The following is a 115,343-nucleotide window of genomic DNA, read 5'->3' as shown; positions in this document are numbered from 1 at the left end:
CAACGCTCTCACATATTTAGATACATCTGTATCATAATTCGTACGATTGAATTGATCCGTCAGGGTTTTATCCTCTACTAGGATTATAGTGACATCACTATCGGTAGGATTTGTGCCGCCCATGGAAGCGGCAATGTAGCCAATGGATTCTTCGCCCAGATTGTGAAATTTCCTTGCGACATTATCTGATTCGCTGATCAATGCAAATACATTTTTGTACTGTTCCTTTTGATATACCTCGTCATCTTTGCAAGCATGGAATCCGATTAAGACTACGCCCATTGCAAGTATATTGCTTATATTTTTCACCGGCGAGACGCCGTATTTTCTGAATATTTTTTTCATACTGTTCGTTCAATTAGTTTTCCCAACCTGGATTCTGATCTAAGGAAGGCAGTAAACGCACTTCATTTAATGGAAGCGGCAATAGAGCAAGTCTCTTATTGACAATTCTTGCCCCAATTCTGGACGTATTTGGAATCACTTTGGCAAAAAATGCCTCTCGGGAAGCTTCCACATTCATTCCGCGAATTGCCTCGCTCTCTACTTCTTCCATAATACCCCATCGGCGCACGTCGTAATAACGTCGATTTTCAAAAAGGAATTCCGTCATGCGTTCCTTTTCAAGAAGTCGCTGGAATGTAGATGCGTTTTCATTGCCTGTTATGCCTGGTAAGCCTGCGCGATAGCGCACTTGGTTAAAGCATTTCTTGATTTCATTCATATCTCTGCTAAGGACATAAGTATCTCCGTCCATATCCACGGTATGTGATCCTGTAAGGTTATTTAATGCTTCCGCATAAGACAGCAGAATTTCCGCATATCGGATTATAGGAAAAGCCTTGTCCATTCTGCGTGCATTTGTGCCGCCCCAGGCATCTGTAGGATGTATGAATTTCTTAATCACATACCCTGTAATCGGAAAATCAATTGCGCTACTAATACTTCCCTTACCATTTGGTGAATCAAAATAATATTCAATTGTTTGATTGTAGTATCCGGATGAAGTGGAGGAAGTCATCGGCCAAAAAGCACCTGAAAACCCTACAGAAGCATAAAAGCGGGCTTCCCTATTGGCATACATATTGCTCACTCCGGCATTCAATCTATAACCAGAAAATATTTTGGCTGCATTGGTGAATCCAGATTCTGTATAAGGGTATTGGATACTAGCATTGTTAATATCGCGGCCATCTATCATGGCAAAGTTGTCTATTACTTTTTGGGTTAAGCTTGCTCCATTATATCCATCCAATTTTTCTGGAAAAGACATTCTAGTTTCATTGGTAATAGCTCCGCTTCTTCTGGCCCATACGTACTCAGGATTAACCGGAATTACAGCTTCACCGTTAAACATTTCTGAATAAGATCTGTAATGATCTATGCCGTTTGCGCCTTCAGGCCATTGCATGTAATAATTTGGATCAGAAGTAACACCCTCGGGCAATGCTGGTGTTTCAGTATCCGCGGCCACCGTATGCAAACGTAAAGCTCCTCCACCCTGGTCGATCAATCTTTTAGCAGCGGCGGCGGCGACAGCCCATCTTTTTTCATCATAATTCTGAGAAACATACTGCGCACCGTCTGTCGACCTTCGCCATGTTCCAAAGTAAGAACGGGCAGCTTGACCGCCATTATAAAGCGGACTAGCGTGAAAGAGCCTAATGCGCGCAATTAATCCATAAGCGGCATTTTTAGACGGTAATCCAAACTCTACTAGCGGAAGAGTAGGCGGTAAGAATTTTGCTGCTTCTTCCAGTTCAGCGCAGATATATTCTACTGCCTCATCGTAAGTAGCACGTGGACGATCATAATTTCCCAGTGGAGCATTAGACTCAATGATCTCATCACCCAATAACATCGGGGGTCCAAAATCTATTAGGATATTGTAGTAAGCATAAGCACGAATGAACCTTGTATAGGCAAGGATATAAAACCGATCAGCAGTAGTCATATCCTTTGCTTCATCTAGACGCGATACAATCGTGTTACTTTTTCTAATGATTTTATATAGGTTGCCCCATGTATTGAATGAATAAAGGCTATTTGCCGTTACATCGCCTAGTATGTATCGGATTCCATTATACCCCGAACCAGTATTAAAGCCAGTAAAAGCTTCATCGGTAGCATAAGGCCCTGGTGTGTAACTATCTAGCTGAAGATTTCCTTCATCAGGAAACATACCTGCGGTCCCCCACATATAAGCCTTGATATGTCTTGTTTGGGCAAAAACTGTATCTAATTTTAGCTCATCGCTAAAATAATCGTCAACATTTAGGAATCTGCTGCATGAGCTAGACACAAGTATTGCTAAAAGCAAAAGAGGGATAAAAAACTTTCGCTGTGATATTTTTAAATGCTTCATCATTCTAGTTTTAGAGATTTATGTACAGTTGCATAATATATGAAGACGGGATTGGGTATACTTCACCGTTTCGATAGGCTAGCTCGGGGTCAAATAGCTTGACATTGTCCCAGATATATATATTATTTGCAACAAATTGAAGATCTATAGAAGAAATTTTCAAGTTTTGCAAGAACTTTCCACGGATGTTGTAGTTAAGGTTCACTTCTTGCAATCTCAAATAACGCGCATCACCGAGCCAAAAATCGGATCGCTGTGAATTGTTGTTATTATTTCCATAAGTTAGCCTAGGAAACCGTGCATTCGGGTTTTCAGCAAGTGAGGGGTCTATTCCATGAGCAAGTGCATAGTCCATAGGAATCCATCGGTTTGCCGGGTCATGAGCAAGGGTGATTACATTCCCCTGTACACCATTGAAGAAAGGAATATAACCCGTACCAACACCACCACCAGAGAAAAAGAAATCTGTTTTACCAGTGCCTTTAAATAAAACACCAAGTGTAAACTTCTTGTAGTTGAATTCTCCACCGAATCCGTACATCAACATCGGGAACGTATTTCTAGTCAATGGTACCTGGTCGTCACTAGTGATATTACCATCGCCATTGATATCGCGATATTTTATATCACCAGGCATAACTTTGCCAAACTGTGCTGGACTATTGTTTACATCATCCCAATCTTTAAATAAGCCGATCGCTTGGTAACCACGTATTGATCCGTACGGATAGCCTGAAATTTCCTGATAGGGATATTTAGGATTGGCTTCTTCCCAGTTCTGTACATTATTTTTAGAATACGTAAAATTTCCACGAACCGTAAAACTTGTATTATTGTTTATAGTTTGTCTGTATGAGACACTACCATCAGCTCCCAAACTCTTCATGCGTCCTACGTTTCCGTAAGGCATAGTCACTAGACCAGCGTAGGCCGGAACTTGTACCCGTTGCATGAAAATGCCATTACGCTGATCATCAAACACATCCATGACAATGTTAATTCGATCATCAAATATGTTCAATTCCATACCGATATTGGATTTTATAGCTTTTTCCCACTGCAGGTTATCTGCCCCAATCCGTGATTCATTTACGGCTTCATTTAGTATTGATGCTCCCCAAGGAGATACTATATAATCATTTACCACTGTTAGATAAGGAAAACGTTGATTATTCGTAATCCGGTCATTACCAACAGTTCCATAGGATCCTCTAAATTTAAGTAATGTAATCCATGGAAGCTTTTTCTTTACAAAATCGTAATTGGATGGTATCCAGCCCCCTGCTATAGATGGAAAGAAACCGTACTGCCTACCAGGCTGGAAGTTTTCGGAACCTGTATAACCGAAGTTAATATCTACCATATATGTGTCCTTGTAGCCATATGTAAATCTACTGGATACACCCTGGTAACGGATCGGAATAGAATTAAGGTTATTTGTGCCTTCGTTTGCTCTTTTACGATCGCTCAAGTAGTAGTAAATTAACGCAGAGGTACGGTGGTTCTCTCCAATCAGCCTATCATAGTTTAAAGTACTTTCAAAATGGTATTTACGGTATTGATCTGTGTTTCTTCCGTAGGAAACTGTGCTTGCCGGGACACGCTCGATGGTGATTAACTCACCTTGCTGATCACGACCCACTGCTTGATAAAGTGCTGGTGCCAGTAACCGACTTTCGGAGAAGAAACTCTGAATGTCATACGCACCTTGACCTCTGATTCTTAATCCAGGGGCTATAAAGTCCAACTTTTGATCAAGCGCGAGTGTAAATTTACCTAAAAATTCCTGGTTTGTTCTTCTACCCATTTGGTTGATCATCACCTTAGGAGATCTTAAGGACTCTGTAGCGGATGTCGCAGGAAACTGGCCATTTGAATACTGAGTCGGTAGTAGTAATGGGTTCAAATTGGATTGCGAATACCAGATAAAGTCGGTATTAGCGACACCAGGATTATTATTTACTGACATAAATCCATCAGTTCCAAAAAATAAAGTAGTTGATGGGGTAAGTTCAAGGTCAATATTGGTTCTGTAATTGTAAGTTTTGTACCCCGTATTCGCCGCGTAAACACTATTTTTATCGTATTTGTAGGCTGCTCTATCACTGCTTGCACCAAGACTCAAAAAGTATCTAGCCACCTGTGCACCACCTCGCGCGCTGGCATAGTAGCTGTTCCTTAGACCCGTTGGATTTAACACTTCATCCTGCCAACTTACATCCGGGTACATATCACGGTCCGTACCATCCTGGATGATATCCAATTCTACCTCAGTATAGATCGGGCTTTCTCCACGCACCAATCGCGCTTCGTTTGCCATTACCCCATAATCATACGCACGAAGGTAGTTAGGTAGCCTGTTTAAGTGCGACAAGGTGGCATTCGCTCTTGCTGTGATGGATAATTTATCCACTTGTCCACGTTTAGTTGTCACTAATACCACCCCGTTTGCACCACGAACTCCATAGACAGCTGTAGCTGATGCATCCTTTAAGATGGAGAAACTTGCAATATCTGCAGGGTCAATCGAGTTGATGTTGCCTTCCAGACCATCAATCAATACCAAAGCGCTTGAGTTGGCACCGAAAGTGCCAATTCCACGTACCCAGAATTCAGAAATATTCTTTCCCGGTTCACCACTACTTTGCAAAGAGATAACACCGGCGGCGCGACCTCCTAGGAGGTTAGCAATAGAAGCAGCAGGCGTCTGTAAATCCTTTACATTCAAACTGGTAACAGCTGCAACATTCGATATTTTACGTTGCGTGCCTAATCCGACTACCATCACCTCTTCCAGCTCTTCCGCTTTTTCGCTAAATTGTATCTTCAAATCATTCTTAGCATCGGTAATCAAATACTCCACGTCTTTATAGCCGATATATTTAAATATGACCACATCGTTACGAGAGGCTTTGATCGTAAATTTTCCCTCTTTGTTCGTAGAGGTTCCTATCCCAATTTTATCCCGCAGATAAGCGGTTGCTCCGTCAATTGGCTGACCTGCTTCATCTACTACTATTCCACTGATCTGTAAATTTTCCTGCCCATGAACAGACCCAATCAGAGATACTAGTATGAGTATCCACCATAATAGGCACTTCTTTTTCATATAATTGGTTAATTAATTTATTGATAATTTACGCACACGATTATTTCCGAAGTCAGCTACGTATACAGATCCGTCTTTGGCAATACCAATGCCGCTAGGTGCATTGAAAAGGGCTTCTTCCTTGCCACCATCTCTCCATCCGGCAGTACCCGGCATTCCCAATACAGTCTCAACTAAACCCTCCGAATTGATGCGGCGTATGCAATGATTTCCGGCATCGGCCACATACATGTTTCCGTCTGCATCACAGAAAATCTGCTCGGGGCTGCGGAACTGTGCCACTTCCAGTTTTCCATCACGATGCCCCCCCCCAGTTGATCCGCTAAGCTTCCGAAACGTTGTTGCTGGATTAGTCACATCAATACTGCAAATGCTGTTAGCATTTACACCAGCATTGCTGAGAAATGAGATATACAGAATATTTGGCGTGAGTGGATTAAATGCAAGACCAAAGCTATCCCCGGTTTCTGTACGGAATATTGTTTCTACTTCGAATGTCCGAGGATTTATTTTCACAATATATCCTTGGTTGTATCGAGTATATATAAAACCGTCAGTCGGATTCACCACCATACTGTGCTTCCATCCGTTTGGAGGAATATCGCCTATCGGTGGCCATTTCATCTCTCTGATTCGAGGACCCCAAAATTCCTTAGGATCAAGCGAATAATAGGATCCAATGGTTGTTTCTGTAGGAAATGTTATTACCCCTGTAACCGGATCTGCGGCCGGAACATTCCCGATGACATTTCTGGCCACTGTAATCAGCTCATTCTTTGTTTCATCGATCCTGGCAATATGATACATTTCGGGAACACGGTTGATCATGAAAATATTGTCGTCTTTGTCAACACATAGGAACCTAGGTGCAACAATCGACTGCGTGAGATCACCATCTCGGTAGGACGCCCTGCTTCCATTCCCTGCAATGGTAGTTACTGTAATCGAACTTTGGTAGTAGAAATTTTTATTGTAAACGACAGAATCTTTGCCAATAACCACTGAGATAACACAGGTGTCGCCCGGTAACCTAGGAGCCAGCACATACATCCTACTTCCAGTAGAACCTACTACAGCTGCTTTTTTTCCATTAAACCAAACTCTGATCTGTTTTGGGTCAGTACCGAAATTATTTCCAGTAATCATTACTTTTTCCAGAAATTTCCCCGAATCGGGATAGACAAGCCCCACTTGGACAGGCTTGGAAGAATCATAGCCAATTTGTTCCTTTTCGAGATCTTTGTCGTCTTTACAGGAACTAGCTACGATTAAGCATATCATGGCAATAAAGCCGATGCTGAGGAGAGTTTTCTCCTTAAGTTTAACGCATAACATAATTGTATTTATTTAGTTAATAGATTTGGTGTAAAAATTCGATGGAAATAAAGAATTGTTTTTCTTAAATATCGTGCATAAATTTACGCTACGATTTGATTCGATTATACAATCATACATGAACTTAGGTTATCGTATTTTTGTACCAATGGATTATTTGCTATTGCTCGTTCAATCAGCCGGTTGGTTCTTCTAAATCAAATCAACGATCATGCTCTCCTATGAACTCACGGGTACGCTCATTCAAGATATAATCAATACTGTGCCCGCTTGCGCTTTGGATAACCCTAATTTTAAATCGCTTAAAGAATTTTCCAATTCGGTAGCGCTTGCCACCGGATACGTACCGTCGATCTCCTCAATCTGATCGATACCCAGTAAGTTCTGCATCGTATCTAAATAGCGTTCTAAACACGAAAAATCAAGCGCTTCCCGCTGTACATTTTCGTCCTTACATCCATTTAAAAATACCAATGCCAACAGAATAATTAATACTAATTTAGTTGCATCTTTCATGGTGTTTTGAAATTTGGTTTATGACTAATAACTATAAAACTGGTTTTGCCAAACAGTTTGTTGTGTCCGGCAATCAAAAACAATACTAAATTAATCCGGTTAATAACTGAATTAATAAAAGGATTAATTTGATATTTATTTTCCTAATTCACCACTTAACGGCAATATTCTTAAGGCAAGAAAGTTGGAGGTGGATATTTATCCGCTCGCATGTATGCGGATCATGAAAGCAAACAGCTTACTGAGGGGCAGCAGCATATTTACTTTATAAGCTGTTCAAAACTGATCGGAAATTCTTCATTTACCCAATCGACATAGACTCGCTGAAACTGCTCGTACCGTTTCCGCGCTTCGACCCGGTTGTCTAGTTTTATGAGCGACCGCAATTCGATCTGCAACACGTTTTTTGAAATCGGATCCAAATGAAAATACAGACGTGCCAAGGCTATCGCCTCATCCCACCGGTCGTCCCGAAAATAATCCATCATATATCGATGTAACACTTCCTGGGACTGCACTTCGACTTCATTTTTTACTTGATCGAACGTATTCTCTTCGGTGCCCTTGAGAAATAGTCCAGATTTAAAGATTTCCCTGAGCTCTGCGGATAGGATATCCTCATTCTGCAGTTCTTCAAACCGTAAATAATCAACATAGCAGTTTGTCAATTTCAGCTTGTAGGTATGGTCTTCGTAAACCAAATCGACACCATCCAGTTCATTAAATAGCTTCCTCAACTGGTTTATGGTCACTCCTCGGATATTTTTGGATGCAGACAATTCTTTGTCCGGCCAAAGGGCTTCGCTGATATCGTTCGCTTTAACTCCTTTTTGAATGTTTCCTGTCAGGAACAGCACCAGCATTTGCCTAATCCGAGTACTAAAGAGGTAGGATATATCTTTCCCATGTTTATCGACCACGGTAAATTCTCCGAAAAGATGGATTCTATTTTTCGGAGGAAACTCAAACCTCGCTGCTGGCTGATCGACACGGGACATAGCTACATTAACCATAGCATCTTCCTGATTTTTATTCTTTTGGTAAACTTTTTTACGGTACCAAACGATGGCGACAATACTTCCTAACCCCAATAGGGCAAAGATCCAGCTATACCTTTTGGCTTCCAGGTTTTCATAAAGCTGTAAGTCTGTCAGCGTTATGGCCGGAGTTTTCAGCTCGTAAATCGTTATAACCGAGGTCAGTTCTTGATCATCATAGACTTGGGTCACTGCATAGAAGGTTTTTAGCTGTTCATAATAGAACAAATTGGCATTGGTTTTAATTTTTTCGGATTTGACCGGAATACCAGCACCTAGTACTTCAAATTGAGGTTCATTTAACTGAAATTTGTGTAGCTGCAAATCTGTATCGGAAAGGTATTCGCTATACATCAATGTGTAAAACGATCCTTTTTGATCATAGATAAGATTCCTAACCGGAACCAGAGTCGTTCCTTTGTTGTCGATTTCCCAAAGTTTCTTAAGTTTGAAAGAATGAAGGTCTAGTTCGTACAAATCATAAAAATATTTACGCCCTAGGGTATGGTCGCCCGCTTCATTTCCCATCCCACCAAACACATACATGCTTTTGTTTACGGGGTTGAAGAACGAAGAGGTAAAATAACGCGGAAAAATTGGATCTCCGGTGACACTTAGTGTATCCCAAACAGCACGGGTCAGATTCATCGACAAAAAAGAATTGCTGTAACGTTGATTGCCAAACCCGCCAAAAATCAAATGATTGCTATTGTCGTAATAAATCCCTGTATGATGGTGGAGCTGGATTTCCAATTGATCGGTACTCACACAATTAACTTCAAACGTATTCAAGTCAATGGATACGTTACTACAGGCGTCGTTGGGAAGGTTATTCACCTCATACAGCACAAGCTTGTTGTCCCCCATAAAACTATTTCCGAGCTGGATAGCCAAGGGGAGCGGTTTCGAGAATGCATGAGCCTGCAATTTTCCTGTATTGACGTCAAGTTGCCGGATCGAGTCTTTGGTAAAGATGATCATTTTTCCGCTTTTTTCATCAAACTGGTATCCACCTACGTTGCTAAGCGTGAAGCTTTGGCTCTTTCTCCAATAATAGGACTCATTGATAAGCCAGACCGCATGACTGACTTTACCTATTACCTTACCGTTCTCCAAGTGGAATTTATCTCCCTTACTTTCGTTAAGCGGGATCACGAATGATTTAGCATCCACATTAATTTCCATCTTCCGCAGCGCGAAATCAGCTACATCGATGTTGTATTCACTTTTTCCAAAAAATATATTGTCAATAAATGGATCTTTATTTAAATTTTTAAGAGGAACCGAAACGCTTTTATCCTTCAAGTTCCATCGCATGGTCTTGTTCTTTACGTCTACATTGAGTGTAATACGAAACCATTGGTAGATTTTTATCTTTCGCTTGTCCAAAAGGATCGTTGCCAGATTGCTTTTCCCTTCTTCGTTCAGCTTGAATTCTATTCTGTTCTCATCTATTGTCCGAAAGAGTATGCTATAAGTTAAATCTGGTTGGGTAAATTTAATTCTCAGCATAGTTCCGAAACTGGATTCCTCCAGCAATTTCGTTTCAAAGCTCAATAAAAAGCTCGATTTAATCTCAGGAAACCGTTTAGTAAAAGCCAACGATGTCCGTTGTTCTATTGGATAGTTATTGCCTTTTATCCTCAATCCAGTTCCTAAACTTTTAACGGTAGAAAATAAAAACAGGAATAACAAACAAACTCTAAATAACATAACGAGGTATTAATTCTTCCTCAAAATACAAAGTTTCCACAGATTACACAAAATTATTCCGGCATTTAATTGTTTTGAACGATTTCAGGAAATCAGTCAAATATTATTCAGTTTTTAAAATGCAGGAGTTGCTACTATGCAACTAATATTATCGTCAAATTACAAAAATCATAAGGAGACTTCTCTCCAATAATCATTTATGGTTAACTCACTAAAATTATAATGTTATCAATACTATGGCGGCCATTTCTTCTAATAATAGTTTTCAATATTTATAAAAAAATGGATAAAGTTATAATATAATTTATTCACAGAAAACGGCTTCTTATCACGGTAACTAACTTTTAGTTCTTTGTCAAACATTCCGTATTTTACATAGGCCTGGTTTGCTAGCGAACAGACCATAGTTTTCTTCACTCCCATAACCTACATCTGCCGTAAGGCTTTTGGGAGTTTTCACAAAAATGGATTCATGTTGCTCCAGATGACTGGAGCAATTCTTATTTTTTTTGAAAGCGCATTATGGCAATATCCCCCATAATAAAGGTGAGCGTATTTCCATCTACACTATAGGTATTAACCTTATCAAGGGTCTGAAAGAATGTACTTTCACCATTACCCGGACAAGCCATTTTCGTAGATGCAAGTGGACCAAACTTAATCGAATTTCCATCCAACGTTACAGCGCCTGAATAATTATTACAGCTACTATTTCCCGACACTTTATTCGTAGATGTATCAAACGTTATCGTAGGCTTCTTTTTCGGATATAACCCATCAAAAGCTATACGGGCTCCCGATATATAGTCCAATTCCCAAGTACCATCTAATGAAGCATTTTTAGTTTCAATCAATTTAAACTTTGCCAAAGGAGCCATCTTAGCTTTGTTGAGACTTAAAACACCCTCACTTATCGCAAAATTATCTGCTTTACCGAAGACATCCCTCAGCCCATGTTCGACAGACATATCTTCACAAGCCATCATCGTCGACATCCCCGCAGAAAACGTTATTTTATTGTTACCCTCTACTTCAAATTCACCCCCCACTCCATTGCACCCCGTAACTGCAGCATATCTTTTATCCTTACTTAGAAACTCGAGGGTCGGTGTTTTTCCGTTTATTTTTTCTGCAACCGGCTTTCCATTTAATTCAATAAGTTGCCATTTTTTATCTAACATATCCGTAGACTGATCGGCCAAAGTCGGCATCTTATGTGCTCTACAACCTGTTATCATTAATACAAGAATGGTTGCTGCAATTAAAAAATTTTTTTTCATTTTATTTATTGTTATATAACATATACAATCAAACGAACGGAAGGTTTAATCTTTCTGCTACAATCTGACGACATTCTTTCACAAAAATATCTACTAACTTACTATATTTTTTAAAAAATAGCTGTCATTTGTGTTGTTTTCCGTATGTTTGCACCTAGTTAAGAATTATTCTAAAGAGAATCTTGATTGATCTGTTAATCCATATTACCATACCGCTCGCAATATTCGGTTTTATTGCGTTGTTTACGCTTTTTGCAGTCTATGCGGAGCGTAAAATCGCGGGTTTCGTCCAGGACCGGTTAGGGCCAATGGAAACTGGAAAATATGGTTTGTTACAAACGATTGCAGACATACTCAAGCTCCTTCAAAAAGAATTCATTACACCCAGTGCGGCTGATAAGATATTATTTGCCCTAGCACCTGTCATTATTTTTACTGCCGTTTTTATCGGATTCAGTGTCATGCCTTGGGGCCCAGGTTTTATCCCAGCTGATACCCATACGGGGCTTTTCTTCATCATGGCCGTCGTGTCTATTGATGCCATTGGAATTCTGATGGCGGGGTGGGGTTCGAATAACAAATATTCCTTATTGGGCGCAATACGAGCCATTGCTCAAATGGTTTCGTATGAAATTCCGGTAGGCCTTTCCCTCATTGCAACGGTAATGATTACACAGACACTTAATCTGAATGACATCGTATTCAATCAAGGTATATTAGCAACAGAACAGATATATTTTTTCGGTCTCTGGGATGTAACAGAGGTCGGTGGATTATTTGCTTGGAATATCTTACAAGCTCCACATCTTCTCGTTGTATATATCATATTTTTCATCGCATCCCTAGCGGAATGCAACCGTGCTCCGTTTGACATTCCTGAAGCAGAATCGGAACTAATTGGTGGCTTTCATACCGAATATGGAGGTATACGATTCGCCTTTGTATTCCTTGCAGAATATGCGATGATGTTCTTAGTCGCGATGTTGGGTGTCGTGTTATTCTTAGGTGGATGGAATACCCTGCTTCCGAATATAGGCGCGTTGAAACTAGCAGAGTGGACGACAGGACTGTATTGGGGGATTTTCTGGACATTGACCAAATCCCTTTTGATCGTAGGCATACAAATGTGGATACGCTGGACATTACCGCGTTTTCGTGCAGATCAATTAATGAATCTCTGCTGGAAGGTAATGATCCCGATCGCATTCCTATGTATGGCAATTTCAGGTATTTGGCGAATTTTAGTAATGGTATAACGTGGTTATAAAAACAACTATACAAGGATTTACATCAGCAGTAAAAGGTTTACTTTTAACTGTGAGGCACTTATTGCGCGCGCGAAAAACACGTACCTCGTTGGATATCCGTGACCCACAATATTTCGACAAGCAACAAGGTGTAACCACAGTACAGTTTCCAAAAGAATCCATGCCCATTCCCGAGGTAGCACGCTATCAACTGGATGTAGAAATAGACGATTGTATTGTCTGCGATCTATGCGCAAAAGCCTGTCCGGTAGATTGCATCGCCATCGAAGCGGTAAAATCTCCCGAAGCGATTGGAAAGACGTCGGACGGCAGCGTAAAAAGACTATATGCCGCCCAATTTGATATTGATATGGCGAAGTGTATGTACTGTGGTCTCTGCACCGTAGTATGTCCTACAGAATGTATTACCATGACCGATCAATACGACCGCAGCACGACAAAATTGACTGATTTAATCTATGGATTTGCGGAAATGAGTGACGAAGAAATTGCGCAACGTAAAGAAGAATGGACGAGATTTCAAGCTGACAAGGAGGCAGCCAAAAAGAAATAAATGGAAGAGGTCATATTTTATGCTTTTGCAGCCTTATCGATCGGGTCGGCACTTCTCGTAGTCGGTTTAAAAAATACAGCCCGTGCCCTGTTTTTATTCTTCATTGTCTTATTTGCAATGGCCGGATTATTTCTTTTTGCCTTGGCTGATTTCGTTGCTATCACCCAAATCCTGATCTATGTCGGCGGTGTGCTGATTCTTATGATATTTGCATTCATGCTTTCCAACAAAGAGCTGTTGGCCGATCTACAACATACATCTGCTCAATTTTTGTCGCTGCCAAATGCCCAATCCCTCCTACTTGTACTGGGGTTCTTAGGCGTCATGCTGTACGGCATTGCGGAATGGCAGGAGAATACACCCTATTGGATTACCGAAAATATCCGTCGGGGCAATACCATTCAACCGACAGACAATAACATCAATCAATTGGGTGTAAAGTTCATGACACAATATGTTTTACCCTTTGAAGTGGTGTCCATATTCTTGCTGATGGCACTTATTGGTGCCGCCCACTTATCGCGGAAGGAGGAAGACAGATGATTACCTTAACCCATTTTCTAGTCGTGAGTGCCTGCATATTTTGTATAGGATTGTATGCCGTACTCTCCAAACGCAATGCTATCATGATATTAGTAGGTATAGAGCTTATGATTAATTCAGCCGTTCTCAACCTCGTCGCGTTCGGCAGGTACGATAAAGCGAATTATGGAGGCCAGGTATTTGCGCTATTTGCCATTGTCCTTGCTGCGGCCGCTGTTGCCGTTGGTCTGGCAATTATCCTCAACGTATATCGAAAATATAAAACCATCAATCCCGACAATATTACTGATCTGCGCGATTAATGAGAGACTTGCTAACGATATCGCCAATTTCAATGAGCATCCTTGTGGTGTTATTGCCCCTTATTGCATTTGTCATACAGGCCATTCTAGGAAAGAAATCAACGTCAGGCATTATATCGTTGATCGCCATCGTGGCAAGCACCCTCATCAGTGGTGGATTTGTATTCACGGCCGTATGGGATAACCCAGCTATATCTACCACATACGATTGGTTCACCATCGGGGATAAAACATTTACCATAGGAATCTTATTGAATAACCTCAGTGTACTGATGCAGTTTATTGTCTGTATTATTGCCCTACCGGTACACATCTATTCCAGATCATATATGAGGGGAGACCCCGGAATACATCGTTATTGGATGTACCTCAGCCTCTTCTGCTTTGCCATGCTTGGGCTTACCATTTCCAAAAACCTGTTCATGATGTATATTTTTTGGGAGCTGGTGGGGTTTGCATCTTATTTGTTGATCGGATTTTGGTTTACGAAAGAAGCAGCCGTACAGGCAAACAAAAAGGCATTCCTCGTGAACCGCATCGGGGATTTAGGTTTTCTGATCGGTATTGCCATTATCTTTTCCACCTTCGGCACCTTAGATCTGGTCGACTTATTTGGCACAGATGGTTTCTTTACGCAGGGAATCGATAAAAACAGCGGTTGGATGACCGTCGCGGGTATTGCATTCTTCTTAGGTGCTATGGCCAAGTCAGCACAGTTTCCGCTGCATGTATGGTTACCCGATGCCATGGAGGGCCCCACATCCGTCTCCTCCTTGATCCACGCAGCCACTATGGTTGCTGCAGGTGTGTTTTTGCTGTCCAGCATATTTCCGTTATTCAATGAAACGGTATTGCTCATCATCGCTATCATCGGAACCATCACAGCGCTTACATCCGCTTTTTTCGCCCTAGGGCAATATGATATCAAGAAAATATTAGCCTTTTCCACCATTTCCCAGTTGGGCTATATGATGGTAGGCGTTGGCATAGGTGCTTGGGATGCCGCCATGTTTCACCTTACTACGCATGCATTCTTCAAATGTTTACTATTTCTCTGTGCCGGGGCTGTCATCCATGAGATGGCACATCTCAAGGCACGCGAAAATCGGGAATTTGATCCACAGGACTTACGGAATATGGGCGGACTACGCCGATATATGCCCAAGACCTTTGGCTTGATGGCCATCGCCTCCTTAGCGCTTGCTGGATTTCCGCTTACATCGGGCTACCTATCAAAAGACGCAATCGTAATTACTGCATGGGAATGGGCGTTGCACCACGGAGGATTGTATCTTATTATCCCGATTCTTTTAGTTGTGGTCAGTATCCTTACCGCATTTTACATCGGCAGGCTGATATTCAAAGCCTTCTTTGGCGAATTTCGTCTTCAAGACCTTGATGTAACACGTCTGCATGAGGCACCACGCGCTATGCTGATCCCGATGCTATTTTTAGGTATGGGAGCCCTATTTTTCATCTTCTCCTGGAACCCTCTATCCTACGCCGATGCCGGCATCTTACAGGGACTATCTGTTGCTTACCCTTTCGCTGAAATTCATGCACTGCATGTTATTATACCCATCATTCTAATCTGCGGTTCACTAATCGCTTGGTGGATAGGTTGGCGATGGTACACCAAAGGCAGCTATCCGCTTAATCCGAACAACAGGTGGATTCAAGCATCGCTCAATCAAGGGTATTTAAATGAACTATACCATAAAACCTTCGTCGAGTCTACGCTGGCATTAGCGCATATCGGCTATTGGTTTGATCGGTATATCGTAGACGGACTGGTGAATTTCTCGGCGACAGCCGTTCGCTCATTATCCGCCTTCAGTAGCTGGATTGATCGGTATATCGTCGATGGTTTCGTTAATACCGTAGCCGGCACCACATATTATATCGGACACCTGCTACGCTGGATACAAAATGGCAGACTCCAAAATTATTTAGGGTTTGCGTTTACTATAGTTTTAATAGGAATAATTTATTTGATCATACGATAAGATGGGATTACTCTCTCTACTCATATTTTTACCATTGGCAGCAACAGCAATTATCCTGTTGTTACCGACCTCATTACGTCATAGCTACAAGTATATAGCGCTTGGGTTTACGGGCGCCCAATTTGCTTTAGCCGGGTATCTGTATAGTCAGTTTGATGCCGCAGCTACTGGTGTTAATACCCGCACAGGTTATCAGTTCGTTGAGCAGCTATCCTGGATACGGATGGATCTGGGTACACTGGGCACATTAGAAATTGACTATTTCTTGGGTGTAGACGGATTTTCTCTCCCGCTACTGGCCTTGAGTGCATTTGTGATGCTGATGGCCATTGGTGCTTCATGGCATATCACAAAAAGTCTCAAAGGGTATTTTTCACTGTTAATGGTATTGAATCTAGCCGTAATGGGTATATTCTGTGCGCTGGATTTTTTCCTGTTTTATGTATTTTATGAAGTGATGCTGCTGCCACTCTACTTCTTGATCGGAATTTGGGGCGGGGCACGTCGTGAATATGCAGCCATCAAGTTTTTTATCTATACCCTTTTTGGTTCTGTATTCATGCTGCTCGTTATCGTCGGGCTTTATTTCTCGGTTATCAATCCCGATACCGGCGCACATACCTTTAACATGCTGCACATGATGAATCCGGCAAACTACGTAGAAAACTCGTTCTTCGCATACATCAACAACTATAATGAAGTATTTGGGATTCCCGCACGCATGATCGGTTTCATCGTGCTCTTCTTTGCCTTTGCGATCAAAGTACCTATCGTTCCGCTACACACCTGGTTACCCGATGCACACGTAGAAGCACCGACACCGGTATCCATTATCCTTGCAGGTATATTATTAAAAGTAGGTGGATACGGGATCATTCGTATCTGTTTAAGCATCTTTCCCGATGCAGCCGTAGATGCCAATTGGTGGCTGGGACTCATCGGCATCGTTTCTATTATTTATGGTGCGTTGAATGCACTCGCACAAAAGGACTTAAAACGGTTGATCGCCTATTCCTCCGTATCGCATATGGGCTTTGTGCTACTGGGTATTGCGTCGTTAACAGCCGAGGGAATTTCCGGGGCGATGTTCCAGATGATAAGTCACGGTTTCCTATCCGCCGCCTTATTTTTCCTAGTAGGTGTCATCTATGATCGTGTTCACGACCGCTATATCTATAATTTTAGAGGTCTAGCCTCGCTCATGCCGAAATATACCGGTTACGTCGCTATCGCATTTTTTGCTTCGTTGGGATTACCCGGATTTTCTGCATTCATAGGCGAAGCGTTTGTCATCATCGGAACTTTTAATGCAGAATCCATTGGTACGGGCATTCCACGTTGGATGGCCATTGCCGGTTCATTGGGTATATTGCTGAGTGCAGCATATTTACTGTGGACATTACAGCGTATGTTTTTTGGACAGACCAGATTAAAAGGAGGTGAAGAATGGGCTTCTTCGTTAATAGATCTTAGTAAACGAGAACAGCTTATTTTATTTCCAACGCTTACTTTAGCTTTGCTTCTCGGTATTATGCCCTCGCTGATTTTCGATAAGTTAAATAGCTCAGTATTGAATCTAGTAGCTTTGGTAACACAATATATTTAGGATTAGAAAATGAGAGACGTAGCCCTTCACCTATCCGACACTTTAGATCATATCCTTGCATCTATCCCGCTATTCAAGCCGGAGTTTGCACTGATTACGGCCTTTCTATTGTCAATAGGTGCTACCCTGTTCACCGATCGACTATGGAAGCAGTCTTCTTTCTTTATTGCAATCATCGGTTATATCTTTTCTTTTGTCAGTCTACTGCCTCAATTGCATCAGCCCGCATCGGCATTCTTCGGCATGCTGCTCATTGACAATTTTTCTGTTTTTGCCAGAGGGATTATCCTATTTGCACTATTTATCTCTACAATTTTCATTCAGCAGCATTTTAAGGGCAAAATCTTCCAAAAGAATCTTGGTGACGTATATACCGTATTGCTCACAGCCGGACTAGGTCTTAACCTATTGACCATTACGACCAACTGGCTGCTTGCTTTCATTGCCATCGAGACCGTTTCGATAAGTTCATATATCTTGGTAGGTTATTTCTCCGAACACAAAAAACAATCCGAGGCCGCCATGAAATATGTGCTCTTCGGTTCTGTCTGTGCTGCAGTTATGCTCTACGGTTTATCCTTGTTATATGGTTTCACGGGAAATCTAGATTTTGTTAGCTTAGCCCACCTACAGGGATTAACTGCCGCACCCCAAGTGATGACGAGCATTGCCCTCTTATTCGTGTTTACGGGAATAGGATTTAAATTAAGCTTTGTACCCTTTCACGCCTGGGCACCGGATGTGTACGAAGGTGCACCGACACCGGTCACTGCATTCTTATCTACCGTTCCTAAAGTTGGCGCGATCGTGTTATTGGCCCGTATTATACAGGCTTGGGCATCCTCACCTTTCTATTTCGGCGAGTTGACCGTTCTATTTTTAACCGTAGTCGCTATCATCACCATGCTAGCCGGTAACCTCATCGCCTTGCGCCAACAGAATGTGAAGCGTATGATGGCCTACTCTTCCATAGGGCATACCGGATTCCTGCTAATGGCAGTTTTAGTGGCTCCAAGTGGAGATCCTGCAATACTGCTTTTTTACCTATGCGCTTATGTACTCATGAATCTAGCGGCTTTTGCATTCATCGATGCCTTGGAACAGAAGACGGGAGCTACGACACTTGAATCTTATTCCGGTTTGGGAAAAAAAATGCCGATCGTTTTTACCTGTTTCACCTTCATCGGCATATCTTTAATTGGTCTCCCCCCTACGGCAGGCTTTGTCGGTAAATTGCTCGTGTTTACATCGGTATTCGAAGGATATCAATCCAGCGGAGATCTGCCTTATTTACTATTACTCATTACAGGGGCTTTAACTTCTGTGATCTCCTTGTTCTACTATTTTAAAATCCCCCTCTACGCGTTTCTAAGGGATGGCCAATCTGACCAGAACAACAATATGCCCATTCGTCTTATTATCGCAATAGGTATTGTGTTAACGGCATTGGTGTTCACTATAGGGATCTTTCCGGATTTTCTGTTAGGGTTGTTTAAGTAAACTTGTATTTAAAACCAACTTTATCTATGTTTGCATCATGATTAGTGCAACTGCAAACACCATATTCCAGCGTGCTATAGATGATTATCACGTTCATGATAATATCGATGCGGCGATGGAGAATCCCTACGATTCAGCTACATTGGAGCACCTTTTGTATTTGAAATGTTGGATTGATACGGCGCAATGGCATATGGAAGATGTGGTACGTAATCCCGATATCGATCCCAAAGAAGGATTATACTGGAAAAGACGTATTGATAAACAAAATCAGGAGCGCACAGATACTGTTGAATATATTGACAGCTATTACCTGCAAAAATTTGCCGACGTGCCACCATCGGCCGAAGCCCGGATCAACTCGGAAAGTCCGGCCTGGGCAATAGACCGTCTGTCGATCTTAGCCTTAAAAATCTATCACATGCAACAGGAAACAATCCGTCAGGATGTCTCTGCCGAACATATCCAAGCTTGTCAAACAAAACTGGACATCCTATTGGAGCAACGCAAGGATCTTTCGCAGAGTATTGACGAATTGCTAAGCGATATCGCAACAGGTAAAAAGTACATGAAGGTATACAAGCAGATGAAAATGTACAATGATCCAAATCTGAACCCTGTTCTTTACGGTGCACAAAAATAAGTAGCCATGAAGCGCATCATCGTAACCCGCTTTTCGGCTATGGGCGACGTCGCTATGGTCGCTTCGGTATTGAAAGAATTTGTCGCCCAGCACAGCGATGTGGAAATCGTTATGGTATCGCGCAAGTTATTTGCTCCTTTCTTCGCGGATATTCCCCGTATTCATTTTCATGCTATCGATCCCAAAGGGAAACATAAAGGAGTCTTCGGGTTATATCGCTTATTCCGGGAACTTAAAAACTATAAATCATTTTATGTGGCAGATCTGCACAACAATCTGCGAAGCCGTTTTCTAGATTTTTTATTCCTTACCTCAGATTATTCTGTCCGTATATTAGACAAAGGGAGATCGGAGAAAAAAGCATTGACACGGAGGGAAAACAAAGTTTTAAAACCCTTAAAACCGACAACAGAGCGTTATGCAGATGTTTTCAGGCGACTGGGTTACAACCTGAAATTAGATCATGAATTACCCCGCGTAAATCGTGAAGCTCCCGAAGAATATGCTACTATTTTTGCATCAGGTGTCAAGACCATCGGAATAGCTCCATTTGCGCAACATCCATACAAAGTGTTTCCATTAGCCAAAATGGAAGATCTTATCCGACAACTTTCGGAAAAGAATTATAGCATTTTTCTATTCGGCGGCGGCGCAGCAGAAAAAGAGATTTGTGCAAACTGGTCGAATCAATATGATCATGTGATAAACACGGTTGGCCAATATTCGCTTGCACAGGAACTGGATATTATTGCTAATTTAAATCTGATGGTCAGTATGGATAGCTCGGGTATGCATATGGCTTCATTAGTTGGCACGAGATGTGTGTCTATCTGGGGAGCGACACATCCTTATTCGGGTTTTCTGGGTTATGGACAATCTCTAGAAGATTGCATACAGGTAGCACACCCGGCACGCCCAAGCTCCGTCTACGGGAACAAACCCTGCAACTGCGACGGTGTGGAAGCCATTGACTTGGTAACGGTGGAGATGGTGGTAGAGAAGATTGGAAGTTAGTACGCAAATCTGTTGTCCAGATTCTGATATACTGCTTCTATCGAATGATGTCGATTAAAATACAGTTGCCCATCATTCCTAACATGCTCATAAAATTCGCTATCTCGCAATAAACGTAAAATTAATCTAGAAAAATCATCCCCATCATCAGTTACTACACATCCATTCTCTGTCTTATTCACTAACCCGTCTACGCCTCTTCTATTACACACCACCGGTAAGCCGTAAGAAAGTGCTTCAATTACTTTAATTTTTACTCCTGTCCCGGATAGCATCGGACATATAGCAAGTTTTGAACGATAATAATAATCATTTAAATCTTCAACATACTCCACTTTGGTCACATTCGGTAGATCAGGTACATATTTATTTATCGTTCCAATAATGCAAAATGAAATCTCTTTTGGTAATGATGGATATACATATCTGAAAAACCAATTACAAGCTTTAATATTATGCATATTATCACTTGCAACATATATTGCATCAAAATGTATATTGCTATTACCTTTTTGTACCCCAGATGACAAGTTTGATTCAAAACCTATCGGTATAAGATGAACCGGCTTTCTACAGAACTGTTCAAAAACATATTGCTCATCAGATGAAACGGTCCATATCTCATCAAAAAGATTCAATCTTTCTATTTCGTCCGAAAATCCTCTTCCTATTTCAAAACGTTTGCGAGATTGATCTTGTGCGGTCAACCAATCATGTGTATCTATGATAAGTCTAGCATGGGATACAAAGGAGTTACCCTTAATCAAATTTGCCCAATAAGCATAGCTTATTATAATATAATCGTATTTATCTCGCTTTAAAATAGTATTGAATTGCTTTCTACGATTGAAATTATTGTAATCATTCAAGGTACTAGTACCATATTTTAATAATTTACGTAAAAAAAGCGCTGGAATTAGATACCTGAGATAACCAAAAATATTCTTCAACGGAGGATTTCTAGACAAACCATAAGATGCTCGAGCCAATCCCTCAAACACCAATTTATTTCTGTCTTCCAGCGTTAACTCTCTCCCCCACTCATCATCACTATTTACAAAATCTACGGTATAACCTCTACTTTTAAAGTAAGTTAATATGCCCCTTGCCCTAGTTACACTTCCAGCGTTGGAATGCAATGGATTCAAAGGAAAAAAGTAAAGAATCTTCTTAGATTTCATCGGGTGTTGCTGATCATTCATATCCAAGGCTACGTCTAATTTATTTACAACAAGCTGTTTTCGTAGCCATTTTCACATCTTATTCTCTTATCCCTTCGCACATTGAATAATACGTCATCATGGACATTTTCAAGCTCCCGCGAAGCTAACGGATGAAAAATATGATATTGAATACATCTAAATTTAATGGATTTTTTAATGATTCCATTGTTCACCAATCTCGTGGCAAGTTCTTCATCTTCATGTCCCCAACCCTTTAAGTCATTATTATAACCATTCACCCGCACGAAATCTGCTTTCCAAAATGCCATATTACATCCTCTAACACTTCTACCCGAAAACTCTTTTTTCGATACCAGCCACGAAAACAAAGGCCAACGAACAGCGTTAAACCTATTTTTAATCCCTTTAGAATAAAATTTAAAATCAGTCTGCGCACTCAAAAACATCTTTTTAACATGTCCTTCCCGGATATGAGCGCGTGTACCGCGCACAAAAGCTGCTCTCTCGGCTACAATTAAATGATCTTCTATAAAGTTCCGATCAAGAATGACATCCCCATCTATCTGTATAACATAGTCATAACTAACACATTTAACAGCCTTATTCATAATGAGAGACTTGCGAAACCCCAGATCTTCATGCCAAATATGCTTAATAGGAACTTTATTTAGTTTTCTATATTTGTCAATAATTTCAGCAGTAAATTCATCCGACCCATCGTCGGCAACAACAATTTCTTTGGGTAGCTTTGACTGTTTCATTACGCTCTGCAAACATAGATCGAATGCCTGCGGCCAATTATATGTTGAGATTAAAAGGGTACAATTCTCCATTCCATTTCAAATGTACTTACTATTCTGTATTTTTGCATCATTCCGGTTACACATTAATAACAACAACACGACCAGAAATAATAAAACGTTACAATGCTTAAAGAATGTTCGCTTATCATATCCACATACAATTGGCCAGAAGCTTTAGAGTTAACACTATTAAGCATACAAGAGCAAACAATTATGCCTTCCGAGGTAATAATCGCTGATGATGGTTCTCGTGCTCCCACGAAGGAGATAATTGATTCATTTAAAAAAGTTCTTTCTGTTCCCGTCATTCATGTATGGCATGAGGATAGTGGATTTAAACTTGCTACCATTCGAAATAAGGCTTTTTCGTACGCCTCGAAAATGTATATTATACAAATTGACGGGGATGTCATTTTGCATAAGCGATTTATAGAAGATCACCTTTCTGCCGCTAAAAAAGGAAGGCTATTACAAGGGTCAAGAGTGTTGCTAGGGCCAACTTATTCAAAAAAACTTTTGAATTCCAAAACTGTAAACATTAATATTTTACATTCCGATATTGCAAGAAGGGAAAATGGTTTCCGGTCCGTATTCTTATCTAACTACCTGCTAACTAAATACAAAAACCGTTATCCGGAGTATTACGCACGAGGAGCGAATATGTCCTTTTGGCTGACAGATATCATAGCTGTGAATGGGTACAATGAAAATTTTGAAGGCTGGGGGCACGAGGACAGTGATCTTACGCTACGATTGATAAACAACGGCGTAAAAAAATCCGTCATCAAATTTGCGGCAATCGTATATCATATTTACCACCCCGAGCAAAACAAGGGCGAGCTAGAGGATAAGAATAGACGATTATTGGAGGATGCGCTACAAACACGTGTATCATGGACGGAATTCGGCATGGATAAATATTTAAAAGATGGCAGAAATGAGTAAGGAAATTCCCACCATCAGCCTAATTGTATCGACATACAATTGGCCAGCAGCTTTAGAGAAATGCATACAGAGTATTTTTAAGCAAACGCATCTTCCGGATGAAATCCTAATAGCGGATGACGGTTCCGGAGATGCTACCCAAGAAACTATTAAACAATTAAAGAAGGATTCTCCAATACCTATTGTCCATGTATGGCACCCAGATAATGGATTTCGATTAAGTGCTATACGCAATAAAGCTATTGTTCAAGCTCAATACGACTATATCATACAAATAGATGGAGACATTATCATAGATAAAGAATTTATAAAAGATCATTTGGCATTATCCCAAAAGGATACGTTTTTATGTGGTAGCCGCGTATTATTATCGCAAGCGTATAGTGCACAACTATTGAATCAGCCTGCTATAGAAAAACTTAATAAACTCAAATTCCCGTTGGGGTCGGTTTTGAACAGTTTGCGGATTCCTTTTCTCTCGAAAATAATGGCTGACCGCTATAAGAAAAATAAACCCCGGGCATTAAGGGGTTGTAACATGTCTTTTTGGAAGAAGGATTTGATTAACGTCAATGGATATAATGAATCCATTCAAGGCTGGGGCAGTGAGGATGCCGAGCTAGCCATTCGTTTAATCAACAATGGTATTAAAAAAAGATTCCTAAAATTCGGGGCCATAGCCTATCATATTTTCCATAAAGAAAACAACAAAGAGAACCTTCCTGAGAATGAGACAATTCTTTTTACTTCAAATCGAGATAACCTACGCTGGATCGCTAACGGAATAAAAAAAACTAAATTATTCTATTAGTGTTGTACACATTTCACTATAGAAATACGTTATAATAGTAAACAGATTAGATAGAATCTTTGTCTTCATCATTTTGATGTATATATAAAGAAACTATATGTTAAAAAAAACGTTAATATCTCTAGCTAAGTAGAGACAATTAACATATAAAACAGAAAATGTAAATACTGAATGGATAAAATTTGCTTTATTGTTGGACTATATGGATCCGAAGTTAATGGCGGGGCGGAGAAACATTGTAAAATGCTTGCAGAAAATGTATCCAAAACCTTTCATGTGGAAGTTTTAACATCGACAACAAACAATTACATAACGTTTGCTCCCTATTATTCCGAAGGAACTGAAATAATAAATAATGTCACAGTCAGAAGATTTAAAACCGACGCTTACAACTCAATTAAGTTCAGTTATTTATATAACAGAAGTCGTATTGGTAGAAAAATAAGGCGATTTATCTATAAAATTGGCCTTTTGAAAGCTTGTGCAAGTTTATTTCCGAAATGGGATATTTCCCTGAAAGCTGAAACCAATATGTTAAAAGCACATGGCCTTTACTCACCTGATTTAATCGATTATGTGTTTCGCAACCAAAACGAATACAGAGCTATTTTTATGATTTCGTATCCTTGTCCTAACTTTTATTTTATTAACAAGTTAGTCCCCGATAAAACAATATTAATTCCTACAGCTCATAAAGAAGGTGATTTTTTCCGTTCTTATCTTACCCACATTTTTACTACGGTAAAACATATTGCTTTCAATTCTGTAGCCGAGCGGGAACTATGTTATCAGATATTCGGCAAACAAATGGCCACCAATAGTATTCTTGCTGTAGGAACAGAATTATCAGAACCGAAAAGCAAAAGTTATATACAAGCAAAATTTGATTTACCAGAACGGTACATCCTTTATTTCGGGAGAATAGCAGAGGAGAAAATTGGGAATTTAATACGTTGGTTTACGGAGTACAAACGTGATATCTCAGACGACGTTAAATTGGTGTTAACAGGCGGATTATTTATGGAAAAGAGCGATCATCCCGACATCTTTTATACTGGATTTGTTTCAGAACCTGAAAAGACCGCACTTATCCAACACGCCGAATTAGTTATAAATCCCTCTGACAGAGAAAGTCTTTCCCTTCTATTGTTGGAAGCTATGCAGTTAGGAAAACCTTCTTTAGTAAATGGCAAATCTGAAGTTTTAAAGCAACACTGTATAGACAGTGATTTTGCTTCCCAGTATTACTTGTCTAAATCAGACTTTCTAGAAAAACTAGAGTCTGCACTTAATAGTAGTCCTACAGAAAAGTATAATACTAGCAATAAAGCCATAAAATATGTTAAAGAAAACTATTCATGGGACACTATTCGAGAAAGATTTAAAATATTGACAGAATCTTAAGCCTTGTATACCTGTTATCAAAGCGACAAAAATCATTTTAAAAATTTACATCCTGTAGTATTTAAGATTTTAAAGGTGAAATAAGCAATCGAAAACGCTGTCCGAAATAAAACAACTTGTATAACAGACGGGATCCAACACCTATAACTTATAAAATTAACATTTAATAAAACGATGGATATCTTTTCAAATTTATTTCGTCTACCCACGATAACCTATGGAATAACGGCCTGCAACGAGGTCAATGAACTAAAAACACTATTAGATATACTCGTCCCCCTAATCGACGAACGTGATGAAATTATTGTACTGCAAGATATCAATCCAGAAAATATGCAAGTCTCTGCGCTAATCAATCAGTACCCTTCGATTAAGTGCATACAATCGCGTCTAAATGGTGATTTTGCTAGTTTTAAAAACAATTTGATAGCACATGCAACAAAAACATATATATTCCAAATAGACGCAGATGAATATCCCCAAAAAACATTGATACAAAAGCTAAAATGGTTTCTATTTACAAACTCCAGAGCAGATTGTATTCTCCTTCCCCGCATTAATATCGTAAGGGGCATAACAGAAGAAGACATCAAAAACTGGAAATGGGAAAAGAATGATGATGGGTATCTGAACTTTCCAGATTTTCAATTCCGAATATTTAAAAACAATGGAAAGATACGATGGAAAAATAAGCTTCATGAGGTTTTGGACAACTACTCACAGCTCAAACACCTGCCTACCAAAAATTATGAATATTGCCTTTTTCATATCAAAAATATTGAAAGGCAACGTTCACAAAGTACATTCTATGATAGTATATAGGTTACTCCCACATATATTTTCTATTCTTTCCGGTTAACCGGTTTTTTAAATTTTTGAATTTCAATTTTAACTTTACAAAACTGATATTTCTAATTTTATTAAGCTTAGTATTCAGAAGATCGTTTTCTATACGCAATAAAAGTGTCTCTTGTTCAAAATTAGACCTAGTTCGCGTTTGGAGCATTCGTGTAATCAGCGTTATCCTGTTTGACATAAGCTGTCCTACACGAGACAAATTATGACTACCCTGGATCTGAGCTTTTGCAGCAGTGGTAATTTCCTGTTCGGAAAACTCTCGTGCATAAACACGGCGCATCAAAACAGCCGCATGATCCAAATCGGGATCTGCCCATACGGATCCTATCGGGAAGGGGCCTACTGCTTTAGTCAACGTTGTCATTTTATATTTGACAAGCAGCGCATTATTGACATTCATATATTCCATATTTCCGGAATAAGCAGTAGCTATCACAGGTTTACCAACGGCCATAGCTTCCGCCATCGTCAGTCCAAATCCCTCGGAACGATGTAGTGACACGTAACAATCGGTTATACCTAATAAATCCTGAAGTTCAGATCTTTCCAGACTTTCTTCAAAAAGGACGATAGACGGGTCATTTCCAATTTTTTCTTCAATAATAGCTTTCTCATGTAAATGATGCTCTGAAGGATAGGTCTTTAATAACAAACTTACATTAGCGGCGTTGGAACCGAATGCTTTTCGAAAACTTTCTATAACACCAAGAACATTTTTACGGATAATCTGGCTCTTATAGTCGAAAAAAAATGAAAAAATAAATGTATTCTCCCTTGTTCCTAATACTTTCCTGCGTAAATATTCAGATCCGTCACTCCTTTCCTCAACCGGTATTGCATGCGGCATGTTTAGCACCGGGACAGGACTTTTTTTTGAAATAACGTTCTGACAGTAACCCGACGGTGTCCATATCTCATCGAAATACGTAAAATACTTCAAGTCTTCTTCTGGAAATTCTTCTGTCTCCCACGCCCAAAAAGCAATGTTATAACTACCCTGTGATACATTATGTGCGTATCTCTCGTAAAAAGAATCTAGATTATCCGGATTGATTTGAATAATATTAATTGTATCTTCTGGTGTTTGCACTTCATTATACGCTGACGCTGAGATGTCAATCTCGTTAACCAATAATCCAGACCGCCGAAGTGCTTCAATATTATTTCTTGCTGCCTCTCCCAATCCTGTTTCCAGGCCGGTAAGACCATAAAAGTTAATTCCCATTGTACTTTCCATCAATAATGCCCTGTAACGCTATTTTAAATTTTTCGATTATATTATCCCAGCTGTAGTTTGTCTCGACGTACGCTTTTGCTCGTTCAGCTATTTTTACCTTAGACGCATCGGTTAACGCTAATGTGCTATTCAAAGCCACTTTAAATTCTTCATAGTTGCTGTAGTAGAATCCGGTTTTACTATCCAGCACATGTTGCTTAAGTACTTTGCAATTTTCGTTTACAATTACTGTCTTCCCTTCGGCCATTGCTTCCAATGTGACCATAGATAAGCTTTCATTTTTCGATGGTATAATCAACCCTTGACTATTTTTTAACAAAAAATTTTTAGTATCGTCGTTTACAAATCCTGTCAAAATTATATTTTTATTTTCTTCCACGCCCATGTAATTAGTCCCGATCATGACCAATCTAACATTTTTTTGCTCCTCGGCGTATTTTTCAAATAACGAGATAAGTTCGTCACAGCCCTTGTTAGAATCTATTCTTCCGATATAAACAAAGAAAGGCGCAGAGAGATCCATGTTTTCTGATAAATCTACATTCTTTAAATTCACGGCAGCGGCAGAAAACCCTAAACCAGCAATATCACTGTTATTCACAACTTTTTTGAAATTAGATTCAACCAAATTTTTCTCTGCCACCGTATTATACATTATAAATGCGGGAATACTATAAATATCCTCATACGGTTTTGTAAACATAATCTGCTCATCGTGTGCTGTCGGAATAAAAATACTTTTTTCAGGAACAAACCTCATCCCAACAGCGGTTGGGTAATAAAGATAGGTAAAAAATATAAACGCATCGTAGTTATCCCTATTTGTCTTGATATACGTTATCAAATCCGGGCAATAAGGGCCTTGTTTTACAAACCAGTAATCTATATCCCTTTTTGAGGGCGTTTTTATATGATATTTTCTATCTAGAAACTCCAACAGCCCCAGTCGTGCCAATAATTTAAAATATTTCTTATTTCCAAAGATACCCCGCAGAGCCCTTCGAAGCTGGCGTTTCGAAGACATTATTGTTGAAAATCTTTTAACTCGGACACCATTTATAATTTCCGTACCCACGGTATAATGATTTGCCCAACGATAATAATTAAACGCTGTTGTTGTTAACACATCAACTTCATAATGAGCCGATAATTGTTCTGCCAACAATCGAGCATGTAGCTCTGCTCCACCATTTATTTCAACACCATAACGCTGTACAACTATTGCGATTTTTTGGGACATACAATTTTCTGACAAAAATAGAGAATTTAGAATTATGAATACATTAGCGAAACGAACAAGTAGGCATTTTTGCTACTAGTAATATGTCAACAACGTGAATTAATTAATTTGCGTATTTGATGATTTAACCAAAAGTGCTGAAATATCCATTAAATTTGAACCTCTCACAATCAAACTTAAGAAGGAAAGAGCATTTTATTAAATTACTACGTATTAAGAGATGTTGATTCGACCGAACTTAAAAAAAATCTGTCGGTGACATCAAGATAAACTATTGCGATCGCTTTGATAGGGAGAAATCCGGAAGAATAAAATCCATATCGGGAAGCACTGATGCCGTATTTTTATATAGCTTTTCAGAAATGAATTAAATTTCGAATTCAATGGAGGACGAAATGAATAGTTAAGGCGTTTTACAAAAGCTCCCAACATACTATATTCCTAAGCGTATAATCTCACCACTGGCTTCTATGATACTCCCCCTCCGTCCATTTGGTGAGGTGATAGCCCTCACAATGCGGGTAATAGTAAGCACGACGCTGTTTCGGACGTGCCAAACTCCTTCTTTTGCGGTGTCCGCCATCGGCACGACGTGGCCGATGCTTAAGCTAATTTGAATCCTACAACTCTTGGTCGTAAAATCAACAAGGTCTCCAATACTGCAAAAGATATCCTTGAGAGAGAAAGTATTGATAGTGAGTTGCTATTGGCTATTAGTAATGCAGTTAATAAAAATGCTTTCGCATATTATGCTGACAAAGAGCCTATAGCTTCTTTTAAGAAAGCAGAATTAGATAAATGGAGAGTAAAAAGTCGGCAATGTATATTGTTTCTGTCGCATTGTGGGAGTATTAACCAAACGACGATTTACACTTTTTATAAAGGTTTCCATATTTACGACCAAACTAAACTGGTTTCCTTCTGCTTTTCTCCTGACCAATAGGCGACCTTCTTCGCCCATTATATTAGGGCTGCCTTAGGATTGGCTTAGTTGTATCTTAGGGCTATCCAAGAAAAGGTAAGGCAGCCCTAAGACAAAGGTAAGGCAGGGGTAACGTACCGGGCGAAAACCATCCGAACAACGTCCGAACAAAGGGCGAAGTTAGTCCCTACAGATCACCGATACTTTAACGCTCGTTTTTACTTTGTATTTCACTTGTGTAATATAATTAGACACCACCAAGACGAATAAACAGTTCGACATTGCGCCACGCCCACCATTTAACACACTATTTTAATCAAAATCAACACTCCAGCACACCAATAACAACTACCGAAGACTGAAAAACAAACAAAAACAATCAAATTAAGCGAAAAACAACAAAACACCAATAAAAATAAACCGAATGCACAAAATAAAAATGCAGTAAAGAATAAAAAACTTTAAAATAAACTATTTAATCAAACAAAAACTCGTAAAACCACAAAAAAGAATGGTAAAAAAATAAATTTAATACAAACAAACATCCAAGTAACAAAAAAGATGCAAATTTAATTACGTAAAGTGTACAAAACACACTATCTTTGGTCAGGTTTATAATTGGTTAGTAAAGGTCTTCAGTCTCCCCGGCTGAAGGCCTTTCATTTTTCAACCATTAGAGGCTAGTTTTAAACATCATAAATCTCTGATTTTTCGGTTATTCATTTTGTCCGTTTTCAAATGTATCTATGAGGCCGCTACGTTAAGTTATACGTTTTTATTTACCTTCAATGGTATGCGTAAGCCCCGCTACGTTTGGTTTGTGAATCCAAAGCATTTTAACTAAGTTTAATGATGGAAACAAAATCACTCTATATTGTACGCCATGCAAAGGCAGAAGAGCATTCTTTTTCGAAAAGAGATTTCAATCGCGATTTAATTGGTAAAGGAAGAGAACGTGCCCATAGCATTGCGACTGAATTATCTCCACTCGTAACGATCGATGAAAAAACATTGGTGATTTCATCTCCGGCTAATCGTGCGATCCAGACCGCTGAAATATTCAGTACTATTTTAGGATACCCCGCAGAAAAGATCCAAACGGAAATAAATATTTATGAGGCATATTACCTGGACATACTTCAGGTTATCAATAATGTAACCGAACCGTACGAATCCGTTTGGATTTTTGGGCATAACCCCGGTCTGTCTGACCTAACCAACTATCTGTGCAATAGCGATATTGACCTCTTAACTGCTAATGTGGCTATTATAGAACTTGAAAAGGATATTGATTTCGCATCTGCATCCGGAAGCACCGGTAACTTGAAAACTATTTTAACCGGCAAGTAAAGAAAACTCACGGTAAACTATATCAAATAAACAGTGTTAATCATTTAGTAGTCCGCCGGATCATGTCCGAATTGACAACGGAAGAATGTAAGATCGGCTACGGGCATCTTCCTCGTTTTTAATTTTCGTACCTTTAAATCTTTATGGCAAATAAACTACAGAACGAAACCTCTCCCTATCTTAAGCAACATGCACACAATCCGGTAGATTGGATGCCTTGGGGAGCGGAAGCATTGGCAAAGGCAAAAAATGAAAACAAACTGATATTGGTGAGTATCGGTTATTCGGCCTGCCATTGGTGCCATGTGATGGAACGGGAAAGCTTCGAAAATGAGGCTATAGCGCAGACCATGAATAAATTTTTCGTTCCAATAAAAATTGATCGTGAAGAGCGTCCGGATATTGACCAAATTTATATGATAGCCGTGCAACTCATGACGAATGCAGGAGGTTGGCCATTAAACTGTATCTGTCTGCCCGATGGTAGACCAATATATGGTGGCACCTATTTCAGACCGCAGGACTGGCAAAATGTGCTGCTACAGATTGCGCAAATGTGGGAAGAAACACCCGAAGTCGCGATCGACTATGCACAACGATTGACCGCAGGGATACATAAGGCCGAGCAGCTTCCTATTCTTCCTATTCCGGAACAATATTCTCTATTGGATATTAAATCGGTCGTACTGCCTTGGAAAGAGCAATTCGATTTCAAAGATGGCGGCTATAAAAGGGCTCCTAAATTTCCGTTACCCAACAATTGGCTATTCCTCCTCCGTTACGCCGTGCTTGCTGAAGATGATACCGTGTTGGAACATGTGCATTTTACATTGGAAAAAATCGCAAATGGTGGAATTTACGATCAAATCGGAGGTGGATTTGCACGTTATTCTGTCGATGGACAATGGCATGTCCCTCATTTTGAAAAAATGCTCTACGACAATGGACAGCTGATCAGCCTTTATAGTGAAGCGTATCAACAAAAACCAAACACCTTATATAAGCGCGTAGTAGAAGAAACTATTACCTGGGCCGAACGGGAAATGCTAGCACCAAATGGCGGATTCTATAGTGCTTTAGACGCAGACAGCGAAGGCGTAGAAGGTAAATTCTACACCTTTGATTATTCCGAATTTGACATCTTAGGAGAAGATGCCGATCTCTTCCGCTCGTATTTTAATATCGTTAAAAACGGCAACTGGGTGGAAGAAAGCACAAATATTCCTCTGGTAAACATCGCAGATCAAATTTTTATTGCCGAAGCGGGATTTACGGCAGAAGAATGGAATAGCTATTTAAAAGAAATCAAAAATAAACTCCTTTCCTATCGTGAAAAGCGGATAAGACCGGGATTGGACAACAAACAGCTGACCACCTGGAATGCATTACTTCTAAAAGGGCTGGTCGATGCTTACCGTGTGTTTGACGAAGATCGCTGTCTTAACCTCGCTTTAGGCATCGGACACTTCATCGGCAACAACTGTATGGAGAACGATGTATTGCTCCATCAACCAGCCGATCACAATCGCAAAATAAGCGGTTTTCTCGATGACTATGCTTTTACGATTGAAGCGTATATTGCACTGTACGAAGCCACATTCGATGAGAGTTGGCTGCTCGAAAGTAAGGCACTCGCCGATCTGGCTATTTCCTTTTTTTACGATAAGGGGGACAAGACGTTTTACTATACGGGATCAGATGCCGAAGAGCTGATCGCCCGTAAAAGCGAAATTATGGACAACGTGATTCCGGCTTCTACGTCTACTTTAGTACGCCAGCTATATAAATTGGGGCTGTTATTCGACGATGAAAATTACACCGCTATTGCAGATCAGGTATTTGCAAATGTCTTTCCACACATCAAAAGCTATGGATCGGCCTACTCCAATTGGGCAATCCAATTGTTGGAACATCATTTCGGAACAAATGAAATTGCACTGACCGGAGAGCATGCACTGGCCTGGCGAAAAGAGCTGGATAATTCCTATATTCCGAATAAAATAACATTGGGAGGAACAAAAAGTACACTTCCATTGTTAAAAAATAGACAAGGTTTGGAGCCAAAAGCCTACCTTTGTCGGAATAAGACCTGCAGTCTTCCTCAGCCGTCGATTGCTCAGATTACAGAATTAATAAATAATAACAGGGATAATAATCCCATAAATTAAGTCCAATGGCAGTAGAAAACAACAACGTAGTAACGTTGAATTACATTCTTCACACCGTAGAGGGAAATGGAGAAAAAACTTTTGTAGAGCAAACAACCACTGAAAACCCGTTAACTTTTTTATATGGCGTAGGTATGATGTTACCTAAATTTGAAGAGAAAATAGCCGGATTAAATGAAGGAGATAAATCTTCGTTCGAATTAGATGCAGTTGATGCATATGGCGAAAGAGATGATAAAGCAATCGCCCAATTACCTGCTGATATGTTCAATGAGACAGGTCTTCCTCCAGTAGGAGAAGTATTACCACTTCAAGATAATCAAGGAAATCAATTCCGCGCGGTAGTGGTTGAAGTAACTCCTGAGGCAGTAGTGGCTGATTTAAATCACCCTATGGCGGGAAAAAATTTAAATTTTGATATTGAGATTTTAGCGGTTCGTCCGGCCACTGAAGAAGAACTATCCCACGGCCATGCACATGGTGCTGACGGTCATGCAGATCACTAGTTAGTAAAAAGAGCAAGGATTAAAGAGCAACATCGTTGTCTTTGTTCCTTGTTCTTTTTATCCTTATTCCAACCTAACCCCTAACTCCTATCCCCCAACTCCTAACCCCTAGTCTTCTAACCCCGATCTTTCACTGCCCTTAACATCTCTCTTTTGCCAGGAGCGCCAGGAGCCTTTTCAATTTCAAAACCTAAGGCTTTCATACTCCGCTTTAAGTTCCCCGTAATAGCATATGTTACAAAAACACCACCGGGTTTCAAAAATCCGCACACATGAGCCAATGTCTCATCCGACCACATTTCGGGTTGATGTACTGCCGCAAATGCATCAAAATAAATGACGTCGAACGTCTTACCATCCTCAAAATCCAATACGTCGGCATGTGCAATTCGTAAATCTATCTGGTGAGCTAATTTCGCTGTTCCCGTCAAGGCATTTTCATAGGACGGGACAAAATTATTCCACACATCCGCAGAAATATATTGATCGTAATCGGTTTGTGATATTGTTTCGAATGGTAATGGAAACGCCTCTATACCACAGTAATTTAATTTCACTTTATTTTCCATGCAATAGTCGGCAGTAAGCAGAAAATTGAGTCCTGTTCCAAATCCGACTTCTAAGATGGCTGCTTCTTTTTTATGTTCCTTTTCTAAAAAAAACTGTAGCCCAGATTTTAAAAAAACATGTATGCTTTCTTGATATGCACCATGTTTGGAATGATAGTGTTCACCTATTTCAGCATGATACAGCGTTTTTGAACCATCTCCAGTTATTACAAAATCCATAAAACAAAAATTTATTCATCAAATCTAATACAAAAAAGGCTATTTTAGCGTTAGACATAACTCTAATGCAAGAAATACTCAAAAACTACAGCAATATTATCCAACTATTAATCGGAATAATAGTCGGTAGTATTATCGGCCTACTATTACCGCAAGTTGTTCCATTTATTAAACCGCTAGGGGATATATTTTTAAACCTGCTTTTTGTGGCTGTTATTCCGTTATTATTTTTTGCTATCTCTTCCTCCGTTGCCAACATAGAAAGCAACAATAAGTTGGGACGGATTTTAGGAATAATGTCTGCCGTATTTGTCCTCACGATCGTTATTGCTGCTATTGCTACGATAATAGGTCTGTGGATTTTTCCGGTTACGGCCGCTAAAGATGCATCTGCCGCAATAGAAAGTTTGGCAACCAATACAGACGACACCTGGGGTGATAAAATAGTTCGTTTCTTAACTGTCGGGGAATTTGCGAATCTACTGTCGCGCCAGAATATACTCGCTTTCGTCATATTCTCCTTTTTAGTGGGTACCGCGGCCCGAAAGACTGGCGAAGATGGCGCCCTGTTCATAAAATTCCTGAATGCCGGAAATGAGGTGATGAAATCACTTTTGACGCTGATCATGAAATTTGGCCCCATTGGTCTCGGTGCGTACTTTGCCTACCAAGTACATACTTTAGGCCCTGAATTATTCGGCTTCTACGCAAAACCATTGGCATTCTATTATATTTTTGGAATCGTATTTTTCTTTACTTTCTATTCCTTATATGCTTTTATAGCCCAACAAAACAGAGGTGTTACCGCATATTGGAAATATAACATTACTCCGTCTTTGACCGCATTGAGTACGTGTAGCAGTCTCGCTACCCTCCCGGCGAATTTGGATGCCGCAAAAAAATTAGGCATACCTGTAAGCGTAGCAAATGTTGTTATTCCGTTGGGCAATACCCTCTATAAAAATGGATCTTCCATTTCTTCGATTCTGAAAATCTATGTTGCCTTTTCTATACTGGATTGGAACTTCTTCGAACCCACAACGCTCATCACTGCTGTAGGTATAACTATTCTAGTGAGCATGGTGGCTGGAGGAATTCCAAATGGCGGTTTCATCGGCGAAATGCTTATGATCTCTGTATATGGTATCCCAAATGAAGCAATACCAGCTATTATGATTATTGGCGCCCTAGTCGATCCGCTGGCCACGGTCCTTAATGCCACGGGAGATACCGTCGCAGCAATGCTTGTCACTCGATTTTCGGGCGAAAGGTTTGAAGAGGTTAAAGAGGGGTGATGCTCAGCGCTTAACCGTTAAAGGTTTAAAATATGGTTGTGATAAAATAAACCTTCTTTAAAAAACAATAAAAAACCCTCCTTTACTCTGTAATATTGATGATGCACAATTGAATTCAACGACCCCATATCATCACTGCCCTTTACAAAACACTACTAAACAAAAGGTTAACCAAAACCCTGTTCAGTTTAGAACATTTCTAAATAGATAACGTAATTTGTTTAATTCCTTCTTTCCATTCCCTTTTCGTAATTTTGTAACTGGTTTAGTGAATATACATTATGAAGAAAAGTTCAATCATTCTGATTGTGATCATAGCGGTGGCTATTGCGATGATTTTGGTGATTTACACCGATTCAAGTACATACTCTACCTTTACAGAGGCGAAAGAAAAAAAGACGGAGTTGTATGTTGTCGGCGTATTAAATAAAGAAAAGGATTTAATTTACGATCCCGTAAAAGATGCAAACCTTTTTTCTTTTTACATGTATGACAATGATAGCACAGAATGTCGCGTGGTCTTTAATGGTTCGAAACCGCAGGACATTGAACGCTCTGAACAGATTGTACTTACGGGAAAAATGGAAGGTAATGTATTTCATGCAAGTAAAATATTAATGAAATGTCCTTCTAAATACAATCAAGACGAGGTAGAAGTAATCGAAGCAACCACGGCTTACCTAGCAAAGTAAAGTCTTTTGAATATTTTTAACTTTCGGCTTCTCTCTTTTGATTTTTGACTTTTGATTTAAAAAATGGACGTTAATTACGTTGGTGAAAACCTACTTCCTGGAAAAATAGGACAATTTTTTGTTATCCTTTCTTTCGGTGCATCTTTATTATCCCTGATAAGCTATTTTTTTGCGGCCCACAACGCAGCGAAAAACCAAGCTGGTGAGTCCACCGCAGATAAGTCATGGAAAACCCTCGGCCGAATTGGTTTTTGGTTGAATGCCCTTTCTATTCTTGTCATAGGCTCAACCTTATTCTATATCATCTATAATCACTTATTTGAATACCATTACGCGTGGGCACATTCTTCGCGATCGCTCCCGACACATTACATCATTTCTTCATTCTGGGAAGGACAAGAAGGCAGTTTTTGGTTGTGGATGTTTTGGCAAGTCGTATTGGGCAGTATTCTTGTTTTCAAGTCCCGAAGTTGGGAAGCCCCGGTGATGACTTTCGTAATGCTCTGCCAGACGTTCTTGGCCTGTATGCTAATTGGCGTGGAAGTGTTTGGATCCCGCATAGGTAGCTCACCGTTCATCCTACTACGAGACGCGGTGCAGGCCCCGATCTTTAGTAATCCTAATTACCTATCAATGATAGCAGATGGTAGGGGTCTGAATGCATTGTTACAAAATTATTGGATGGTCATCCACCCACCTACCCTATTCCTTGGATTTGCTTCCATGATTGTACCCTTTGCTTACGCAGCTGCCGGATTATGGCAAAGAAGGTATAAGGATTGGATTAATGCAAGCATGCCATGGGCTTTGTTCGCCGTGATGATCTTAGGAACAGGTATTATTATGGGGTCATTCTGGGCTTATGAAGCGCTTAACTTTGGAGGATTTTGGGCTTGGGATCCAGTGGAAAACGTGTCGATTATCCCGTGGCTTACCTTAATCGCCGCTGTCCATGTTATGCTTGCTTACAAACATTCCGGACATGCCTACTTCACCGCAACTTTACTTGCCTTAGTAAGCTTCGTGTTGGTTATCTATGCGTCGTATCTAACACGTAGCGGTATATTAGGCGAAACCTCCGTACACTCCTTTACAAGCTTAGGAATGTCGGGGCAGTTAATTTTCTTCAATTTCACCTTTTTGGTGATCACTATCGGATTATTAGTCTGGAGAAGAAAGGAACTCCCAAGTACACAAAAAGAAGAAGATATTTATTCGAGAGAATTCTGGTTGTTTATTGGGGCACTTGTTTTAACGGTTGCTTGTGTACAGATGATCGCAACCACTTCGATACCGGTGTTTAATACGCTATTTGGCACCAAAGTAGCCCCTCCGGTTGATCCGATTATACATTATAACAAATGGCAGGGTGCTTTTGCTGTTGTTGTCTTATTGCTCACTGCATCTACACAGTTCTTAAAATATAAACGATCAGATCCTAAGAAATTTTGGCCTGCGCTTATTGCTTCATTTATTGTATCCCTTATTTTGGCCGCCGTGGTAGTGTATCTGACCAAGGTATATACCAATGTAATGTACGTATTAATTACCTTCACGTCTATTTTCTGTATTTTGGCAAATATCCGTGTACTGGGTGATGCATTAAAAGGAAAATGGAGGTTAGCAGGTTCGGCGGTTTCACATATTGGATTTGCCTTATTGGTGTTAGGCGCATTAGTTGCCGCCGCCACCAACGAAGTAATCTCCGTCAACGAAAGCCGTTACATCGGCGTTCAAAATTTTGGCAAAGACGGAGATAAATTTACCGACCCCGGCGAAAATTTATTTTTAACCGAAGGTGAGCCCGTACAGATGGGGGACTATAAAATTACCTATGTAGGCGATAGCGTTGCTGCTCCCAACGTGTATTATCATATCAAATATGAAAAAATTGACGAAGAAAGCGGCAAGGTGTTAGAATCATTCATCCTAAGTCCTTTTGCACAAAACAACCCGGATATGGGAGGTTTGATCGGCACACCTGCAACCAAGCACTACGTAACCCATGATATTTATACCTTGATCACCGCAGCGTCAGCAGATTCTCAATTACCTACCTCGAATATGCAGGACAGCGAAAAAACGGGATTCGAAGATTACGATGAGCCGGCAACCTATCAGGTAAGTATCGGAGATACCTTACGCTACCGCAATGGAGTATTTATTATCGATGGTATAAATAAAGACGCTAAATTACAGAACATACCATTGGATCCGAAAGACATATTAGTAGGTTTAAAAATCAAGGTAATTTCTGGGGATCAGAAAGAATATCATGTTGAACCCGTGTTTTTATTGAAAGAGGGAAATGCATACGATTTTAATAAAGATGTCGAAGAACAAGGACTTCGATTCCGCTTTACGAATATCCGTCCTGATCAGGACAAGCTGGAAATCATGGTGTATCAAAAACCATTACCTGAGAAGAAATGGATCGTATTTAAAGCAATTAAGTTTCCATATATAAATTTCTTTTGGTGTGGTACCATCATCATGACGATTGGTTTTATCATGGCTATATACAAACGTGTAAAGGATAGAAAATCAGAAGATAAAATTGAATCGTAATGGACATCGTCATACTCGGAACCGGAAATATAGCGACACATTACGCTAAAGCATTCCAAACGCAAGGACACCGTATTACACAGGTGTACAGCAAAACTTCAGCCAATGCATCTGCATTGGCTGAAGTCGTTTCGGCCGAAAGCGTCCATGATCTTTCTCAAATCAGCGACAGCGCCGAACTGTATATTATCGCGGTATCCGATCAGGCGATCAAGACAGTCATAGATCAACTTCCCCACCAACTAAAGGGTATCGTTGTTCATACATCAGGGGCTACCCCGTTAACGGTATTAAATCGTTTTGAAAAAAGTGGAGTCATCTATCCCCCACAAAGTCTTTCCAAAAATGTAGAAACAGATTTATCTGTCATTCCATTTGCCATTGAAGGAAATACGTCTGAGGTCGAACAAACACTATTAGCAATAGCACAACAAATTTCATACAAATCATTCCTATGCAATAGCCACCAAAGGATAACCTTACATATCGCAGCAGTCTTCGTTAATAACTTTTCCAATGCCCTATATCAGGTTGCCTTTGACCTATTAAGGCAGCATCATTTAGATGTTGAATTGCTACGGCCTATCATACTTGAAACAGCCAATAAGGTGCAACATCACGAACCAAAAAAAGTACAAACAGGTCCAGCGATAAGAAATGACGTACAAACAATACATAGTCATTTAAAATTATTAAACCAAGATGAGTCCCTTACTCAAATCTATCAAAATTTGACCGATTTAATTATAAAAACAAGATAGAAAGCGAGTTTTATATACAAAAAAGATAAAAATTAAGACGGACGTATTAAAGCACAAATTACTTGTTAATTTTGTCGAAGAATAAAACAAACATTAGAAGTAGACGTTTGAATCACATATAACTTGATCACAAACTATGGCAGTTAGAAAATTAATTCTTATCACGATTGTCTTAACCAATCTTATTATCGTTTCTTTTGGAATTATATTTACTCCGCAATGGTTTTGGTTGCTTATCATTCCTTTTCCGTTGATGATAATTGCTTTTTACAATAGCTTCCAAACAAACCATGCGATCCTTAGAAACTTTCCTCTGGTTGGTTATTTCAGGTATTTTTTTGAATCCATTCGACCAGAACTAAGACAGTACTTTTGGGAATCAGATACCGATGGCAGACCATTCAATCGCAGACAACGCTCAATCGTGTACCAGCGATCGAAGAATGAGCGTGAAACAGTTGCATTTGGTATGCAGACAGATCCACAGGCAGTCGGAAATGAATGGGTCGCGCATTCCATTTTCCCATGCCATATTGAAAATCACGATTTACGCACTACTGTGGGTAACGCATCATGTAGCCAGCCTTACAGTCTGAGTGTATTTAATATTTCAGCCATGAGCTATGGAGCATTGAGTAAAACAGCAATCACTGCTTTAAACAAAGGTGCCGCATTACAAAACTTTGCACATAACACGGGCGAGGGGGGAATAAGCAATTACCACATCAGCGGAGGCGATTTAATCTGGCAAATCGGAACAGGCTATTTTGGATGTCGGAATGAAATGGGGTACTTTGACCCCGATTTATTCACCGAAAAAGCCAATCGTCCATACGTAAAAATGATTGAGCTCAAGATCTCCCAGGGAGCTAAACCAGGTCATGGTGGTATCTTACCCGCAGCAAAAAACACACCCGAAGTGGCGGCTATACGTCACGTGGTCCCGGGTACAGACGTCATGTCGCCACCTGCACACAGTGCATTCCGCAATCCCATAGAAATGATGGAATTTATCCAGCAACTGCGCGACCTCTCGAATGGCAAACCGGTAGGGTTTAAAATTTGTATTGGTGATAAACCGGAGTTTATGGAAATATGTAGAGCCATGCAAACCACTCAAATATTTCCAGATTTCATTTCGATAGATGGATCAGAGGGAGGTACCGGAGCTGCTCCTCTGGAGTTTACCGACAACTTAGGCATGCCACTCTACGATGCGTTAACATTTGTGACCACTACGCTCATTAAATACGGGCTCAAGAAACACATCAAGATTATAGCTTCTAGCCGTATTGTTACTGGATTCGATTTATTAAAAGTGATTGCCTTAGGCGCAGACGCCTGCTATAGCGCAAGGGGAATGATGTTTGCCCTAGGATGTATCCAGGCCTTGAAATGTAACGAAGACGTCTGTCCAGTTGGAGTAGCTACGCAACAACCCCACCTCTACAAAGGACTTGATGTAGAAGATAAGTACGTACGTGTAGCCCAGTTTCATCGGAATACGTTACGTGCAACGGTAGAAATTATGGAAGCCTGCGGATTCCGAACATTAGATGACGTCACCGCTGACAAATTTTTCAGAAAAGTGGATAGTATCCAGACATTAAGCTTTCAAGACATCTATTTTAAAGAAACAGGCCGGCTAATTAAAAAGGAAAACAGCTTTGCAAAAGAAGAATTCTTAGACTAAAGTAAAGAATCGTGTGTCTCGATCAGTATCGAGACACACGATTCTTTACTTTAAATTTTGGTATACCGTTTCAAGAATATGTTGCGCATCTTTTAGTTTATCCCTGTCAACGTTATCTAGTGCTTCGGCGATAGTACGTGATGCCTGCGCCATACAATCCATTTTAATTTTCCTCCCCTCCTTTGTCAGGTAAATAAGATTGGTTCTACGATCTCCTTTGTCATTGACGCGGATAACCAGTTTCAACTTTTCGAGGTTGTTAATTAATCGTGAAATACTGGGTTTATCACGAAAGGTGAGATTGGCCAATTCTTGTTGTGTTAGCCCTTCTTCATTCCACAAATAATAAAGGAGGCTCCATTGCTCAGAGGTAATAGTTAGACAGCTTTCTTTTAAATTTCGCTGCAGTCTTCTAGACATTGCAGTCGAAGCTTTTCCGGTCAAAAATGAGAAAAACTCCTCCGCAAAAAGGTTATTACTAGTCATGATTAATAAATAAGTTTTAGGTTGCTTATGCAATTAAGTCATTATTAGGATTATTTCCAAATTTTATTTCACCTATACCCCTATTTTCTAATTAAAGTTCTTAACTTTAGTTCAATGGAAAATATATTAATCGTTTTGGTATTAGTGGGTGCTCTTATTTATAATATTTACAATAATTATAAAAAAGAGATGGAAAAGACGGCGAGGCGTGATGTCAGAACTCCGGCACCTCCTGTTCCGACTGGTACACAATCGATACCAACGCCTCCGCCTCCCGTTACACCAATGGTGTCAGTCCCCACAGAAGTATCGCGTATGCACAAATATAAAGCGGGAAAAAAAATTATACCTCAAACGCTAGCCGTAGAAACATTGGAAGAACAAGAAGAACCAGCTTTTGATCTCAGACAGGCTGTAATTCACACAGTCATTTTGGATCGTCCTCATAAATAAGATTTAATATTCTATTTATAAGATGGAAAAGTTGTCGCCGTCTTTCAAAAACGGAAACTGATTCCGCGCATTTCCTAAGTCTTTCGGATTGAGCGTGAATGTATACAGATCTTCATCCTCAGGTTTATAATACACGACATCTCCGAACGGCGAAATACACATGGAGCCACCTGAATAATAAACTTCATTCCCGTCATACCCCACCCGATTCACACCGATCACAAAAGCCTGATTTTCTATTGCCCTAGCCGGAATCAATGTACGCCAATGTGCCGAACGCTTATCTGGCCAACTCGCCGTATACACTAAAAGATCATATCCATCTACCTGATTACGTGACCAAACTGGAAAACGTAAATCGTAACAAATCATCGGACAGATTTTCCAGCCTTTGAGCTGGAGTACAATACGGGATTTGCCCTTCGTGAAGATCTCATCTTCTTTAGCCATCCCGAACAAATGTCGCTTGTCATAATGGACGAAACTGCCGTCGGGCGACATCCATACAAAACGATTGTAATATTTATCTTCTTCTTCAATAATAAGAGACCCCGCTACTACACAATCGAATTTCTTAGACATCTCGTAAAGCCAATGCATAGAAGGGCCGTCCATCTTTTCTGCACATTTTTCGACGTTCATGGTAAAACCCGTATTAAACATCTCAGGCAAAAGAATAAGATCGGTCTTCTCTCTTAGTGACGATAGTCGCAAAGCTAGATTTTGAAGGTTTTTTTCTACGTTTTCCCAAAACAGGTAAGCTTGGAATATCGTTATTTTTATAGGTTCCATTAATATGAAAACAGTTTTTTCAATGATTTATTGTTACAATTTAATAAAATTAAAATGAAATCCTATTATCCCAACGAGATTATTGCGTACGTCGCATTAAATTATCGGCTAGGCTATAAAGTTCTTTCTTTTGAGGTTCACTAACGTTCACTTTCTGCAAACTTTCATAAGCCGAATGAGTGTATTTTTCCTTCAAACCACTCGCCTCCTGTAAGACATGATAGCTTTGGTACAAATTTTTCATCCGGGTTATTTTTTCATCAGATGCCATATCCCTATTTGTTAACAAAACCTCAAATTCCTGAACATCATCATTCTCCAGTTTCGATTTCAACAGAATATGCAATATAGTCTTTTTATTGGCAATGATATCGCCCGCGATTTGCTTGCCAAAAGTAGATGGGTCGCCGTAGACATCCAAAATGTCGTCTTGCAGCTGAAAAGCAATCCCTAAATTGACGCCAAAATTATAGATATGTGCTCGATCGACAAGAGTGGCATTTGCTACTGTTGCACCCATTTCCAATGCACCACCCAACAGAACAGATGTTTTAAGACGAATCATTTCGATATACTGCTGCTGAGTTACTGAATCAATCGCTTCAAAATCCATGTCATACTGCTGCCCCTCGCACACCTCGATCGCCAACTTGTTAAAGATACGCAGCAACTCCGGTACATATTCGACTTTCACTAAAGCCAACTGCTCATAAGCTTTTACCAATAAGGCATCACCAGACAATATAGCAATGTTTTCGTTCCACTTTTTATGCACAGCTCCCTTTCCCCTCCGCAGAGGTGCGTTGTCCATGATGTCATCGTGTACCAAGGAGAAATTATGGAAGTATTCAATGGCTAAACTTGCCGGTATCGCATCCGCTATATTTTCGATATTAAATAAATCTGCGCCTAGCAAGACAAGTAAAGGACGGATACGTTTCCCGGAAAGAGCAAGCATGTAACGAACAGGATCATATAAATTAGCAGGCGTTGACGGAAAGTTCGATTGCTCAAGCGCACGCTGAATCTTTTCGGCATATAATGTATTTCCAAACATAACGATATCAAATGTTTTGCGAAGATAAGTATTTAATTTCTGAGTGGAGAAGTCGGCTAAATTTATCTAAGTTTGTACAAATAAATAGTAGATGCGCATATTAGTTGTCCATAATTATTATCAACATCAAGGCGGTGAGGACATGGTTTTTCATCAAGAAGTTAATGCGCTTCGTGGGGATCATGAGGTTAAGGAGATCACATTCAAAAATAAGACAGGTCTGAGGGGTTTATTGCAATTCTTGAGTTATCCATTTAACCTAATCGCATGCTATGCTGTTAAAAAAGCGATAAGGGATTTTAACCCCGATGTTGTTCATGTACACAATATACACTACGCGTCTGGGCCTATGATTATAAGCACTATCAAAAGCTGTAGAATTCCGATAGTCATGACATTGCATAATTATAGGTTAATCTGTCCCTCTGCCACCCTTTTTTATAAGAATAGTATATTCACCAATAGCCTGACGGAAAATTTCCCCTGGACTGCAGTAAAACTCGGTGTATTGGACAATTCCTTTTTCAAATCATTATGGGTAGCATTTACCTATTGGATCCACAAAAAGCTTGGAACCTTCCATAAAATAAATACCTTCATTGTCTTGTCGGACTTTGCAAAATCTGTTTTTTCGAAGTCGACAGTAGATCTTCCTGGCAATAAATTTGTGGTTAAAGGAAATTACGTGGTAGATCCTCAAATATCGTCGCGAAGAAGGAGTGAGTCTTTTATATTTATAGGAAGACTTGCAGAAGAAAAAGGAATCATACCGCTGATCAACGCCCTTAAAGGTACATCTCATTTTTTAAAGATCTTTGGAGCGGGACCCCAACAAAGTGAAGTAGAACATCTAACAGCTGGGGCAGCCAACATAACATATTTTGGCTTTCAGGCAAATCATGTAATCCAACAGCATCTTGTGGAGGCAAACGCATTACTTGTACCTTCCATATGTTATGAAGGTATGCCAATGACTATCTTAGAATCATTTGCATTGGGCATACCAGTAATAGCAAGCAATATTGGAATATTAGAAAAAATGGTTATACCTTTATATACGGGATTACATTTTAATCCATTTGAGAAAAGGAGTATTACCGCTAGTTTAGATCAGTGGCAAAGTCTAAATAGTTCCGTGAAAGATTCAATATGTGCTAACTGTCGAAAAGAGTATGTCGACAAATATACTCCAGTACATAATATGAGCATGCTTATTGCTATTTATAAAAATGTTATTTTAAACACGAAACAGTCATGAGTATAATTATAATGGATAAGTTAGGTCTTGCACCTCAAATCCGGGAGATATTAGAAACGGTATACGATCCAGAATTAAAACCGGCAAACATCGTCGATCTTGGTCTCGTATATGAGATTATTACAAAAGAAGGTGGTATCGCAAAGGTGGTGATGACCCTAACTGCACCTGGTTGTCCGGTAGCCGGTGAAATAATGGATGAAGTGCAACGTAAAGTGGCTTCTATAGAAGGTGTCAATGAATCGTTGGTGGAACTCACTTTTGATCCACCGTGGACGAGAGACATGATGACAGAAGAGGCAAAACTAGATTTGGGATTGTTTTAAGAATTTTCTTTCACGCTTGCTTCCAAATCGCTGAGCGTTTTCTGAGGTTTGGAAGGAGGCGCGTCTTTCCCGAACAGCCCGTTCCAGATATTGCGGGACTCCTTTGTTAAAAGCGGGGATACGATGGAAAGAATTAACACATATACCACTACAAAAGATTGTATTACTGGAAGCAACCCGCCGGCTTTCCCAATATTAGCCATGATAATCGAAAATTCACCCCTTGCGGATAGCGTAAATCCAATATCAAAAGATGTTCGTGGTTTCAACTTTGAAAAACGGGCAGCGAAATAACCCGAAGCGACGTTTCCGAGTATCGTCACTATTGCAGCTACGGCGGCCCATCCCATGGCTCCACCAAGGGAGTAGATATCAATAGAAAGTCCGAAACTAAAGAAAAACATAGCCCCAAAGAAATCCTTATACGGCAATACCATGGCTTCAATCTTTTTGATGTATTTGGAATCTGCAAATACAAGACCTGCCATCAAAGCCCCGATTGCCTCGGCTACATGAATGATCTCAGAAAAGCCTGCAATAACAAAAAGTAAACTAAAAATAATAAGGATAAACAATTCGGAAGATTTATCCTGAAGTAGTCTGTCAATAGATGGAATGAGCTTTCTTCCGAAAATTAAAAATGCGAGGATAAAACCCAGCGCTAGAAGCGACGTTCCCGCTACCGCAATAAATGAAGTACCCCCTGTAAGAATCAGGCCTGAAAGAAATGATATATGCATCGCGATAAATAAATCATCGAACATGATCATTCCCATAATGACTTCTGTTTCCGCATTGGCTGTCCGTTTCAAATCAGTCAGCACCTTAGCGACAATAGCCGTAGAAGAGCTCGTCATCAAACCACATAATACCATTAGTTCCTTAAAAGGAAGATCCATAAGCCACCCAATGAATAAACCCGAAACAAAGTTGATAAGTACGTAGAGCGTGCCGCCCGTGACAATCGATTTTCCCGACTTGACAAGCCGACCGACTGAAAACTCTAATCCAAGATAAAATAATAAAAAGAGAACTCCAAGCCGTCCCATAAATTCAATAAAAGGCTTGCTTTCAGTGAATGTAAAAAATGACCAAACCAGATTAAAATCGGCGGTTAGCGAAGGACTATGAATTTGACTCAACAGATATGTAATAAACGTTGGGCATTTTTCATTCCCCAATAACATGCCTATTACAATAAAAAAAGGAATAACAGAAAATCGAAGGCGGTTAGCTAATAACCCAACCAATGCAACAAGTAGTACGGCAATTCCTATTTCTAAAATAATAATATGAGTCATATATATTCTACAGCAATATTTCTTTTAACAGTTTAATATTCTTTTGTTTACCCGCTATTACTAACGTCGTACCAGGCACGATAACATAATCCGGACCTGGATTGATAATAGTCTCATCCTCACGAATAGCTGCAATGATCGAAGCACCAGTACGTTGCCGAACTTCCAATTGACCGATGCTTTTATTCACACCATCATTAGATTTTTCAACTTTATACCATTCAATACGCAAATCGTCTAATGCAACTTCAATAGTTTCGAGTGCTTTTGGCTTATAAGATAATCCGCCTAAAATACCAGCAACCTGACGGGATTCTTCATCCGACAAGGTCATAACACAGTGTGTTTCACTTTCTTCATCATCATGACGGTACAGTTCTCGACGACCGTCATCATGAATTACAACAACCATATGGTCTCCAGCTTCAGTTTCAATTTGATACTTCTTGCCAATGCCAATGAGGTCAGACTCTCTTACGATAGACATAACTTAACAATTAATAGGAATAACGTTTTAATTACCATGGGATTTATCCAATACCATAAGAACAAAGCTACAAAAAATTAAATGTAACGTGCATAAGGCATGGAGAATACAATTTTGATTAGCTATCTTTGATCCTTACTTAAACAAACAAACCAATGAAAAAAATTGGATTAGTGATAATACTATTTTGCTGTATCGTTTCCATGGCAACTGCGCAATCAACTGCGACATATACAGTTGATAAGACGAAATCGAGTATTAAATGGGTGGCCAAGAAGGTCGTTGGCGGTCACGAAGGGACGATCAATATCAAGGAAGGAACAGTAAATGTGTCTGGCAATAAAGTTACAGGGGGTAGTTTTGTAATTGATATGCTTTCCCTTAAATGTACAGATGCTGAACGATTAACGGGACATTTGAAAAATGAAGACTTCTTCAATGTCGAGAAATTTCCAACTTCAGTATTTGTCATCACAAAAATAGATCACACGAAAAAAGATCCCATTATAACAGGTAAATTAACGATTAAAGGAATTACAAAAGACATCTCTTTTCCGGCTACGCTATCTGCAGATGGCGCTAAAGTAGAAGCAAAAGCAACCGTAAAGGTAAACCGCTTGGATTATGACATCAAATATCGATCAAGTAGTTTCTTTGCTGATCTAGGGAATAGGGCAATTGAAGATGAATTTACACTAGAAATATCTCTAGTAGCTACAAAATAAAAAAAGGGCCGTGGCCTTTTTTTATTTTGTAGCATCAATAATTCGATACGTTCCATCATCCTTAAGTTCAGGTCTTCCGATGGCTATACTTTTAGAATGATAAAATAAATAAACCCAGCCTTCGGTCCTTCCTTCCTCCCAATATTGCTGACGTAAATCACGTGCTAGTCGTCCGTCTAAATCATACTTCGCGATGAAATTTCGGAAAATTTCTTCCGGTTCAGGAAGGACATCTCCCCCGAAAAAGAAATGCTCACCTCCCGTTTCAATATGAAAAGCCTGATGGAACTCCGTATGAGCACCATTCACCAGATACCTGATCTCCTTATTCAGCACACCTTCTCCTTCTACTAAGGTAAGGTTACCACTACGCTGTAATACATCGAAAACTTCGGTACGATAGGAAGCAGATTCTGAGCTATAGGCATTCTCCCACTCGCCACGTTGGATAATATACTCCGCCTCGGGAAAAGCCACCCGGCCTACACCATTTCTAAAATCCACCATACCGCCGGTATGGTCCTTGTGTAGATGTGACATTAAGACATATCTGACGTCCGCTGGTTCAAATCCCAATTTTCGAATATTGTCATGAATCACCAGTTCATCTTCATCGGTACGTTCGCCTAAGCCGGCGTCGCACAATAGCAGTCCGTGATTCGACTCAATTAAAAAGGGATGAACGTGTATAAACAAGGATCCCGGTCTGTCTTTGACATCGTCTTTTGCAGGATCAAATGGAACAAATTTTTTGGAGGCATCTACTGAAAAAGACCCCTCAAATAAGGAATGTGCCTGTATCATCTTTTATTATATTGTAAATATGATAGTTACACCAAACAACTTTAAATACGCCGCTGCTACATTAGGTAGCTAAGGCTATAAAATGTATATTTACATGTAAATAGTGTGCAAAGATATGCAAAAAAGGTGGGTACTAAAATCTAATAATGATGTCAGCAAAATTGAAAAATTACGAGATGAATTGGGGGTCAGTCCCCTTATCACCAAGCTATTGCTAAACCGTAGTATTGAAACTTTCGAACAAGCACGTACATTTTTTAGACCTACACTAGAGGCATTACACGATCCGTTCTTAATGAAGGATATGGACCTCGCCATCACCCGCATTGAAAAAGCCATAGGCAATAATGAAAAGATTCTTATTTATGGGGATTATGATGTAGATGGCACCACTGCAGTATCTGTAGTATATAGTTTTTTCAGAACATTTCACAGTCGTATAGAGTTTTACATTCCCGATCGCTACAGTGAAGGGTATGGTATTTCTGTGCAAGGAATCGATTATGCAGCTACGAATGATTTCTCATTGATCATAGCACTGGATTGTGGGATTAAAGCATTGGATAAAATCGACTATGCAAATAGTAAAGGTGTTGATTTTATCATAGGTGACCATCACTTGCCGGCAGATACGATTCCAAATGCAGTAGCAGTTTTGGATCCAAAAAGGTTAGATTGCCCGTACCCTTATAAAGAATTATCAGGTTGTGGCATTGGATTCAAAATTATCCAAGCGTTTATCAAAAAAAACGGGATGGATATGGAACAAGCCTATCAGTACCTGGACTTGGTCGCTGTTAGTATTGCTTCGGATATTGTACCCATTACAGGAGAAAACCGAATCTTAACTCATTTCGGTCTTAAAAAATTGAACTCCAACCCATGTGTGGGTCTTCAAGCTTTAGTCAAGTTATCGACAAATCGTACTGGGATATTTACCGTCAACGATATTGTATTTCAGATAGGACCGAGAATAAATGCCGCCGGGCGTATTGACCATGCAAAGGACGCCGTGAATTTGTTGATCTCAAAATCGGTTGAAGAAGCGGTAAATTATTCCGTTGCTGTAGACGATCAAAACAACATCCGCAAAGACTTTGATCTTAAAATTACGGAAGAAGCGCTGGCTATTATTGATAACTGTGAAGTAAATCAATCCCGTAAATCAACGGTTTTATATAAATCCGATTGGCATAAGGGCGTTATCGGTATCGTTGCTTCTCGGCTGACCGAAAAATATTATCGTCCGACCGTTGTTTTAACGCGGACCAACGGACATATCGCAGGTTCAGCCCGCTCGGTTTTAGGATTTGATCTATACGAGGCCCTCAGCGAATGCAGCCATCTCTTAGAACAATTCGGAGGACATAAATATGCTGCCGGATTGACGATGAGAGAAGAAAATATCCCACTTTTCCAAAAAACATTTGAAGAGGTCGTTCAGAAAACCATAAAACCGGAAATGCTGCAACAAGAGGTTTTAATTGAACTGGAAATTGTGTTAAATGAAATCGAGAGTAGGTTTTACCGTATCCTAAAACAATTCGAGCCGTTTGGGCCTCAAAATGATTCGCCTATATTCCTATCCACAAATGTGAAAGCCATTGGTCCGGCCTATGTTGTCGGAAACAATCATATTAAGATGGCTGTTTATCAGGAAGGCTCACCCAATTTTGAATGTATTGGATTTGGATTAGCAGATCATATTGATCACATTAACAGCGGTAAACCATTTGATATTTGCTACGCTGTAGACGAAAATAACTGGAGAGGAAAGAAGAACTTGCAATTAAATATCAAATCTATCCGATATTAACATCATCCAAAATTCACATGGGCATCTTCAATGCATATCAGGCTAAGTTTCTTTCTTAACGTCGTTTGGTTTTTTAAAGCGTAAGGGGTGATCATAAAAGAAGCGTTTTTTTAATCAATTTTTATATACCTCTTTGCCGGCGCAAGGGCGACTTCTTTTTCAAAGGTGGACGAGAACCGAGCTTGCGAGCTCACCGAAGGTAAATTGCAAAGATTTCACTATGATAGAAATCTTTGCTAAGTTTGTATTCAAAGTGGAAAACAATAGATGATACTTAAAGCACAACATCTTATTAAAAAATACAAGCAACGTACGGTTGTGAATGATGTATCTTTTCATGTGGAGCAAGGTGAGATTGTGGGCCTCCTTGGTCCTAACGGAGCCGGAAAAACGACATCGTTCTACATGATCGTTGGATTGATCAAACCCAATGACGGACATGTATATTTAGACGATGAGGAGATTACCAAGGACGCCATGTACCAACGTGCCCAAAAGGGTATAGGATATCTAGCGCAAGAAGCTTCAGTTTTTCGAAAATTATCCGTTGAAAACAATATTCTCGCTGTGCTGGAAATACATTACCCCAATAAAGAAGAACGATTAGCGAAGCTAGAAGAATTGTTGACAGAATTCAGCCTACACCGGGTACGCAAAAATCGTGGAGACCTTCTTTCGGGAGGCGAGCGTCGTCGTACTGAAATCGCACGAGCACTCGGTGCTAACCCTCATTTTATATTATTAGATGAACCCTTTGCAGGCGTCGATCCAATAGCGGTAGAAGAGATCCAAACCATCGTTGCTAAATTAAAAGCAAAGAACATCGGGGTATTGATTACCGACCACAATGTGCAGGAAACCTTATCTATTACCGATAGGGCTTATTTGCTGACAGAAGGGAAAATCATGCTTACGGGTACTCCCGAAGAAATTGCAGACAGTGAATTGGCACGTAAATTTTATCTCGGTCAAAATTTCGTCCTACGCCGGAAAAAACTATAATTATTTTTTGAATCGATATTACCTATGGCCATACTAAATTCGCTGTTCACATGGATTATGAAAAAGCGCATTCATCAGATAGAGCTTTTCATGAAGTATCCTCACGATGTACAGGAAGAATGGTTTCAAAGTTTAATATCGACTGCAGAAGCAACTGAATGGGGAAAAAAATACGACTATAAGAGTATTTTCACCCCAGAAGAGTTTAAACGACGTGTACCCATTCAGGACTATGACGATATCAAGGTATATGTAGACCGGATGATAAAAGGAGAGCAGAATATCCTTTGGCCTTCGGACATTAAATGGTTTGCGAAATCATCGGGCACCACGTCCGATAGAAGTAAATTTATTCCAGTCAGTATGGAAGCATTGGAAGAATGCCATTATCAGGGCGGGAAAGATATGCTTTCGATATATTGCCACAACAGACCTGAAAATAAATTATTTACAGGAAAAACAGTTGTTATTGGTGGATCATCACAAATCAACAATTTTAGTCCAGATTCATATTATGGTGATCTGTCGTCCATATTAATCCGCAACCTACCCTCTTGGGCCGAATTCAAACGAACGCCACAATTAGAAGTAACATTAAATCCGAATTTCGAAGAAAAAATCGAGCAGATCGCGCAGATTACGATCCAAGAAGATGTTACCAGTTTAGCAGGTGTTCCCACTTGGAACATTGTCATGGCAAAGCGTATCCTCGATATTACCGGAAAAAGCAATCTATTGGAAATATGGCCCAACCTCGAGTTTTATGGACATGGCGGCGTGAGCTTCAAACCGTATAGAGAACAGTTTAAAGCACTTATCCCTTCTACTGAGATGTATTATCTTGAAAATTACAATGCATCCGAGGGATATTTCGGTATTCAAGACCAATCTGACTCGGATGATTTGTTATTAATGCTGGATTACGGCATTTACTATGAGTTTCTACCCGTAGAGCATCTCGACGATGAAGATCCCCAAACATTAAAGCTGGATGCGGTCGAAATAGGTCAAAATTACGCGTTGATTATTTCCACAAATGCCGGATTATGGCGTTATAAAATTGGGGATACCATCAAGTTCACATCTTTACACCCATATCGCTTCCAAATATCAGGCCGCACAAAACAATACATCAACACCTTTGGGGAAGAAGTAATTGTAGACAATGCCGAACATGCATTACAAGCAGCTTGTGCAGCAACTGGCGCCTGTGTGAAAGACTATACTGCCGGACCTGTTTATTTTAAAGAGGCAGAAGCTGGCGCGCACGAGTGGATCATCGAATTTGACAGACAACCGAATGATTTTAATCAATTCTGCGAAATTCTGGACAGTACCCTACGTGAAATTAATTCCGACTACGATGCCAAAAGGTATAAAAATATGGCATTAAAATCACCGCTAGTTCATAATGCTCCGGGAGATACTTTCTACACATGGATGAAATCTCGTGGCAAGTTAGGCGGGCAAAATAAAGTCCCTCGTCTTGCTAACAGCAGAGAATATTTAGATCCATTACTACAAATTATTAAAAGCTCCTAGCTTTCTATTGCATATCTTTCAGTAATTTGTTAGCCTTCCTTCCCAATTCATCATCTGACTTAATCTGTTGCAGTAATAAAATGGCTTTCTCGTTTTTATTTTCTTTGCTATACGCCACCGCTAAATAGTAAGTGGCTTCCCTTGCGAATACCGACTCGCCATCAGCAATAGTTTCCAATTCAGCAATTGATTCACTCCAGTTTTCTTCTCCATAATAAGTCAGCGCATGGTAATACTTATATTGAACATTTAACGAATCACTATTTATAAGTTGATTCAAAATATCCCTTGCCTCGCTAAAAGATTGATTATTAAAATATATCACCGCATCTTCATATTTTCCAGCTTCCCCCGATCCCCTTACAATTTCAGATTCCATTATCGGAAGTTGATAAAGTGTAGATGATGTGGACAGGGAAAATTTAATAACGACCAATATACAAGCGGCAGCCAATATAGGAACTAGAATTCTATACAGCGATTTTGATTTATTGTCGCTCTCCGAATGCCTATTAGCATGTGCTGCCTCATGAAGATTGGTGCGCAGTTCATCTTCACCGCTATTCATTCTGCGTGCGAGAATCGATTGAACCTCCCGGTGCAAATTAAGCTGTTCTCTCAGTTGCAGATCAGTAGCAAGTTCTTGTTCAAAAGCAAGTAATTCTTCCCCTTGTAAGAGTCCGTCTATATAATCCTGAATTTTTTCTTCGCTCGTTTTCATCATCTAGTTCATTAAAATCAACCAATTATCTTAAAAATCTACATCCCCATTAAAGTAAGGGTGTGCCTTAACCTTGGATATCAGGTTCGCCATACATTCACTTTTTTTCTTACGAAGATAAGCGTACGTAATACCAAGGGACTCCGCAATCTGTTCCTGATGTTTTTCGGTCATACAACGTCGAATAATCTCCTGACATCGCTCACCTAGGGTATCCAATAGCTGCATCACCGTATTTTCCTTTTCAACCTGTTGGACAGACTCCGCTATTTCCTTTGCTGATTCATCCTCAATATGGAATAAGTCTTCTGTTGATTTTGTTACCTGTATCTGCTGCTTTTTCTTCAGAGCGTTCAGCCATTTGCGCTTACAAACCATCAATAAAAAATTTTCGAACGAAGTGGTGAGCTGGAAATCTTTATCTTTAACCATATAGTATATATCGACCAAAGCTTCTTGCAAAATATCATAACCGTCATCTTCCGTACCACTATTGTACACAATCATGGCAACTATCTTTTTTGCATAGTTTTTATATATTTTATCGATGCCCATTCTATCATTATTTTTCAAATAGGCAAGATATCGTTGATCTACATGCATTGTCAATTGGCTTATCTTCAGTAAAAATAAACATAATTAGATTATTTTAGTTATTTTAGATACTTAATTAGCCTACGAATTATGAAAATTTGGTTTACTGTTCTATATCTATTTTTAATCCCTTATATCGCTGGGGCTCAAATTGATTCATCGTTGGTCGAACAAGACACCTTCGTTAGCGTTATTCATACCCAAATTGTAGACCATAAAATAGCCTTTAAATCGGAGCTACGCCCACTTGTACAGGTTCCGGGGGGCAGAGCTCCGTTCTACACTTATCTTTGGGACTTCGGAGACGGGCATTTCAGTACTGCGGCAGAGCCTATCCACCAATATCAAAAAGCCGGGGATTACGAAGTTACCGTATATGCGGTAAACAACTATGATGATGGGAGAAAACCAAAAAGACCAAAGAAAAAAGTGACTGTTAATTCGGCTCTAGCATCTTTGGAAGCCTCGCCCTCCCCTTTCGAAGAAAGTTTCTTTACATCCAATGGCATATTCCAGCTATTTAAAAATTCAGATGCCAAACCCGGAGAGGATATGGCAGTGGTAGCGGGTGTAAATACGAATGGCAAAAAAGGAAAGGTACTTCTTCTCACCAATGAAAAAGTAGCGGGTTTGGATGGTTTTGTTTTAGCTGGACAAAGCAATTATTACAATGAAAAAACAGACAGTGCACTGCAGCATAAGGAAATAAACAGCCTTTGGGCGAATGTAAAACAATCCACATTTACAAAAACAGGAAGTCCGGATTACGGAATCAAAGAAGAGAGGGCTTTCGTGTCGCCGAATGAAGCAATAGCTTATTTTTCTGATTTGCATACGGCATATAATAGCTTAGCGACATATGAAATTGACGGAAGCCAAAGTGAAACACAATTCACGCTTATAAACCTGGATATCACCGAAGATATGCTGGTAGACACCAATGCCATTGTGACGATTACCGGTGTTTTTATACCGGAGGATGGAATTGCAAACGTGCATCAGATGGATGTACCCGTAGTAAAATCACATGACCCAAACAAAATGTCTATCCGGCCAGCACGCATGAATTATCGCTTTCAAAAGAAGAATAAGGAATTAACTTACAAAGTACAATTTCAAAATGATGGCGAAGGTGATGCCAAGAACATACGTCTGGAGATGTTCTTACCTGGGGAAGTAGATCTAAAGACCTTTAGATTGCAGGCTCTGTATCCACAATGCGACTCCTGTTTAACAGCGGATATGCGGGGATGCTATCAATATGACATTAAAGAAGATGGCACCTTGACCTTTCATTTTAAGGATATTTCGCTGCCTGGCACGGGTGCGCCGGATATTACAGATCAGGACAGCACCAAAGGCTTTATTTTATTTACAGTACAAACGGATAAAAAATTAAAAAACAAAGCCTTTAAATCCTACACAAATATATATTTTGACAAAAATCCGCCGATTAAAACGAACAATGCGACGTCTCGCTTCCGAAAGGTGTTTTCCCCACTGGTAACCCTTGGAGCAAGCAGTACATTCGGCACACCTACAAATAATGATATTCAATACAAGTTTAAACCCGGGGTTCAATTCGGGGTAGGAATAGCACCAATAGCCCCCTACCGAAAACCGTATTGGCAGGCCGAGCTGTACACCTCCACTTTTAAAGAAGAGGCCACGCACCCTTTAACCGCTGCCGAAGGTGTCATTCAGTACATCGATGAAAACGGAAGGAATACCGAGGCCAAATATAATTCGTACACGATAAATAGCAAAAAGGATTTTATGACGGTACAGGTACCTGTACAAATCCGATTTAATATCAACAGCTTCCTCTCGACCGGGGCGGGAGTCAGCCTTCGTGCCGACTTCAATCTCAAGCATCAAGAATCAATTACCTACGATACGGAAAATGCTAATGGAGTAAATTTCCAGATCACCCTTCCGCAGGAGGTCGAAAAAGATAAGATGAGTCCGATCAAGATTAATCCATTTTGGGATATCAATGTTGGCCGGGTGTATCTCGGTCCGGCTCTCGGCATTCGGGTAGCATACGACGTCCATCAAAAAGCGAGTGCCGGTATTTATGGGATCTGGAGGTTTTAACAGCAATGAAATGGACAAAAGTTGGTATATGCTTTTTATTATCGGTGGGAGCGTGCACGCCCAAACAGAACCCCGACGATAGTGCAAAGGCAGAGCCTCTGGATCTTGTTATCAGCAGTAAAATCGGGTCTGATACCGGTGAAGTAATCCATACCGATGAAGTATTCGAGCAAATAGCCGATATTGCGGAGGGGCAGCCTGAAAAATTCATTCATCATCCCGATTCGTTTTACAACACTATCCCGAACAGTCCTAGGACGCCATATCAGCGGGAATTATATGTATATACACTTTCTAATATGGGGTATCAGCTGCGGGATCATGCCGATATCCTCCACAGTATTAAGTATTATGAAAAAGCACTGCAAGCTACGAAGACCTATGCATTGACAGATGTGGATATCGACAACGATATCATTATGCCGCTGGCGAATCTATATATACGCATTGATGATAATAAAAAAGCTATTTCTCTTTTGGAACAGGCCATCAGCACCGTCAAAACAGCGCAAAATTTAAGTTCCTTTACCAACAACCTGGCCAATGCATACATTTATGATAACAATCCCTCAAAAGCAAAGTCTGTTATCCTAAATGGCTTACAATCCGGCACTTCTTTAAAGCCTTTATTATATAACACATTAACTTCCATATACTGGAGCGAGGATAAGATCGATAGCTGTAAAATGTACAATCAAAAAGCCTTGGCGGAATTTGAGAAGATGGCATTGACGGGCGATTCCATTTTATGGTATACCAATGCACTCAGCATGACCGGTCGCTTATCATCGCTTGAACAGCCTATAAAAACATCCTTAAAACTATTGGAGAAAACTTTTCCTACCCACAAATTAAGAGAAAAGGCCAAGCTACAACTTGAACTCGCTACTATTTACTACACACGCAGCGAATCCAACAAAGCGCTTAGCGAATATAAAAACGTATTATCCTATTTCTCTACCACCGATAAATATCAGTTAGATTATACCTATACACAAGCGTTAGGTAAAATTGGAGATTGCTACGCTAACCTCAACGAACTAGATTCGGCTATCGATTACTATCAATGGGCAATAGAAAACGACTACCGTACACAACAGCTTATTGTTAGCAAAGAGAATCAATTAAAAAATAACATTTGGCACAAGAATCTTATCGAAAGTGCAATTGCTATTTGTGAGCGGAAACTGGAAATACAACCAAATGACAGCGCTATACAAGCAAGAATGTTATGGTGCATAGAACTGGGTAAAGCCAGAATGCTGATCACCGAGATTAACCGTTCGGAGAAATGGGATTCACAAGATCTGCAACTACAGCAGGCTATCCAGATTATCCGCACATCGTATCAAGACCTCGCTCAGCTCGAAGACAACAGCCAGCGAGAAAGACTGGAAAAACGGATAAAAAACTTATTATTTGAGTTTCAGCTCTCGGAAAACTATTTCGAAAAAATAAGTCCACCGTCCCTTCGGCATGAGTTTATGGAAAAACTCCGGAACCAAGATGCCGATTACTATAGCTATTTTATTCACCAAGACAGTAGTATCACAATTTTAGGCCTGTTAAATAAGAAAACTATCTACAAAAAACTGAATGATAAAAACTTAATTACCACAATTGAAGAATTCAAAAAATCGTATTTTGGCAACACACCGAACGTCTATAATTTATCTCCAGCTAATTACAAAACAGCCGCGCATAACATTGCGCAATATCTTCTCCCGGATATCGCACACGCTAAGCCTAATATTTTCCTATCGTTAGACGGTGTGTTTCATGGGCTTCCCTTTGATGCGTTATGGGATTCCGATTTTCTAATCAAAAGCCATAATTTTTCTTATCTCAACTCTTTCTTGCTTTTTGATATTCTTCCCAACAATAGGGTTTTATCTACACCCATTTCCATCTTACATCAGTCGGAATATCAGGATCCGTTACCGAGTCTCCATTTCGTAAAAGAAGAGGTGAAAAATATAGCCGATAAATTTCAATCCCAGATAATAGACCCCCAGAGGCAGCATGATTCGGTATTATCCGAAGAATTCTCTTCCCTAAATGTTATTCATATCGCAGCACATGCGATCTTGGAAGCAGATAAAGATCCATATATCTATCTTAAAAATCAGGTTTCGACCAATCAACTCTCGTACTATGAAATGAATACGCCATTGGTTTTTCTGTCTGCCTGCAACACCGGAACAGGAAAGCCGTTACCTTCGGAAGGAACAGAGAGCATACATCGGGTATTTTTGAGTCGAGGTGTTCCGTCTGTCATTTCCACCTACTGGTTCGCAAATGATGAAATGATGTTATTCCTTACGGCCTCTTTTTACGAACAATTATATAACACCCGTTTTCCGATGGAGGCACTGGGAGAGGCTAAAAGAAACTTTTTGATTACTGCTTCCGACAAACAAGCGAATCCCTGGTATTGGGCAAATATCAACTATGCCGGAGTAAACAATGAAATAGGCTTGAAGAAATCTTCAAACCTATTCTTTTATTCTAGTATAATAGCGATATCTCTAATTATGCTACTTTTTTTGGGGTGTATAAGATCAAAATCCTAGGGACGGGATATTTTATAGAGGAAAATAAAATATCCGATAATAAATTTGATCAATCCCTGTGGTTTTTTCTTTGATCTTACGATATATTTAGCATCTTTCATAATAGTATATCATTTAGTTGGTTAGTATAATACGTTAATAGTCAAAATTCGCTACTATAGCGCCAATATTTTTATTTCAGTCCTCCTGTTTTGTTCATGCATTTCTTCAGAACAATTCACATTATTACCGCAATGATTTATCAACTTACTTTCTCCGTATCCTTTTGCCACCAACCTGTCTTTTGCAATTCCGTGGCTAATTAGATATTGTACTGCAGATTCAGCTCTTCGTTGAGATAGCTTTTGATTGTATTCATCATTGCCTCTACTATCGGTATGCGATGACAACTCAATACGTAATGTCGGATTTTGTTGCAGTATAGAAACGACATTATCGAGAATAATTGCAGCATCCGGACGGATATTACTCTTATCAAAATCGTAGTGAATATTCTTTAACACCCATTCGCCACCGGCTATCAGATCACAGACACCTAACTTCAACGTCACATAGAGCGTTTGACTGCGATCTAAACCTTTTGTGCTCACGATTTCTGTCTGTGAGTATTTTCCGGCTTGATTTGCTACAAGAGAGAACTCTCCATTTTGCTCCAGCTGATAGATAAATTTACCCTCGCCATCCGATGTTTGAGACACATTTATTTTTGAGTTGTTGTTGGTCAACACGGTATTGACTCCTGCAGTATTTTTTTCGAGCGCACAATCAAATGTTTCACCAATTAATGTGAAGCGTGGGTCATCGTGATAAATCTCTTTGAATAGGATGCTGGCGGGAGTCTTAAAATCTTCTTCCGTTAACGTGAGCAATGGCGTTTTGATACCGTTCTTCTCCCCTATTATTTCATATCTTCCCGGGATTATTGTGGAGATACGTTCTGCCTGACCATGTGCGTCGCTTATTGACCTTTCTTCCACGTTTGACCCTTTCACAGATACCGTCACACCACTCAATGCCAGGTTGGTCTGTTTATCCTTCACCACAATCTGAAGTCCTTTATCTACTCCTTTTACGAGATCGTCATAATGCTGAACGGGTTCTGCAATTTTGGGTGTCGCCTTTGTTCCAAAAATGTATTTTATCCCTATACCCAAATTCACACTTTGGTGCAGCGTAGACGTCATTACTTTCCGTTCTTCGTAATGGTCTAGGAAATTTTTGACGGCTGTACCTGCAACAATGGGATTATGTTCAACATGCTCTTCTACAGCAAACTGACTGTTTTTGCCTGCAAACTTAGAACCGAAAGATTGTAAATAGTCCACATTGGCGAAGAGTGCAACGTGCGGGTTCAACTTGTAATTAAACCGCAATCCCCCGACCCCGGCCCAGGTCATTGCTTTATTCGTCGAATCATTAACTGTCGCTTTGATATCCATGGTAAATGGAAATAACATAGCATCTTCGTAATAGAGCGATCGACTGTATTCCGGAAAATGCTGCAGCATGACGCCCCCTTTTATATAAGCTTCAAGTTGAAAGCGATTCTTTTCATATTTATAGGTAGGTCCTATCCCTATAAAATAATTGACAAATTTATTCTTTTTATAGTCTGTGTTCAGATAGCCATTCGTAAAAAACAGGGTATCTTGCTTAACAGCACTATGTGATAAATAACGTGCATCCAAACCTAGACCGAATGTGCTACCATTAAAATATTTGTCGAGAAAAAAACCAGAAAAGTAGCCTAGTTTGGCTTCACCTACTGATTTGTATGTTCCAATGGGAATACTAGCACCCCCTTGTATACCTATTTGCAGATCACCCTTGGAACGATTGTCCTGTGCATGTGCTAAAATTGTAAATCCAATTAACATTAAAGCGAGTAAAATTCTTTTCATACCTTTTAATTTTAAGTTTTTGATTCCTGTTTATCTGTATTTCAGTCTTGCAAAATCAGCGAGCTATCCCGATCTAAACAGGGAACATCTGGTTCTTAATTCTGTCAGACTTATTGGTATATCAAGGGCGATTCAAAATTGTTACCCCCGGAATTAAAAAAACCTTCATGTCCACCTGTGATATCAACGGTATCGAAAATTTCATGAAGGTTCCTGAGAGCAATTGAATAATTATAGGCACTTTCCGAAAAAATCAGCAAATAGAATGTGTCACCTATTAATCTTTTTCATAAATTGCGTACTTTATAACTAGAATAGAAATGAGCGCGACAGAACAACTTTCAATTCGCGTAGAGCCAACGCAACAATCAAGACTCTCGCAGGTAGATTTTAACAATTTAGTATTCGGAAAAATCATGTCAGACCACATGCTGGTCGCTGAATACAATGACGGTGAATGGATAGACGTCAGCATTCTACCTTATGGGGATTTAACGGTCAATCCGTCTATGTCGGCACTGCATTATGGGCAGGCTATCTTTGAGGGGATTAAAGGATATAAATTTGCAGATGGTACAGTGAGCATCTTCCGTCCAGAGAAAAATTGGGAACGTTTTAACAAATCAGCTTCACGCTTACAAATGCCTGAAGTGCCTGAAGAAATTTTCTTAGGAGGATTGAAAAAATTATTGGATGTAGACAGAAATTGGGTACCGTCTAAAGAAGGGACTTCATTATATATCCGCCCTTTCATGTTTGCTACGGAAGCGGCATTGGGTGTTCATCCTTCTATATCGTATAAATTCATTATCATTACATGCCCTGTAGGAGCTTACTATAGTAAACCTATCAGCTTAAAAGTAGAAACCCATTATACGCGTGCTGCAGAGGGTGGAGTTGGTTTTTCCAAAAACGCGGGTAATTATGCATTATCCCTATATCCTACCAAATTGGCTAACGATGAGGGATACGATCAAATTATGTGGACTGATGCAAATGAGCATAGATACATTGAAGAAGCGGGTACAGCAAACCTTATATTCCGTATCGGAGATACCATCATCACTCCACACGGAGATACCATCTTGCATGGCGTTACACGTCGTACCATTATGGAATTAGCTGAAAAGTGGGGCTATAAGGCAGAACAACGCAAGGTATCGGTACAAGAGCTAATTGACGGTATCGAAAACGGAACCGTATCCGAAGCCTTTGCTGCCGGTACTGCTGCCACTATTACGCATATTTCACGTATCGGATTCGAGGGGCGGGATTACACTCTGCCGCCGGTAGAAGGCCGCGAATTCTCCAACAAAGTATTGAGCTATTTAAATGATCTACGTTATGGAAAAATTGAAGATCCATTCGGCTGGAATTATATTGTTTAATTGTTCACGTTGACTATAATAAGCTAAATCCCAAGCAGTTTATTCTGTTTGGGATTTTTTGTTGTAATTGCTATCTTTAATTAACCATATTATATAAAAATACAGAATAAGATCTTTACTTCGCACCTTTATTTATTTTAGTGGTATTAAAGACAGGTTGGATTAGTTCTATTAAGATAAGCTACTATTTTATCTTTGTCATTCGGTTCAAACCAGATGGTATTACCATATTTCTTAAACCAGGTAATCTGGCGCTTAGCATAGCGACGCGAATTTTGTTTTATTTTATCTACGGCTTCCTCCAGCGTATATTTTTCGTCCAGGTAATCAAATAACTCGGCATAGCCTACCGTAAGTAAAGCTGGCTTATTCCGATACGGTTTCAGCGATTTCACTTCTTCTAGCAAACCCATTTCCATCATTCTATCCACGCGCATATTGATGCGCTTATATAACTTCTCCCTTTCGATGTTGAGGCCGATAGTAACGATATCAAATGGTCTTTGAGGAGCGGCTTTCTTCTGATAAGAAGACATAGGTAGTCCCGTTGTCTCGTAAACCTCCAGTGCTCTAATCACACGTTGGGGATTATCAATATCCGCTACAGCGTAATAGTCAGGATCTATTGCTAAAAGACGTTCCTTCAAAAGTTCAAGCCCATGTTGCTCAAAGTCTTTATTAAGTTGATCCCGAATACCCTCCGGAGCCTTGGGTAGGTTATCAAGTCCTTCACAAACTGCCCTCACAAATAGCCCCGACCCGCCGACCATAATAACGATATCGTGCTTTTTAAACAATCCTTCCAGTAATGCCAACGCATCGCGTTCGAAATCTCCTGCAGAATATTCTTGCTCTATGGAATGGGAATCGATAAAGTGATGGGGGGCCGCAGCAAGTTCTTCCAAGTCAGGTTTTGCTGTACCAATATACATCTCTCGATAAAATTGGCGTGAATCCGCGGAAATAATTTCGGTGCTGAAATGCTGCGCTAAGGAAATAGCCATAGCAGTTTTTCCTACTGCGGTAGGACCAACCACTACGACAAGGGTCTTTTTGACTATTGTATTGCGTGCATTAATAACTATCTTCTCCTCCAAACTCGCGCGAAGACTCCTCTTCTCCACCCTCTTCATCGTCGACAACATCAAAATCATCCTCTTCGTCAACACCATACTCTTCGGTTACTGCATCAATATCATCTTCGTCCTCTTCATCATCGACCGTATCTGTCACAGGGAAATTGGCCGCTGCTAGATTCCGAGGAGCCTGACCGACAACTTTAAATAAAGCCGGGTATTCTTTACCATCTTCTTCTTTCAGAATTTTAATGAGCTCCACATGAAAATCGTAGGGACGGTCGAAATTATAGATATAATAAAACTTTTGATGGGGATCATCTATAAACTTACTCAAACGGATATTTTCCATCAGCAATACGCCATCATTTATTTTACGTGCAGAAGGTTGTAGAGCAACCTCAGTGCCTTTCTTCCATTGGTCATTACTTACGTAGAATGAAGATGATGCATCTACAGGATAACCTGTGCTCTTATGAATTTCTTGATGTAATTCTAAGAAGGTGCTCTTTGAAGGCATATCAATGTCGCGATATATATCTTCATAATCTTCAAAAGTTACTCTAAATCTATAAATTGCCATATTATAAGTCTCGTTTTTAAGCTCACGCTCAATCGCCGTATAAAAATAAAAATTATTTTGAAGTCTCTAAAGACAAAGTACGTTTTGGTTCTAAATTTAAATCTTTCCCACGACTTACCATAAAATGATATGCTGCCTCTCGATTATTTGGAATATCTCCTTCCAGAATCGCCTCGCGAATAGCATTCTTGATGATACCGACCACCTTGCCCGGCCCTAATCCAAAAACTTCCATGATATCTTCACCAGTCACCGGGGGTTGCCAATTACGGATCTGATCACGTTCTTCTACGTCTTTGAGCTTCTGTTTTACCAGCTCAAAATTATCTCTATATTTTTTCTTTTTAAATTCATTTTTCGTCGTCACATCGGCATGACACAACAGCATCAGCGCCTCTATATCATCCCCAGCTTCAAAAAGTAAACGTCTAACAGCAGAATCGGTCACAATCTCCTGTGCTAATACAATTGGCCGCAAGTGCAACTGTACCAATTTCTGCACAAATTTCATCTTGTCGTTAAGGGGTAATTTCAGTTCGGCAAAAAGTTTGGGAACCATTCGTGCACCCTTATCTTCATGGCCGTGGAATGTCCATCCGATACGTTTATCAAATCGTTTAGTTGCCGGTTTAGCGATATCGTGCATAATAGCCGCCCATCTCAGCCATAGATCATCAGACTTCTCGGCAACATTATCTAGTACTTCCAAGGTATGATAAAAGTTATCCTTATGCCCTTTGCCATCAATTACATCAACACCATGCAGATTACACATCGCTGGAAATATCAATGCTAATAATCCGGTGTCGAATAGATATTTAAAACCCATTGATGGTTTATTCGACAAGATAATCTTATTCAATTCATCTGTAATACGTTCTTTAGAAATGATTTTAATCCTATCCTTTGTGTCCGAAATGGATTGGATCGCCTGGATATCAATTTTAAAGTTCAGTTGTGTTGCAAAACGGATTGCCCGCATCATACGCAACGGATCGTCCGAAAAAGTTTCTGTCGGTGCTAAAGGAGTACGAATAATGCAGTTTTTAATGTCCTCGACGCCGTTAAACGGATCCAACAATTCGCCATAGTTATAGACATTAAGCGAATATGCCATAGCATTAATGGTAAAATCACGTCTGTTCTGATCGTCTTGCAACGTTCCGTTCTCTACAATAGGTTTGCGTGATTCCCTTCGATAAGATTCCTTTCGAGCCCCCACAAATTCGACGTCCAGTCCATCGTAAACCAACATGGCGGTACCAAAAGATTTATAAACAGCCACCTTAGTACGCAACTTTTCGCCTAATGCATTTGCAAAATCTATTCCGCTTCCTATAACTAAAATGTCTACATCGTTTTTGAATGGGCGTTCCATAATACGATCCCGCACATACCCCCCAATGACGTAGCATTCGGTTTTTGTGTGTTCTGCCAATTCTTTAATAATGGGAAATATAGGATGTTGTAAATGTCTAATAATTTGCAAAATTACTTATTTTATAGATTAATCCCTATCCTTTGAAAGTTTACGAAATGTTAATGGATTTTGCGACAATTCGGCTTGTTCTCGGCGATTTTTAACGATATGTACTGCAGCAAATATCGCTTCCAAGAATGATTCGTGAGAAGCTAAATTCTTTCCGGCAATATCATAGCCTGTTCCGTGATCGGGCGATGTGCGTACAATAGGTAAGCCAGCGGTATAGTTTACACCCTTACGATTCGCGATATGTTTGAAAGGAATTAAACCTTGATCGTGATACATCGCCAACACACCATCAAATTTTAGATACGCATCCGCAACAAAGAATCCATCCGCTGGATACGGGCCAAAACAAAGGATTCCTTCCTCTTTTGCTTTATTGATGGCCGGTCGAATAACTGTATCGTCTTCGGTCCCTATAATACCGTTATCACCAGCATGAGGATTAAGTCCTAATACGGCAATCTTTGGTTTCTGAATCCAAAAGTCGGTCTTCAGACTATTATTCATCAAACGAAGCTTTTTCAATATTGCTTCTTCAGTAATCTGAGCCGCAACCTCTTTAACAGGAATATGTCCGGTAACAACGCCGATACGGAGATCATCACAGATCATAAACATCAGTACATCATCCGAATTCGTCTTACTTTGCAGGTATTCCGTATGCCCGGGGAACGTAAATCCCTCTTGTTGAATATTATGCTTGTTGATAGGAGCTGTAATCAATGCATCGATCTTTCCCGCATTTAAATCTTCAACGGCTCTCTCAAGTGAAATAAAGGCATATTTTCCACCTATCTCATTCTCCTCTCCCAAGGTAATCCGAACATCCTCCTGCCAGCAGTTGATCATATTCGCCCGTTTCGGGTTCGCTTGTTCTACCCCATTGATTACATTGAAACTGAAATCGTTGATATTATTTGCTTTACGATGAAAAGAAGCATTTTTAGTATTTCCATAGACTATAGGTGTAAAATACTCTAGCACACGATTATCCAATAACGATTTGATAATCACTTCCAATCCTATTCCATTTATATCGCCTATACTAATACCTACTTTTAATTTTTCACTCATCTTTTAAAGCTTTATTCGGTCAAAAATAAACAAAAAACAGCAGAAAACTAATGCTTTCTGCTGTTTTACGAATTCTTACGCATAACCATTACTCTTACATTACTTCTTTAACAAAACATATTATTTTCCGTCCAGAAAGACCTTTTTACCATCTTTATCCAAATAGTATTTCTTCTTATCCTTATCTAACAGGACATCAAATCCATTGTGTTTTTCACCTGTTGCCTTATCTTCCATTTTTGGAGAAGGAACAGTTTTAGAATCCGGGAGTGATTTTTTAGGCGTTACGTTTTTTGTGGTATCGAGCATACCATTTTCACGTTTCGGTGTTTTTAGGAGTTCTTTTGTCTTTTTAGGAGGAGGTATGGTTTTGCTTTGCTCCTGCGCATTTACATTTGTCCACCCCATCATGGAAACGGCTACTACTATAGCAGCGAGATTCCTTAGGTTTATTAACCTTTTCATATGTTTATAATTTTATGTCATGTGAATACTTGCACAATAACGATACCATATCGCTCTAGTTAGCAGTATTTAAAGACAATATTTTTTGTTATTAAACCTTAGTTAAAAAAGAGATACGTGTAGGATATTCAAGTACGCTAAACGTTTATTAAGTGTTGTTCATTATCAAGGTTCTATAGATATAAAACGAACCATTTATAACTTAAACAGCCTGTAAATAAAATTAAGATAGTAGCAAAACATAAAATAGTATCTTTGTATCAAATAGATATTATGAGTAATGTACGCGCAAAGAAACACCTCGGACAACATTTCCTAAACGACAAAAATGCCGCTCAACGCATTGTTGAAGCGTTGAGCCCCTCGTTGGGATTCAAGCATGTGTTGGAAGTGGGACCGGGAATGGGTGTACTCTCCGACTTTTTACTCCAGCACGAGGAGTACCAAACCTACTTAATCGACGTCGACGACGAGTCCATAACATTTCTAGCAGATAAGTATTCTCAGTTAGGCGACCGCCTAATCCATGGAGATTTTTTGGCGTTGGATTTCAATCTGTATTTTGGAGATAAAATGGCCGTAATCGGTAATTTTCCGTACAACATCTCTTCTCAAATATTATTCAAAATATTGGAGGAGCGAAATCGCGTGGTTCAGATGGTCGGTATGTTTCAAAAAGAAGTTGCCGAACGATGTGTGGCTAAACCGGGCAGTAAGGAATATGGAATACTAAGTGTTTTTCTACAAGCCTACTACGATGTAGAATACCTTTTCACGGTAAAAGCAGGCGCTTTTAATCCACCCCCAAAAGTATTATCAGGAGTGATGCGCATGACACGCAATTCCAGAACAGTTCTGGATTGCGATGAAAAACTATTTTGGCGAGTAGTAAAGGCCGGATTCAATCAACGTCGCAAGACGCTAAGGAATTCATTATCCGGTGTTATTCCAAAAGATAAGATGAGCGACAATCCGCTATACGAATTACGGGCAGAACGTTTAAGTGTAGAAAATTTTGTACAATTGACAAACGAAATTACTAACGCATAGTGTGATGGATATAGATAGTGAATTTACAATTATTGGAGGAGGTGTCGCTGGATTAGCCGCGGCCATAGGCCTCCAAAACAATAGCATGAATTTTTCACTATTTGAGCAGGCAGATCAACTAAAAGGGATTGGAGCAGGATTTGGTTTAGCGGCAAATGCGATGCAGGCGTTGGAATATTTAGGCATCCGGGAAGACATCGAAAAACTAGGGCATCACCTGGATTCCTATAAAATTTTAGACGACAAAGGAAAAGTCTTAGTAGCCCCGAATACGAAAACATTAAGTCAGAAATACAACCAGCAAAATTTTGCCATCCATCGCGCTGATCTACACCTTTACCTGTTGTCTCAAGTAAAGGCACAATCACTACATTTTGGCAAAAAAGCAATAGATCTCAACCAAAAGGAAGGAGTCATTACCATTCACTTTGCCGACGGCACAATGCATCATACCAAATATCTTATCATTGCCGATGGCGTTAAATCTCCGCTACGTCAGCAACTGATACGTAGCGCTGTTCCGCGTTATGCAGGTTATACCTGCTGGCGGGCTACGATCGACAATAGCACGATTGCGTTAAAACATGGAAGTGAAACCTGGGGTCAAAAAGGACGATTTGGAATGACACCACTCACCCATAACCGCATCTACTGGTACGCATGTATCAATGCTACGTATCAGAACGAGACCTATAGAAATTATAGGATAGCAGATTTACAACGTCACTTCAGTCATTACCACGATCCGATCCCCGAAATATTATCTAATACACAAGATGCCGATCTGATATGGAACGACATTGTGGATATCAAACCATTGCAACATCTTGCCTATGGCAATATTCTCCTGTTGGGAGATGCAGGCCACGCGACGACACCTAATATGGGACAAGGAGCCTGCCAGGCACTGGAAGACGTAGCCGTGTTGATGGATGAACTTACTGATAAAGCATCCGTTCCAAAGGCTTTTCTATCCTTCGAAAAAAGAAGACTTCAACGCACAAGATATATTACAACAACGTCAAAACGTATTGGAGAGGTAGCCCAATGGGAGAATCCATTTATGATCTCACTACGCAACACCATTCTAAAAAATATACCCTCGAAGATGAGTCAAGCAAATTTAGAAAAACTCCTTTCCGTTGATTTTATGAGCATCAATAAGTAACTAATTATGAGCACCAATATCCTTATCGTTGACGATGTGCACCCTGTCCTGTTGGAGAAGCTAGACAGAGAAAGAATCCGATATTCCTATGCGCCAACCATAAGTAGAGCTGAGGCAGAAAAATGCATCTCGCTTTATACGGGTCTGATCATACGTTCAAAATTTCAGGTAGATCGAGAATTTATAGATCTGGCACCGGAACTAAGGTTTATTGGCCGTTCAGGAGCAGGAATGGATAACATCGATGAGGAACATGCTGCGCAAAAAGGAATCACCTTAATCAGTGCCAATGAAGGAAACCGGGATGCTGTTGGCGAGCATATGATCGGCATGCTGCTGAGTTTAATGAATAATCTCAACCGTGGAAATCGTGAAATCGCCGAAGGGAAGTGGCTGCGTGAAGAAAATCGGGGCTACGAACTTAAAGGACGAACGGTCGCATTAATAGGTTATGGCAACAATGGACAGGCGATGGCAAAAAAACTATCCGGGTTTGATGTGAATATAATTGCTTATGACAAATATAAAACTGGTTTCTCGGATGCATATGCTCGGGAGGTATCAATGGAAGAAATTGTAAAACAAGCGGATGTGGTTAGTTTCCATATCCCTTTAACAAAAGAAACAAGGAATCTCGTGGATGATGAATACCTATTTCACTTTCGAAAGCCCATCTTTTTTTTAATGGGTGCCCGTGGAGGCATTGCACATATACCTGCCGTCATAAAAGCTCTTGACAACGGTAAAATTCTAGGGGCCGCATTTGATGTATTACCTACAGAGAAGTTTCCAGCTCTTGGTCAACAAGAGTGGTACTCCGATTTGATTTCAAGAGATAACGTTTTACTAAGTCCACACGTCGCAGGATGGACTTTTGAAAGTTATTACAAATTATCTGATATTTTGGTGGATAAAGTACTCGAGTACCTGAACCATCGAAATCCTTAAATGTGCTATAAATACAGGATTAGACTGCAGATCAGGAATTGGATGATCAGTGCCATATCCAAGAGATACACATGGTGAAACTGTTTAATGTGCGGAAATATCATAAACCGCATGGCCAACACGATAAACAAATTGGTAATTAAGAGGCCGATTTTTATATAACCTTCGTAAGGAGAGCACAGCACGAGTATCGAATGCACCAACACGAGGGTATAGCACAATCGAATAGATTTTTTCTCGCCCAATAGATTGGGAATAGTTTTGAGGTGGTAGTATGAATCTTGTCGCATATCCCGTATATCAAAGGGTAAGGTACAAAGCAGTAAAAAGATGACTTTGGTGACCCCTAAATAGTTCGCTGCATACCAATCCATGCTATCCCCTTCCGCCCATAGCTGTACTACCGGCAAACCAACACTACTTAAAGACCAGATGATTGCTATGTGAAAAAGTTTGAGTCCGGGTAACTGCCGCAATCCTCCCCGCACCCCATTCACCTTAAAAAGAGGCAGTGCATAACTTAAACTTAGCAAACCTATTCCTGCCAAAAAGAAAATTGTATACAGATGAACTTCCATTAAAGCATAAGCCAACAGTATAGAAGCAAGAATACTATTCGTCCACAGCAACCATTCATTTTTGAAGACCCATCTCGTCCGTAAGTAAGGCGCTTCATGTGGATGTTTAGGTTTAGACAACAACAAACTGAAGTTATATAATAGCAGCGTAGCTGTTCCTTCGACCATTAAAATATGTGGATTGTAGGGTTTATTCAGAATGATATAGGTCAGCGCACATTGCATGTATGCGGCCGAACCAATTAGCAGATTGCTAAAAATAAAGAAATAATATACGTTCTTGGCTACACGCATTTCGTCGTTTTTATCAGGCCATTTAACAGTACCATCCTAGGATGAATATTACGAAAATTAGTAATTGACATCAAAAAAAATTAAATTAGCTCACATAAGAACTTACTTGCCGTTTATAATAAATATATGGCAGGAACAAATAAGTTTTAATGTAAAAATAGTATAGACCTATAAATTTTAATAAAAAAAGATGAGTTTTCAAATTAATTCTTTTGAAGCGTATCAAGAAGCTTACAAAAAAAGCGTTGATCATCCGGAACAATTTTGGGGAGAAATTGCGGAGAATTTTTTCTGGAAGAGAAAATGGACGAATGTACTGAATTGGAATTTTACCGAGCCAGACATTAAATGGTTTGAAGGAGGTAAGCTTAATATTACAGAAAACTGTCTAGACCGCCACATCTATAGCCAGGGCGACAAACCCGCAATCATCTGGGAGCCGAATGATCCGAATGAAGCACACCGTATCCTTTCGTACAAGCAGTTGTTGCAAAAAGTAGAACAATTTGCTCATGTCTTAAAGAACAACAATATCCGTAAAGGCGACCGCGTATGTATTTACTTACCGATGGTACCCGAATTAGTCATTGCTGTATTAGCATGCGCCCGTATTGGCGCCATACATTCGGTTGTATTTGGTGGATTTTCGGCACAATCCATTGCAGACCGGATCAATGATGCCAACTGTAAACTGGTGATTACTTCAGATGGCGGTTTCCGCGGCACGAAAGTATTAGAACTGAAATCCATCGTGGATGATGCGCTGATGCAATGCAAGACGGTTGAAAAAGTAATCGTGTTGACACGTACGCGTACACCAGTATCGATGATCAAAGGCAGAGATGTGTGGTGGGAAGACGAAATCAAAAAAGTAGAGACACAAGGAAATCCGTCGTGTCCTGCGGAAGAGATGGATGCGGAAGACACACTTTTTATCCTTTATACATCGGGATCAACGGGTAAACCAAAAGGCGTTGTACATACGACAGGTGGATACATGGTATATACGGGATATACTTTTTCTAATGTATTCCAATATCAACCCGATGAAGTCTATTTCTGTACAGCAGATATTGGATGGATTACGGGACATTCTTATATTGTCTACGGGCCACTCTCTCAAGGAGCCACTTCACTGCTGTTTGAAGGTATCCCTACTTTTCCCGATGCGGGCAGGTTCTGGGATATCGTCGACAAATTCAAGGTAAATATTCTGTACACCGCACCTACCGCGATCCGTTCGTTGATGGTATTTGGAGATGAGTTTGTGGACAAATACGATCTCAGCAGCATCAAAAAACTGGGATCCGTTGGAGAGCCGATTAACGAAGAGGCTTGGCAGTGGTACCATGATAAAATAGGTAAAGGCAAAGCGCCGATAGCGGATACCTGGTGGCAAACAGAGAACGGTGGGATATTAATAGCACCTATGGCAGGTATTTCACCGACCATCCCAAGCTATGCGATGTTACCCCTTCCGGGAGTTCAGCCTTGTTTGATGGACGAGAACGGACAGGAGATTGAAGGTAACGATGTATCCGGAAATCTCTGCATTAAATTTCCATGGCCAGGTATGTTACGTACCACTTGGGGCGATCATGAACGCTGTAAACAGACGTATTTCTCCACCTATGAAAACAATTATTTTACGGGCGACGGCTGCTATAGAAGTCCGGAGGGCTACTACCGCATCACTGGCCGTGTGGATGATGTGTTGAATGTTTCAGGCCACCGCATTGGTACTGCGGAAGTCGAAAATGCCATAAACATGCACTCGGATGTCGTTGAATCGGCTATCGTCGGTTATCCACATCCGGTTAAGGGGCAGGGAATCTACGCCTATGTCATTGCGAATCACCACATCGACGAAGAAAGCACACGTAAAGATATCTTACAAACGGTAACCCGTCTGATTGGCGCCATCGCCAAGCCAGATATTATCCAATTTGTAAATGAGTTACCGAAAACAAGATCAGGTAAGATCATGCGTCGCATTTTGCGCAAGATTGCAGAAAACGAGCTTTCAAGTCTTGGCGACACCTCCACACTGCAAGATCCAACAGTGGTCGAAGCGATTATTCAGGGAGCTGAAAAAATTAGGAAGTAAAACAAGAGAGGGGCGATAAAATATCGCCCCTCTCTTGTTTTACCTTCTATTCTCGGGATTAAATGCATCCTCAAGCTCTTTACATATTAAGAGCAAGTTTTTTACATGGATATAAATTAGCTCGTTCCTAGTATTCCCGTAAGGGCTACTCCAGTCTTTTCTCCATTAGCATCAATAACAAACAGACCTCCCTCTGTCATTGTCTTATTTTTCCAATCCCAGACAAATTTATTGTCACGTAAAAATGCTTCCAGCTCCAGCGATGTACTTCTCAAAGCGGAACTTGATGCACCACCATCGCTACCAGTAGCGATATATGTATAACTCACACTTCCATCACTGTTGTTTACAGGATTATAATACAGCCGTGAAAACGATGCAGATCCCGTAGTACCCGCACCTGCTGCATAACGATAGATACGTATATACAACTGTCCATCTGTCAACAAAGACATACGAAGGTAACCAATGTGGCGATCTGCCTTTGTGATAGATTCATTTTGTATCGCATTCCATATTGGTTGGAAATAAGCATTCGCTGTATTCGGTCTGAATTCAGCACTATAATACCGTTTACCATCCCCAAAACTATCCAAAAACGGAGGCAAGGGGATAATCGGAGAACTTGCTGCCAATACCTCATATTCTTTACCAGCATCATCAACAATAAACAGTTTGTCGACTTCCTTAAAGTATGCCCGAACAAAAGTTACTCCTTTGTATGTGTTTTCCTTTCCTAGTTTGATTTCATTTAAAGCATAGTATAAAGGTCCAGCAAAACTGACGATCTTGGAACCTTCCATAACCTGAAAGGCAACACCCCTGTTATCTACATAATCTATTGCCAATTTCCTGCTTTCACCGTCGATATTTAATTCAATGTAATTATTTTCCGCAGAAGCAAAATAATTTTGAAAAAGGTTTATATCATCTGTTAAGACACCATTTACCAATTTATCTTTTTCATCTTGTTTAAGTCGTACAAGCAAGAAGTCATTATTATTCAAATTACCTCTCAGTACAATGGTATCTGCAGAGACTTTACGAATAGAGAATTCAAAGTCGGCATATAACCCCGATCCGGATGTTCCGGAATTGATATCTGAATTGGGATCAGCCAGTAAATGAATATAATTGTATGTATCAAAAATAAGAGAAGGTATGCCTGTGTTTCTAAAACCAAACGAACTCTCTTTTGGAGTGTTGCTGGTTGTGGTATTAAAATCTGAATACATCACAACGCGATTATCTTCTTTAAAATCCATAAATACAGAAAATCCCTTGTCATTTCGCGGTGTTCTCAGCATACCAATCCATCCGTATTCGGAAGACTGTAAAATTGCCCGCACTTCCGTGATAAATTCTGAATACCGCTCATTCGGTGTCTTCTCATCTATAAATTGGCTCTCCGTTTTTGTGCAGGAGAACATCATTCCCAGCACAAAAACAAAACTCATTATTATCCCTATCCTTTTCATGTTTTTGTTTGTTTTATGAAACATATTGAAAATTTTATAAAGTTTTATCATTTTAACTCCTCGGTTCCCCGACCAGAGAGACGCCTGTTCGTTCGCCATTATTATCGACCACATATAATCCGCCATGTGTCAGATCACTATCTTTCCACGACCAGACAAACTTGTGTCCCGTGATAAAATTCACTAAATTATCCGAGTTTGTCCGAAGGGCCGCGCTCGAACCAGAAGTGGCATACGTAAATGTGACTATATCATCTGTATCCGTCGCAACATCAAAATAGAGGCTACTATAAGTAACGGATCCGGTCTGTCCTGATCCGGCAGGGTATCTATAAACACGAACTTGTAACTGCCCGGTTGCTAGCACATATAACCGCATATAAGCAATATGACGGTCGACCTCTACCACCGTCTCGTTCTTGATATCATCCCAAATTGCTTGAAACTCATCCGAATATTCTGCGGATTCAAATTGCAAATAAGTATAACTTTTACCTTCTCCAAATGTATCCAGAAAATCGGGCAACGGAGTCGGCGGAACCTCAGGCTTCAAGTCTGCTATTCGCTGTTGCAGAGAACGAAAATTGATTCCCCACTGAGACGAAAAATATTCTACAACCATATCTTCCTTTTGCTTAATCTTGGCTCTACCATTAGCATTAGCCAATGCTACCTGACTATCAAAAAATTCTTGCCCATACAGCAGCAAAACTGCCACCATCTCCGCAAAATCTTCACTAGGCTCACTTCCAGCATAACGTGTTATAAAACCTAAATCTAACGCCTGTTGATCTGTTAAATTCGGCCAAAGGTCTTCTACATAGTCTGCTTTATTCAATAGACCATATTCTGCTGTTATCCTTCTATTTTGATCCAGAATATGGGCAAACTCATGATGTACCGTCTTTAACATACGCTCCACAGCGCTCCAATTGTTCGGATCTATCTCGTTGAGCCTATATAAAACGACCTTGCGTCCCTTATCTGCCGAACCTAATGTAACCGTACCATTGGAATTATGCTCGGCGCTTCCCACAAAAAGATATTGCTTAGCAGGATATTTTTTGATAAAAAACTCCCCCGCCTCCGCCGCATAAGGTTCTAGATAGTACTTAAGGATATATTCTGCAAGAGGACGTACTTTTTCCTCATCTATGGGAGTGATTGTTTTACTAAGGTCTACTTCCGATCTATCCCATTTATATTGTACGCGAATATTATAAGGCTGCGTAAATTTTTCATATAACCATTCGTCTATGGCTCCATTCAATGCAAACTGGTCACCAATAAAATCCAACCTATCGACTTGATTAGTTAAATCTTCAGCCTTCCTACATCCGTTTAGTAATACGAAGAAGAATAAGGTGCCTATAATTAAATATTTTTTCATAACATCATTCTATTAAGGTTATTTTCTTGGATTTTGTTCAATACCCGCCAACGTTACTTCGGGAGGCAATTGGAACATTCTTCTCGGATCGTCCGAATCAATGGTTATCGTCTGTACTACGGTCACACCATCTGTATCCAGGACTTTATGCTCTACGGTAATCTTATGGCGGAGAATGTCCAACCAACGCAATCCTTCCTGAACAAACTCTGCACGCTTGAAGTCCAATATCGTCTTAACAATACCTTCTCTGGGATCAGATGTTTTATAGAAATTTTCCAACTTGGTATAAGTCACTCGATCGGTAGTAGAATTAAAGCTAGTAATTCTTTTGCTTGCATAAAGATTAAGATCTTCGAGGGCTTTGTCATAATCCCCTAAATATGCATACGCTTCAGCTCGATTGAACAAGGCTTCTTCCGCAGATAATAAGGGAGCCATTATTCGTGCTGAACCAGTGCCTGAGGTAGAATACACAAAAAACTCTGTAAATTTGTTATGCCTGATATTTGTACTGTTGCTATAGGACGACGTACGTTGCCCCCACGCTTTTCCCGTCACATTAGCAACCGACATTAAATTTCTATTCAAATTAAACGTTAAGCCAAAACGATAATAATAATACCTTCTGCCCCACCATGATGTGGTTTGTGCCAATAAAAGATTTGCAGGTTCATTAGAACGCAGGTAATTTATTCGCATTTGGTCGGTTTCCCAGGAATTATACGTGCTAATCCATTCGCGCAACGAGTTTTGATAGTTTCCACTAGGAGCAACTTTATTGGCATGTTCAACGACTTTTTCATAGTCTTTCTTAAATAAATAAAAACGAGCAGCAAAAGCATGTGCAGCAGCAACATTAAAATGAAATCTCGGCACTTCATAAGCAGCATCAGATATCAACGGTAGGCCTTCTTTCAAATCTTTTTCTATCATATCGTAGACGTATGATATTGTTTTTCGGTCGTATTGAGCCTGTACCACCTTACCCGGCTCCACAACATAAGGTATGCCTGGATAATTATCGGCAGTCGCGGGGTCATAAGCACGCGCAAATAAGGTCACTAGCATAAAGTGAGCATATGCCCTGCAGACAAGAGCTTCTCCTTTATAAGGTAATACTTTCGCATCAAAGTTATTTTCAGCGATGGCATGCAAAGCATGATTAGCCGCCGCAATCGCTTGGTACGCTCTATTCCAATAATTAGTTGGCGAATCCGTCCCCGTTTCGGCTGTAGTCTCCTCAAACATATAAGGAGTTCGGTTTATTTCATAGGCATATACTCCCGACCCCAAAGGCCCCTTATCTTCTGCATTATCAGAGGCGGCTTCCATAAAGGTATAATAACTACCCGTGGGATAAGCTGTCGAGACCAAGGCCTTTACTTTTTCTACACTATTAATCGTTGTACGCATATCGGGTTCTTGTTCCAAAAACTTCTCACATCCTGAAAGGACAAAAGAACATACAGCCAGAAAAGCAATAACAATCTTATTAACTACTTTCATATTTCAATTTTTTAAAACCCAAACTTAAGTGATAACGAAAACTGTCTTTGAATAGGCAATGAAACACCTCCCGACTCAAAGAATTCCGGATCCTGTCCCTGTAGGGCTGCATCGGAATATAACAACCACAAATTGTTCGCAACAAAAGATACCGAAGCCGTTCTAGCCCAGAACTTACTTGTAAGAGCTGACGGAATTTGATAAGTCATCATAACTTGTTTCAAACGAATAAAATCTCCCTTTGCAACTCTGACATTCGAATAGTTGTAATTGTTAAAAGGATAACCTGCAATAGTACTTCCCCCGGACTTACCAACCACAACCGGTGCTGTCGTATAACGTTCGTCTCCGTAGATAAGCCACCTGGAAAGCAAGGCATTATTCACGGCATCCACATCTGTATAACTTGATCTAAAAGACGGCGTTAACCGAACATAATTTCCAGCACTGAATGTAAACAAAGCCCCTAAGCTCAAACCCTTGTAGGCAATCGAATTAAAAAAACCACCTGCCAAAGTAGCATCCAATGGACCATGATAATCCAGATAATCTACTGTCGTACTCTGCATATTTACATTTGTAGTCAAACCATTGCTTTCATTGAAAAAATAAGGCAATCCGTTCTCTCCTAACTTATCAAACTTAATCGAAAACAACCCTCTTACAGGATACTCTTCCAATGCCCCTCCTTCTTGTCTGACAACATCCCATATACGTGGTCTATTTTGTAGGCTTGTAACCCGATTCTTGTGATAAGCCAGATTAGTACGTACATTCCATTTCCAATCTGTGCGATTGAGTATTTTATATTGTACGGTATATTCCATCCCTTTGGAATCCATATCGGCATAGTTTGCATACTTTGATGCTTGTCCATCTATACCCGAGGTACGGAATAAACCTATAAGGTCAAATTGTTTTCTTTTATAAAGATCGACTGTTAAGGTCAACCGGTTATTAAGAAATCCCAAATCGAAACCTAGATTCGTCTCGTATTGCTTTTCCCAAGTCAATTCCGAATTTTCCAGAGAGGATATTCCTATTATGCTTTCCCTATCTACAAAGAATGGACGTTCTGTATTCGTATTTCTAAAAATCGCGGCTGAGTTAGTCGCAGCCCCCATACTGGCTACCAAACCGTAAGTAGCACGAACTCTGGCTTGACTCATCCATGATTCTATCGGTTCAAAGAACGATTCCTGATCCAAATTCCAAGCGCCACTGATATTCCATGTAGGAAGCCAACGTGCCGTGCGTGACGTACCTAACTTATTCGAACCATCATATCGTACAGTAGCATTAACGGAATATTTATCATCATAAGCATAAGCTCCCCTAGCCATAAAAGCCACATAACGATCCCATTCGTAGCCCATGCCGTAATAATCATCATTGCTCAATGACAGTTTCTTAAAATAATTAGGGTCGAAATAAACAACTCCTCCTTTATCGTATTGATATCCCACACCGTCAAACCACGAATTTTGTCGGTCTAAAAATCGAATTTCAGCTGTTCCGAAAAAATCAACATCGTGTTTCTCTCCAAAACGCGTATTCCAGTTTAAACTATTCCGCATATAATAGTTCACGAGAGACACATCACTTGACCTGTATACTCCACCATAAGGCATAATGGAAACCGGTTCAAAAGAAGGATTATCCGGATCCGTCCATAGTAATCTATTATTTCCGATAATAATTGAATTTTTACCTCGCGGATCATATTCTGTTCCCGCGCGATACGCTTCAGCAGCATTTGCCGTTTCCAGTACACGGTGTTCCTGTTTCGTTTTCACATAACGATATGCACCGTCAAATGCATATTTTAATGTAGGTAATATTTTCCAACTGATATTGCCCTGCACCTTAAAATCAAGTCCACTAGTCTGCAATGTGTTATTTTCGAGCTCATGTAAGATGCTGAATGGCGCATAATTTTTCTGATAAAATACATTATTACCATTCTCATCAAATGCAGCTAAAGCTCTACTGGTATTTAAAGCAAATGAAAATGGGTTATTATCAAAATTTCTTTCGTATTGTCCCGACACGACATTCGTAACACGGCCTTCTGTGCCGGGAGATATCTGATCACGTATCGAACCTGTCGCCAATAGCTCTGCCTGCACTTTTGAAGATAGTTTAAAATTACCCCTAACATTTCCGGTAAATCTTTTCACTTTATCTGCAATGGTCCAGCCATGATCTTGAAGAAAACTGGTCGATGCGTAAATCTGTGATTTTTCGGTTCCTGAAGAAAGGCTTATTGAATGCTCTTGCAACAATGAATTACGAAAAAGCACATCAAACCAATCCGTATTCCGTAACGCGGCTGAGCGTAAATACGCAGACCGAGCTTCCGGCGATTGTACCAAAGCATAGTCATTCGTGATAGGATCTACCTGGTACATCATATCGTACATCTTACCGAATACTCCCCAGTTTGACGAACCAACTACATCAGCTTGATTCAAATAACCTTTGCTCTCCATCTCCAGATACAACTCAACCTGATCTGCGGAGTTCATAATATTATAATCCGAATAATTCGGCTTCAGGTAACTTGTTAGATTTGCCGTATACGAAAGATGAGGCTGTCCTGCGGTTATTTTCCCCTTTTTTGTGGTTACCACTATAACTCCATTCATCGCACGAGCACCATACATTGCTGTTGCCGCAGCATCTTTTAGAATAGAGAAAGATTCTATATCATCTGGATTCAATCCTGCTACAGAAGAACCTATCAAGGTATTTGCATCTCCAGTAGACAATTGATCATTGGAGATATTCACGACATCTTCCAATACAATACCATCAATTACCCATAATGGCTTATTGTCACCACTTATTGATGTGGCTCCCCGCACCCTTATTTTAGGTGCTGCACCAAACGTTCCCGATACATTTTGAACAGTAACACCGGCAGCTTGTCCTTCGAGCATTCGTGAGACATCAGGGATACCAACTCGTTCAGCATCCTTAGCATCGATTTTTGAAGTTGCTCCTGTAAACAATCTTCTATCCAGATTCTGATACCCCGTAGCTACAACATCTACGGCATCGATTTCCGATGAAACTTCTTCCAAAACGATATTGACATTGGCTCTGTTCTGGACAGGAATTTCAACAGTTTGGTAGCCAACATAAACGATCACTAGAGTTGCAGTCGGAGAAGCCTCGATACTAAAAGATCCATCGGAGGCAGACACCGCTAAGCGATTGGCTCCCTTTACGCTAATCGAAGCTCCGGAAAGGGGCTTACCCGACGAATCCTTAACAGATCCCATAACGGTATTCTGCTGCTGAGCCTCCAAAGGGCGTATAGCTCCTTTGCTATTTTCCTTAAGATTTATAGTGACCGTTCCTGCGATCACTTTAAACTCAAATTTGTTCTGGTCAAGAACTCTTCTCAAAGCTTCTTCTACCGAGACGTTACGGAGGTCAACGCGGACCTTCCCGGCAGTCCTAGCTACTTCACTACTATAGAAAAACCGATGGTTGGTTTGTCGAGAGATTTCTGAGAAAAAATCTTCTATTTTCATGCTGGATGCAGATAACGACACCCGTTGCGCTAAACCATTGGCTTGCACAGCGGTCACCAGCAGAAACATCAAAAATAGGGCTATCTTCATTTTTAAGTACAGATCCTGGGAACAGAGATGCCTCCATTGGGCACGACACTCTTTCCCAAGTGAAAAGTTATTCATACATTTGGTTGTTTGGGTTAATAAATATTTTTTTTCAATCAAATTGAGCGGACTCAAACAAATCTTGCGGGGATGCTGCTACATCCCTGCTTTTTTATTTCAGTTCTTTACTCGTTGTGTAATTTTTCTTTCATATTCTTCTCATTTCGGTTTCCGATATTGTTAGTTTTCGTCCCTCTACCTCGAAGGACAGTTTTGTTGCATAAGAAAGTAGATCCAATACTTCAGATAGGTTTACATCTCGTCCTATTGATCCGGAATAGGTTTTTGTTGTAGAAACTGACGCCCCAAAGCGAATATCCAAATCATACCAAAGTGACAGCTGGTGAGCAATCTGCACGAGATTGTCATCTTTGAAATAGAACTCACCGTTCTTCCAAGCTAAATCCCTTTTCAGATCCGCATTTCTCACGTTGATCTGGTCTCGGACAACGTATGCCTTTTGCCCCGGCATCAATACATTGCTCTGGTTCCCGGCAAAAACCTCTACCTTCCCCTCGGCCAGTGTCGCGTATAACCTGTGGTGATAGGTATTGACATTGAAGTGCGTACCTAGAACCTTGATGCTCCTCTCCCCGTCTACATCGACAACAAACGGTCGATCCGCTTCGTGTGCCACTTCAAAATAGGCTTCTCCTTCTAAGAATATCCGTCTTTCGGAAGAGGAAAATACGACAGGAAAACGGAGCTTAGACATGGCATTGACCCAAACCTTGGTACCATCCGCCAAAACCATACGAAAGAAGGACGCCTTGGGTACGACTAATGTGTTGTATTTCGTTTTCTGATCCGGAATGGATGTGTCAGTGGTATAATGCATTTCCTCTCCGTCATGAACTAGCTTTACACCATTCCTTTTCTCTGTCACGACTTCGGTATTTAGCGAGATCGTTTCGCCATCAGCCAAGATAAGCTGTGCGCCACTACTTGCCGGCTGCACATCAACTGCGCGTTCCGTTTCTAGTACTAAGTCGAGCGTTTTATCCAAGGTTTTCGAATAGAACAGCCATGAAAAAGTAAAAAGGAGTAAGATTGAGGCTGCAGAGAGGACAGCGACCAATCGGACAGAGCGGGTACGCGCAGCTTTTGGAACCATGGGTACAGGATCTTCAAACTTTTGACGCAAGCGTTGCCACGCTGTGTTTTCGTCAAAAGCCGCCAATGCTTTGAGCCTTGCCTCCACCTCAGCAGTTTTTTTAAACTCTTCTAGTAAAGCTTTATTTCGATCATCTTTCTCCAACCAGACCATGAATTCAGCCTCTTGCTCTTTGGAGAGATTGTTTTTTAGATACCCGATTAATAATTTAGCGATTCGGTCGCGATTAGTTTCCATATTACAGTATATAGAAACATTCACGGCAGATTAGAACCACAAAAAAAATTAATTTTTTATAAAAAGGATGAAAAGGGCTAAAAATTCAGGGTTTAACTTTTGGATGAGCACTTGCATTCCGCGCTGTTTTTGGGTTTTTACCGTATTGACGCGTATCCCCATTTCTTCAGCGATCTCCGCATTGGACAAGCCTTCCAGATACCCCTTTCTGAAAACCTGCTGACAGGCATTGGGTAACGTTGCTACAATAGACAGGATCTCAGCAAGCACCTCCGAACGGATAATATTGTTTTCAATCTCACTATCGTAATGATCCAAATATTCATTTTTCTCCCAATATCGATTGACAATCTTCCGTTGTCGGGCTAAATTATAACAGGAAAAGCGAACTGTTGAGTATAAAAAGTTTTTAATGGCAGCCTCTTCCTCAGATATACGATCTTTCTGTTTGAAATAAACTAAGAACGCATCAGACACCACGTCCTCTGCCACCAACATGTCCGAAGTCATCTCCCAAGCAAAATGACATAAACTTTTGTAATACTTTCTAAACAGAACTTCTTCTTTTGTTCGCTCACTCATATATATCACTCTCCTTCCACCCTACCGACACCTGTAAAAAATGTTAATAAATGATCAATTATAGGTAAATATACTAATATATTAAACATTTCAACAAGATTGGTAAAAAATACACAAAAGACACACCTTATTCATTGCTGCTTATTAAAAACTCACCAACAACCTTTCCTACAAATAAATTTTACACATATTATCTAAAATTCGCCAAAAAAAACACAAGTTAATTAAAGATATTCTTAGATATTTCCCCTTATCGACTACATTTTTTTATACTTTTAAAACAAAGTTAATAGATAATTAACTATTTCATCTTCTAAAGATTTAAATTTTAGAGCAACATTACAAATAACACCTCTTTTGTTTTGTTTAATACTTTCTCCAGAGCTTTTTTCAGGTATTATCTGATAAAATCGAAAGCTAAAATATACCACATAGAAATATGATGAAGAGTAGAAGTTAGACGACTTAGGGGGTTATATTATTTCATATGGAGATAGTGTCAGGGAACTCAATAATATCCTCGGCTAATTATTATAATACAATATAGAAATCACGAACATACTGACGACTTGGCTAGAAATGACAAATACTTTTTCCATAACTGTATTATTTTAAATATATCGACATGCGCTTTGCAAGAGTCTCCTTTATCTTTGGAGATAAAGCATCATAAACTTCTTTATAGGTATCGAAATCACTTTGCGTATTCACCAAACTGTAAAAGATATATGGAACAGGTATAGTAGCTATATTTTTTTTCAGAAAGCTTACCTCCTCCTGTACCAAGCTATCTCGTAAACCATTAACCCACACAGTGCTTAGCTGCTGATTAAGTAATCTAGACGCCTCCAGATCACCTGATTCATTCAGCTTATATATGATCTGCTTAAGGCTATCTTTTGCTTTCAGATTCACTAAGCTATATTTTTTTGTGATGTCTGTAAACTCCTGATATAAACGAAAATTTTCACCCTTAGCATTCACGCTCAAATCCGCTCCCCAATCTTCATCTAATAAGCCCTGTTCCAATTGGGACTGATCAAGTCCTTCTGATATTGAAAACGTATATTTTCGAGATTCTTTCGGATCTAACCATACGGATTTGGAAAGTACATATCGAGGCAAATCTCCCTCACCAAAACGAGCATACCGTTTTAGCTCGGTAGGTTTCAGAATATCTCGTTTCCAGGAAAAGACAACGGTGTAAATACCGGCAGCTATGCTGTCTATCTTCAGATGGAAAGTATGCCCAATAATCGTATCCAATAAAATTTGCTTACCGCTAATCGCATTATATAGATCTATATATACTGTGGAATCAATTGGCAAATTACCGGAAAGCTCTACAGAAGGAGAATTCTTGCAGGTTGCAAAAAGGAACAAAAGTAAAATTGGCAGAAATCGCATACTATATATTAATTTCGTTTGGATCATAAGTCTTTCATCAAATATCATTTAAAGAGTTTATTCAAGCTTTTTCCAAAAATATTATTCGCTTAACGATACAACTCGCGATACAGTTTAGGATCATAGAACTTTCAAAAAGCCCATTAAGTCCAAGAACGCACAATGATTCCACTCACCATCCCCCCTCAGCACAACACTTGCACGAACGGGGTTATCGGAGACTCGTAATAATATATTTATTCAGGCATCGGATTACCAGGTCCAGGCCCAGAACTTTCTATTGCCAATCCTATATATTGTATAGCTGCATCTTTAACATATATAAATTCTAAATATTCATTGTCATAATTTTCTTTAGCAATATAAAATCCGTTGGGGGCATTAATTGAAAAGTCTGGTGTAAGATAATAATTATACCAATAACCATATAATTCTTCGTATAAGGGATAAGGAATACTTGGATTTGTGAAGAGCAAATAATAATCAGAGCAATACTTATATCCTCCACCAGAATATTCAGCTGACAAAAATCCTGGAACACGATCAAGTAAAACCATATTTCCATAATCATCATATGCCACAGAGCCTAATCCGTCTGGATAATAAACTTCATAACCTTGCGCAACACAATGGACAAATTCTGCGACCATCATAGCAGTACCTATATAACCTAACCCCAACCTGGTCGCAGTCTTACCAATCAAACTTATTAAAGCTTTCCGAGCTGCATAGCTACCAACATATTTTCCTTTGGCCCAATCAATTAGACGATCCACGCCTAAGGCGCGTAAAGCACAGTCCCAAACATCGGAATTCGACGATGGTCCCTCTTCCAGAGCATACAAGACCAATCCCAAAACAGCAACCTCAGGCGAGTCCCAACTACTAAATTCTTCCAACACTTCACTTGCAGTATATCCTTTAGAAAGCAAATATGCTTGTGAATTACTTAAAAGCGTAGCAGTTAATAATTCTGCCTCACTTTCAGTTGTCGGAATAGATAACTCAGGTAAAGGGTCAATATCCGTAAATGATGTGATGTCAAACGACGGAGATGATAGTGATAGTGAAATATCATTTTCCGAAATAGGATTTAAATTTTCAATTACTTTACTATTTTCTAAGCGAATATCTTGAAACTCATATTTAGAACACGATACAAAAGCCAATATAGCAAAAAAAGGCTATAGTACATTTTGATTTTTAAAGAAGATTTTTTTCATTATATTTAAATTTAGTGTTAAATAATATTTAACTAATCATATTTATGCATGTATGCGTTGAAATATAAAAAATGCGACATATTCTAAACTTTCAAAAAATTAAAGAAACCACTTCCACGATACCGATCGTTTAACTCTGTCTTTGAAGATATAAAAACACATACAAAAAAATAGCTATTAAAAATTGTATTTTCATATTTTATCTTTTACATTAGGCAAACAACAATTAAATAAGTCTGTCCTAAAATTTTAAGACAGACCTATTTAATTTTAAAACTATAACTTAGCTAATTTTCCATAGAAAAACGAGTTGGGGTTGTCCGTTCTGTAAAGACCTCCTATGTTAACAATATCTGGATTTGAGCTCACTACATAATCGAGTGTAAACTCAGCTCCTATGAAATAGTTTTTCATAGCTGCCTGAAGCCAACCATTATTATAGTTGCCATTTGTTGATGTCGGAGGATTTGATAACTTTATTACATTTCCAACATAGGTATAGCTATATTCAGCCTGTGAAATATAAACAGCACCCTGCGTTCTAAAGCCGACACTTAACCTAGCTGTAGTAGAGTTAACTAGCGAAAACCGCATATACTCTAACGTAGCGCTATTAGCTGCGTAAAAGTTTATATTATTCTGCCATACTGTATTAAACTCGGAAGTAATTCCGGGAGGTAGATTTGGCCCTTCAACAACTATCGCATTAAATGCACCATTAGCAGCAAACAACGTCGTGATAGGTAAAATAGGTATAGCATTGTTTTCTACTTCATACGATCCTGAAAGAGAAACCATCTTCACATCATCATTGTCAAAATCAATCCTAGTTAACCATGTGCCGTTAAATGATATTGGCTGGAAGATATCTATTCCGTTTAAACTATATGCAAAACCAGATGTTCTGGAATGAACATTCTCTTGATTGTCTAACCAAGTTATGGATATTGTTTTGGCTATCCTATCAATCGCCACAGCATACTTAACACCATCTCCAGTTTCAAAATATGCATTTGTATTCTCTGCAAAGAAATTGACTACTTCTTGAATTTTAGCCGCAAACTCGCCTGCGTCAAGAGAGGCCTCGGCATTAGTTGTTACCTTTGTCAGTACTAGATCATGCTGATATTTCTTTCCTTTCAAGAAAATAGAATCAGTGGTAGATCTAATATATTCGAACTCAATATCACTTCTATAGCCATGAGGAGCCGTACCACCGTAGGTTGCAGAAGGCTCTTGTAGCATCGTAATATATGTGAATGTGTCAAATAAAATAGACGCATTCATCGCCCATATAATGCGATATGTCGAATTATGCCAATCTGTAGCGGTAGCAGAACTTAAATCTCCCTGCATCTTACAGCTATTGTCATCGTTGAAGTCTATGTAAAAATTGTATGCCCCTTTACTGCTCGATGTACCTGTATTCAAGGTAGCTTTCCATCCGCTCGGAGATTCCAACAGTTTTGATTGAAGCTCTTCTAGCCGCTCTGCCATCCGCTCTTCAGGCAATACCCCAAACAAAGACTCTGTCTTCTCCTTATTACAACCAATAAAAAGGAAGGGGACTATAATAAATATTAAAATCTTTTTCATCATCTAATTTGCTATTAATGTTATCTATATATAACAGGGCCATAGAAATAATTTGTAGCAACACCATTCTCCCGGAATCCGGCAAAGGTGCGGTACAGCGGGCTATCTGGTGTAATACCTGTAGGCAAGTAATTCGCAATAAACTGTCTTCCCGTTAGGTAAGGAAGCAGAAATTGCTCAAACGGCGGAAGCCTGGTTTCCCGTCCATTATTATACGTCGCACCTGTTCCTTCCGGCAGCATCTTGGTAAAGGTAATAAGTCCGTTTGTCGCATTGACAGTATAGCTAAAGTCATAATCGCCATTATACACTGGTGTTGTAGTAGTCGCTGTTGTAAACCCAATTCGCAAGGTCATCTTACCTGGTGTAGTTGTAAACATCAACTGCATCGTTCTCATTCTCCAACCTGCTGCCACCATGGCATTGTTATAGTTCGTCAGCATTGTATTAAATGCAGCAGAACTGCCATAAGTCGTATAATGTGCCGCTGTGGGATCGATAGTAATAGTACTCACCCTGTTCATAGCCAATTGATAGCCAAACGTTAAGGTGATATCTTCAGGGAAAGTAGCGTTATATTCTTCTGTAAGTACCCTATACATTTCCGCTTGCAGCTCCCCAAAATTAATATTGAAGTAGCTGTTAAAGTACTCACGTACCACACTTTCTTTCAAACGAATCCTATCTCTGTACTCCTGCTCTTCGATACCTGCAACATAATTATCGAACCAAACCTGACCTTCGATCAACAAATGAGCAACCATCTCAGCAAAATCTTCTCCGAAATTACTTCGTGCGTATCTCGAAACAAAACCAAGTCGCTTTGCCTCTGCTTCTGTATTCTCGGCCGCTAGCCAATTATCCACATGGTCCGCCGTAATGGTTCTGAACGAGGGAGGTATTGCCACCATCTGATTCAGAATGTGGGTGAACTCATGATGGATGGTTCTCAATCTTCTTTTGATATCATTCCCTTGCAATTCACTGATATTATTTACATCGTACAACACCACTCTACGCCCTCCATCAGCAGTACCCAATGTAACACTTCCATTATCATTGTATGCATGAGAACCAAATAAAACAAACTGTTTTGGCGTATAGGTTTTAATCATCTCCTCCCCACCTAAGAGCTCATAAGGTTTCAAAAAACCTTTTAAGATCATGTCTGCCGCAGGCTTTACCTTTTCAATATTAGGAGGAGAAATATTCTTAGCAATATCAGTATGGCTACGATCGAACCTATAAACCACTTCTATATTATACGGTTTTGTTAACGTATTATATAGGTAGTCGTCTATTTCCGTTTTTTGGAAATTATCGTAATTGTACTGTGATAGATCAACATCTAAATTCTCGTCACTTTTATTACAAGCAGCAAGCCCTATCAACGAGGCTATAGCTAGTATATGGATCAATTTAATTTTCATAGTCTTAAATATTATCTAGGGTTTTGACTAACTCCTGCTAGCGATGCCTCACTTGGGATTTGGAAAACTCTTCTTAGATCATTGGATTCCAGTACCATCTCTGTCTCTTCATCATTCTCATCTAACACAACATGTACTACAGGCAATCTATGACGGACAATATCCATCCATCTGACTCCTTCAGTAACAAACGCACGTTGCTTCATTTTCAGAATAATATGGATTAAGGCTGCTTTGGTATCAGTAGTTCCTGCAGCTGCATGAGCTTTATCCAGCGTCAAACTATGCGTGGCATCATTGTAATTATTGACCCTTTGGCTCAACAGGTGATTGATATCCTCTAAAGCTTTCGCATCATTCCCAAGTTGTGCATATGCTTCTGCACGATTGAACAACGCTTCATCAGATGTCAGAATTGGCTGCATAATATATGGAAAACCAGTACCTGCCTGAATATTTGTGATATGAAAGTATTCATTCCACATATACGAAGTGTAATGCTGCCCACTGGAATAACTCAAACCTTTCGTGTACATCATGGTTCCCGGGAAGATTTCAGTTGCGAAAAATTCATTATACTTTTTTTGACCATAACCAAATCTTTGATAAACAGAGGCTCCTGTCTGACGCTGGTATACACTATACGTTTCTCTTATCAGGAGATTGAAGTCCTTATCCGGTTTTGTCATTTCCAGAAGGTATTCAGCCGAAGTCATCAATCTCAACACACTATTTACTTGTCGAATTTTGTTGGTGTAATCCCCGTTACCAAATACATTATTGGCGGAACTCAACGCCTTCTGGAATTCACCTGTGAACAAATAAAACCTAGACGCGAACGCGCTTGCGGAGGACGTATTAAAATGGTACTTCGGCACTTTCCAGACCCCTCCTGCCAACATAGGCAAGCCTTCTTCCAAATCAGCCCTAATTTTATCATAGGTCTCCTTTACAGTTCCTCTCTCATACTGTGCCAAAGCAACGGTTTCCGGCCGATCAATATAGGGGATCCCAGGAGAATCGTTTGCACCGTCAATCTCATAAGGTTGAGCAAAAAACAATGCTAACATAAAATGCGCATAAGCTCTTGCAACCAGAGCTTCCCCTTTGTAGGGACGAACCTCATTGCCCAAATTATTTTTTTCAATGGCATCAAGCGCGTGGTTAGCAGCAGCAATGGCCGCGTAACAGGTATTCCAATATTGCGTTGGCGTATTGTTGCCACTTCCGATTACGTCCTCCCAATAATAATATTCCGAATACGGAGAATCGTTAGTACCAATAGCCACTCCCTTATCCGACACATTGTCCGATGAATGTTCGGCCATTGCCAAGTAATTATAGGATGGATATGCGGTACCTATCAATTGAGCCACTTTATCGACATTGTCGATCTCAGTCCTCATATCGGGATTTTGATCTAGGTACTTGTTACATGAAGTAAAAACCAAAACCAGTCCCGAGATAATCAAAAAATTATAATATCTTTTTATCATGTCTTATACTATTAGAAGCCCATCTTTAACGAAAATGTATATTGTCTTGGTACAGGCATCGCCACACCCCCATTGTTGAAAAATTCTGGATCGGCGCCGTTCAGCCTTTTGTCGGAATACAGCAGCGCAATATTATTACCTACCAACGCTATTTGCGCAGAGGTCATTCTCAATCTTTCCGCTATAGATTTAGGCAGCATATAACTTAATTGCAGTTGCTTCAATCGGACAAAGTCGCCGCTTGCTATCCGTTGATCTGAATAATTGTAAGCATTATAGGGATACGCGGCATTAGTTGTTGTTCCGTTCGCTCTCAAAATACGATTTGCCGATGTCGGATCCAGTATGGAAGGTATATTAGTCGCTGTTTCGTCCCCAGGCATTACCCAGCGATTAACCATATCTCTTGACATAGAGGCCATATCAGAATATCCAGAATAATAACTGGGCTGCAATCTCACGAAGTTACCTGTAGCAAAAGTGAATAATGCCGTCAGTCCAAAATTTTTGTAACTAAAGTTATTGTAAAAACCACCAGTAAATGTTGGATCTACAGGGCCATGATATTTCAAATAGTCAATATCTTCACTTTGTAAATAGATGTACGTATCTTTTTCACCTTCCGTACCTATGTATGTTGGGTAGCCATAATCTGGGTTCAATCCATCAAACTCGAGGGAAAACAAGCCACGTTGAGCATACCCTTGTACCGCAGCTCCCTCCGCCCTCACCAGGGTCCAAATATTTTGGTTGACGTCTAGTCTCGTAACTTTGTTCTTATTGAGGCCGAAATTAAATTGCGTGCGCCAGTTAAAACCATTTTCCAATCTAACTGGTGATCCCGCAACTGTTAATTCAAAACCCCGAGCTTCCATGTCGGCATAATTGGCCTGCTTAGTGAATTGACCTCCGATACCCGAGGTACGTATACTGCCTATCAAGTCAAAGATCTTTCTATTATACCAATCTGCGGTAATATCAATTTTTCCAAACAACTGCAAATCGGTCCCAATATTGAATTCGTAGAGCTTTTCCCAAGTCAGTTCTGAGTTCGCTAAACTACTGATAAAGGTAAGCGCCTCCTTTTCATCCTCATATGGTCTATAGGAGACCCTATTGTAGAACACAGGCAAGGCATTTCTGGCGCTTCCGAGGCTGGCCACCAGCCCATACGTACCACGAACGCTCAAGGCTGTTAAATATCTGTTTTCGGAATTGAAGAACCCTTCCTGATCAATATTCCATTTCGCAGATGCGTTCCAAGTCGGTAACCAACGAGCGGTTCTGGATTTCCCAAGTACATTAGAACCGTCTATCCGAGTGGTAAAGTTCACCGAGTACTTATCTTTATAAGCATAGGCACCTCGAAACATTCCTGCTACAAATCTTTCCCATTCATAATTCATACCGAAGTAAGGATTTCCTCCTTCAATCATTTTTTTGAAGAATCTATAGTTAGGATTTACCAATCCGCCGTTCTCGTATTGATACGCAACACCATCATAGTTTGAGTTTTGTCTATCCGTATAGCGTACTTCAAAGGATCCAAAAGCATTTATTCTATGATCACTATTGAAAGTGTCGTCATACTCTAAATTAGAACGGAAATAGTAGTTTTTTAAATTATTGATAGATGTATTGTAAAAACCACCTTCTGGGAGGACTACAAGAGGAAGGCTGTTTGGATCGTCCGGATCCGTGTACAATAAGATATTGTTATCCGCTATAGTTGCATCTCCGTCAGCTCTATACGCTTGTACCATGTTTGAACCTTCCTTTACATAATGTTGTCTCTCCGTACCCGCATACCTGTAGGCAAGGTCTGCAGATGCGGTCAATTGAGGTATAACCTTATATCTCAGTCCTCCCTGCACCTTCAGATCCATATTGGTAAGGTTCAAATAGTTGTTATTCAATTCATTGATAATATTAAACGGAGCATAATTGCGCGTAAAGTATTCCAGATTTCCACCTTCATCATAAGGAGTAATCAATCTACTGATATTCAATGCATAAGAATACGGGTTAATATCAAATTCCCTGGAATACTGTCCAAAGACAGGATCCGACTGTCTGGTTAATGTTCCGGGGGCTCTTTGATCACGAATTGAGCCATTGACCAAAAGCTCAGCAGAAAACTTATCATTCATTTGGAATGAGTTTCTAAGATTAGCTGTGTACCGTTTAACGTTATCGCCCATCGTCTGACCACTGTCGTGAATAAACGATGTAGAAATATATGTAGACGATCTTTGCGTTCCGGAGGTAATACTAAGAGAATGGTCTTGAAGCAGAGAATTGTTAAACAATACATCAAACCAATCCGTATTAGCGCTAGCATATCGTTGTAAATATGCTAATTTAGCTTCAGTTGTGTTCTCCAAGCCAAATCCTGTAACGGGATCGTAGTCATACATCTCATTGTACATTTTAAAGAAGACGCCTCCAGTAGCGCCCCTTGATACAGCACTATGGTTGAAGAAACCTTTATTGTCTTGTTCAATTAATACAGACATCTGCTCTGCAGAATTCATTATGTCAAATTGATTATAATTTGGTTTAAGGAACGTCGTATAGTTGCTTGAATAATTCACCAATGCCTTCCCCTCGGTATTCCGTCCTTTTTTCGTTGTTACTACTATGACTCCGTTCATGGCGCGTGCACCGTACATGGCTGTAGCAGCTGCATCTTTTAGGATAGTAAAAGACTCAATGTCATCTGGGTTCAGACCGGCTACTGAAGATCCAATAAGTGTATTGGCATCTCCAGTGGATAGAGCCTCATTCGAAATATTGATCAGATCCTCCATAATAATACCATCTATAACCCATAGCGGCTTATTTTCGCCGGACAATGATGTAGCGCCCCTGACTCGAATTTTCGGAGCAGCACCAAATGTACCTGAGACATTCTGTACCGACACACCAGCTGCTTGGCCCTCAAGCATACGGGAGATATCTGGAACACCATTTCTTTCAGCATCTTTCGCATTAACACGAGATGCTGCACCTGTGAATAGTTTTCTGTCCATATTCTGATACCCCGTCGCAATCACATCTACGGTCTCAATCGTCTGATCGTCTTCTTGGAGCGTAATGTTCACAGTACTCCGTCCGCTTACATTAACTTCCTGTGCGTTGTATCCAATATAACGTATGACAAGAATGGAATTGGTGGCTGCTGAAATAGTAAATCTACCGTCTGCATCGGTGGTAGTTCCCACTGACGACCCTTTAACAGTAACAGAAGCACCTGCTAAAGCTTCACCTTGGCTACTTCTAACTGTTCCGGTAATCTGATTCTGATCAGTTACGACCTTTGTCGGACTTTTTTCGGAATAATTTACAGAGATGGTCTCTGCAATAATTTTAAAAGAGAATGCCTTATCTTTTAAAACTCGCGATAACGCCTCTGTTACCGAAGCATTCTTAATCTGTACACTAACTGGTGATGAATTCTTAATAACTTCATCGCTATATAAGAATTTATAGTTTGTCTGTTTGGTGATTTGTTGAAATACATCCTCCAGTTTTGCATTATGCACAGAAAGATTAACGTGCTGGGCGGTGCCTTCTGCGTAAGCACAGGTGGCAAGAACTAACAAAATAAGCGTTGTTATTTTCATAATTCGGAAAATTTTTAGAAAAAACGTATTAACTGGATCAATACGCCTTTTGCCAAATGGTAAGTTATTCATACATTTGATTAATTGGGTTAAGATTAACTGTTAACGATCGGTTACTTTCGACTTGATTAATTTCTACAGGGGTGCGCCAACACTCCTGTTTTTTTTGTACTTGTTTTTAATTCATATGCATATAATTTGTTTTTTAAAAAGTCATATGGAATATCCATATTATTTCCATCAGTTTGTTTATTTGAGTTTACTTATCTTCAATAGAATCAACGAACTAGCAGGTTAGGGGTGCAATTATGGATATTTCATATTATACGTTGTTTTTGATTAATAATTTATTTCCTTCTAATGTAAATTTTAAATCGCTTACAAATTCGAGCATATTCAACACTTCGGAAAGGTTTACATCTCTATTAATCGAACCGGAATACGTTTTCGATGTAGACACAGACCTTCCGAGTACAACATCTAAATCATACCACGATTGAATCTGCTTGGCGATGTGAACAATGTTGTCACTTTCAAAATAGAACTCGTTATTTTTCCAAGCTAGATCCTTCTTCAAATTGGCTTTACCAATTTTGATGCTTCCTTGCGATATCAATGCATATTGCCCCGGTTGGATTACCTTCTCTTCATCCTTATTCTTAATCCCAATACTGCCCTCGGCTAAAGTTGTCCTGAATGCCGTTTCAAAAGCCTGCACATTAAATTTTGTTCCGAGCACTTTTATTTCTGTATCATTTGCAACGACTTTGAATGGCCGTTGGCTATCCTTTGCAACATCAAAGTAAGCTTCCCCTTCTAAATAGACGACTCTTTCATTATCGTCAAAAGCAACAGGAAATCTAAGTTGGGACTTTGAATTTATTGACACGTGAGAACCATCAGGCAGTGTCATTTTGAAAAAACTACCATTCGGGACAACTAAAGTCGTGTATATTGGTTTGTTGTCCGCAGGAAGTAAATCCCCATACAGCACATGATGATTCGCACCATCTCTTATTTTACCGTCTAAATCTACCGAGATATCATCACCAACTGCCACTTCAGTACCATCCGGCAAAACCAGTCGAGCTGACTTTTCAGCAGGCAAGATATCGTTCTTATACTTGAGACTCTTACTTTCTACAACCTTCGCAGTATGAACAGAATCCACTTCATCAGAACGAAAATATGTAACATACAGTAGGGAACTAATCAGCACGACGCCCGCTGCCGCTAGTGGTAGCCACCACTTGGTTTTAGTCTTTTTTACCGCTCCGCCTTTCGAAAATTTAATCCACTCGTTATCTACATCTATCGAACTTACATAAGATAGATCTTCAGTTATCCTGTTGGAGGAAATAAGCTCGTCAAAAAGTATTTTATTCCGTTTATCAGCTGCTAACCATTGATTAAGTTCTATAACTTCTTCTTCAGAACACTCGTTTTGAGCGTACTTCGCTAACAATTGAGCAATATGGAAAGGTTTTTTATTCATAATTCTAAGTATAAGAAACCTAGAATCAAAAAAGGGGTGACAAAAAATAAAAAATATTTTATTACTTACAGAAAAGGACAGTAAAAAACAGTAAAAACTCCGGGTTTAATTTAGACTGCACAACCTTTAATCCTCTTCTCTTCTGTGTTTTAACGGTATTTACACTTAAATCAAGTGCTTTAGAAATTTCTTGATTACTCCATCCGTCGAGATAACCTAGACGGAATATTTTTTGGCACGAAGCTGGCAATTCATTAACGATCCGATTAATCTCAACAATAAATTCTGACTTTATAATGTTATTTTCAAAATCAGCATCGTCGTATTCCTTGAAGTGGCTTTTTTGCCAATATTTTTCAATGACTTTATCTTTACGATTGTTATTGTAAATGGCGTATTTAATAGATGTATATAAATAGGACCGAATAGCATTTTCATCTTCAGAAATCTTTTCCCGATTTTGGAAATAGGAAAAGAAAGCATCTTGCGCCAGATCTTTGGCCAGCTCGTTATCACCGACCATTTGCCACGCAAAGTAACAAACATTACGGTAATTTTTTTTAAATAAATCCTCGTCAGAAATCCTATCCATCATAATTTCCCCGTTTATTAATACACTAACCCCGATCTCGAAAGAAATTCGCACTGTTGTCTATGCAATATATGCCGTAGTAAAGATATATGCAATTTTTAATTAAAAAAATAAAAACTATGGTTAGGTAGGCGAACAAGCCAATAACCAAACAAATATCAAAAACATTTAATATCACCCGATGATTGTTAAAACAAAACACACTAACCAACGAATAAAACTAAACATTAAAATGTTTTCAACAACTAATATAACTATAATAACGTCATAAAATCAAATTAAAGTCTGAAAAATAAAGACAAAAACAAACAAAAGAAATGAATATCACAGAAAAAACAACACGTTAACCACAAATAACACCCTAATTTTACTTTACTTCAACTTTAACATAGATACTTTTTTTTTAAACACAAACTAAACTCAACCTCAAATCGTTATTAACCCCTATTTTTCTACCAAAAAGAAAAAAATTTCATACACAAACGCACTTAGCAAACACACCCCCGGTTCAACCCCAAAGTCAATCATCTAAAATTCACATGATACTTTTTTCAGAAAAAACCACTTTTTTTTGTATTTTTAAGGCTTTCTGTAAATCCATAATAAAAAATAGATGCTATTAGCTGTATTATCCGGATTAATCATATCGCTTTTAATTATTCCATTTGGCAAGTTATTAACGACTAAATGGAGTTTTCTCCTTACCATATTGCCTGCATCGTTATTCTTGTATTTTATGAGCTATGTTCCTGCTATATCTGCCGGATCTAGTTTTTTACAGCATATAAATTGGATTCCTTCATTGGGTGTAGATTTTGATTTCAAGCTGGATGGGTTGTCTTTACTTTTCGCACTCCTAATTACAGGAATCGGTACAGCAATATTTTTTTATGCTAGAACCTATTTAAAAGGTTATATTTTTTTTGATCGCTTCTTCGGCTATTTATGCCTCTTCATGTCAGCCATGTTGGGTGTAGTACTATCGGATAATATTCTTTTGTTATTTGTGTTTTGGGAACTAACGAGTATCAGCTCCTTCTTCTTGATCGGATTCAACAACGACAATTCAGATTCCCGAAAAAGTGCCTTGACTGCACTTAGTGTAACTGGATTAGGCGGCTTTTTCCTTTTGGCAGGCTTGATACTACTAGGGAATATTGCGGGCACGTATACCATCTCCGAACTGATTGATGCTCGCGAGCTCATCCTCAATCATGAACTTTACCCTTTGATACTGGGATTCCTGTTTTTGGGTGCATTCACAAAATCGGCACAATTTCCTTTTCATTTTTGGTTACCAGGAGCAATGAAAGCACCTACGCCCGTATCTGCCTATCTGCACTCGGCTACGATGGTCAAAGCTGGGATCTATTTGTTGGCGCGGTTTTCTCCAATATTAGGGGGCACCGATTATTGGAATTATCCCCTTATGGCTGTGGGTGGATTTACCATGCTATTTGCGTCTATCCATTCCTTATTTCGAATTGATTTAAAAGGAATTTTAGCTTATTCTACTATTTCTGCGTTAGGAATTTTGACTTTTCTTATCGGTTTAGGTACGCGGGAAGCTATCATAGCTGCAAGTGTTTTTATATTAGTACATGCTCTATACAAGGCTACACTGTTCTTGGTAACCGGCATCATCGACCATGAAACGGGCACACGGGATATCACAGCATTAGGAGGTCTACGAAAAGTATTATTGCCAGTCTCGATAGCAGGTATTCTAGCTGCTTTGTCCAGTGCGGGTCTCCCACTTACCTATGGGTTTATTGGTAAAGATTTAATATACGAAGCCACCTTACATACCGATTATCAAACACTCGGTTGGATATTGAACGCAGTAGCTATTGCAACTAATATCGGACTAGTAGCCGCTGGATTTATGGCTGGTATAAAACCATTTGTGGGAACCTTACCCAAGCAATTTGAGAACATACATCTTCCGTATAAATCCATGTGGATACCTCCATTGATATTAGCCATATTGGGATTGGTCTTTGGCTGGTTTCCTGGTCCGGTAGGCGATTTTATAAATCATGCCACTGCGAATGCAGTTTATGGAAGCGAAACAGATATGTATCTTAAAATATGGCATCTCAATATCGTGTTGATATTAAGTGTTGCTACTTTATTAGCTGGAACCCTCGTCTATTTCGTCAACAAACCCAGTCCATCCAAGTTAAAAGCCATTGAAAAACTAAACTCAATAGCGCCGCAACGCATCTTTAGGGGCTACGCCAACGACATTATGCGGTTTTCAAGGTGGTATACCGATCTATTTCACAACGGATACCTGAGATCGTATCATCTAAAAATTATATTGTTTGCAGAACTCCTCTTAGCATACAAGTTATGGATTAGCGGGCCAATAACCCTTGATCTTGAAAAAATCACAACACCTTCGTTTTATGAGATAGGTGTGATCGTCATTTTGATAGGTGCCCTATACATCGTCGTAACAACCCCTTCCCGATTGACATCGGTCGTTGCGATGAGTGTGATTGGATACTGTATCTGTTTGATATTCGTGTTCTATAGCGCTCCCGATTTGGCGATGACACAGTTTACCATTGACACCTTGAGTACGGTTTTATTTGTATTGGTTTTGTATAAGCTACCGAGTTTTATCAATCATACTGGAAAAGCGATCCTGTACAGAGACGGGATAATCGCGTTGAGTTTTGGAGTCATCATATCACTAATCGCCTTACGGGTATGGTCGGAACCTATTTCAGAAGAGATTGCTAATTTTTATGGTGAAAATGCCTACATCTTAGCCAAAGGTAAAAATGTCGTAAATGTGATACTCGTCGACTTTAGAGGTATCGATACCATGTTTGAGACGGTGGTGTTGAGTATTGCAGCGCTGGGCGTATACAGTTTAATAAGGTTACGGTTAAAATCAACAGAAAAAGAATAATATGCGAAGTCCTATACTACAATCAGCTACGAAGTACTTACTTCCTATTCTGTTACTTTTCTCATTTTTTCTATTGCTACGCGGACACTACTACCCTGGAGGTGGATTTGTAGGTGGTTTGGTGGCCTCGATTGCATTCGTTTTACATAGTTTCGCCAATGGAACAGAAGCGACGATGAAAATATTAAGAAGAAAGCCTCTGTCTTTGATCCCGATCGGTTTAGGTGTATCCACCGTGAGTATGACTGCTCCAATGCTTTTTGGACTTCCACCAATGACCGGTCTTTGGTTTGAAGAGCCCATACCCGTAATCGGCATGATTGGATCGTCTCTATTTTTTGACTTAGGCGTATATCTAGTCGTTATCGGCGTAATATTAACTATTTTGTTTACTATTTCCTTAAACAATCTAACCGAAAAAGACTAATGGAGTTGCTATTAATAATTCTTTTAGGCCTGCTTTATGCTGCCGGTGTGTATATGATACTTCGCCGAAGTATGGTAAAATTACTGTTGGGTATTATGCTTTTAGGAAGCGGCACCAATATTTTGATTTTCTTACTTGGAGGCATTACGAAAGGTAAACCTCCAGTTATCGATGAAAATGCTAAAATATTTCAGGATGCTTTTGCAGATCCCATTCCGCAAGCTTTAATTTTAACGGCAATTGTGATCAGTTTTGGTTTGACCGCCTTTGCTATTGTATTGTTGAAACGAGTTTACGCTCTTGTAAATTCAGATGATTTAGATGACTTAAATACGCCCGAAGAGGAAGATATATGATAGACAATCACATTTTAGCCCCAGTTTTTATCCATCTGTTTTCGGCATTGCTACAACTTATTGCCTGGCGGAAGACTGTTAGCCAACGCTTTATCAGTGTAGGTGGCAGTTTGTTGGGACTACTACTCGCTATCCGGCTTTTTGATAAAGTATACGAAAATGGTATTCTGACCATGAATGCCTCAAACTGGGAAGCACCATTTGGCATTGTATTCGTAGCCGATCTACTCAGCGTGACGCTAGTATTATTGACCTCAATAGCAGGATTCGCCGTGTCCATATTTTCATCGACAGGGTTAAACAGACAGCGGATGCTATATGGTTATTTCCCTATTTTCCACTTTCTGTTAATGGGATTGAATGGTGCCTTTTTGACCGGGGACATATTCAACTTATACGTTTGGTTTGAGGTTATCATCATTTCATCCTTTGTACTCATGACATTGGGTGGCCGCAAAGCGCAGTTAGAAGGAGCAGTAAAATACATGGCCATGAATATTCTGGCCTCTACGTTTTTCCTTACCGGAATCGGAATACTCTATGGCATCACCGGGACCTTGAATATGGCCGATTTATCTGTAAAAATAACCCAAGTACAAAACCAATACCTAGTTGGTATTACGGCCTGCTTCTTCTTGATTGGTTTTGGGATAAAATCAGCAGTTTTCCCTTTGTATTACTGGCTTCCCTCATCCTATCATACCCCACCCTCTGCGGTGGCGGCGACCTTTGGTGGTCTCTTGACAAAAGTAGGTATCTACGCCATTATCCGGGTATTCAGCCTGCTATTTGCATTCGATGTATTTACGCAAAACCTATTGATGGGTATGGCCGTATTTACCGTTATCACAGGAGCAATGGGTGCCTTAATAAAAACCAACATACGGAGATTGTTTTCATACCTCATCGTCTGCCATATCGGATTCATGATCGGCGGGATTGCGATGTTTACCAAAATTGCATTAATGGGGACTATCTTCTACCTGATCCACGACATTGTGGTAAAAACAAATATGTTTCTAATAGCCGGCGTCATCAGACAGTTACGCGGAACGATGGACATGAAAAGCCTTGGCGGGCTATACGCAGAGTACCCAAAAATTTCCTTGCTCATTGCATTGGTACTCTTCTCATTGGTCGGTATTCCTCCGCTATCAGGCTTTTGGCCAAAAATATACCTGTTTCAAGAAGCGTTTACACAACAACAATATTTTTTTGTAGCCGCACTCATGGCTGGGAGTTTTGTAACACTATACGTCATCGCCAAAATGTGGTCTGAAGTATTCTGGAAAGACGTTCCGAAAGATGTAGAAGTGGAAAACAAATTTGAACCGCTGCCGTTGATCCGCAAAATATTGTTGATCCTACCCGTAGGAATACTGGCAGCCGTGACATTATATATCGGGCTCGATGCAGAAACAATCATACAATTGGTCGATAAGATATCAGATCAGCTAATAGATACGCGACCTTATGTGGACGCAGTTTTAGGAAAACAAAATTAAGGATATGATAAAACAGTTTTTGATGAACCTTTTGCTCTCTTTTATTTGGGTAGCATTGACCGGTTCCATGTATTATACAAATTTTGTCTTTGGCTTTTTACTTGGCTTTTTCGTGTTATGGATCATGAACCGTAACGATATCGATCAGCGCTATTTCTATCGTGTACCTAAGATTCTTAGTTTCGTCGTCTATTTTTTATACCTAATTATAAAAGCGAACTTACAAGTTGCATACGATGTGATGACCCCAAAATACTTCATGAAGCCAGGTGTCGTTCGGTATCCATTGAATGCGAAAACGGAATTTGAAATCAACCTGCTTTCCACCATGATATCACTGACACCAGGAACCTTAATTTTGGATATCAGTGAAGATAAAACGACGATGTACATCCATGTAATGTACCTGGAAGATGCAGAAACATTCGTTAAACAGACAAAAACTGGTTTAGAAAGAAGATTATTAGAAATTTTGCGATGACATTAGAAATTTATTTTGATTACTTTATACTACCATTGCTGACCCTATCTATTATTTTGGTCTTTTTTCGCCTGTTAAAAGGACCACATGTTGTAGATAGAGTGGTGGCGCTGGATCTGATCATTACAATAGGTATCGGCATTATTACTGTTTTTACTATTCGATCAAACCAGAAAGTATTATTAGATGTTGCAATTATATTGGCGCTAATTGCATTCCTGGGCACGGTTGCGTTTTCTTATTATATTGAAAAAAGAAATGATGAGTGATATTATTATAGCTATAATTAGTACAATCGGCGCACTATCGATATTCTTCGCTGCGTTGGGTATCTTACGGATGCCAGATTTCTATTTACGATTATCGGTAACCGTAAAAGCCTCTACATTGGGCGTAGGACTATTATTACTTTGTGCTGCAATAATATTTCCAGATATATCTGTTACCACAAAAGCAATTGCCATCATCTTTTTTCTTTTTATTACTTCACCTATTGCCGCACACATGATAGGTCGCGCTTCTTATTTTTCGAATACACCGCTTTGGAAAGGTACTATCATAGACGAACTAGAGGGGATGTATAATAAAAAAACTCATAAATTGGAATCAGATCCTGAGAAGGCGGATTCCCCCAAAGGCCCAGAAGAAGACAACATCGCAGACACCGAGGAAGAAACGAAGTAATACTAATTGTCGGTTTAATGAAGTTTCCGATTAACAAGCTGCTTATTCCTGCTTTCTATTTTTGTTTTAATATAAGGATAAACAAATACAGCGCCTAATACTACTATCGCCCCGAGATAAAATCCGGTGCTCATTTCTTCCTTTTTCCCAAAAATCAACACGGCTAGAATAATCCCGTAGACAGGCTCCATATTCGTCGTCAGAGCTACGGTAAAGGCACTCAATTCTTTCATCACCGCCACGCCCAACACATATGCAATAGCTGTACATACCACTCCCAACAGGATTAAGTACATCCAATCTGAATTGGAGAGTATCATCTCATCTGTAAACTCCCCTTTCAACAACATAATAACAGAAACCCCAAAAAAGGCACCTATCATCTCATAAAAGGTAATAATAGTAGGACTGGAACGCTTCACCATTCGCGCATTTAGAATAGAAAATATACTTGCACAAAAAGCGCACAACAGGCCGAAAATAATTCCCCAGAGATATTGAAATTCAAACTTAAATATCAGGTAAATACCAAAAATAATGACCAGACCGATCAGCACGTCGGCAAAAGAAATTTTTGATCTATTTATAATAGGTTCAAGGACAGCTGTAAACAGCGTAACGGATGAAAGCGTAACCAATGTGACGGAAACAGTAGAGATTTTAATGGAGTGGAAGAATAATACCCAATGAAGACCAACAATGACACCCACTCCCATAAATTTAAGAATATCCCGCTGCGAGACGACGACGGATTTTTTAGTTATCCGAAAATACACCAACAAAGCCAAAGCGGCCAACAGTACCCGATACCAAACCAAATGCAAAGCCGAGATAGAAATCAACCCACCCAAAACCCCTGTGAATCCCCAGATAAGAACCGTAAAATGCAGGATCAGCAAATTACGATTACGTGCAGATAATAACATATTAAAAATTATTTCGGTGCCTTAACCAATAAGACAAGACCTAAAATCAAGAACGTAACATTCGGAATGAGTACAGCCAAAAGAGGTGGTAGCCCCCCTTTCAACGCAAACATCGTAGAAAATTGATTAAATACGAGATATGCAAAACTCAATCCAATACCTATTCCAAGACTTAAACCGATTCCTCCCCTCACTTTTTTGGAGGAAAGCGAAACACCCATCAGCGTTAAAATAAAAGCAGAAAAAGGATTAATCCAACGTTTGTACTTTTCCAACAGGAGATCGTTCATCATGCCCGTGCCACGGATTTCCTCTTTGCGTATACGCTCCTCGAGTTCTCTCGTATCCATCGCCGTGAAGATATTCTCATATGCCTCAAAATCCTGCGGTTTCATATCCAATGTAGTATCCCGACTTTCACCCTTGAGCATTTCTTCGTCTAATCCTTTTATAATGCGATTCGTATAGTTTTCTATACGCCATTTATTCGAAACTGAATCCCATGTAACACGGTCTGCCATAAGCTTCTCGGTCAGTTCATTGTCGTCAAACTTCTCCATGACAAAGTTATAGCCTACAGCGCGCTTGGTATCAAAATTATCAATGTACACATAGGTATTTGAATCGATCTGCATATGTGTGGATTGTTTAGAAGAGTTAACCTTATGCGGATGTACATATACATTCTCAAACTTTACCTTGAGCTTATTGGTATAAGGGAGTATATAGAGATTTGAAACTAATGTAAATGCAAAAACAATAGAAGCAGAGATCATAAACGGCCTCAAAAAGCGATTGAAACTCATTCCACCACTCAAAATAGGCACAATTTCGGTTTGATCTGCCATTTTGGATGTAAAGAAGATAACGGCGATAAAGTTGATCAATGGAGTAAGCATATTCAAAAAGAAAGGCACGCTACCCATGGCATAATATTGAAAGAACACCTGAGACATCGATGCTTTATTCTTCAAAAAATCATCTAACTTTTCGGACACGTCGAATACGACGATAACAACGACAAAGATCCCTACCGTAAATAGGAACGTAGTTAAATATTTTTTAATGATGTACCGATCAATGATATTCATCTTACAAAGTAAAAAATCAAAAGTAAAAATTATCTTCGATGAGCTCGCAGGCTTACACCTGCTCTCTAACACCTATAGTCTAATCCCTATAATCTAACTCCTAACACTTTAACCATCTTTTCTTTCCAGTCATAGAAAGTCCCCTCAATAATCTTTTCCCTGGCCTGTTTTACCAACCAAAGATAAAAGTGTAAGTTATGTAAAGATGCTATCTGCGCGCCTAAAATTTCCTGAGATCGAATTAAATGCCTAAGATAAGCTTTAGAATACACTTGATCCATCATAAGGTCGCTCTCTGCCTCTATAGCTGAAAAATCATCTTTCCATTTTTCATTCTTGATATTAATAATACCATTACGTGTAAAAAGCATACCATTGCGGGCATTACGTGTCGGCATAACGCAATCAAACATATCGATGCCTAACGCTATATTCTCAAGGATATTAATAGGCGTACCTACTCCCATTAAATAGCGGGGTTTTTCGTATGGAAGAATTTTGGTAACGACTTCTGTCATGGCGTACATTTCTTCTGCCGGCTCGCCCACAGAAAGACCGCCTATTGCATTTCCTTCCCGTTCAAAAGAAGCAATAACTTCAGCAGATTTTTCACGTAAATCTTTATAAACCGAACCTTGCACAATAGGAAGCAAAGTTTGATCGTATCCATACAGTGGATCAGTGCTATCAAAACGATCACAGCAACGTTTTAACCAACGATGTGTCATGTCCAGTGAACGGCGTGCGTAATTATAATCACAGGGATAGGGCGTACATTCATCAAAAGCCATAATGATATCTGCACCAATGATGCGTTGCGTATCCATCACATTTTCTGGCGTAAACAAATGTTTTGAACCATCTACATGCGAACGAAAAGTTACCCCTTCTTCTTTTATTTTCCGAACCTCCGTTAAGGAATAAACCTGGTACCCTCCCGAATCGGTAAGAATAGGCCTGTCCCACCCATTAAATTTATGCAAACCACCAGCTTTATGCAAGACATCCAATCCCGGACGCAAATACAAATGATAGGTATTACCTAATATGATCTGTGCTTGGATATCATTGACCAGTTCGTGTTGATGTACCGCTTTTACGGTCCCCGCAGTACCTACGGGCATAAATATGGGAGTTTCTATCTTTCCGTGTGCTGTCTCCATCACCCCCGCGCGTGCTTGAGAAAGTTTATCTTGTGCTTGAAGCGTAAAGTTCATACTACTATTAAATCAAGCGCAAAAATACTATAAAATTTTGACCCGACGACATCCGGAACATTTAATTAGCAAATCTTAACGCTAGTCATCGAATATATTGAAAGAACGCCTTATCTTTGAGCCTTCATATGGATTATAAAACAGATATTTTAATAAATCTCCCCTACATTCTATTCGGGGGGCTAGGGTTATTCCTGGTGTTCCAACTTTATTATTTATTGTTTGTCTATACTCGTTTGGCACGTTATAAAGTAGCATCTTTTAAAGGAACTCCAGTCAATACTTCTGTTTCCGTTATTATCTGTGCACGAAACGAACAAGAAAATCTGAAGAACTTCCTGCCTACCATATTACAGCAAGATTACCCCAATTTTGAGGTAATCGTTGTAAATGACTATTCTGATGATGAAACCAAATGGGTGCTTCAGGATTTCGGAGGAAAATACAATCATCTCAAGATTGTAGATATTAAAGAGCACATAAAGCTGAAGCATAGCAAAAAATTTGCATTGACCATGGGGATCAAAGCTGCGCAATACGATCATTTACTATTGACCGATGCAGATTGTCAACCACAAAGCCTCCATTGGCTGAGTGAAATGGCAGACGCTTTTACCGAAGGAAAGGAAATCGTATTAGGTTATTCCCCATATTTCAAAACTAAAGGTTTTTTAAATAAACTGATCCGCTTTGAGACCACACATACGGCTATAAGTTATCTTTCTTATGCCCTAAAGAGAAACACCTATATGGGGGTGGGTCGCAACCTCGCTTATACCAAGTCTTTATTTTTCAAAGGCAAAGGCTTTAACGCACACATGCATATTAAATCGGGTGATGATGATCTTTTCGTCAACCACAATGCCACCAAAAATAATGTAAATATTGCCATACATCCTGATGCACATGTATATTCTTTAGCCAAGAATACGTGGAAAAGCTATTATAAACAGAAAGCCCGACATGCGGGTGCTTCTGTAGCTTATAAGAAAAAACACCAATATATGCTCGGAACGCAGCTGTTCACAGCTATTACATTTTACCTGATGCTGATCGTCTGTCTGGCCTGCTACCCCTCGTTGTGGTATTTCGCACTCGCAGCATATCTATTTCGTTTACTTCTCCAATTTATTATATTTAAACCTATTTATTCCAAACTGGCGGTGAAAGACCTTTTACTGTGGCTACCTATTTTAGACTTATTTTTCTATTTTTACATCTGCTTCAATGGTATTTTTAACCGGAGTAAAAAACAGAACTCATGGAAATAGAGCTTAAGCTCATCGAAGATAATTTTAACTTTTCACTTTGTAAAAATGAACCCTACAGTCGACATCATTTATAAGTACTTTCCAAAATTAACTCCGGTCCAAAAAGAACAATTTGCTAAATTGGAGGAGGTATACCCGTTTTGGAACGACCAAATCAATGTGGTATCGCGTAAAGATATTGAAAGTCTGTATTTAAAACACGTGCTCCACTCGCTAGGAATCGCTAAATTTATTACGGAACTTACTCCCGGTACCCGAATTCTGGATGTAGGTACAGGCGGAGGATTCCCAGGTATCCCATTAGCTATTCTATTTCCTCATGTACATTTTCATTTGGTAGATTCGATAGGAAAAAAAATAAAAGTAGTACGGGAAGTAGCAGAAGCTATCGACTTAAAGAATGTCGAAGCCGATCACATTCGTGCCGAACAGTTAGACTATAAATATGACTTTGTCGTTTCCCGGGCAGTAACCCGTCTGGCTGATTTCGCGCCCTGGATACGAAACAAATTTGAGAAAAAAGATAAAAATGCGATTCCCAATGGTATTTTATATCTGAAAGGTGGCGACTTAAAAGAGGAGATAAAAGAATCGAAACTAAAGGCAGAACTGCATCCGCTATCTAGCTACTTCGACGACGAGTTTTTTGACACAAAATACGTAGTCTACGTGCCGATGTAGGTGAAGTCAAAATGAAAAAGTAAAAACGCAGCACATTACCCCAGTTCCTCAGTAATCTTTTGTCCTATTGCATTGACTTCCTCATCCATTCCGAACAAAGGCAAGCCCGTCTCGGGACTTAATTTAAGCCAACTTGTTTCGGTGTCTTTAATAATCTGTATGTATTCCTTTCCGTCCTTAAAAATAGTATAAGCATCTTTTTCATCCGGAAAAACCGAGTATACGATGTTTTCTATTTCGATGTCAAAAGGTTCCTGTAATTCCATATATCACGTATTTTTGACAAAGTTAATATTTCTATCTCTATTTTTTTCGCAAATACTTGAAGAAAACAACAGATATTCCTATATTGTAGCATACCTCTTATGAACAAAATAGAACAAATAGCCCTCACAAAAATAAAAGGGATCGGCCCAAAGTTGAGCCGGTTGCTGCTTGCATACTGTGGCAATGCCGAATCAGTTTTTTCAAGCTCGAAAAAGCAACTTTTATCCATTCCGGGTATTGGCCCCGCTTCGGTGGATTCCATTCTCTCAAAATCTTACTTAAAAGAAGCTGAAGATGAGCTCAATTTCGTCGAGAAACATAACATTCAAGTTTTATGGATAGAAGATGACAACTACCCACAACGCCTCAGACATTGTGAAGATGCACCCATACTCCTATATTATAAAGGTGAAGGAAATTTAAATCCGCAAAAAGTGGTAAGTATCGTCGGTACGCGAAACGCCACCAGCTACGGCAAACGGATCTGCGAAGAATTAGTACATGATCTAAAAGATCTAGGTATACAAGTTGTAAGCGGACTCGCATACGGAATTGACATTCATGCGCATCGGCTTGCAGTGAAAAACGATTTATCCACCATAGGTATATTAGGACATGGTTTAGATAGGATCTATCCCGCTGCACATCGCGAAATAGCCTCACGAATGATTCAACACGGTGGATTATTAACCGAATTTCCTTCGGGCACCAATCCGGATAAACAAAATTTCCCGATGCGCAACCGAATTATAGCGGGACTATCTGATGTCACTATTGTGATCGAGGCAGCCATAAAAGGAGGTGCTTTAATAACTGCTGAAATCGCGAATACATATAATAGGGATGTCTGTGCCTTTCCGGGGCGTATAGACCAGGAGTATTCTGCCGGTTGCAATTACTTGATTAAAACCAATCGTGCTCATCTGATCCGACATGCAGATGATCTTTGCTACTTAATGAATTGGGAAAGAACAGAAGTTGCAAAGCAAGTAAAACAGCTCACAATCTTACCGCCCGGCCTAACCAAAGACGAACAAAAAGTATATAATTTTTTAAAAGAACACGAACAGGCTACCATCGATGCGATTGCACTGCACCTAGACTGGCCACAAAGTAAATTAGCGATCATATTATTAGAAATGGAAATAAATAACCACCTGTTGTCATTACCAGGAAAAGTATATAAATTAATCTAATTGCCAAAATAGAACAATATGATTCCCGCAAAAAGTGATTTTTCCAAACTGACTATCAACCCACTAACAGATAAGTAGCAAAATTCTTTCCGAAAACTAAAAATTTTGCTACTTTTGTGGTGGGTAAGTCCTTTACGACCAGCTCCCATTGACTCCCCCAGGTTGGGAACAAAGCAAGGGTATTTGGTTGAGCGGTGCGATAAAGGGAGCTTGCCCATTTTTTATTTTTATTGAACTAGCCCTCTCTTTACCTAATTATTCCTTTCCTTCACAATTCTAGTTTCAAAATTTCCAATTCTTTATTTAAGTCCGTTCAGGTCCGTCATTGCCTACAATCAACTTTGATCTAACTCCGCTCAAATTACGACGTATAAATAGTGGGGGTACTAAAAACGTTCTTTAAAATCACCTTTCTTCTTTTAAGCTTACCTAATCCGGCTTCCACTAAACACAAATTTACTTAAGTTTGACTTAACTAGGATATTTTTCGTTTATTTGTAATTCGAATTAACACGAACATATGAGTTGGTTTAAAAGAAATAAAGCAGGAATCAGTACTGCAACAGAAAATAAAAAGGAAGCTCCTGACGGCATGTGGAATAAGTGTCCTGCATGTAAAAAGCCTCTTCTAAACTTAGAGCAAATCGAGAATAATTATGTATGTCAATATTGTGATTATCATATCCGAATTGGCTCCGCAGCCTATTTCTCAATCTTATTTGACAACAATTACTTCACCGAGTTATTTGCCAATTTAACAGCAGGTGACCCCTTAAATTTTGAAGATACTAAAGCTTACAAAGATAGGTTAGTGGAAAGTCAGGCAAAAACAGGCCTAAAAGATGCTATTCGTTGTGGGCATGGCAAAATAGAGGGACAGGATTTGGTGATCGCTTGTATGGATTTCACATTTATTGGTGGATCGATGGGATCTGTAGTAGGTGAGAAAATAGCCCGCTCAATAGATTACTGCATCGAACATAACATTCCCTTCATGTTAATCTCCAAATCTGGAGGCGCCCGTATGATGGAAGCTGCTTTTTCCTTAATGCAAATGGCAAAAACATCCGCAAAATTAGCCTTATTAAGCCAAGCGAAACTTCCGTATATCTGTTTACTAACAGATCCTACAACGGGAGGTGTTACCGCATCGTATGCGATGCTAGGCGACATTAACATTGCAGAACCTGGCGCATTGATCGGTTTCGCTGGACCTCGGGTTATTAAAGAAACAATCAAAAAAGATCTTCCTAAAGGTTTCCAAACCTCTGAATTCGTTAAAGAACACGGTTTCTTAGACTTTATTATCGACAGGAGACAATTGAAACAAAAAGTAGCGACATTTTTAAAATTAGTGGGATAAAACATAACAATGCTCTTCGTTTGAAGAGCATTGTTATTATAATAAATCATAGATATCTCCAAAAAGACCATATTTTCCGTGCTTTCAAATAACTCAGATTATTTTCATTTCTATAGGCTTCTCTTTCAAAAGAAATATTTAAATACGCCCGACGAAACTGCCGATATTTCAAAAAACGGACTATAAACTCTATTAAATACCACGTATAAAAGGGCACTATCAACAATTCCGTAACTTGTGAAAGGTGAATTCGCTCGTGATTGATTAAAATTTCATCTTCCTTCAAGGATTTATCGCGAAGGAAAACAAATGGAAATATCGTAATGGCACTTGCGTTCCCGGCCGAAAAGAAACGTGTCCAAAATTTACTGACGATAATTATTCCTTTCATTAACTGATTTTTTTTAATTTTTTCTGTCTTTACCCCAGACTCCCCGACTCCCTTTCTATCCATAGACCTCTCCTAACTTCGTCGCGGTGATGTTCCACTGTCATTACCTTAAAAAGATCTGTATGCAAATTTTTACTCATCAGGATGACAAAAAACATATGAAGGTCAAGGACAACAACAAAGAAACCTGTCATGCTCTTTTGCACAGCTTTTTAAATTCAAACTTAGATTGTATATTTGCTATTACTAATATTAGAACGTATGCCATACAAAGAGCGTGAAATAAATAAATTGTATTATACAATGGGTGAAGTTACTGAAATGTTTGATGTAAACGCCTCCCAAATACGTTTTTATGAGCGTGAATTTGACATTCTTCAACCTAAAAAAAATAAAAAAGGCAATCGCCTTTTCACACAGGACGATATCTCCAATCTTAAAATCATCTTTAATTTAGTGAAAGAAAAAGGTTATACCTTGCAGGGAGCCCGAGAATTCCTGCGCACAAATAAAAACGAAGCAAAAGAGAACCAACGCGTTATCGATTCCCTTGAGCGATTGAAATCTTTCCTATTGGAAGTGCGGGACAGCCTATAACAAACGATTACCTTCCAGCCAATTCTATTACTTCTAGATTCTCTATTTTATCGCCATTGATATCGAAACGCATTAATGTGCGCACTTGATGCCATCCTTGCTTTCCGGCTGCACCGGGATTAAGATGTAATAATTGTAGCTTGGAATCGTACTGTACTTTCAAGATATGCGAATGTCCACAAATAAATAATTTGGGTGGATTAGTGATAATTTCAGACTTTATACCAGCCGCATATCTACCCGGATAGCCTCCAATATGCGTCATCCAAACGTCTACTTCTTCACAGTCAAACCTCAAATGTTCGGGACATGCCAGTTGTACATCTTTCCCGTCAATATTACCATATACACCTCGAAAAGGTTTAAAGGCCGCTAACGTATCCACAATTTCTATAGATCCAAAATCACCAGCATGCCATATTTCATCACACGCATCGAAATATTTAAAAACAGCCTCATCTAAGAAATTATGCGTATCTGAAAGTAAACCAATTTTTTTCATTTCATCCCCCAGTTCCTTACAAAGTTAAAAAAAACGAACTTAACAAGTCCCTGTACGATTGACTATACACGCCTCTGTCGTCATATATCACGAATGAACTACTTGTCATCTGTTTACAGGTCCCATCTTTTTTTAATGAAATAATAGAACGTATATATTCGGTATCGGAATAAGATTTAACCTTAACTTCTTCTACAAGAACAAGATCATCTGCTTGTGCTATATCCACAACTTCGACAGCCAATTCACAAGGCAATATCAATTGAAGGATGCCGTCGTTCTTCAACGCCTGTGCACTGAAACGAACCAGATTATGAAAAAACAGGTGATCCGTATGCCGTGCAAGTTTTTTACGGTCGTTCGGATTATGGAGGGAGTTGACATAAAAAGGTGGATTGCTGACAATCAAATCATATTTATCTTGAGCTTCGATACACTCGAAGGAACCCTGTATCAAATGTAACCTTTCCGCAAATGAGGAACAATTAAAATTAGAACGCGCAGTTTGTGCAGCTTGGGGGTCAATTTCTACGGCATCAATTTTCGCTGTATCAAATCGTTGCGCAAGCATTAAAGCGATAACGCCGGTACCCGTGCCGATATCTAAAACATACCCGGGATGATTATACTTTGCGAGTGCACCGAGCAGAACACCATCGGTATTGATCTTCATCGCACATCCAGACTGATCTACTTCAAATCTTTTAAAACGAAATATGGAACCCATTCCCACAAATCTAGTTAATTTTTAAGTTGAACTTCCTGAAAATTATAATTACTTTAGTCTAAAATCAATACATCATGTTGCGTACCGCTAAGATTCTCGTTGCTCTAGTTTTCTTGTTAAGCTTTTCCAAATACACGTATGCACAGTCTTCTTGCGAAGAAATTACGACGGCCTCTTTACAACGATTGACGCCATTGCTGGAAAAAAACGATTTTTCACAGATCGAATCTATCATAAGCACGTTGGAAAGTGTATGTGGACAAGGTGAATTTACATTGCGTCTTCAACTGATTAGACAGTTAATTCTAAAAGAGGATACACAAAAAGAAATCTCCTCCTATCTCGATAACCATTACGACGAAATACTAGCGCACAGGTACGACAATGCTGCCGACAAAAATTACAGGAATATTTACACCAAGGACAAAGCAAAGTTTCATTTTATTCCGTTGAATCATCCTGTGGATTCGCTCATACGACTAAAAGCTACCGCTTTATTAAATTCTCCAAGTTATACGCTTACCGAACGAGAGGAAGCCATTAGTCTGTTATTTGCGGATGACATTGATGCATTCTATACACAGCTCAACCGTCAGCCAAAACGTAAACCCGTGGCACAGATCTACTATGAATTGGAATCGAATAAACAGCGTACCGGATTTGCTATATATGCCGGTGCTTTTGGAACGGTGGGTAAAAATAGTACGTTTGCCACCTCCCCCTCTTTTGGCGCTTCGGTGATGTCCCCCCTGGCAAACCAATTCGTCTTTGAACTCGCCATTAAATTTAGGTTGAATACGAATGATAATTATTTTGAGTTTAACGACAATGGCGTGATCAAGGACATCAACTCTTCTTCCAGCTTTTTCTTTGGAGGTACGGCAGGGTACAAGGCCCTGGACAACGGCCCTTGGATTATTCTTCCAAAAGTAGGGGCCGGATTCGGTTTTATTAATACTGGTTTATCTGAAACTACCTTTTACAATGGAGATTATTACGAAGAAAACGGTTCTTCCGGTATTCAATACAACAACGCAAATACATTCCATACATTTATAGGCGTGGCGCTGATGAGGCACGTGAAGGGTAGAAAGTTTATTGGGGTTGAAGCGGGTTATCATTATATCCCCTACAACTGGGACAAAGACCTGATTACATCCATACAGCCTCGTTATTGGAGTCTGGAGCTGTTTCTTAAATTATAACCCCTTTTAAAAAACTAATTCTTTAATAACCGCTGAATTTCATCCAATTTCATCAAAGCTTCAACTGGGGTTAGGGTATTGACATCTAAATTGTTGAGCATATCCCTTATTTTTTCCAATACCGGGTCATCAATCGCAAACATTTGTAGTTGATAGGCCTGCTTTTGGATTTTACGCATACTATCCTTTATTTTCTCTCCTCCTGTACGTTCCTGTTCCAAACGTTTCAAAATCTCATTTGCACGACCTATCAACCGCGGCGGCATACCTGCAAGTTTGGCTACATGGATACCAAAACTATGTTCGGATCCACCGGGCATAAGCTTACGTAAGAAGATCACTTTGTTGTTGATTTCTTTTACAGTGACATTAAAGTTCTTCACCCTTGGCATGGAGCTGCTTAATTCGTTCAACTCGTGATAATGCGTAGCAAATAGTGTTTTGGCCCGTGCAGTCGGATGGTTGTGCAAAAACTCGGCGATCGCCCAGGCGATGGAAA

At 39.6% G+C, this 115,343-nt stretch carries 97 protein-coding genes and 1 other RNA gene (2 of these 98 cut by a window edge); 49 read left to right on the top strand and 49 right to left on the bottom strand.

The annotated features are described in order from the left end of the window. The 7 genes from FAZ15_RS12355 to FAZ15_RS12325 form a co-directional block, all read right to left on the bottom strand. Positions 1-345, bottom strand: partial view of a BT_3044 domain-containing protein gene (locus tag FAZ15_RS12355; RefSeq protein WP_136901607.1) — the beginning only. Its footprint begins 624 nt before the window's first position; only the first 345 of its 969 coding nucleotides appear in the window; the start codon lies at positions 343-345; its stop codon lies off the left edge, out of view. A gap of 13 nt (positions 346-358) precedes the next feature. Continuing rightward, positions 359-2,368, bottom strand: coding sequence for a RagB/SusD family nutrient uptake outer membrane protein (locus FAZ15_RS12350; RefSeq protein WP_238387238.1), 2,010 nt, complete (start codon positions 2,366-2,368; stop codon positions 359-361). Between the two features lie 7 nt (positions 2,369-2,375). Next, positions 2,376-5,474, bottom strand: coding sequence for a SusC/RagA family TonB-linked outer membrane protein (locus tag FAZ15_RS12345; protein WP_136901606.1), 3,099 nt, complete (start codon positions 5,472-5,474; stop codon positions 2,376-2,378). Between the two features lie 12 nt (positions 5,475-5,486). Continuing rightward, entirely contained in the window at positions 5,487-6,809 is a 1,323-nt protein-coding gene (locus FAZ15_RS12340; protein ID WP_202912389.1) for an IPT/TIG domain-containing protein, read from the bottom strand. Between the two features lie 243 nt (positions 6,810-7,052). Continuing rightward, positions 7,053-7,325, bottom strand: coding sequence for a hypothetical protein (locus tag FAZ15_RS12335; protein WP_136901605.1), 273 nt, complete (start codon positions 7,323-7,325; stop codon positions 7,053-7,055). Between the two features lie 260 nt (positions 7,326-7,585). Then, positions 7,586-10,075 carry a Kelch repeat-containing protein gene (locus FAZ15_RS12330; RefSeq protein WP_136901604.1) on the bottom strand — a complete coding sequence of 830 codons (2,490 nt, stop codon included), beginning with the start codon at positions 10,073-10,075 and terminating at the stop codon, positions 7,586-7,588. 500 nt (positions 10,076-10,575) lie between these two features. Next, positions 10,576-11,355, bottom strand: a complete 780-nt coding sequence (locus tag FAZ15_RS12325; protein WP_136901603.1) for an META domain-containing protein — start codon at positions 11,353-11,355, stop codon at positions 10,576-10,578. 182 nt (positions 11,356-11,537) lie between these two features. Between FAZ15_RS12325 and nuoH the strand changes: the two genes are divergently transcribed. The 9 genes from nuoH to FAZ15_RS12280 all read left to right on the top strand — a co-directional run bounded on the left by nuoH (position 11,538) and on the right by FAZ15_RS12280 (position 20,790). Beyond that, positions 11,538-12,611, top strand: coding sequence for an NADH-quinone oxidoreductase subunit NuoH (gene nuoH / locus FAZ15_RS12320; RefSeq protein WP_136901602.1), 1,074 nt, complete (start codon positions 11,538-11,540; stop codon positions 12,609-12,611). A 61-nt stretch (positions 12,612-12,672) separates the two neighbouring features. After that, positions 12,673-13,176: a 4Fe-4S binding protein gene (locus FAZ15_RS12315; RefSeq protein ID WP_238387237.1), complete on the top strand. Its 504-nt coding sequence runs from the start codon at positions 12,673-12,675 to the stop codon at positions 13,174-13,176. Beyond that, positions 13,177-13,719 carry an NADH-quinone oxidoreductase subunit J family protein gene (locus FAZ15_RS12310; protein WP_136901600.1) on the top strand — a complete coding sequence of 181 codons (543 nt, stop codon included), beginning with the start codon at positions 13,177-13,179 and terminating at the stop codon, positions 13,717-13,719. Further along, positions 13,716-14,021, top strand: coding sequence for an NADH-quinone oxidoreductase subunit NuoK (gene nuoK, locus FAZ15_RS12305; RefSeq protein ID WP_136901599.1), 306 nt, complete (start codon positions 13,716-13,718; stop codon positions 14,019-14,021). The genes FAZ15_RS12310 and nuoK overlap by 4 nt, the downstream gene beginning before the upstream one ends. Next, complete coding sequence (gene nuoL, locus FAZ15_RS12300) at positions 14,021-16,027, top strand: NADH-quinone oxidoreductase subunit L (RefSeq protein WP_136901598.1); 2,007 nt, start codon at positions 14,021-14,023, stop codon at positions 16,025-16,027. Before nuoK ends, nuoL begins: the two co-directional genes overlap by 1 nt. Position 16,028: 1 nt before the next feature. Continuing rightward, complete coding sequence (locus FAZ15_RS12295) at positions 16,029-17,633, top strand: complex I subunit 4 family protein (protein WP_136901597.1); 1,605 nt, start codon at positions 16,029-16,031, stop codon at positions 17,631-17,633. Between the two features lie 9 nt (positions 17,634-17,642). Next, complete coding sequence (locus FAZ15_RS12290) at positions 17,643-19,133, top strand: NADH-quinone oxidoreductase subunit N (RefSeq protein WP_136901596.1); 1,491 nt, start codon at positions 17,643-17,645, stop codon at positions 19,131-19,133. A 37-nt stretch (positions 19,134-19,170) separates the two neighbouring features. Beyond that, positions 19,171-19,776 (top strand): DUF4254 domain-containing protein, encoded by a 606-nt coding sequence (locus FAZ15_RS12285; RefSeq protein WP_136901595.1) that lies wholly within the window; start codon positions 19,171-19,173, stop codon positions 19,774-19,776. Between the two features lie 6 nt (positions 19,777-19,782). After that, positions 19,783-20,790: a glycosyltransferase family 9 protein gene (locus tag FAZ15_RS12280; RefSeq protein WP_136901594.1), complete on the top strand. Its 1,008-nt coding sequence runs from the start codon at positions 19,783-19,785 to the stop codon at positions 20,788-20,790. Here FAZ15_RS12280 and FAZ15_RS12275 read toward each other — a convergent pair. Next, positions 20,787-21,992, bottom strand: a complete 1,206-nt coding sequence (locus tag FAZ15_RS12275) for a glycosyltransferase family 4 protein (protein ID WP_136901593.1) — start codon at positions 21,990-21,992, stop codon at positions 20,787-20,789. The two genes, FAZ15_RS12280 and FAZ15_RS12275, sit on opposite strands and share 4 nt — an antisense overlap. Before the next feature lie 23 nt (positions 21,993-22,015). After that, a complete protein-coding gene (locus tag FAZ15_RS12270; RefSeq protein ID WP_136901592.1) occupies positions 22,016-22,807 on the bottom strand; it encodes a glycosyltransferase family 2 protein in 792 nt (263 codons plus the stop codon). Positions 22,808-22,900: 93 nt separating this feature from the next. Here FAZ15_RS12270 and FAZ15_RS12265 point away from each other — a divergent pair, with 93 nt between their 5' ends. The 4 genes from FAZ15_RS12265 (at position 22,901) to FAZ15_RS12250 (ending at position 26,759) form a co-directional block, all read left to right on the top strand. Next, a complete protein-coding gene (locus FAZ15_RS12265; RefSeq protein ID WP_136901591.1) occupies positions 22,901-23,722 on the top strand; it encodes a glycosyltransferase family 2 protein in 822 nt (273 codons plus the stop codon). Beyond that, the gene (locus FAZ15_RS12260) at positions 23,715-24,533 is read left to right on the top strand and encodes a glycosyltransferase family 2 protein (RefSeq protein ID WP_238387236.1); all 819 of its coding nucleotides are present in this window, start codon (positions 23,715-23,717) and stop codon (positions 24,531-24,533) included. Before FAZ15_RS12265 ends, FAZ15_RS12260 begins: the two co-directional genes overlap by 8 nt. 171 nt (positions 24,534-24,704) lie before the next feature. Next, positions 24,705-25,937: a glycosyltransferase gene (locus tag FAZ15_RS12255; protein WP_136901589.1), complete on the top strand. Its 1,233-nt coding sequence runs from the start codon at positions 24,705-24,707 to the stop codon at positions 25,935-25,937. 174 nt (positions 25,938-26,111) lie between these two features. Beyond that, positions 26,112-26,759 (top strand): glycosyltransferase, encoded by a 648-nt coding sequence (locus tag FAZ15_RS12250; RefSeq protein WP_136901588.1) that lies wholly within the window; start codon positions 26,112-26,114, stop codon positions 26,757-26,759. A 1-nt stretch (position 26,760) separates the two neighbouring features. Here the strand turns inward: FAZ15_RS12250 and FAZ15_RS12245 are convergent, their stop codons facing one another. Next, the gene (locus FAZ15_RS12245; RefSeq protein ID WP_136901587.1) at positions 26,761-28,032 is read right to left on the bottom strand and encodes a glycosyltransferase; all 1,272 of its coding nucleotides are present in this window, start codon (positions 28,030-28,032) and stop codon (positions 26,761-26,763) included. Then, entirely contained in the window at positions 28,010-29,272 is a 1,263-nt protein-coding gene (locus tag FAZ15_RS12240) for a glycosyltransferase family 4 protein (RefSeq protein ID WP_136901586.1), read from the bottom strand. Before FAZ15_RS12240 ends, FAZ15_RS12245 begins: the two co-directional genes overlap by 23 nt. 1,771 nt (positions 29,273-31,043) lie before the next feature. On the opposite strand from FAZ15_RS12240, the gene FAZ15_RS12235 reads away from it, so the two are divergent. From FAZ15_RS12235 to FAZ15_RS12225, 3 genes are all read left to right on the top strand, one after another. After that, entirely contained in the window at positions 31,044-31,544 is a 501-nt protein-coding gene (locus FAZ15_RS12235; RefSeq protein ID WP_238387235.1) for a SixA phosphatase family protein, read from the top strand. 143 nt (positions 31,545-31,687) lie between these two features. Continuing rightward, complete coding sequence (locus FAZ15_RS12230; RefSeq protein ID WP_136901585.1) at positions 31,688-33,712, top strand: thioredoxin domain-containing protein; 2,025 nt, start codon at positions 31,688-31,690, stop codon at positions 33,710-33,712. A gap of 5 nt (positions 33,713-33,717) precedes the next feature. Continuing rightward, entirely contained in the window at positions 33,718-34,218 is a 501-nt protein-coding gene (locus tag FAZ15_RS12225) for an FKBP-type peptidyl-prolyl cis-trans isomerase (RefSeq protein ID WP_136901584.1), read from the top strand. A gap of 116 nt (positions 34,219-34,334) precedes the next feature. On the opposite strand, the gene mnmD is transcribed toward FAZ15_RS12225, so the two are convergent. Further along, entirely contained in the window at positions 34,335-35,006 is a 672-nt protein-coding gene (gene mnmD, locus FAZ15_RS12220) for a tRNA (5-methylaminomethyl-2-thiouridine)(34)-methyltransferase MnmD (RefSeq protein WP_136901583.1), read from the bottom strand. Positions 35,007-35,071: 65 nt separating this feature from the next. Between mnmD and FAZ15_RS12215 the strand changes: the two genes are divergently transcribed. The 5 genes from FAZ15_RS12215 to FAZ15_RS12195 all read left to right on the top strand — a co-directional run bounded on the left by FAZ15_RS12215 (position 35,072) and on the right by FAZ15_RS12195 (position 42,015). Then, a complete protein-coding gene (locus tag FAZ15_RS12215; protein ID WP_136901582.1) occupies positions 35,072-36,301 on the top strand; it encodes a dicarboxylate/amino acid:cation symporter in 1,230 nt (409 codons plus the stop codon). A 281-nt stretch (positions 36,302-36,582) separates the two neighbouring features. Next, on the top strand, positions 36,583-36,993 hold the full coding sequence (locus tag FAZ15_RS12210) for a cytochrome c maturation protein CcmE domain-containing protein (RefSeq protein WP_136901581.1): 411 nt from the start codon (positions 36,583-36,585) through the stop codon (positions 36,991-36,993). A 63-nt stretch (positions 36,994-37,056) separates the two neighbouring features. Continuing rightward, positions 37,057-39,561, top strand: coding sequence for a heme lyase CcmF/NrfE family subunit (locus FAZ15_RS12205; RefSeq protein ID WP_136901580.1), 2,505 nt, complete (start codon positions 37,057-37,059; stop codon positions 39,559-39,561). Next, positions 39,561-40,322 (top strand): Rossmann-like and DUF2520 domain-containing protein, encoded by a 762-nt coding sequence (locus FAZ15_RS12200; RefSeq protein ID WP_136901579.1) that lies wholly within the window; start codon positions 39,561-39,563, stop codon positions 40,320-40,322. Before FAZ15_RS12205 ends, FAZ15_RS12200 begins: the two co-directional genes overlap by 1 nt. A 136-nt stretch (positions 40,323-40,458) precedes the next feature. Next, positions 40,459-42,015, top strand: coding sequence for an FMN-binding glutamate synthase family protein (locus FAZ15_RS12195; RefSeq protein WP_136901578.1), 1,557 nt, complete (start codon positions 40,459-40,461; stop codon positions 42,013-42,015). 45 nt (positions 42,016-42,060) lie between these two features. Here the strand turns inward: FAZ15_RS12195 and FAZ15_RS12190 are convergent, their stop codons facing one another. After that, positions 42,061-42,501, bottom strand: a complete 441-nt coding sequence (locus FAZ15_RS12190; RefSeq protein ID WP_136901577.1) for a MarR family winged helix-turn-helix transcriptional regulator — start codon at positions 42,499-42,501, stop codon at positions 42,061-42,063. Positions 42,502-42,615: 114 nt separating this feature from the next. Here FAZ15_RS12190 and FAZ15_RS12185 point away from each other — a divergent pair, with 114 nt between their 5' ends. Beyond that, positions 42,616-42,954 (top strand): hypothetical protein, encoded by a 339-nt coding sequence (locus FAZ15_RS12185; RefSeq protein WP_136901576.1) that lies wholly within the window; start codon positions 42,616-42,618, stop codon positions 42,952-42,954. A gap of 15 nt (positions 42,955-42,969) precedes the next feature. Here the strand turns inward: FAZ15_RS12185 and FAZ15_RS12180 are convergent, their stop codons facing one another. Together FAZ15_RS12180 and FAZ15_RS12175 are read right to left on the bottom strand one after the other, a co-directional pair. Then, positions 42,970-43,746, bottom strand: a complete 777-nt coding sequence (locus FAZ15_RS12180; RefSeq protein WP_136901575.1) for an amidohydrolase — start codon at positions 43,744-43,746, stop codon at positions 42,970-42,972. A gap of 79 nt (positions 43,747-43,825) precedes the next feature. After that, complete coding sequence (locus FAZ15_RS12175; RefSeq protein WP_136901574.1) at positions 43,826-44,803, bottom strand: polyprenyl synthetase family protein; 978 nt, start codon at positions 44,801-44,803, stop codon at positions 43,826-43,828. A 91-nt stretch (positions 44,804-44,894) separates the two neighbouring features. On the opposite strand from FAZ15_RS12175, the gene FAZ15_RS12170 reads away from it, so the two are divergent. Both FAZ15_RS12170 and FAZ15_RS12165 read left to right on the top strand, forming a co-directional pair. Further along, entirely contained in the window at positions 44,895-46,061 is a 1,167-nt protein-coding gene (locus FAZ15_RS12170; RefSeq protein WP_136901573.1) for a glycosyltransferase family 4 protein, read from the top strand. Further along, on the top strand, positions 46,058-46,387 hold the full coding sequence (locus FAZ15_RS12165; RefSeq protein WP_136901572.1) for a metal-sulfur cluster assembly factor: 330 nt from the start codon (positions 46,058-46,060) through the stop codon (positions 46,385-46,387). The genes FAZ15_RS12170 and FAZ15_RS12165 overlap by 4 nt, the downstream gene beginning before the upstream one ends. On the opposite strand, the gene FAZ15_RS12160 is transcribed toward FAZ15_RS12165, so the two are convergent. Beyond that, on the bottom strand, positions 46,384-47,688 hold the full coding sequence (locus FAZ15_RS12160; protein WP_136901571.1) for a cation:proton antiporter: 1,305 nt from the start codon (positions 47,686-47,688) through the stop codon (positions 46,384-46,386). The genes FAZ15_RS12165 and FAZ15_RS12160 overlap by 4 nt on opposite strands. A 7-nt stretch (positions 47,689-47,695) precedes the next feature. Beyond that, a complete protein-coding gene (locus tag FAZ15_RS12155; RefSeq protein ID WP_136901570.1) occupies positions 47,696-48,175 on the bottom strand; it encodes a cation:proton antiporter regulatory subunit in 480 nt (159 codons plus the stop codon). 155 nt (positions 48,176-48,330) lie between these two features. Here FAZ15_RS12155 and FAZ15_RS12150 point away from each other — a divergent pair, with 155 nt between their 5' ends. Then, positions 48,331-48,900, top strand: coding sequence for a YceI family protein (locus FAZ15_RS12150; RefSeq protein ID WP_136901569.1), 570 nt, complete (start codon positions 48,331-48,333; stop codon positions 48,898-48,900). A 21-nt stretch (positions 48,901-48,921) separates the two neighbouring features. Here FAZ15_RS12150 and FAZ15_RS12145 read toward each other — a convergent pair whose 3' ends face one another. Next, positions 48,922-49,704, bottom strand: coding sequence for an MBL fold metallo-hydrolase (locus FAZ15_RS12145; RefSeq protein ID WP_136901568.1), 783 nt, complete (start codon positions 49,702-49,704; stop codon positions 48,922-48,924). Between the two features lie 115 nt (positions 49,705-49,819). Here FAZ15_RS12145 and recJ point away from each other — a divergent pair, with 115 nt between their 5' ends. The 3 genes from recJ (at position 49,820) to FAZ15_RS12130 (ending at position 54,064) form a co-directional block, all read left to right on the top strand. Next, entirely contained in the window at positions 49,820-51,520 is a 1,701-nt protein-coding gene (gene recJ / locus FAZ15_RS12140; RefSeq protein WP_136901567.1) for a single-stranded-DNA-specific exonuclease RecJ, read from the top strand. Positions 51,521-51,787: 267 nt separating this feature from the next. Then, positions 51,788-52,522 (top strand): LPS export ABC transporter ATP-binding protein, encoded by a 735-nt coding sequence (gene lptB, locus FAZ15_RS12135; RefSeq protein WP_136901566.1) that lies wholly within the window; start codon positions 51,788-51,790, stop codon positions 52,520-52,522. A 24-nt stretch (positions 52,523-52,546) separates the two neighbouring features. Beyond that, positions 52,547-54,064, top strand: a complete 1,518-nt coding sequence (locus FAZ15_RS12130; RefSeq protein ID WP_136901565.1) for a GH3 auxin-responsive promoter family protein — start codon at positions 52,547-52,549, stop codon at positions 54,062-54,064. Between the two features lie 4 nt (positions 54,065-54,068). Here FAZ15_RS12130 and FAZ15_RS12125 read toward each other — a convergent pair whose 3' ends face one another. Both FAZ15_RS12125 and FAZ15_RS12120 read right to left on the bottom strand, forming a co-directional pair. After that, positions 54,069-54,788, bottom strand: a complete 720-nt coding sequence (locus tag FAZ15_RS12125) for a tetratricopeptide repeat protein (RefSeq protein WP_136901564.1) — start codon at positions 54,786-54,788, stop codon at positions 54,069-54,071. A 27-nt stretch (positions 54,789-54,815) separates the two neighbouring features. Further along, on the bottom strand, positions 54,816-55,388 hold the full coding sequence (locus tag FAZ15_RS12120; protein ID WP_136901563.1) for an RNA polymerase sigma factor: 573 nt from the start codon (positions 55,386-55,388) through the stop codon (positions 54,816-54,818). Positions 55,389-55,469: 81 nt separating this feature from the next. Here FAZ15_RS12120 and FAZ15_RS12115 point away from each other — a divergent pair, with 81 nt between their 5' ends. Together FAZ15_RS12115 and FAZ15_RS12110 are read left to right on the top strand one after the other, a co-directional pair. Next, a complete protein-coding gene (locus FAZ15_RS12115) occupies positions 55,470-57,476 on the top strand; it encodes a PKD domain-containing protein (protein WP_136901562.1) in 2,007 nt (668 codons plus the stop codon). A 5-nt stretch (positions 57,477-57,481) separates the two neighbouring features. Beyond that, positions 57,482-60,049, top strand: a complete 2,568-nt coding sequence (locus FAZ15_RS12110; protein ID WP_136901561.1) for a CHAT domain-containing protein — start codon at positions 57,482-57,484, stop codon at positions 60,047-60,049. Positions 60,050-60,204: 155 nt separating this feature from the next. Here the strand turns inward: FAZ15_RS12110 and FAZ15_RS12105 are convergent, their stop codons facing one another. Then, complete coding sequence (locus FAZ15_RS12105; RefSeq protein ID WP_136901560.1) at positions 60,205-61,950, bottom strand: OmpA family protein; 1,746 nt, start codon at positions 61,948-61,950, stop codon at positions 60,205-60,207. Positions 61,951-62,270: 320 nt separating this feature from the next. Between FAZ15_RS12105 and FAZ15_RS12100 the strand changes: the two genes are divergently transcribed. After that, positions 62,271-63,338: a branched-chain amino acid aminotransferase gene (locus FAZ15_RS12100; RefSeq protein WP_136901559.1), complete on the top strand. Its 1,068-nt coding sequence runs from the start codon at positions 62,271-62,273 to the stop codon at positions 63,336-63,338. Positions 63,339-63,484: 146 nt separating this feature from the next. Here FAZ15_RS12100 and miaA read toward each other — a convergent pair whose 3' ends face one another. The 5 genes from miaA to FAZ15_RS12075 all read right to left on the bottom strand — a co-directional run bounded on the left by miaA (position 63,485) and on the right by FAZ15_RS12075 (position 68,025). Beyond that, a complete protein-coding gene (gene miaA, locus FAZ15_RS12095; protein ID WP_262709297.1) occupies positions 63,485-64,510 on the bottom strand; it encodes a tRNA (adenosine(37)-N6)-dimethylallyltransferase MiaA in 1,026 nt (341 codons plus the stop codon). After that, positions 64,413-64,997, bottom strand: a complete 585-nt coding sequence (locus FAZ15_RS12090) for an IS1096 element passenger TnpR family protein (RefSeq protein WP_136901558.1) — start codon at positions 64,995-64,997, stop codon at positions 64,413-64,415. Before FAZ15_RS12090 ends, miaA begins: the two co-directional genes overlap by 98 nt. A 52-nt stretch (positions 64,998-65,049) precedes the next feature. Continuing rightward, positions 65,050-66,480 (bottom strand): CCA tRNA nucleotidyltransferase, encoded by a 1,431-nt coding sequence (locus tag FAZ15_RS12085; RefSeq protein WP_136901668.1) that lies wholly within the window; start codon positions 66,478-66,480, stop codon positions 65,050-65,052. Between the two features lie 24 nt (positions 66,481-66,504). Beyond that, positions 66,505-67,560 carry a 4-hydroxythreonine-4-phosphate dehydrogenase PdxA gene (gene pdxA / locus FAZ15_RS12080; protein ID WP_136901557.1) on the bottom strand — a complete coding sequence of 352 codons (1,056 nt, stop codon included), beginning with the start codon at positions 67,558-67,560 and terminating at the stop codon, positions 66,505-66,507. Between the two features lie 120 nt (positions 67,561-67,680). After that, a complete protein-coding gene (locus FAZ15_RS12075; protein ID WP_136901556.1) occupies positions 67,681-68,025 on the bottom strand; it encodes a hypothetical protein in 345 nt (114 codons plus the stop codon). A 273-nt stretch (positions 68,026-68,298) separates the two neighbouring features. Here FAZ15_RS12075 and rsmA point away from each other — a divergent pair, with 273 nt between their 5' ends. Genes rsmA through FAZ15_RS12060 form a run of 3 tightly spaced genes read left to right on the top strand, consistent with a single transcriptional unit; the run spans position 68,299 to position 71,191 of the window. Next, positions 68,299-69,075, top strand: coding sequence for a 16S rRNA (adenine(1518)-N(6)/adenine(1519)-N(6))-dimethyltransferase RsmA (gene rsmA / locus FAZ15_RS12070; RefSeq protein ID WP_136901555.1), 777 nt, complete (start codon positions 68,299-68,301; stop codon positions 69,073-69,075). A gap of 4 nt (positions 69,076-69,079) precedes the next feature. Further along, positions 69,080-70,243 (top strand): FAD-dependent monooxygenase, encoded by a 1,164-nt coding sequence (locus FAZ15_RS12065; protein ID WP_136901554.1) that lies wholly within the window; start codon positions 69,080-69,082, stop codon positions 70,241-70,243. A 6-nt stretch (positions 70,244-70,249) separates the two neighbouring features. Then, positions 70,250-71,191: an NAD(P)-dependent oxidoreductase gene (locus tag FAZ15_RS12060; protein ID WP_136901553.1), complete on the top strand. Its 942-nt coding sequence runs from the start codon at positions 70,250-70,252 to the stop codon at positions 71,189-71,191. Between the two features lie 5 nt (positions 71,192-71,196). Here FAZ15_RS12060 and FAZ15_RS12055 read toward each other — a convergent pair whose 3' ends face one another. After that, on the bottom strand, positions 71,197-72,063 hold the full coding sequence (locus FAZ15_RS12055) for a UbiA prenyltransferase family protein (RefSeq protein ID WP_136901552.1): 867 nt from the start codon (positions 72,061-72,063) through the stop codon (positions 71,197-71,199). Positions 72,064-72,253: 190 nt separating this feature from the next. Between FAZ15_RS12055 and acs the strand changes: the two genes are divergently transcribed. Further along, positions 72,254-74,170, top strand: coding sequence for an acetate--CoA ligase (gene acs / locus FAZ15_RS12050; RefSeq protein WP_136901551.1), 1,917 nt, complete (start codon positions 72,254-72,256; stop codon positions 74,168-74,170). Positions 74,171-74,286: 116 nt separating this feature from the next. Here the strand turns inward: acs and FAZ15_RS12045 are convergent, their stop codons facing one another. From FAZ15_RS12045 to FAZ15_RS11980, 14 genes are all read right to left on the bottom strand, one after another. Next, positions 74,287-75,648 (bottom strand): DUF4302 domain-containing protein, encoded by a 1,362-nt coding sequence (locus FAZ15_RS12045; RefSeq protein WP_162304931.1) that lies wholly within the window; start codon positions 75,646-75,648, stop codon positions 74,287-74,289. Between the two features lie 52 nt (positions 75,649-75,700). Then, positions 75,701-77,038, bottom strand: coding sequence for a substrate import-associated zinc metallohydrolase lipoprotein (locus FAZ15_RS12040; RefSeq protein ID WP_136901549.1), 1,338 nt, complete (start codon positions 77,036-77,038; stop codon positions 75,701-75,703). Between the two features lie 18 nt (positions 77,039-77,056). Continuing rightward, positions 77,057-78,547, bottom strand: a complete 1,491-nt coding sequence (locus FAZ15_RS12035; protein WP_136901548.1) for a RagB/SusD family nutrient uptake outer membrane protein — start codon at positions 78,545-78,547, stop codon at positions 77,057-77,059. An 11-nt stretch (positions 78,548-78,558) separates the two neighbouring features. Continuing rightward, complete coding sequence (locus FAZ15_RS12030) at positions 78,559-82,179, bottom strand: SusC/RagA family TonB-linked outer membrane protein (RefSeq protein ID WP_238387234.1); 3,621 nt, start codon at positions 82,177-82,179, stop codon at positions 78,559-78,561. A 205-nt stretch (positions 82,180-82,384) separates the two neighbouring features. Further along, a complete protein-coding gene (locus FAZ15_RS12025) occupies positions 82,385-83,587 on the bottom strand; it encodes a FecR family protein (protein ID WP_136901546.1) in 1,203 nt (400 codons plus the stop codon). A gap of 48 nt (positions 83,588-83,635) precedes the next feature. Continuing rightward, entirely contained in the window at positions 83,636-84,169 is a 534-nt protein-coding gene (locus FAZ15_RS12020; RefSeq protein ID WP_136901545.1) for an RNA polymerase sigma factor, read from the bottom strand. A gap of 606 nt (positions 84,170-84,775) precedes the next feature. Next, positions 84,776-85,576 carry a hypothetical protein gene (locus tag FAZ15_RS12015; protein ID WP_162304930.1) on the bottom strand — a complete coding sequence of 267 codons (801 nt, stop codon included), beginning with the start codon at positions 85,574-85,576 and terminating at the stop codon, positions 84,776-84,778. 236 nt (positions 85,577-85,812) lie between these two features. Further along, positions 85,813-86,745, bottom strand: a complete 933-nt coding sequence (locus FAZ15_RS12010) for a hypothetical protein (RefSeq protein ID WP_136901543.1) — start codon at positions 86,743-86,745, stop codon at positions 85,813-85,815. Between the two features lie 330 nt (positions 86,746-87,075). Then, positions 87,076-88,398 (bottom strand): DUF4302 domain-containing protein, encoded by a 1,323-nt coding sequence (locus FAZ15_RS12005; protein ID WP_136901542.1) that lies wholly within the window; start codon positions 88,396-88,398, stop codon positions 87,076-87,078. A 17-nt stretch (positions 88,399-88,415) separates the two neighbouring features. Further along, positions 88,416-89,825 (bottom strand): substrate import-associated zinc metallohydrolase lipoprotein, encoded by a 1,410-nt coding sequence (locus tag FAZ15_RS12000; RefSeq protein WP_136901541.1) that lies wholly within the window; start codon positions 89,823-89,825, stop codon positions 88,416-88,418. A gap of 11 nt (positions 89,826-89,836) precedes the next feature. Further along, a complete protein-coding gene (locus FAZ15_RS11995; protein ID WP_136901540.1) occupies positions 89,837-91,321 on the bottom strand; it encodes a RagB/SusD family nutrient uptake outer membrane protein in 1,485 nt (494 codons plus the stop codon). Positions 91,322-91,332: 11 nt separating this feature from the next. After that, positions 91,333-94,947, bottom strand: coding sequence for a SusC/RagA family TonB-linked outer membrane protein (locus FAZ15_RS11990; protein WP_136901539.1), 3,615 nt, complete (start codon positions 94,945-94,947; stop codon positions 91,333-91,335). A gap of 322 nt (positions 94,948-95,269) precedes the next feature. Next, positions 95,270-96,442, bottom strand: a complete 1,173-nt coding sequence (locus FAZ15_RS11985; RefSeq protein WP_136901538.1) for a FecR family protein — start codon at positions 96,440-96,442, stop codon at positions 95,270-95,272. Positions 96,443-96,503: 61 nt separating this feature from the next. Further along, positions 96,504-97,037, bottom strand: coding sequence for a sigma-70 family RNA polymerase sigma factor (locus tag FAZ15_RS11980; protein ID WP_136901537.1), 534 nt, complete (start codon positions 97,035-97,037; stop codon positions 96,504-96,506). 610 nt (positions 97,038-97,647) lie between these two features. On the opposite strand from FAZ15_RS11980, the gene FAZ15_RS11975 reads away from it, so the two are divergent. From FAZ15_RS11975 to mnhG, 7 genes are read left to right on the top strand one after another with little or no spacing between them, the layout of a single operon-like run. Next, complete coding sequence (locus FAZ15_RS11975) at positions 97,648-99,957, top strand: putative monovalent cation/H+ antiporter subunit A (RefSeq protein WP_136901536.1); 2,310 nt, start codon at positions 97,648-97,650, stop codon at positions 99,955-99,957. A gap of 1 nt (position 99,958) precedes the next feature. Then, on the top strand, positions 99,959-100,384 hold the full coding sequence (locus tag FAZ15_RS11970; RefSeq protein WP_136821346.1) for a Na+/H+ antiporter subunit B: 426 nt from the start codon (positions 99,959-99,961) through the stop codon (positions 100,382-100,384). Then, the gene (locus FAZ15_RS11965) at positions 100,384-100,740 is read left to right on the top strand and encodes a Na+/H+ antiporter subunit C (RefSeq protein ID WP_136821347.1); all 357 of its coding nucleotides are present in this window, start codon (positions 100,384-100,386) and stop codon (positions 100,738-100,740) included. The genes FAZ15_RS11970 and FAZ15_RS11965 overlap by 1 nt, the downstream gene beginning before the upstream one ends. Then, positions 100,737-102,245, top strand: a complete 1,509-nt coding sequence (locus FAZ15_RS11960; protein WP_136901535.1) for a proton-conducting transporter transmembrane domain-containing protein — start codon at positions 100,737-100,739, stop codon at positions 102,243-102,245. The genes FAZ15_RS11965 and FAZ15_RS11960 overlap by 4 nt, the downstream gene beginning before the upstream one ends. A gap of 4 nt (positions 102,246-102,249) precedes the next feature. After that, positions 102,250-102,726: a Na+/H+ antiporter subunit E gene (locus FAZ15_RS11955; protein ID WP_136821349.1), complete on the top strand. Its 477-nt coding sequence runs from the start codon at positions 102,250-102,252 to the stop codon at positions 102,724-102,726. Continuing rightward, positions 102,723-102,995: a monovalent cation/H+ antiporter complex subunit F gene (locus tag FAZ15_RS11950; RefSeq protein ID WP_136821350.1), complete on the top strand. Its 273-nt coding sequence runs from the start codon at positions 102,723-102,725 to the stop codon at positions 102,993-102,995. The genes FAZ15_RS11955 and FAZ15_RS11950 overlap by 4 nt, the downstream gene beginning before the upstream one ends. Further along, positions 102,985-103,410, top strand: a complete 426-nt coding sequence (mnhG, locus tag FAZ15_RS11945) for a monovalent cation/H(+) antiporter subunit G (RefSeq protein ID WP_238387233.1) — start codon at positions 102,985-102,987, stop codon at positions 103,408-103,410. Before FAZ15_RS11950 ends, mnhG begins: the two co-directional genes overlap by 11 nt. A gap of 14 nt (positions 103,411-103,424) precedes the next feature. On the opposite strand, the gene FAZ15_RS11940 is transcribed toward mnhG, so the two are convergent. The 3 genes from FAZ15_RS11940 to tgt form a co-directional block, all read right to left on the bottom strand. Beyond that, positions 103,425-104,336, bottom strand: a complete 912-nt coding sequence (locus FAZ15_RS11940; protein WP_136901534.1) for a DMT family transporter — start codon at positions 104,334-104,336, stop codon at positions 103,425-103,427. 8 nt (positions 104,337-104,344) lie between these two features. Beyond that, the gene (locus tag FAZ15_RS11935; protein ID WP_136901533.1) at positions 104,345-105,427 is read right to left on the bottom strand and encodes an LptF/LptG family permease; all 1,083 of its coding nucleotides are present in this window, start codon (positions 105,425-105,427) and stop codon (positions 104,345-104,347) included. Positions 105,428-105,513: 86 nt separating this feature from the next. Beyond that, the gene (gene tgt, locus FAZ15_RS11930) at positions 105,514-106,644 is read right to left on the bottom strand and encodes a tRNA guanosine(34) transglycosylase Tgt (RefSeq protein ID WP_136901532.1); all 1,131 of its coding nucleotides are present in this window, start codon (positions 106,642-106,644) and stop codon (positions 105,514-105,516) included. A 128-nt stretch (positions 106,645-106,772) separates the two neighbouring features. Here tgt and FAZ15_RS11925 point away from each other — a divergent pair, with 128 nt between their 5' ends. Both FAZ15_RS11925 and rsmG read left to right on the top strand, forming a co-directional pair. Continuing rightward, a complete protein-coding gene (locus tag FAZ15_RS11925) occupies positions 106,773-107,915 on the top strand; it encodes a glycosyltransferase (protein WP_136901531.1) in 1,143 nt (380 codons plus the stop codon). Between the two features lie 45 nt (positions 107,916-107,960). After that, positions 107,961-108,596, top strand: coding sequence for a 16S rRNA (guanine(527)-N(7))-methyltransferase RsmG (gene rsmG / locus FAZ15_RS11920; RefSeq protein ID WP_136901530.1), 636 nt, complete (start codon positions 107,961-107,963; stop codon positions 108,594-108,596). A gap of 35 nt (positions 108,597-108,631) precedes the next feature. Here the strand turns inward: rsmG and FAZ15_RS11915 are convergent, their stop codons facing one another. Then, positions 108,632-108,862 carry a hypothetical protein gene (locus FAZ15_RS11915; RefSeq protein ID WP_136901529.1) on the bottom strand — a complete coding sequence of 77 codons (231 nt, stop codon included), beginning with the start codon at positions 108,860-108,862 and terminating at the stop codon, positions 108,632-108,634. Positions 108,863-108,961: 99 nt separating this feature from the next. Between FAZ15_RS11915 and dprA the strand changes: the two genes are divergently transcribed. From dprA to accD, 3 genes are all read left to right on the top strand, one after another. Continuing rightward, the gene (gene dprA, locus FAZ15_RS11910; RefSeq protein WP_136901528.1) at positions 108,962-110,059 is read left to right on the top strand and encodes a DNA-processing protein DprA; all 1,098 of its coding nucleotides are present in this window, start codon (positions 108,962-108,964) and stop codon (positions 110,057-110,059) included. Between the two features lie 121 nt (positions 110,060-110,180). Further along, positions 110,181-110,278: signal recognition particle sRNA small type (gene ffs, locus FAZ15_RS11905), an RNA gene on the top strand. Between the two features lie 301 nt (positions 110,279-110,579). Next, positions 110,580-111,422, top strand: coding sequence for an acetyl-CoA carboxylase, carboxyltransferase subunit beta (gene accD / locus FAZ15_RS11900; RefSeq protein ID WP_136901527.1), 843 nt, complete (start codon positions 110,580-110,582; stop codon positions 111,420-111,422). Between the two features lie 46 nt (positions 111,423-111,468). Here accD and FAZ15_RS11895 read toward each other — a convergent pair whose 3' ends face one another. Continuing rightward, positions 111,469-111,813 carry a hypothetical protein gene (locus FAZ15_RS11895; RefSeq protein ID WP_238387232.1) on the bottom strand — a complete coding sequence of 115 codons (345 nt, stop codon included), beginning with the start codon at positions 111,811-111,813 and terminating at the stop codon, positions 111,469-111,471. A gap of 261 nt (positions 111,814-112,074) precedes the next feature. On the opposite strand from FAZ15_RS11895, the gene FAZ15_RS11890 reads away from it, so the two are divergent. Then, positions 112,075-112,410 (top strand): MerR family transcriptional regulator, encoded by a 336-nt coding sequence (locus tag FAZ15_RS11890; protein WP_136901526.1) that lies wholly within the window; start codon positions 112,075-112,077, stop codon positions 112,408-112,410. 7 nt (positions 112,411-112,417) lie between these two features. On the opposite strand, the gene FAZ15_RS11885 is transcribed toward FAZ15_RS11890, so the two are convergent. Together FAZ15_RS11885 and FAZ15_RS11880 are read right to left on the bottom strand one after the other, a co-directional pair. Continuing rightward, on the bottom strand, positions 112,418-112,912 hold the full coding sequence (locus FAZ15_RS11885) for a metallophosphoesterase family protein (RefSeq protein WP_136901525.1): 495 nt from the start codon (positions 112,910-112,912) through the stop codon (positions 112,418-112,420). Between the two features lie 16 nt (positions 112,913-112,928). Beyond that, on the bottom strand, positions 112,929-113,639 hold the full coding sequence (locus FAZ15_RS11880; protein ID WP_136901524.1) for a tRNA1(Val) (adenine(37)-N6)-methyltransferase: 711 nt from the start codon (positions 113,637-113,639) through the stop codon (positions 112,929-112,931). Between the two features lie 74 nt (positions 113,640-113,713). On the opposite strand from FAZ15_RS11880, the gene FAZ15_RS11875 reads away from it, so the two are divergent. Then, on the top strand, positions 113,714-114,844 hold the full coding sequence (locus FAZ15_RS11875; protein ID WP_136901523.1) for a hypothetical protein: 1,131 nt from the start codon (positions 113,714-113,716) through the stop codon (positions 114,842-114,844). 14 nt (positions 114,845-114,858) lie between these two features. Here FAZ15_RS11875 and mutS read toward each other — a convergent pair whose 3' ends face one another. Beyond that, positions 114,859-115,343, bottom strand: partial view of a DNA mismatch repair protein MutS gene (gene mutS, locus FAZ15_RS11870; protein ID WP_136901522.1) — the end only. 2,122 nt of this gene lie beyond the right edge of the window; 485 of the gene's 2,607 nt are visible here — the last part of the coding sequence; its start codon lies beyond the right edge, outside the window; its stop codon occupies positions 114,859-114,861.

The sequence above is a fragment of the Sphingobacterium olei genome, assembly GCF_005048855.1.
Classification (GTDB): Bacteria; Bacteroidota; Bacteroidia; order Sphingobacteriales; family Sphingobacteriaceae; genus Sphingobacterium; species Sphingobacterium olei.
The sequence above is the reverse complement of the archived record's forward strand: the minus strand, read 5'-3'. Positions and strand labels throughout refer to the sequence as shown.

What these genes read in the sequence shown, in the direction of transcription:
- FAZ15_RS12350 (WP_238387238.1), bottom strand. Translation starts at nt 2,368, where the DNA reads ATGATGAAGCATTTAAAAATATCACAGCGAAAGTTTTTTATCCCTCTT.
- FAZ15_RS12345 (WP_136901606.1), bottom strand. Translation starts at nt 5,474, where the DNA reads ATGAAAAAGAAGTGCCTATTATGGTGGATACTCATACTAGTATCTCTG.
- FAZ15_RS12340 (WP_202912389.1), bottom strand. Translation starts at nt 6,809, where the DNA reads ATGTTATGCGTTAAACTTAAGGAGAAAACTCTCCTCAGCATCGGCTTT.
- FAZ15_RS12335 (WP_136901605.1), bottom strand. Translation starts at nt 7,325, where the DNA reads ATGAAAGATGCAACTAAATTAGTATTAATTATTCTGTTGGCATTGGTA.
- FAZ15_RS12330 (WP_136901604.1), bottom strand. Translation starts at nt 10,075, where the DNA reads ATGTTATTTAGAGTTTGTTTGTTATTCCTGTTTTTATTTTCTACCGTT.
- FAZ15_RS12325 (WP_136901603.1), bottom strand. Translation starts at nt 11,355, where the DNA reads ATGAAAAAAAATTTTTTAATTGCAGCAACCATTCTTGTATTAATGATA.
- FAZ15_RS12310 (WP_136901600.1), top strand. Translation starts at nt 13,177, where the DNA reads ATGGAAGAGGTCATATTTTATGCTTTTGCAGCCTTATCGATCGGGTCG.
- nuoK (WP_136901599.1), top strand. Translation starts at nt 13,716, where the DNA reads ATGATTACCTTAACCCATTTTCTAGTCGTGAGTGCCTGCATATTTTGT.
- nuoL (WP_136901598.1), top strand. Translation starts at nt 14,021, where the DNA reads ATGAGAGACTTGCTAACGATATCGCCAATTTCAATGAGCATCCTTGTG.
- FAZ15_RS12295 (WP_136901597.1), top strand. Translation starts at nt 16,029, where the DNA reads ATGGGATTACTCTCTCTACTCATATTTTTACCATTGGCAGCAACAGCA.
- FAZ15_RS12290 (WP_136901596.1), top strand. Translation starts at nt 17,643, where the DNA reads ATGAGAGACGTAGCCCTTCACCTATCCGACACTTTAGATCATATCCTT.
- FAZ15_RS12285 (WP_136901595.1), top strand. Translation starts at nt 19,171, where the DNA reads ATGATTAGTGCAACTGCAAACACCATATTCCAGCGTGCTATAGATGAT.
- FAZ15_RS12280 (WP_136901594.1), top strand. Translation starts at nt 19,783, where the DNA reads ATGAAGCGCATCATCGTAACCCGCTTTTCGGCTATGGGCGACGTCGCT.
- FAZ15_RS12275 (WP_136901593.1), bottom strand. Translation starts at nt 21,992, where the DNA reads ATGAATGATCAGCAACACCCGATGAAATCTAAGAAGATTCTTTACTTT.
- FAZ15_RS12270 (WP_136901592.1), bottom strand. Translation starts at nt 22,807, where the DNA reads ATGGAGAATTGTACCCTTTTAATCTCAACATATAATTGGCCGCAGGCA.
- FAZ15_RS12265 (WP_136901591.1), top strand. Translation starts at nt 22,901, where the DNA reads ATGCTTAAAGAATGTTCGCTTATCATATCCACATACAATTGGCCAGAA.
- FAZ15_RS12260 (WP_238387236.1), top strand. Translation starts at nt 23,715, where the DNA reads ATGAGTAAGGAAATTCCCACCATCAGCCTAATTGTATCGACATACAAT.
- FAZ15_RS12255 (WP_136901589.1), top strand. Translation starts at nt 24,705, where the DNA reads ATGGATAAAATTTGCTTTATTGTTGGACTATATGGATCCGAAGTTAAT.
- FAZ15_RS12250 (WP_136901588.1), top strand. Translation starts at nt 26,112, where the DNA reads ATGGATATCTTTTCAAATTTATTTCGTCTACCCACGATAACCTATGGA.
- FAZ15_RS12245 (WP_136901587.1), bottom strand. Translation starts at nt 28,032, where the DNA reads ATGGAAAGTACAATGGGAATTAACTTTTATGGTCTTACCGGCCTGGAA.
- FAZ15_RS12240 (WP_136901586.1), bottom strand. Translation starts at nt 29,272, where the DNA reads ATGTCCCAAAAAATCGCAATAGTTGTACAGCGTTATGGTGTTGAAATA.
- FAZ15_RS12235 (WP_238387235.1), top strand. Translation starts at nt 31,044, where the DNA reads ATGATGGAAACAAAATCACTCTATATTGTACGCCATGCAAAGGCAGAA.
- FAZ15_RS12230 (WP_136901585.1), top strand. Translation starts at nt 31,688, where the DNA reads ATGGCAAATAAACTACAGAACGAAACCTCTCCCTATCTTAAGCAACAT.
- FAZ15_RS12225 (WP_136901584.1), top strand. Translation starts at nt 33,718, where the DNA reads ATGGCAGTAGAAAACAACAACGTAGTAACGTTGAATTACATTCTTCAC.
- mnmD (WP_136901583.1), bottom strand. Translation starts at nt 35,006, where the DNA reads ATGGATTTTGTAATAACTGGAGATGGTTCAAAAACGCTGTATCATGCT.
- FAZ15_RS12215 (WP_136901582.1), top strand. Translation starts at nt 35,072, where the DNA reads ATGCAAGAAATACTCAAAAACTACAGCAATATTATCCAACTATTAATC.
- FAZ15_RS12210 (WP_136901581.1), top strand. Translation starts at nt 36,583, where the DNA reads ATGAAGAAAAGTTCAATCATTCTGATTGTGATCATAGCGGTGGCTATT.
- FAZ15_RS12205 (WP_136901580.1), top strand. Translation starts at nt 37,057, where the DNA reads ATGGACGTTAATTACGTTGGTGAAAACCTACTTCCTGGAAAAATAGGA.
- FAZ15_RS12200 (WP_136901579.1), top strand. Translation starts at nt 39,561, where the DNA reads ATGGACATCGTCATACTCGGAACCGGAAATATAGCGACACATTACGCT.
- FAZ15_RS12195 (WP_136901578.1), top strand. Translation starts at nt 40,459, where the DNA reads ATGGCAGTTAGAAAATTAATTCTTATCACGATTGTCTTAACCAATCTT.
- FAZ15_RS12190 (WP_136901577.1), bottom strand. Translation starts at nt 42,501, where the DNA reads ATGACTAGTAATAACCTTTTTGCGGAGGAGTTTTTCTCATTTTTGACC.
- FAZ15_RS12185 (WP_136901576.1), top strand. Translation starts at nt 42,616, where the DNA reads ATGGAAAATATATTAATCGTTTTGGTATTAGTGGGTGCTCTTATTTAT.
- FAZ15_RS12180 (WP_136901575.1), bottom strand. Translation starts at nt 43,746, where the DNA reads ATGGAACCTATAAAAATAACGATATTCCAAGCTTACCTGTTTTGGGAA.
- FAZ15_RS12175 (WP_136901574.1), bottom strand. Translation starts at nt 44,803, where the DNA reads ATGTTTGGAAATACATTATATGCCGAAAAGATTCAGCGTGCGCTTGAG.
- FAZ15_RS12170 (WP_136901573.1), top strand. Translation starts at nt 44,895, where the DNA reads ATGCGCATATTAGTTGTCCATAATTATTATCAACATCAAGGCGGTGAG.
- FAZ15_RS12165 (WP_136901572.1), top strand. Translation starts at nt 46,058, where the DNA reads ATGAGTATAATTATAATGGATAAGTTAGGTCTTGCACCTCAAATCCGG.
- FAZ15_RS12160 (WP_136901571.1), bottom strand. Translation starts at nt 47,688, where the DNA reads ATGACTCATATTATTATTTTAGAAATAGGAATTGCCGTACTACTTGTT.
- FAZ15_RS12155 (WP_136901570.1), bottom strand. Translation starts at nt 48,175, where the DNA reads ATGTCTATCGTAAGAGAGTCTGACCTCATTGGCATTGGCAAGAAGTAT.
- FAZ15_RS12150 (WP_136901569.1), top strand. Translation starts at nt 48,331, where the DNA reads ATGAAAAAAATTGGATTAGTGATAATACTATTTTGCTGTATCGTTTCC.
- FAZ15_RS12145 (WP_136901568.1), bottom strand. Translation starts at nt 49,704, where the DNA reads ATGATACAGGCACATTCCTTATTTGAGGGGTCTTTTTCAGTAGATGCC.
- recJ (WP_136901567.1), top strand. Translation starts at nt 49,820, where the DNA reads ATGCAAAAAAGGTGGGTACTAAAATCTAATAATGATGTCAGCAAAATT.
- lptB (WP_136901566.1), top strand. Translation starts at nt 51,788, where the DNA reads ATGATACTTAAAGCACAACATCTTATTAAAAAATACAAGCAACGTACG.
- FAZ15_RS12130 (WP_136901565.1), top strand. Translation starts at nt 52,547, where the DNA reads ATGGCCATACTAAATTCGCTGTTCACATGGATTATGAAAAAGCGCATT.
- FAZ15_RS12125 (WP_136901564.1), bottom strand. Translation starts at nt 54,788, where the DNA reads ATGATGAAAACGAGCGAAGAAAAAATTCAGGATTATATAGACGGACTC.
- FAZ15_RS12120 (WP_136901563.1), bottom strand. Translation starts at nt 55,388, where the DNA reads ATGCATGTAGATCAACGATATCTTGCCTATTTGAAAAATAATGATAGA.
- FAZ15_RS12115 (WP_136901562.1), top strand. Translation starts at nt 55,470, where the DNA reads ATGAAAATTTGGTTTACTGTTCTATATCTATTTTTAATCCCTTATATC.
- FAZ15_RS12110 (WP_136901561.1), top strand. Translation starts at nt 57,482, where the DNA reads ATGAAATGGACAAAAGTTGGTATATGCTTTTTATTATCGGTGGGAGCG.
- FAZ15_RS12105 (WP_136901560.1), bottom strand. Translation starts at nt 61,950, where the DNA reads ATGAAAAGAATTTTACTCGCTTTAATGTTAATTGGATTTACAATTTTA.
- FAZ15_RS12100 (WP_136901559.1), top strand. Translation starts at nt 62,271, where the DNA reads ATGAGCGCGACAGAACAACTTTCAATTCGCGTAGAGCCAACGCAACAA.
- miaA (WP_262709297.1), bottom strand. Translation starts at nt 64,510, where the DNA reads ATGGTGTTGACGAAGAGGATGATTTTGATGTTGTCGACGATGAAGAGG.
- FAZ15_RS12090 (WP_136901558.1), bottom strand. Translation starts at nt 64,997, where the DNA reads ATGGCAATTTATAGATTTAGAGTAACTTTTGAAGATTATGAAGATATA.
- pdxA (WP_136901557.1), bottom strand. Translation starts at nt 67,560, where the DNA reads ATGAGTGAAAAATTAAAAGTAGGTATTAGTATAGGCGATATAAATGGA.
- FAZ15_RS12075 (WP_136901556.1), bottom strand. Translation starts at nt 68,025, where the DNA reads ATGAAAAGGTTAATAAACCTAAGGAATCTCGCTGCTATAGTAGTAGCC.
- rsmA (WP_136901555.1), top strand. Translation starts at nt 68,299, where the DNA reads ATGAGTAATGTACGCGCAAAGAAACACCTCGGACAACATTTCCTAAAC.
- FAZ15_RS12065 (WP_136901554.1), top strand. Translation starts at nt 69,080, where the DNA reads ATGGATATAGATAGTGAATTTACAATTATTGGAGGAGGTGTCGCTGGA.
- FAZ15_RS12060 (WP_136901553.1), top strand. Translation starts at nt 70,250, where the DNA reads ATGAGCACCAATATCCTTATCGTTGACGATGTGCACCCTGTCCTGTTG.
- FAZ15_RS12055 (WP_136901552.1), bottom strand. Translation starts at nt 72,063, where the DNA reads ATGCGTGTAGCCAAGAACGTATATTATTTCTTTATTTTTAGCAATCTG.
- acs (WP_136901551.1), top strand. Translation starts at nt 72,254, where the DNA reads ATGAGTTTTCAAATTAATTCTTTTGAAGCGTATCAAGAAGCTTACAAA.
- FAZ15_RS12045 (WP_162304931.1), bottom strand. Translation starts at nt 75,648, where the DNA reads ATGAAAAGGATAGGGATAATAATGAGTTTTGTTTTTGTGCTGGGAATG.
- FAZ15_RS12040 (WP_136901549.1), bottom strand. Translation starts at nt 77,038, where the DNA reads ATGAAAAAATATTTAATTATAGGCACCTTATTCTTCTTCGTATTACTA.
- FAZ15_RS12035 (WP_136901548.1), bottom strand. Translation starts at nt 78,547, where the DNA reads ATGAAAGTAGTTAATAAGATTGTTATTGCTTTTCTGGCTGTATGTTCT.
- FAZ15_RS12030 (WP_238387234.1), bottom strand. Translation starts at nt 82,179, where the DNA reads ATGAAGATAGCCCTATTTTTGATGTTTCTGCTGGTGACCGCTGTGCAA.
- FAZ15_RS12025 (WP_136901546.1), bottom strand. Translation starts at nt 83,587, where the DNA reads ATGGAAACTAATCGCGACCGAATCGCTAAATTATTAATCGGGTATCTA.
- FAZ15_RS12020 (WP_136901545.1), bottom strand. Translation starts at nt 84,169, where the DNA reads ATGAGTGAGCGAACAAAAGAAGAAGTTCTGTTTAGAAAGTATTACAAA.
- FAZ15_RS12015 (WP_162304930.1), bottom strand. Translation starts at nt 85,576, where the DNA reads ATGCGATTTCTGCCAATTTTACTTTTGTTCCTTTTTGCAACCTGCAAG.
- FAZ15_RS12005 (WP_136901542.1), bottom strand. Translation starts at nt 88,398, where the DNA reads ATGATGAAAAAGATTTTAATATTTATTATAGTCCCCTTCCTTTTTATT.
- FAZ15_RS12000 (WP_136901541.1), bottom strand. Translation starts at nt 89,825, where the DNA reads ATGAAAATTAAATTGATCCATATACTAGCTATAGCCTCGTTGATAGGG.
- FAZ15_RS11995 (WP_136901540.1), bottom strand. Translation starts at nt 91,321, where the DNA reads ATGATAAAAAGATATTATAATTTTTTGATTATCTCGGGACTGGTTTTG.
- FAZ15_RS11990 (WP_136901539.1), bottom strand. Translation starts at nt 94,947, where the DNA reads ATGAAAATAACAACGCTTATTTTGTTAGTTCTTGCCACCTGTGCTTAC.
- FAZ15_RS11985 (WP_136901538.1), bottom strand. Translation starts at nt 96,442, where the DNA reads ATGAATAAAAAACCTTTCCATATTGCTCAATTGTTAGCGAAGTACGCT.
- FAZ15_RS11980 (WP_136901537.1), bottom strand. Translation starts at nt 97,037, where the DNA reads ATGATGGATAGGATTTCTGACGAGGATTTATTTAAAAAAAATTACCGT.
- FAZ15_RS11975 (WP_136901536.1), top strand. Translation starts at nt 97,648, where the DNA reads ATGCTATTAGCTGTATTATCCGGATTAATCATATCGCTTTTAATTATT.
- FAZ15_RS11970 (WP_136821346.1), top strand. Translation starts at nt 99,959, where the DNA reads ATGCGAAGTCCTATACTACAATCAGCTACGAAGTACTTACTTCCTATT.
- FAZ15_RS11965 (WP_136821347.1), top strand. Translation starts at nt 100,384, where the DNA reads ATGGAGTTGCTATTAATAATTCTTTTAGGCCTGCTTTATGCTGCCGGT.
- FAZ15_RS11960 (WP_136901535.1), top strand. Translation starts at nt 100,737, where the DNA reads ATGATAGACAATCACATTTTAGCCCCAGTTTTTATCCATCTGTTTTCG.
- FAZ15_RS11955 (WP_136821349.1), top strand. Translation starts at nt 102,250, where the DNA reads ATGATAAAACAGTTTTTGATGAACCTTTTGCTCTCTTTTATTTGGGTA.
- FAZ15_RS11950 (WP_136821350.1), top strand. Translation starts at nt 102,723, where the DNA reads ATGACATTAGAAATTTATTTTGATTACTTTATACTACCATTGCTGACC.
- mnhG (WP_238387233.1), top strand. Translation starts at nt 102,985, where the DNA reads ATGATGAGTGATATTATTATAGCTATAATTAGTACAATCGGCGCACTA.
- FAZ15_RS11940 (WP_136901534.1), bottom strand. Translation starts at nt 104,336, where the DNA reads ATGTTATTATCTGCACGTAATCGTAATTTGCTGATCCTGCATTTTACG.
- FAZ15_RS11935 (WP_136901533.1), bottom strand. Translation starts at nt 105,427, where the DNA reads ATGAATATCATTGATCGGTACATCATTAAAAAATATTTAACTACGTTC.
- tgt (WP_136901532.1), bottom strand. Translation starts at nt 106,644, where the DNA reads ATGAACTTTACGCTTCAAGCACAAGATAAACTTTCTCAAGCACGCGCG.
- FAZ15_RS11925 (WP_136901531.1), top strand. Translation starts at nt 106,773, where the DNA reads ATGGATTATAAAACAGATATTTTAATAAATCTCCCCTACATTCTATTC.
- rsmG (WP_136901530.1), top strand. Translation starts at nt 107,961, where the DNA reads ATGAACCCTACAGTCGACATCATTTATAAGTACTTTCCAAAATTAACT.
- FAZ15_RS11915 (WP_136901529.1), bottom strand. Translation starts at nt 108,862, where the DNA reads ATGGAATTACAGGAACCTTTTGACATCGAAATAGAAAACATCGTATAC.
- dprA (WP_136901528.1), top strand. Translation starts at nt 108,962, where the DNA reads ATGAACAAAATAGAACAAATAGCCCTCACAAAAATAAAAGGGATCGGC.
- accD (WP_136901527.1), top strand. Translation starts at nt 110,580, where the DNA reads ATGAGTTGGTTTAAAAGAAATAAAGCAGGAATCAGTACTGCAACAGAA.
- FAZ15_RS11895 (WP_238387232.1), bottom strand. Translation starts at nt 111,813, where the DNA reads ATGAAAGGAATAATTATCGTCAGTAAATTTTGGACACGTTTCTTTTCG.
- FAZ15_RS11890 (WP_136901526.1), top strand. Translation starts at nt 112,075, where the DNA reads ATGCCATACAAAGAGCGTGAAATAAATAAATTGTATTATACAATGGGT.
- FAZ15_RS11885 (WP_136901525.1), bottom strand. Translation starts at nt 112,912, where the DNA reads ATGAAAAAAATTGGTTTACTTTCAGATACGCATAATTTCTTAGATGAG.
- FAZ15_RS11880 (WP_136901524.1), bottom strand. Translation starts at nt 113,639, where the DNA reads ATGGGTTCCATATTTCGTTTTAAAAGATTTGAAGTAGATCAGTCTGGA.
- FAZ15_RS11875 (WP_136901523.1), top strand. Translation starts at nt 113,714, where the DNA reads ATGTTGCGTACCGCTAAGATTCTCGTTGCTCTAGTTTTCTTGTTAAGC.